102 protein-coding genes, 1 tRNA gene and 1 riboswitch (1 of these 104 only partly in view) are annotated in these 114195 nt (G+C 61.5%); of the genes, 58 read left to right on the forward strand and 45 right to left on the reverse strand.

What is annotated here, in order from left to right:
• Positions 1 to 815 (forward strand): nucleotide-binding domain-containing protein (locus ACZ9HU_RS05160; protein ID WP_476103076.1); only part of this gene is annotated, 815 nt, incomplete at its 5' end.
• Positions 808 to 1392, forward strand: coding sequence for an SLATT domain-containing protein (locus ACZ9HU_RS05165; protein ID WP_476103078.1), 585 nt, complete (start codon positions 808 to 810; stop codon positions 1390 to 1392). The genes ACZ9HU_RS05160 and ACZ9HU_RS05165, both read left to right, overlap by 8 nt.
• Positions 1393 to 1746: 354 nt before the next feature.
• Here ACZ9HU_RS05165 and ACZ9HU_RS05170 read toward each other — a convergent pair.
• The 5 genes from ACZ9HU_RS05170 to ACZ9HU_RS05190 all read right to left on the reverse strand — a co-directional run bounded on the left by ACZ9HU_RS05170 (position 1747) and on the right by ACZ9HU_RS05190 (position 5911).
• Positions 1747 to 1821, reverse strand: a tRNA-Gln gene (locus ACZ9HU_RS05170).
• A gap of 119 nt (positions 1822 to 1940) precedes the next feature.
• A complete protein-coding gene (yghU, locus tag ACZ9HU_RS05175; RefSeq protein ID WP_476103080.1) occupies positions 1941 to 2786 on the reverse strand; it encodes a glutathione-dependent disulfide-bond oxidoreductase in 846 nt (281 codons plus the stop codon).
• Between the two features lie 151 nt (positions 2787 to 2937).
• Positions 2938 to 4041, reverse strand: a complete 1104-nt coding sequence (locus ACZ9HU_RS05180) for a branched-chain amino acid aminotransferase (protein WP_476103082.1) — start codon at positions 4039 to 4041, stop codon at positions 2938 to 2940.
• Positions 4042 to 4188: 147 nt separating this feature from the next.
• Positions 4189 to 5130 (reverse strand): quinoprotein relay system zinc metallohydrolase 1, encoded by a 942-nt coding sequence (locus ACZ9HU_RS05185; protein ID WP_476103084.1) that lies wholly within the window; start codon positions 5128 to 5130, stop codon positions 4189 to 4191.
• Positions 5123 to 5911, reverse strand: coding sequence for a quinoprotein dehydrogenase-associated SoxYZ-like carrier (locus ACZ9HU_RS05190; protein ID WP_476103086.1), 789 nt, complete (start codon positions 5909 to 5911; stop codon positions 5123 to 5125). The genes ACZ9HU_RS05185 and ACZ9HU_RS05190 overlap by 8 nt, the downstream gene beginning before the upstream one ends.
• Before the next feature lie 72 nt (positions 5912 to 5983).
• On the opposite strand from ACZ9HU_RS05190, the gene ACZ9HU_RS05195 reads away from it, so the two are divergent.
• Positions 5984 to 6499 carry a rhodanese-like domain-containing protein gene (locus tag ACZ9HU_RS05195; RefSeq protein WP_476103088.1) on the forward strand — a complete coding sequence of 172 codons (516 nt, stop codon included), beginning with the start codon at positions 5984 to 5986 and terminating at the stop codon, positions 6497 to 6499.
• A 491-nt stretch (positions 6500 to 6990) separates the two neighbouring features.
• Here ACZ9HU_RS05195 and ACZ9HU_RS05200 read toward each other — a convergent pair whose 3' ends face one another.
• A complete protein-coding gene (locus tag ACZ9HU_RS05200; protein WP_476103090.1) occupies positions 6991 to 7575 on the reverse strand; it encodes a hypothetical protein in 585 nt (194 codons plus the stop codon).
• 57 nt (positions 7576 to 7632) lie between these two features.
• On the opposite strand from ACZ9HU_RS05200, the gene ACZ9HU_RS05205 reads away from it, so the two are divergent.
• The 3 genes from ACZ9HU_RS05205 (at position 7633) to ACZ9HU_RS05215 (ending at position 9583) form a co-directional block, all read left to right on the forward strand.
• Positions 7633 to 8427 carry a TlyA family RNA methyltransferase gene (locus ACZ9HU_RS05205; RefSeq protein WP_476103092.1) on the forward strand — a complete coding sequence of 265 codons (795 nt, stop codon included), beginning with the start codon at positions 7633 to 7635 and terminating at the stop codon, positions 8425 to 8427.
• Positions 8428 to 8616: 189 nt separating this feature from the next.
• Positions 8617 to 9222 (forward strand): TspO/MBR family protein, encoded by a 606-nt coding sequence (locus tag ACZ9HU_RS05210; RefSeq protein ID WP_476103095.1) that lies wholly within the window; start codon positions 8617 to 8619, stop codon positions 9220 to 9222.
• Between the two features lie 112 nt (positions 9223 to 9334).
• On the forward strand, positions 9335 to 9583 hold the full coding sequence (locus ACZ9HU_RS05215) for an accessory factor UbiK family protein (protein ID WP_476103097.1): 249 nt from the start codon (positions 9335 to 9337) through the stop codon (positions 9581 to 9583).
• A 221-nt stretch (positions 9584 to 9804) separates the two neighbouring features.
• Here the strand turns inward: ACZ9HU_RS05215 and ACZ9HU_RS05220 are convergent, their stop codons facing one another.
• From ACZ9HU_RS05220 to ACZ9HU_RS05240, 5 genes are all read right to left on the reverse strand, one after another.
• Complete coding sequence (locus ACZ9HU_RS05220; RefSeq protein WP_476103099.1) at positions 9805 to 13155, reverse strand: trifunctional glycoside hydrolase family 18/polysaccharide deacetylase/glycosyltransferase family 2 protein; 3351 nt, start codon at positions 13153 to 13155, stop codon at positions 9805 to 9807.
• Between the two features lie 202 nt (positions 13156 to 13357).
• On the reverse strand, positions 13358 to 14872 hold the full coding sequence (locus ACZ9HU_RS05225; RefSeq protein ID WP_476103102.1) for a SulP family inorganic anion transporter: 1515 nt from the start codon (positions 14870 to 14872) through the stop codon (positions 13358 to 13360).
• Positions 14869 to 15561: a carbonic anhydrase gene (locus ACZ9HU_RS05230; protein ID WP_476103104.1), complete on the reverse strand. Its 693-nt coding sequence runs from the start codon at positions 15559 to 15561 to the stop codon at positions 14869 to 14871. The genes ACZ9HU_RS05225 and ACZ9HU_RS05230 overlap by 4 nt, the downstream gene beginning before the upstream one ends.
• A 131-nt stretch (positions 15562 to 15692) precedes the next feature.
• Positions 15693 to 16970 (reverse strand): ATP-binding protein, encoded by a 1278-nt coding sequence (locus ACZ9HU_RS05235; RefSeq protein ID WP_476103106.1) that lies wholly within the window; start codon positions 16968 to 16970, stop codon positions 15693 to 15695.
• Positions 16971 to 17002: 32 nt separating this feature from the next.
• A complete protein-coding gene (locus ACZ9HU_RS05240) occupies positions 17003 to 17710 on the reverse strand; it encodes a response regulator transcription factor (protein WP_476103108.1) in 708 nt (235 codons plus the stop codon).
• A 350-nt stretch (positions 17711 to 18060) separates the two neighbouring features.
• On the opposite strand from ACZ9HU_RS05240, the gene ACZ9HU_RS05245 reads away from it, so the two are divergent.
• From ACZ9HU_RS05245 to ACZ9HU_RS05300, 12 genes are all read left to right on the forward strand, one after another.
• The gene (locus tag ACZ9HU_RS05245) at positions 18061 to 19971 is read left to right on the forward strand and encodes a CocE/NonD family hydrolase (protein ID WP_476103111.1); all 1911 of its coding nucleotides are present in this window, start codon (positions 18061 to 18063) and stop codon (positions 19969 to 19971) included.
• Positions 19972 to 20085: 114 nt separating this feature from the next.
• Entirely contained in the window at positions 20086 to 21540 is a 1455-nt protein-coding gene (locus ACZ9HU_RS05250) for an MFS transporter (RefSeq protein WP_476103113.1), read from the forward strand.
• Positions 21541 to 21747: 207 nt separating this feature from the next.
• The gene (gene rfbF, locus ACZ9HU_RS05255) at positions 21748 to 22533 is read left to right on the forward strand and encodes a glucose-1-phosphate cytidylyltransferase (RefSeq protein WP_476103115.1); all 786 of its coding nucleotides are present in this window, start codon (positions 21748 to 21750) and stop codon (positions 22531 to 22533) included.
• 6 nt (positions 22534 to 22539) lie between these two features.
• Positions 22540 to 23616, forward strand: coding sequence for a CDP-glucose 4,6-dehydratase (gene rfbG / locus ACZ9HU_RS05260; RefSeq protein WP_476103117.1), 1077 nt, complete (start codon positions 22540 to 22542; stop codon positions 23614 to 23616).
• Between the two features lie 76 nt (positions 23617 to 23692).
• Positions 23693 to 25084 carry a lipopolysaccharide biosynthesis protein RfbH gene (gene rfbH / locus ACZ9HU_RS05265; protein WP_476103120.1) on the forward strand — a complete coding sequence of 464 codons (1392 nt, stop codon included), beginning with the start codon at positions 23693 to 23695 and terminating at the stop codon, positions 25082 to 25084.
• A 56-nt stretch (positions 25085 to 25140) separates the two neighbouring features.
• The gene (locus tag ACZ9HU_RS05270; RefSeq protein WP_476103123.1) at positions 25141 to 25944 is read left to right on the forward strand and encodes an aldolase/citrate lyase family protein; all 804 of its coding nucleotides are present in this window, start codon (positions 25141 to 25143) and stop codon (positions 25942 to 25944) included.
• Positions 25945 to 25950: 6 nt separating this feature from the next.
• Complete coding sequence (locus ACZ9HU_RS05275; RefSeq protein ID WP_476103125.1) at positions 25951 to 27834, forward strand: thiamine pyrophosphate-binding protein; 1884 nt, start codon at positions 25951 to 25953, stop codon at positions 27832 to 27834.
• A gap of 4 nt (positions 27835 to 27838) precedes the next feature.
• Positions 27839 to 28492 carry an HAD family hydrolase gene (locus ACZ9HU_RS05280; protein WP_476103128.1) on the forward strand — a complete coding sequence of 218 codons (654 nt, stop codon included), beginning with the start codon at positions 27839 to 27841 and terminating at the stop codon, positions 28490 to 28492.
• Complete coding sequence (locus ACZ9HU_RS05285; protein ID WP_476103131.1) at positions 28485 to 29438, forward strand: NAD-dependent epimerase/dehydratase family protein; 954 nt, start codon at positions 28485 to 28487, stop codon at positions 29436 to 29438. Before ACZ9HU_RS05280 ends, ACZ9HU_RS05285 begins: the two co-directional genes overlap by 8 nt.
• Positions 29439 to 29453: 15 nt before the next feature.
• On the forward strand, positions 29454 to 30398 hold the full coding sequence (locus tag ACZ9HU_RS05290) for a glycosyltransferase family 2 protein (protein ID WP_476103135.1): 945 nt from the start codon (positions 29454 to 29456) through the stop codon (positions 30396 to 30398).
• Positions 30398 to 30769: a GtrA family protein gene (locus ACZ9HU_RS05295; RefSeq protein WP_476103138.1), complete on the forward strand. Its 372-nt coding sequence runs from the start codon at positions 30398 to 30400 to the stop codon at positions 30767 to 30769. The genes ACZ9HU_RS05290 and ACZ9HU_RS05295 overlap by 1 nt, the downstream gene beginning before the upstream one ends.
• Positions 30770 to 30893: 124 nt before the next feature.
• On the forward strand, positions 30894 to 32522 hold the full coding sequence (locus tag ACZ9HU_RS05300) for an MFS transporter (protein ID WP_476103141.1): 1629 nt from the start codon (positions 30894 to 30896) through the stop codon (positions 32520 to 32522).
• Between the two features lie 94 nt (positions 32523 to 32616).
• Here the strand turns inward: ACZ9HU_RS05300 and ACZ9HU_RS05305 are convergent, their stop codons facing one another.
• The gene (locus ACZ9HU_RS05305) at positions 32617 to 33078 is read right to left on the reverse strand and encodes a DUF3237 domain-containing protein (RefSeq protein WP_476103145.1); all 462 of its coding nucleotides are present in this window, start codon (positions 33076 to 33078) and stop codon (positions 32617 to 32619) included.
• Positions 33079 to 33173: 95 nt separating this feature from the next.
• Between ACZ9HU_RS05305 and ACZ9HU_RS05310 the strand changes: the two genes are divergently transcribed.
• Both ACZ9HU_RS05310 and ACZ9HU_RS05315 read left to right on the forward strand, forming a co-directional pair.
• Complete coding sequence (locus tag ACZ9HU_RS05310) at positions 33174 to 34802, forward strand: NAD(P)/FAD-dependent oxidoreductase (protein ID WP_476103147.1); 1629 nt, start codon at positions 33174 to 33176, stop codon at positions 34800 to 34802.
• 255 nt (positions 34803 to 35057) lie between these two features.
• On the forward strand, positions 35058 to 36572 hold the full coding sequence (locus tag ACZ9HU_RS05315) for a helicase HerA domain-containing protein (RefSeq protein ID WP_476103149.1): 1515 nt from the start codon (positions 35058 to 35060) through the stop codon (positions 36570 to 36572).
• Positions 36573 to 36817: 245 nt separating this feature from the next.
• On the opposite strand, the gene ACZ9HU_RS05320 is transcribed toward ACZ9HU_RS05315, so the two are convergent.
• The 3 genes from ACZ9HU_RS05320 to ACZ9HU_RS05330 form a co-directional block, all read right to left on the reverse strand.
• On the reverse strand, positions 36818 to 38317 hold the full coding sequence (locus ACZ9HU_RS05320) for a DEAD/DEAH box helicase (RefSeq protein ID WP_476103152.1): 1500 nt from the start codon (positions 38315 to 38317) through the stop codon (positions 36818 to 36820).
• 329 nt (positions 38318 to 38646) lie between these two features.
• On the reverse strand, positions 38647 to 38994 hold the full coding sequence (locus ACZ9HU_RS05325) for an energy transducer TonB family protein (RefSeq protein ID WP_476103154.1): 348 nt from the start codon (positions 38992 to 38994) through the stop codon (positions 38647 to 38649).
• Positions 38995 to 39119: 125 nt separating this feature from the next.
• Positions 39120 to 40997 carry a methyl-accepting chemotaxis protein gene (locus tag ACZ9HU_RS05330; RefSeq protein WP_476103669.1) on the reverse strand — a complete coding sequence of 626 codons (1878 nt, stop codon included), beginning with the start codon at positions 40995 to 40997 and terminating at the stop codon, positions 39120 to 39122.
• Between the two features lie 191 nt (positions 40998 to 41188).
• Between ACZ9HU_RS05330 and ACZ9HU_RS05335 the strand changes: the two genes are divergently transcribed.
• On the forward strand, positions 41189 to 41722 hold the full coding sequence (locus ACZ9HU_RS05335; RefSeq protein WP_476103156.1) for an N-acetyltransferase family protein: 534 nt from the start codon (positions 41189 to 41191) through the stop codon (positions 41720 to 41722).
• Positions 41723 to 41760: 38 nt separating this feature from the next.
• Here the strand turns inward: ACZ9HU_RS05335 and ACZ9HU_RS05340 are convergent, their stop codons facing one another.
• Complete coding sequence (locus tag ACZ9HU_RS05340) at positions 41761 to 43509, reverse strand: gamma-glutamyltransferase family protein (protein WP_476103671.1); 1749 nt, start codon at positions 43507 to 43509, stop codon at positions 41761 to 41763.
• Positions 43510 to 43712: 203 nt separating this feature from the next.
• Between ACZ9HU_RS05340 and ACZ9HU_RS05345 the strand changes: the two genes are divergently transcribed.
• Positions 43713 to 44069 carry a PilZ domain-containing protein gene (locus tag ACZ9HU_RS05345; protein WP_476103158.1) on the forward strand — a complete coding sequence of 119 codons (357 nt, stop codon included), beginning with the start codon at positions 43713 to 43715 and terminating at the stop codon, positions 44067 to 44069.
• Here the strand turns inward: ACZ9HU_RS05345 and ACZ9HU_RS05350 are convergent.
• The 7 genes from ACZ9HU_RS05350 to leuC form a co-directional block, all read right to left on the reverse strand.
• Positions 44066 to 44839 carry an NUDIX hydrolase gene (locus ACZ9HU_RS05350; RefSeq protein ID WP_476103160.1) on the reverse strand — a complete coding sequence of 258 codons (774 nt, stop codon included), beginning with the start codon at positions 44837 to 44839 and terminating at the stop codon, positions 44066 to 44068. The genes ACZ9HU_RS05345 and ACZ9HU_RS05350 overlap by 4 nt on opposite strands.
• A 349-nt stretch (positions 44840 to 45188) precedes the next feature.
• Positions 45189 to 45512, reverse strand: a complete 324-nt coding sequence (grxD, locus tag ACZ9HU_RS05355) for a Grx4 family monothiol glutaredoxin (RefSeq protein ID WP_476103162.1) — start codon at positions 45510 to 45512, stop codon at positions 45189 to 45191.
• 71 nt (positions 45513 to 45583) lie between these two features.
• Positions 45584 to 45817, reverse strand: coding sequence for a BolA/IbaG family iron-sulfur metabolism protein (locus tag ACZ9HU_RS05360; RefSeq protein ID WP_476103164.1), 234 nt, complete (start codon positions 45815 to 45817; stop codon positions 45584 to 45586).
• Between the two features lie 60 nt (positions 45818 to 45877).
• A complete protein-coding gene (locus ACZ9HU_RS05365; protein WP_476103167.1) occupies positions 45878 to 46201 on the reverse strand; it encodes a DUF1476 domain-containing protein in 324 nt (107 codons plus the stop codon).
• Positions 46202 to 46470: 269 nt separating this feature from the next.
• Positions 46471 to 47067 (reverse strand): 3-isopropylmalate dehydratase small subunit, encoded by a 597-nt coding sequence (gene leuD, locus ACZ9HU_RS05370; protein ID WP_476103169.1) that lies wholly within the window; start codon positions 47065 to 47067, stop codon positions 46471 to 46473.
• An 18-nt stretch (positions 47068 to 47085) separates the two neighbouring features.
• Positions 47086 to 47268: a hypothetical protein gene (locus ACZ9HU_RS05375; RefSeq protein ID WP_476103171.1), complete on the reverse strand. Its 183-nt coding sequence runs from the start codon at positions 47266 to 47268 to the stop codon at positions 47086 to 47088.
• A gap of 18 nt (positions 47269 to 47286) precedes the next feature.
• The gene (gene leuC / locus ACZ9HU_RS05380; RefSeq protein WP_476103174.1) at positions 47287 to 48717 is read right to left on the reverse strand and encodes a 3-isopropylmalate dehydratase large subunit; all 1431 of its coding nucleotides are present in this window, start codon (positions 48715 to 48717) and stop codon (positions 47287 to 47289) included.
• Positions 48718 to 48826: 109 nt separating this feature from the next.
• On the opposite strand from leuC, the gene ACZ9HU_RS05385 reads away from it, so the two are divergent.
• Both ACZ9HU_RS05385 and ACZ9HU_RS05390 read left to right on the forward strand, forming a co-directional pair.
• Complete coding sequence (locus tag ACZ9HU_RS05385; RefSeq protein WP_476103176.1) at positions 48827 to 49345, forward strand: sterol desaturase family protein; 519 nt, start codon at positions 48827 to 48829, stop codon at positions 49343 to 49345.
• Between the two features lie 73 nt (positions 49346 to 49418).
• On the forward strand, positions 49419 to 50468 hold the full coding sequence (locus tag ACZ9HU_RS05390; RefSeq protein WP_476103179.1) for a LacI family DNA-binding transcriptional regulator: 1050 nt from the start codon (positions 49419 to 49421) through the stop codon (positions 50466 to 50468).
• A gap of 79 nt (positions 50469 to 50547) precedes the next feature.
• On the opposite strand, the gene lpdA is transcribed toward ACZ9HU_RS05390, so the two are convergent.
• The 8 genes from lpdA to ACZ9HU_RS05430 form a co-directional block, all read right to left on the reverse strand.
• Positions 50548 to 51948, reverse strand: a complete 1401-nt coding sequence (gene lpdA, locus ACZ9HU_RS05395) for a dihydrolipoyl dehydrogenase (protein WP_476103181.1) — start codon at positions 51946 to 51948, stop codon at positions 50548 to 50550.
• Between the two features lie 19 nt (positions 51949 to 51967).
• Entirely contained in the window at positions 51968 to 53188 is a 1221-nt protein-coding gene (gene odhB / locus ACZ9HU_RS05400) for a 2-oxoglutarate dehydrogenase complex dihydrolipoyllysine-residue succinyltransferase (RefSeq protein ID WP_476103183.1), read from the reverse strand.
• Positions 53189 to 53228: 40 nt separating this feature from the next.
• Positions 53229 to 56081: a 2-oxoglutarate dehydrogenase E1 component gene (locus ACZ9HU_RS05405; RefSeq protein WP_476103185.1), complete on the reverse strand. Its 2853-nt coding sequence runs from the start codon at positions 56079 to 56081 to the stop codon at positions 53229 to 53231.
• Positions 56082 to 56252: 171 nt separating this feature from the next.
• Positions 56253 to 57143 (reverse strand): succinate--CoA ligase subunit alpha, encoded by an 891-nt coding sequence (gene sucD, locus ACZ9HU_RS05410; RefSeq protein ID WP_476103188.1) that lies wholly within the window; start codon positions 57141 to 57143, stop codon positions 56253 to 56255.
• 76 nt (positions 57144 to 57219) lie between these two features.
• Complete coding sequence (gene mdh / locus ACZ9HU_RS05415) at positions 57220 to 58182, reverse strand: malate dehydrogenase (RefSeq protein WP_476103190.1); 963 nt, start codon at positions 58180 to 58182, stop codon at positions 57220 to 57222.
• Positions 58183 to 58486: 304 nt separating this feature from the next.
• Positions 58487 to 60451 (reverse strand): putative bifunctional diguanylate cyclase/phosphodiesterase, encoded by a 1965-nt coding sequence (locus ACZ9HU_RS05420; RefSeq protein ID WP_476103192.1) that lies wholly within the window; start codon positions 60449 to 60451, stop codon positions 58487 to 58489.
• Between the two features lie 151 nt (positions 60452 to 60602).
• Positions 60603 to 60938 carry a hypothetical protein gene (locus tag ACZ9HU_RS05425; RefSeq protein ID WP_476103195.1) on the reverse strand — a complete coding sequence of 112 codons (336 nt, stop codon included), beginning with the start codon at positions 60936 to 60938 and terminating at the stop codon, positions 60603 to 60605.
• Between the two features lie 204 nt (positions 60939 to 61142).
• On the reverse strand, positions 61143 to 62393 hold the full coding sequence (locus tag ACZ9HU_RS05430; RefSeq protein WP_476103197.1) for a cell wall hydrolase: 1251 nt from the start codon (positions 62391 to 62393) through the stop codon (positions 61143 to 61145).
• A 221-nt stretch (positions 62394 to 62614) separates the two neighbouring features.
• Positions 62615 to 62829: riboswitch (cobalamin riboswitch) on the forward strand.
• Positions 62830 to 62943: 114 nt separating this feature from the next.
• Here ACZ9HU_RS05430 and ACZ9HU_RS05435 point away from each other — a divergent pair.
• The 7 genes from ACZ9HU_RS05435 (at position 62944) to ACZ9HU_RS05465 (ending at position 72519) form a co-directional block, all read left to right on the forward strand.
• Complete coding sequence (locus tag ACZ9HU_RS05435; protein WP_476103199.1) at positions 62944 to 64791, forward strand: TonB-dependent receptor plug domain-containing protein; 1848 nt, start codon at positions 62944 to 62946, stop codon at positions 64789 to 64791.
• Between the two features lie 2 nt (positions 64792 to 64793).
• Complete coding sequence (locus ACZ9HU_RS05440; protein WP_476103201.1) at positions 64794 to 65633, forward strand: ABC transporter substrate-binding protein; 840 nt, start codon at positions 64794 to 64796, stop codon at positions 65631 to 65633.
• Positions 65630 to 66607: a FecCD family ABC transporter permease gene (locus ACZ9HU_RS05445; RefSeq protein WP_476103203.1), complete on the forward strand. Its 978-nt coding sequence runs from the start codon at positions 65630 to 65632 to the stop codon at positions 66605 to 66607. The genes ACZ9HU_RS05440 and ACZ9HU_RS05445 overlap by 4 nt, the downstream gene beginning before the upstream one ends.
• Positions 66604 to 67359 carry an ABC transporter ATP-binding protein gene (locus tag ACZ9HU_RS05450; protein WP_476103673.1) on the forward strand — a complete coding sequence of 252 codons (756 nt, stop codon included), beginning with the start codon at positions 66604 to 66606 and terminating at the stop codon, positions 67357 to 67359. The genes ACZ9HU_RS05445 and ACZ9HU_RS05450 overlap by 4 nt, the downstream gene beginning before the upstream one ends.
• Positions 67360 to 67438: 79 nt before the next feature.
• A complete protein-coding gene (locus ACZ9HU_RS05455; RefSeq protein WP_476103205.1) occupies positions 67439 to 68734 on the forward strand; it encodes a DUF3857 domain-containing protein in 1296 nt (431 codons plus the stop codon).
• A gap of 72 nt (positions 68735 to 68806) precedes the next feature.
• Positions 68807 to 71716: an excinuclease ABC subunit UvrA gene (gene uvrA, locus ACZ9HU_RS05460; RefSeq protein WP_476103208.1), complete on the forward strand. Its 2910-nt coding sequence runs from the start codon at positions 68807 to 68809 to the stop codon at positions 71714 to 71716.
• A gap of 101 nt (positions 71717 to 71817) precedes the next feature.
• Positions 71818 to 72519 carry a hypothetical protein gene (locus ACZ9HU_RS05465; RefSeq protein ID WP_476103211.1) on the forward strand — a complete coding sequence of 234 codons (702 nt, stop codon included), beginning with the start codon at positions 71818 to 71820 and terminating at the stop codon, positions 72517 to 72519.
• A gap of 121 nt (positions 72520 to 72640) precedes the next feature.
• On the opposite strand, the gene ACZ9HU_RS05470 is transcribed toward ACZ9HU_RS05465, so the two are convergent.
• Together ACZ9HU_RS05470 and ACZ9HU_RS05475 are read right to left on the reverse strand one after the other, a co-directional pair.
• On the reverse strand, positions 72641 to 73852 hold the full coding sequence (locus tag ACZ9HU_RS05470; RefSeq protein WP_476103213.1) for an argininosuccinate synthase: 1212 nt from the start codon (positions 73850 to 73852) through the stop codon (positions 72641 to 72643).
• A 79-nt stretch (positions 73853 to 73931) separates the two neighbouring features.
• Complete coding sequence (locus ACZ9HU_RS05475) at positions 73932 to 74684, reverse strand: SDR family oxidoreductase (protein WP_476103215.1); 753 nt, start codon at positions 74682 to 74684, stop codon at positions 73932 to 73934.
• 85 nt (positions 74685 to 74769) lie between these two features.
• Here ACZ9HU_RS05475 and ACZ9HU_RS05480 point away from each other — a divergent pair, with 85 nt between their 5' ends.
• Together ACZ9HU_RS05480 and ACZ9HU_RS05485 are read left to right on the forward strand one after the other, a co-directional pair.
• The gene (locus ACZ9HU_RS05480; RefSeq protein WP_476103218.1) at positions 74770 to 75606 is read left to right on the forward strand and encodes a PhzF family phenazine biosynthesis protein; all 837 of its coding nucleotides are present in this window, start codon (positions 74770 to 74772) and stop codon (positions 75604 to 75606) included.
• Positions 75607 to 75689: 83 nt separating this feature from the next.
• A complete protein-coding gene (locus ACZ9HU_RS05485; protein ID WP_476103220.1) occupies positions 75690 to 76733 on the forward strand; it encodes a hypothetical protein in 1044 nt (347 codons plus the stop codon).
• 57 nt (positions 76734 to 76790) lie between these two features.
• On the opposite strand, the gene ACZ9HU_RS05490 is transcribed toward ACZ9HU_RS05485, so the two are convergent.
• The 6 genes from ACZ9HU_RS05490 to ACZ9HU_RS05515 form a co-directional block, all read right to left on the reverse strand.
• Positions 76791 to 77375 carry a hypothetical protein gene (locus ACZ9HU_RS05490; protein ID WP_476103222.1) on the reverse strand — a complete coding sequence of 195 codons (585 nt, stop codon included), beginning with the start codon at positions 77373 to 77375 and terminating at the stop codon, positions 76791 to 76793.
• A gap of 5 nt (positions 77376 to 77380) precedes the next feature.
• The gene (gene rlmN, locus ACZ9HU_RS05495) at positions 77381 to 78652 is read right to left on the reverse strand and encodes a dual-specificity RNA methyltransferase RlmN (RefSeq protein WP_476103224.1); all 1272 of its coding nucleotides are present in this window, start codon (positions 78650 to 78652) and stop codon (positions 77381 to 77383) included.
• Positions 78653 to 78706: 54 nt separating this feature from the next.
• Positions 78707 to 79192, reverse strand: coding sequence for a hypothetical protein (locus tag ACZ9HU_RS05500; RefSeq protein ID WP_476103226.1), 486 nt, complete (start codon positions 79190 to 79192; stop codon positions 78707 to 78709).
• Between the two features lie 33 nt (positions 79193 to 79225).
• Positions 79226 to 80545, reverse strand: a complete 1320-nt coding sequence (locus ACZ9HU_RS05505; RefSeq protein WP_476103228.1) for an ammonium transporter — start codon at positions 80543 to 80545, stop codon at positions 79226 to 79228.
• A gap of 120 nt (positions 80546 to 80665) precedes the next feature.
• Positions 80666 to 81196: a GreA/GreB family elongation factor gene (locus tag ACZ9HU_RS05510; protein ID WP_476103675.1), complete on the reverse strand. Its 531-nt coding sequence runs from the start codon at positions 81194 to 81196 to the stop codon at positions 80666 to 80668.
• A gap of 55 nt (positions 81197 to 81251) precedes the next feature.
• Complete coding sequence (locus ACZ9HU_RS05515; RefSeq protein WP_476103230.1) at positions 81252 to 81692, reverse strand: hypothetical protein; 441 nt, start codon at positions 81690 to 81692, stop codon at positions 81252 to 81254.
• A 198-nt stretch (positions 81693 to 81890) separates the two neighbouring features.
• On the opposite strand from ACZ9HU_RS05515, the gene ACZ9HU_RS05520 reads away from it, so the two are divergent.
• Positions 81891 to 82586, forward strand: coding sequence for a DUF2490 domain-containing protein (locus tag ACZ9HU_RS05520; protein WP_476103232.1), 696 nt, complete (start codon positions 81891 to 81893; stop codon positions 82584 to 82586).
• Positions 82587 to 82626: 40 nt separating this feature from the next.
• Positions 82627 to 83112 (forward strand): DinB family protein, encoded by a 486-nt coding sequence (locus ACZ9HU_RS05525; RefSeq protein WP_476103234.1) that lies wholly within the window; start codon positions 82627 to 82629, stop codon positions 83110 to 83112.
• Here the strand turns inward: ACZ9HU_RS05525 and ACZ9HU_RS05530 are convergent.
• The gene (locus tag ACZ9HU_RS05530; protein ID WP_476103236.1) at positions 83096 to 85396 is read right to left on the reverse strand and encodes a lytic transglycosylase domain-containing protein; all 2301 of its coding nucleotides are present in this window, start codon (positions 85394 to 85396) and stop codon (positions 83096 to 83098) included. The two genes, ACZ9HU_RS05525 and ACZ9HU_RS05530, sit on opposite strands and share 17 nt — an antisense overlap.
• Positions 85397 to 85506: 110 nt before the next feature.
• Here ACZ9HU_RS05530 and dapA point away from each other — a divergent pair, with 110 nt between their 5' ends.
• The 10 genes from dapA to ACZ9HU_RS05580 all read left to right on the forward strand — a co-directional run bounded on the left by dapA (position 85507) and on the right by ACZ9HU_RS05580 (position 95761).
• Positions 85507 to 86391, forward strand: a complete 885-nt coding sequence (dapA, locus tag ACZ9HU_RS05535) for a 4-hydroxy-tetrahydrodipicolinate synthase (protein WP_476103238.1) — start codon at positions 85507 to 85509, stop codon at positions 86389 to 86391.
• A gap of 326 nt (positions 86392 to 86717) precedes the next feature.
• Positions 86718 to 87629 (forward strand): CmcJ/NvfI family oxidoreductase, encoded by a 912-nt coding sequence (locus ACZ9HU_RS05540; RefSeq protein WP_476103240.1) that lies wholly within the window; start codon positions 86718 to 86720, stop codon positions 87627 to 87629.
• Between the two features lie 245 nt (positions 87630 to 87874).
• Positions 87875 to 88498 (forward strand): TetR/AcrR family transcriptional regulator, encoded by a 624-nt coding sequence (locus tag ACZ9HU_RS05545; RefSeq protein WP_476103242.1) that lies wholly within the window; start codon positions 87875 to 87877, stop codon positions 88496 to 88498.
• A gap of 82 nt (positions 88499 to 88580) precedes the next feature.
• Positions 88581 to 89387 (forward strand): outer membrane protein assembly factor BamD, encoded by an 807-nt coding sequence (locus ACZ9HU_RS05550; RefSeq protein WP_476103244.1) that lies wholly within the window; start codon positions 88581 to 88583, stop codon positions 89385 to 89387.
• A 159-nt stretch (positions 89388 to 89546) separates the two neighbouring features.
• Positions 89547 to 90017, forward strand: coding sequence for an RrF2 family transcriptional regulator (locus ACZ9HU_RS05555; RefSeq protein ID WP_476103246.1), 471 nt, complete (start codon positions 89547 to 89549; stop codon positions 90015 to 90017).
• A 95-nt stretch (positions 90018 to 90112) separates the two neighbouring features.
• A complete protein-coding gene (locus ACZ9HU_RS05560; RefSeq protein WP_476103248.1) occupies positions 90113 to 90379 on the forward strand; it encodes a hypothetical protein in 267 nt (88 codons plus the stop codon).
• A gap of 45 nt (positions 90380 to 90424) precedes the next feature.
• Positions 90425 to 92089 carry a DNA repair protein RecN gene (gene recN, locus ACZ9HU_RS05565; RefSeq protein ID WP_476103250.1) on the forward strand — a complete coding sequence of 555 codons (1665 nt, stop codon included), beginning with the start codon at positions 90425 to 90427 and terminating at the stop codon, positions 92087 to 92089.
• A gap of 63 nt (positions 92090 to 92152) precedes the next feature.
• Complete coding sequence (locus tag ACZ9HU_RS05570; RefSeq protein WP_476103252.1) at positions 92153 to 92827, forward strand: GNAT family N-acetyltransferase; 675 nt, start codon at positions 92153 to 92155, stop codon at positions 92825 to 92827.
• A 9-nt stretch (positions 92828 to 92836) separates the two neighbouring features.
• The gene (gene ligA, locus ACZ9HU_RS05575) at positions 92837 to 94945 is read left to right on the forward strand and encodes an NAD-dependent DNA ligase LigA (protein WP_476103254.1); all 2109 of its coding nucleotides are present in this window, start codon (positions 92837 to 92839) and stop codon (positions 94943 to 94945) included.
• A 96-nt stretch (positions 94946 to 95041) separates the two neighbouring features.
• Positions 95042 to 95761, forward strand: a complete 720-nt coding sequence (locus ACZ9HU_RS05580; protein WP_476103256.1) for a class I SAM-dependent methyltransferase — start codon at positions 95042 to 95044, stop codon at positions 95759 to 95761.
• Positions 95762 to 95921: 160 nt separating this feature from the next.
• Here the strand turns inward: ACZ9HU_RS05580 and ACZ9HU_RS05585 are convergent, their stop codons facing one another.
• Positions 95922 to 96905 (reverse strand): 50S ribosomal protein L11 methyltransferase, encoded by a 984-nt coding sequence (locus ACZ9HU_RS05585; RefSeq protein ID WP_476103258.1) that lies wholly within the window; start codon positions 96903 to 96905, stop codon positions 95922 to 95924.
• A 193-nt stretch (positions 96906 to 97098) separates the two neighbouring features.
• Here ACZ9HU_RS05585 and sdhC point away from each other — a divergent pair, with 193 nt between their 5' ends.
• From sdhC to sdhA, 3 genes are read left to right on the forward strand one after another with little or no spacing between them, the layout of a single operon-like run.
• Complete coding sequence (gene sdhC / locus ACZ9HU_RS05590; protein WP_476103260.1) at positions 97099 to 97500, forward strand: succinate dehydrogenase, cytochrome b556 subunit; 402 nt, start codon at positions 97099 to 97101, stop codon at positions 97498 to 97500.
• A gap of 13 nt (positions 97501 to 97513) precedes the next feature.
• Entirely contained in the window at positions 97514 to 97894 is a 381-nt protein-coding gene (gene sdhD / locus ACZ9HU_RS05595; RefSeq protein WP_476103262.1) for a succinate dehydrogenase, hydrophobic membrane anchor protein, read from the forward strand.
• 4 nt (positions 97895 to 97898) lie between these two features.
• Positions 97899 to 99707, forward strand: coding sequence for a succinate dehydrogenase flavoprotein subunit (gene sdhA, locus ACZ9HU_RS05600; RefSeq protein ID WP_476103264.1), 1809 nt, complete (start codon positions 97899 to 97901; stop codon positions 99705 to 99707).
• A gap of 85 nt (positions 99708 to 99792) precedes the next feature.
• Here the strand turns inward: sdhA and ACZ9HU_RS05605 are convergent, their stop codons facing one another.
• Positions 99793 to 100305, reverse strand: a complete 513-nt coding sequence (locus ACZ9HU_RS05605) for a hypothetical protein (protein ID WP_476103266.1) — start codon at positions 100303 to 100305, stop codon at positions 99793 to 99795.
• Positions 100306 to 100441: 136 nt separating this feature from the next.
• Complete coding sequence (gene ypfJ, locus ACZ9HU_RS05610; protein WP_476103268.1) at positions 100442 to 101350, reverse strand: KPN_02809 family neutral zinc metallopeptidase; 909 nt, start codon at positions 101348 to 101350, stop codon at positions 100442 to 100444.
• Positions 101351 to 101566: 216 nt separating this feature from the next.
• Between ypfJ and ACZ9HU_RS05615 the strand changes: the two genes are divergently transcribed.
• From ACZ9HU_RS05615 to ACZ9HU_RS05645, 7 genes are all read left to right on the forward strand, one after another.
• Positions 101567 to 103078, forward strand: coding sequence for a M28 family metallopeptidase (locus ACZ9HU_RS05615; protein ID WP_476103270.1), 1512 nt, complete (start codon positions 101567 to 101569; stop codon positions 103076 to 103078).
• Between the two features lie 105 nt (positions 103079 to 103183).
• Positions 103184 to 103477, forward strand: a complete 294-nt coding sequence (locus ACZ9HU_RS05620) for a hypothetical protein (RefSeq protein WP_476103272.1) — start codon at positions 103184 to 103186, stop codon at positions 103475 to 103477.
• 221 nt (positions 103478 to 103698) lie between these two features.
• Positions 103699 to 104556 carry a GGDEF domain-containing protein gene (locus ACZ9HU_RS05625; protein WP_476103274.1) on the forward strand — a complete coding sequence of 286 codons (858 nt, stop codon included), beginning with the start codon at positions 103699 to 103701 and terminating at the stop codon, positions 104554 to 104556.
• Positions 104557 to 104559: 3 nt separating this feature from the next.
• Positions 104560 to 104997 carry an acetyltransferase gene (locus ACZ9HU_RS05630; RefSeq protein WP_476103276.1) on the forward strand — a complete coding sequence of 146 codons (438 nt, stop codon included), beginning with the start codon at positions 104560 to 104562 and terminating at the stop codon, positions 104995 to 104997.
• 132 nt (positions 104998 to 105129) lie between these two features.
• The gene (gene guaB / locus ACZ9HU_RS05635) at positions 105130 to 106587 is read left to right on the forward strand and encodes an IMP dehydrogenase (RefSeq protein WP_476103279.1); all 1458 of its coding nucleotides are present in this window, start codon (positions 105130 to 105132) and stop codon (positions 106585 to 106587) included.
• A gap of 284 nt (positions 106588 to 106871) precedes the next feature.
• The gene (locus ACZ9HU_RS05640; protein WP_476103282.1) at positions 106872 to 108050 is read left to right on the forward strand and encodes an RsmB/NOP family class I SAM-dependent RNA methyltransferase; all 1179 of its coding nucleotides are present in this window, start codon (positions 106872 to 106874) and stop codon (positions 108048 to 108050) included.
• 87 nt (positions 108051 to 108137) lie between these two features.
• The gene (locus ACZ9HU_RS05645) at positions 108138 to 108656 is read left to right on the forward strand and encodes a tetratricopeptide repeat protein (protein WP_476103285.1); all 519 of its coding nucleotides are present in this window, start codon (positions 108138 to 108140) and stop codon (positions 108654 to 108656) included.
• Here the strand turns inward: ACZ9HU_RS05645 and ACZ9HU_RS05650 are convergent, their stop codons facing one another.
• Positions 108657 to 109157, reverse strand: coding sequence for an RNA pyrophosphohydrolase (locus tag ACZ9HU_RS05650; protein ID WP_476103289.1), 501 nt, complete (start codon positions 109155 to 109157; stop codon positions 108657 to 108659).
• 323 nt (positions 109158 to 109480) lie between these two features.
• On the opposite strand from ACZ9HU_RS05650, the gene ACZ9HU_RS05655 reads away from it, so the two are divergent.
• The 3 genes from ACZ9HU_RS05655 (at position 109481) to ACZ9HU_RS05665 (ending at position 113898) form a co-directional block, all read left to right on the forward strand.
• The gene (locus ACZ9HU_RS05655; protein ID WP_476103678.1) at positions 109481 to 111361 is read left to right on the forward strand and encodes a 2-oxoacid:acceptor oxidoreductase subunit alpha; all 1881 of its coding nucleotides are present in this window, start codon (positions 109481 to 109483) and stop codon (positions 111359 to 111361) included.
• Between the two features lie 11 nt (positions 111362 to 111372).
• On the forward strand, positions 111373 to 112416 hold the full coding sequence (locus ACZ9HU_RS05660) for a 2-oxoacid:ferredoxin oxidoreductase subunit beta (RefSeq protein ID WP_476103291.1): 1044 nt from the start codon (positions 111373 to 111375) through the stop codon (positions 112414 to 112416).
• A gap of 108 nt (positions 112417 to 112524) precedes the next feature.
• Positions 112525 to 113898, forward strand: coding sequence for a cryptochrome/photolyase family protein (locus ACZ9HU_RS05665; protein WP_476103293.1), 1374 nt, complete (start codon positions 112525 to 112527; stop codon positions 113896 to 113898).
• Positions 113899 to 114094: 196 nt separating this feature from the next.
• Here ACZ9HU_RS05665 and ACZ9HU_RS05670 read toward each other — a convergent pair whose 3' ends face one another.
• Positions 114095 to 114195, reverse strand: the 3' end of a protein-coding gene (locus tag ACZ9HU_RS05670; RefSeq protein WP_476103295.1) for an SDR family NAD(P)-dependent oxidoreductase. The gene runs 601 nt beyond the window's last position; the window shows 101 of its 702 coding nt (coding positions 602-702); its start codon lies off the right edge, out of view; it ends in the stop codon at positions 114095 to 114097.

Raw genomic sequence — 114195 nt, forward strand, 5'->3', positions numbered from 1 at the left:
GCGCCATTCATATCTGGGCGGCATCAGCCCCCTCGCATTCGAGGCCAAGGTGGCATAGTGAGATAGGTGACCGGCACAAATCCGTTACAAGTCCAACCAGCTATTACGACGACAAAAACTATCTCTATTACGATTGGATGAGTCGAAATTTCTTCGCGTATCTTAAAGAATTACCAAAGAACGAATACTTCGCGGCGCTAGGCAGCGGCCAGCGCGTCAAGGTGAAGAAGAATTTTCAGCGCAAGGCGAAGAAGGCCCACGAACTCTGCCTCAAGGCGATTGAGGCAGAGGGCAACGACAACCAAAACGACAAGTGGCGAGCCGTCTATGGTCGGTCATTCCCTGCTAGTGAGAAAATACAAAAGGCAGCTGTTCTCGAATACAAGAGCAAACCGGTCCGTATGACCGAGGAGTTTCCAGAAGATGTGTTTGCCGCCATTGATATTCGGAACAACATTCGTATCGACTGCCAAGTTGAGCAGAGCGGGTTTCGTCCGGCATCTCTCAGGGAGATGATCCGCGACCGCAAGCTGCTTATGCCACGTAAGAAGCTAACGTTCACGGTTGTTGAGACAGATATACGCGGCGACTTTGGCCTGTTCTGGAAGGTGCTCAACCGGGGACAGGAAGCGATCAACCGCGACTGCATTCGTGGGCAGATCGTTGCGGATGATGGGCACAAGAGGAAGATCGAGCGCACCAATTTCAAGGGCGATCACGTGGTCGAGTGCTACGCCGTCGTTGACGGAATTGTCGTCGCGACCGATCGCATCCACGTACCTATCAGCGCAAACCAAGAGGACGACAATGAATAGGACCGCTCTTCTCCGCAGCATCGCTGAGACGGGATACAATGTCGGGTTTGGCGCGAAAAAGAACTTCGCCACGCACGACATTGTGCAGAAGGTTCCCGGCGGACTTGGACTCGTCTCCCTGTTAGTAGGCCTCTATGCGCTCGTTTGGGAGCCGCTGAACGCAAAGTGGATCGCTGCGACCATGGTTACGTTTGGCATCGTCACGCTAATCATTGCACAATACGATCACAACAAGGTCGCCTATTGCGAAGAAGGAGAGCGGCTCACGGCGCTTTTCTATCGGCTGCGCGACCTCTATCGCGACGTACAGGCGACAGCGGAAGGCGCCGATCTTGCAGCCTACCGCGCGCGACTAGATGCACTTCAGGTGGAGGTGTCCAGTTCCAACCAGTCGAAGCAAATCCTTTTCAGCGACTGGTATGCCCACTACAAGTTTTTCTGGCAGCACCAGATTGAGTGGATCGACGAGCAGAAGCAATTTACCTTCTGGCGCGATAAGGTGCCCCTGTCCTTCTCGCTCACCCTCGCAGTGTCGGTGCTGGCCCTAGTGGCACTCGGGATCGCCCGTGTGACATAGAGCCGCGCTCCCCAGTGGCTCCCGCGATAGGACCCCGAGCGCGAAAATCACTGCTAATCGCTGGAAAACTGGAGCGGGCACCGCCCCCGCTGAAGTCGGACGCGAATGTCCGCTATCTTGGTTTCGAAGCTCTGAAGCGGCCTAACCGGTCCGTCCGCCGTCTGTGGCATTTCCGGGTGCTTGGGGAGAAGATCAATAAACTCGATCTTGGGACAGCCCAAGATCCTGCGGTGCTTTTCCAGTCAGGGCGGAATTGCGGTCAGAAGCCATACGGAGACGGTTTACTGGCCGTATGCACACATCCGTCTTGCAGAACGAACTGCAGAATGCCCTGTGGGTAAGTGTGCTAAGTGCTGGCTGGGGTGGGAGGATTCGAACCTCCGCATGGCGGTACCAAAAACCGCTGCCTTACCGCTTGGCTACACCCCAGCATCACCTCGGCCAATATTGGGCCGGGAGCGGTCGCTTAGCTTCATTGTGCGGGGAAGAAAAGAGGCAATTTGAACTTTTTGTGCAAATTGCCTCTTTGAACGCACAATTGACCGCGATCACACCGTGGCGTTGACCAAGCTTTCAAAATCGGCCGCCGAATGGCGCTCGAGCAAACCCTTGCGATTGTTCACAAGGCGGCCGCGTTGCGCTGCGGGGCGGGCGTCGATTTCCTGAACCCAGCGCCCGACGTTTTCATATTCATCCAGACCAAGGAAGGTCTTGGCATCGCCATAGGCATCGCCGCGCCACAGATTGCCCAGCCACGGATAGGCGGCCATGTCGGCGATAGAATAGTCGTCGCTGCCCAGAAAACGGCTTTCCGCCAAACGCTTGTCGGCCACGTCGAACAGGCGCTTGGTTTCCATCGCATAGCGGTTGATCGGGTATTCGAACTTTTCGGGCGCATAGAAATAGAAATGACCAAAGCCGCCACCGATGAAGGGCGCGCTGCCCATCTGCCAGTTGAGCCAGCTGAAGGTTTCGGCGCGCGCTGCGCCGCTGGCGGGCAAAAATGCGCCGAATTTTTCCGCCAGATAAATCAGGATCGCCCCCGATTCGAACACGCGCACCGGCTTGGCTTCGGTGCGGTCGAGCAGGGCGGGGATCTTGGAATTGGGGTTGATTTCGACAAAGCCCGATCCGAACTGATCGCCCGCGCCGATGTCGATGAACCATGCGTCATATTCCGCGCCCGCATGGCCCGCGGCCAGCAGTTCTTCGAGCAGGATCGTCACCTTCTGCCCATTGGGCGTGGCGAGGGAATAGAGTTGCACGCCATGATCGCCAACCGGCAGGGCCTTGTCATGGGTCGCGCCGGAAACCGGGCGGTTGATGCTGGCGAACTGGCCGCCATTGCTTTTGTCCCAGGTCCAGACCTTCGGGGGTGTATAGGTGTCGCTCATCGTGACGGGCTCCTGCGGGGGGATTGTTGCAGGGCCAAGATAGGAAAGCACGATGCGATCCGCCAGACGTGGGGCGCAGAAGAAAGTTTTGATCGCGCAAAAGAAAAGCGGGGGCACTTGAGGCCCCCGCTTGATGCAATCTCGTTTGACTTTAGGCCAGCTTCATGACCCAGCCATGCGTGTCGGGCGACTGGCCGCGCTGGATCGCGACAAGGCGGTCCTTCAGCTTGGCCGTGGTCTGGCCGGGGCCGCCGCTGCCGATGGTAAAGCTGCTGCCATCGGGCGAGGCAACCTTGCCCACCGGGGTCACGACCGCCGCCGTACCGCAGGCGAACGTTTCGAGCAGGCGGCCCGAAGCCGCATCATCGCGCCACTGGTCGATCGAATAGCGTTCCTCGCGCACATTCAAACCTTCCTCACGGGCCAGCTCGATCAGGCTGGCCCGCGTGATGCCGGGCAGGATCGTGCCCGACAAAGGCGGCGTCAGCAGGCTGCCGTCTTCAAAGGCGAAGAACAGGTTCATGCCGCCCAGTTCTTCCACCCACTTGTGTTCGGCAGCGTCAAGGAACAGCACCTGATCGTGCCCGCGCGCAAAAGCTTCGGCGGTGGGCACCAACGAGGCGGCGTAATTGCCACCGCACTTGGCCGCGCCCGTGCCGCCCGGCGCCGCGCGGGTGTATTCCGACACCCAGATCGACACGGCGGGCGCGCCGCTCTTGAAATAATTGCCGGCGGGCGACGCGATCACGATGAACTTGTACTGCTTGGCCGAACGCACACCCAAAAACGGCTCGGTCGCGATCATGAAGGGGCGCAGGTAAAGCGATGCACCTTCCTGTTCGGGGATCCACGCCTTGTCGGCCAGAACCAGTTGGCGCACCGCCTCGACAAAGACCTCTTCGGGCAATTCGGGCATGGCCAGACGCTGCGCACTGGCGTTGAAACGCTGTGCATTGGCCTCGGGGCGGAACAGCGCGATGGAGCCGTCGGCGTGCTTATACGCCTTCAAACCTTCAAAGATTTCCTGCGCATAATGCAGAACGCTGGCCGCCGGGTCCAGCGGGATGGGGCCGCGCGGGCCCAGCGTGGCGTCGTGCCAGCCCTTGCCCTCGGTCCATTCGATCACCACCATATGGTCGGTGAACTGGGTGCCAAAACCGGGCGCGGCCAAAATCCCTTCGCGTACCTCATCGGCCACGGGGGCGGGGTGGGGCAGGCGGGTGAAGGACAGGACAGGCTCGGCGATGGTCGCCATGATACACGACTCCTCATGGGGTGAATGCGGTTGCCTTTGAACGAAAATTGCGCGCAAGGCAAGTGGCTTGAAATTAAAAATCCCAAACCCCGACGGTTGCCCGGCTGATAGCACGGTTGATGGCGTGGGAAAACCGCTTCAAACCCATCAATTGTCGATGCGGGGCAATTCCTTGGCTTCCAACCCTGCGTAAAAATGCGAAACGGAGCGTTGAAGTTCATAGCGGGCCAAGGCCACCGAGGCAAAACGATCGGGAATCGGCATGTCGCCGGCCTCGCCCATGTCCAATCCGCGCGCCACCGCGTCGCTCAGCGCGCCCTCCAGCCAGTTGAGCCAATCACGCGTCTGGGCAATCGCGTAATGGGTGACGTCCACCGGGCCATGGCCGGGGATCAGTCGGGCAAAACTCATCGCGTCCAGCCGGTCCAGGCTTTGCCGCCACGCGGCCAGATCGGCGTCCGGCGTCGCAGGGGCGCGGTTGTGAAAGACCAGATCGCCCGTGATCAACGTCCCGCTGGCCTTGTCCATGACGGCCAGATCGCCGCCCGAATGACCCGACAGGGCGATAGCCTCCAGCGCGCGCCCGCCGATTTCGAATGGCCCCGGCATCACGTCCAACCCCGGCAGCACAACATTCGTCCCCGTCATCCAATCCGCCAAAAGGCGATACATGCCATCGGAAAATCCTCGCCCGTCGCGTTCCAATTCGCGCCGGGTTTCGGGCAGGGCGGCGATGATCGCCGGGTCAAAGGCCGCCGCGCCCATTGCATGGTCGGGGTGAAGATGCGTGATCAGCACGCGCAGCACCGGCCCTCCGGTCAATTTCCGCGCCAGTTCCGCCAAGGCCGTGCCAAAGGTCAGCGATGGCCCGCAATCGCAAAGAATCGCGCCGCCCTGCGCCGCCATAATGGTGCAATTGGCAATCGCCCCGCCGTTGTTGAAGGCAATCGCTTCATCCGCCCCGCGAATGACCCATACACCCGGCGCCACGCTTTCGGATTTCAGCGCGTATCGTTGCGCCGCCCGCGCCGCAAAGGGCAATGCCATAGCCCCGCCGATCAACGCGCGCCGGGTCAATCCCCTAACCATGGGGCGGCCTGCTTTGTGGCCCGATTGTGCCTTGATATTCGCGGCCTTCGGTGTCGCGGGCCTGAATTTTTACCGGCCCATCCTTGGTGGGACGCAACAGGAATGTGAAGGCGGGATCCTCGCTGACCGAACCCTCGACCGTCATATTGGCCAGTTCCACCCCGGCGGCATCGCGCAGGCGGATGGTCTCAACGTGAAAACTGGGAATGTTTTCAACCAATCCCGTATCCATCGGATGACGAATGGACACACGCAGGCGCAGATCCTCGCTCTCTCTCCAGGCGCTCCCTCGCATTTCGCCAAGATGTTGTGCCCAATCACCCTTGGCCCGGCTGACCGGGGGCGCGGAACATCCCCCGCCCGCCGCATCGACCCAGACGCCCGACACATGCCAAACCCCGTCGCCGCCCAGAACAGCCGCCCGAACGGGGGTGCGCTGATCCAGCTTTATACGCAGCGAGAGAAAGGGTTGCGCGTGAAGCGGGCGGAAATCCACTGCCTGGGGCAGAGGATTGAGGTCGGCAAAGATGATGATGCGTGAAACACCGGCAATGGTGCGCGCGTCCACCGTGACGGGAAATTGATGCTGGTTTTCGGCAATCACGGGCACTTGCAAACGCACCCTCGGATCAAAGACCACCGGCGCACCCTTCAGGATCTTTGCTCCGTGATAGGTCCACATGGGCGACCCCAACGGATCTTTGGGCAAGGGTGTGGCCGCCTGTGCCGACGCGGCCAGCATAAGGGGGGACAACACCGAAAGGAGGGCCGCTTTGCGCATGATACCAAGGGTGACTATGCGGCCAAGTCGGAGCGCTTTACCATGATACCTTGGGATTAGGTGGAGCGCGCAATGGTATTGAGTTTCGCTCTGTTTCTGGCGGCCTCGGCGGCGGGGCCGGATTTGTTCAACGCCGAAGGTTATCGCGCGTCATCCTATCGCGCGCCGGTGGATCGCGATCCGGCCCCGGCGCAGCGTCTGGCTTTGGCGGCGGCGCGGGCGTTGCGGCCGGGGCGGGATGCGCTGTTCATCGATGCCCAGCCTTTGGCGCGCGATGGAACGACGGGGCGGTGGCTGCAAACCGAACCCCATGACACCATCCCCGGTGCGATCTGGCGACCAGAAGTCGGGCGTCCCGGTGTTGATCCGGCGCTTTGGTCGGGATTGCGGGGGCGGATTGATGCGTGGCGACGCGGCCATCCCGGCGCGCCGATTGTCCTGTATTGCAGGGTCGATTGCTGGATGGGGTGGAATGCGGCCCGCCGCCTTGCGCGTGACGGCCTGCGCGAGGTCTATTGGATGGCCGAAGGCGTCGAAGGCTGGCGCGATGCGGGCGGAACGCTGGCCCCCGTCAAGCCTGAACCGTAAAAATGAGAAGGGCCACGACAGCATCTGCCATCGCAGCCCTTCGCATGGTCAGCGGCCGCAAAAGTGCCGCCCACGAAGCCTTTATCGCTTAATCGTGAAACTTAGCGATAATGCTCCGCGATGCGGATTGCCGACCTCTCTGCTGAACCATGAGACATCGGATCACCTCCTTTCGCGCTGTTGAGCCATAGGGAGCCGCCGGGGGGCGCAATACCCATCCTGACGACGGGGCGAGGGTCTGTTCAACCGCGCTCGCCTTGGGTGAAAGTTGGTGTATTTTGCGGCGCACAACAAGTCTTGAAATGGAAAAAATTGCTGTCACAATCTCGGCTCCCCGGACCTGTGAGTCTTTCGGGAATCCCTGAAATCCGCGATGTTTTTGAAACGGGCCGCAACCGGTTTTGCGCGCCCGCAAAATTATCCCCAGCCGTGATGGGATAGATCGGCATTTACCAGATTCGCGGATGTATTTTTTGCTGAAACGTGGCGCTCTACCTTGCGGCGCGGCAATCCTCGACCACGCGCGATGCCGATGCATCCGCGGGCAGCAACAGGGCCGGATGGGTCGCCACCTCGACCATCCAGCGCCCGCGGGTCAGAGCAATGGCATCGAGCAACCGGTCGCCGGCATTGAGCGTGAGAGCCGCGCCCGAAGGATCGCTTTCGGCGCTTGCCTGCCGCGTCTGGGTGGCGGTGGTGATCATTACAACCCCGCCCCCTGCGGCAAGGCCCGGCATGGTCAGGCGCACCTGACCGCCACGACAAGCCATGATGATGCGCGTGTTGCCGCCCACGCCATATTGCGCCTGAGACGCGCCGCCCGACATGCTCCACACCCATGCGCCGGGGGTAAGGGGCATGTCGCGCCAATCGGTGGGTTGGGGCATGGGGGCCGGCGCCGGACGCGGCGCGGGTTTGGCAACAGGTGCGGGCGGCGGGATGACGACCGGCGGGCTGGGCGCGCAACTGGACAACAGCGCCATGGTCAGGCCACCGCAAAGCGCCGAAAGGGTCATGGGGCGCCGCTTGCCAAAGGGCATAGTGGCGAAGAATGGGGCGCGCGCGATTGCCTTCATCGCTTCCCTATGGAATGAGGGCGCGCCCAAGACAAGCCGCCAAACAGAACCGAGACGATGAACAGTTCCAAAAAGCCCGCCAAAATTCGCGTCGATCAATTGCTGGTCGATCGCGGCCTTGCCGAAAGCCGCAGCAGGGCCAGCGCGCTGGTGCTGGCCGGATTGGTGTTCAGCGGCGAGACCAAGATTGCCAAGCCGGGGCAGCAGATTGCGCAGGATGCGCCGCTGGAAACGCGTGGGCGCGATCATCCGTGGGTTTCGCGGGGGGGGATCAAGCTGGCCCATGCGATCAAGCATTTCGAACTCGACCCGACCGGCGTGACCGCGATGGATATTGGCAGCTCGACCGGGGGCTTTACCGACGTGTTGCTGACCCATGGGGCCGAGCGGGTGTTTGCGGTTGATTCCGGCACCAATCAACTGGCGTGGAAATTGCGTCAGGACCCGCGGGTCACCGTTCTGGAACAGACATCGGCGCGCATCCTGACCGAGGCGGAGATTGACGCGCCCTGTACGTGGGTGGTGTGCGATGCGTCCTTCATTGGTCTGTCGAAAGTTCTGGAGGTTCCGCTTCGCCTTGCCGCGCCGCAGTGCCGTCTCGTCGCCCTGATCAAACCGCAATTTGAGGTCGGGCGCGGCGAAGTGGGCAAGGGCGGGGTGGTGCGTGACCCGGCACTTCATGCCCGCGTGTGCGAGGAAGTGCGCGTCTGGGTCGAGGGTCTTGGCTTTATCGTACAGGGCATTGTGGAAAGCCCGATCACGGGGCCGGAAGGCAATGTCGAATTCCTGATTTCCGCCTATCGCAGCGCAGAGGCCGGGATAGAGCAGGTTACGGAAAAAGCAGAGAGTTAATCGGGTAAGCGGTTTGTTAACCGTGAGGCAAGTGGTTTTACGCAATTGGCTCCGTTTCGGAACAGCATGCTTTCGCGCCATTGCATGGGCACTTTGCGCCCGCCACAAGGCGCATGGACATGTCGCGAATCATGCGGTGCGGGAAATTAGGCGGATTGAAAGGCCTTTTGGCCAAGATGGTGAAAATGGATGCGGCGCGGCATTGGGCAGCGCAGCGGCGATGTGACGGGGTTCTGGACGAAGATGACGGAAATTGCCTCCTCGGGTCAATTGCGGGCGGGACTGGCGCGTTGGGTGCTGGTGCTGGTGCCGGGGATCAACCTGCTCGGCTTTCTGTCGGCCAGCGTGTCATTTTCCGGGCCGGACAATCCGTGGTTCGCCTCTTTGGTCAAGCCGGGCATTTATCCGCCGCCGCTGGCCTTTCCGATTGTGTGGACCACGCTTTATGTGTTGATGGGCGTGGCGCTGGCCATTGTCGTTACGGCGCGCGGCGCGCCCGGGCGCGGGGCGGCGATTGCGCTTTTCGCGGCCCATCTGGTGCTGAATATGGCGTGGTCGCCGGTGTTTTTCGGGATGCACCGGATTGCGCTGGCCATGGGGATCATCGTGGCGATGGCTGTCTCGCTGATCGTGGTGATCGCAATGTTCTGGCGCGTGCGGCCGGTGGCGGCGGGGCTGTTGGTGCCCTATCTAGCGTGGGTCTTGTTCGCCAGCGTTTTGAACTGGCAATTTCTGGCGCTCAACCCTGATGCCGATGGCGGTCAGGCGCCTGAAGTGGTGCATATTCAGCTTTAGAATTTAGACCCGCCCCTTGATCCTTGCGGGTTTGCGCGCCATCTAGGCGTCCATCGGAAACCTTTGTCATACGGGCAGGGGGCCGCGGATTACAGATACGGAAAAACGCGCCATGCAGAGCGAAAACCCCTTCCTTGCCGATTTCGTGAAGCTGATGAACAGCGCTGCGGGAACCTTCGCCGGGGCCACGCGTGAGGCTCGCGATTCGGCGCGTGAGCGTTTCCGTGAAGCCTTTGGCGGTCTGGATTTTGTCAGCCGCGAGGAATTCGACACGGTCAAGGCCATGGCCGCCACCGCGCGCGAAGAAGTCGAAGTGTTGAAGGAAAAGCTGGCCGCGCTTGAAGCCAAGATCGGCGGTTAAGGTCGCAAGGGCGGGGCCGTTATGCGCACCCGCCCCGGCATCTGCGCGCGCAAGCGCCGTTTTGATAGCGAGGCCGCGGCGATCGAGGTCGCCTTGAAGGCCGCAATAACGCTTCGCCCCTATCGCTGCACCATTTGTCGGCACTATCATCTGACCAGCCGAACCAAGGGTATGCGCAGCCTGCCACGTATGGGCGAGGATCAACCCCGCCCACCGTCAGATTAAACACCGCCCTCCGGCGCCGACACGCGGCCCGTCCGCTCCAGCTTGCCCCAACCGGTGCCGACACCGCGCACGGCGGCGGATACGGCGCGGATCACCACCGAATACATCAACTGGCGATAGACAAAGCGCTGGGCCAGCAGCAGGAACGGGCGGAACTTCTTGTCACGCACGTCCAACCGATAGGCAATCCAGCCGCACACAAGGTCGATCGACGAAAACGCCGCCCAATAGACCGCCATGCGCAAGACGTCGGTCTGCGTCTGGGCCCAACCGTGCTGGATCACGCGGGTGATCGTGCCCATGACCGAGACGACCAGCGCAAGGTCGATGGCGGGCGAAAGAACCGCAAACAGAATCTGGAACACCCATGCCTGCGGCACGCCGATGAAGGCGAGGCCCCCAGGCTTGCCCCGGCGCATGATTTTGCGATGCTTCCACAGGCATTGCAACGTGCCATAGGACCAGCGGAAGCGTTGTTTGGACAGCGCGCCAAAGGTTTCGGGCGCCTCGGTCCATGCGACGGCCTCCTCGTCATAGGCGACCTTCCACTTCTTGCGCTGAATGGCGATGGTCAGATCCTGATCCTCGGCCAGCGTGTCTTCGGGATAGCCGCCCACGCTTTCCAATGCGCTGCGCCGCCATGCGCCAACGGCGCCCGGCACCACCATGATCGCGTCAAAACGGGTCAGGGCGCGGCGCTCGATATTTTGCGCCGTGGTATATTCCACCGCCTGCCAGCGGGTGACCAGATTGACGCGGTTGCCCACCTTGGCATTGCCCGCCACCGCGCCGATCTTGGGATCGATGAACCAGCGGACAAGGCGCAGGATCGTTTCTTTTTCAAACTGCGTATCGGCGTCCAGCGCGACGATGATCTCGCCCGTGGCTTCCTTCAACGCCTTGTTCAGCGCGCTGGCCTTGCCGCCATTGACCAAGGTCATCAGCTTGACACGCGGGTTGTCGCCGAATTTCTCGGTGACGATGGCGCTGGTCCCGTCCTTGGACCCGTCATCCGCGACGATCACATCCAGATAGGGATAGGTCGATTCAAGGATGCGGTTGACGCTGCTCTCGATCACCTTCTCTTCGTTGAAACAGGGGATGATCACCGTCACCTTGGGCCGGAACGTGGCGTCGGGCGTCGGCGCCTTGCGCTTGGCCGGCAACAGGGCCAGCCCGACCAGCGTCACCGAACGCAGCACGCCCAGTGCGATGGCAAAGAAGAAGGACCAGTTCAGCACCACAATCATCAGCCCGATGGTGGTAAAGGCGAAAACGTCGGCTCGCACCGCCAAGAGGTCATAGCCCTTGACCGGCGGCATCACCTGATCCGCGGTCAATCCGGCCAGTTCGGCCACCGAGACGAATTGATACCCCTGTTGACGCAGCGCGACAATGATGCCGGGCAGGGCCGCCACGGTCTGTTCACGGTCGCCGCCGCCATCGTGGAGCAGGATGATATTGCCCGAATAGGCCGGACGCCCTTCCTTGACCTGCGCCAGTGTGGAATCGACGATATGCTGGACGCCGGGTCGCATCCAGTCATCGGGATCGACGTGCAGGCCCACGACGGTATAGCCGTGTTCCTGCGCAATTTGGGCGGGCACCAGTTCGTCGGCGGTCGTGGGTTCGGCGTCCCCGAAATAGGGCGCGCGGAACAGGCGCATCGAGCGCCCGGTATAGGCTTCGACCAAGCGCTGCGTCGCGTTCAATTCAAGCCGGATGCCGGTTTTCGATGAATTGGCCATGTTGGGGTGGGTATAGGAATGGTTCCCGATCTCCATTCCCGATGCCACCATACGTTGCAGCAAGGCGCGCTGGGACACCCCATTCTCACCAATGATAAAAAAAGTGGCCGGCACCTTGTACTGTTCAAGGATCGACAGGATTTGCGGCGTCCAGATTTCATCCGGCCCGTCGTCAAAGGTCAAAGCAACCTTCTTTTCTGAATAGCCCGTCCGCTGCACCTTATACGGCGTGGGCAGGCGGTCATAGGTCAGCGAGGAAACCAGCCCGGTCTTGGGGTCAAAGGCCAGCTTGCGGTCACCTTCGCTGGGGGTGGATGTGATGCGCAGGATTTCGCCCGCGCCCTCAACGTCGGCATTGGCGGTCTGGGCAATATGGCTCAGGTCGGGAAAAGGGTTCTGCTTGTTCCCATTGCGCCAACTTTGCAGCGCCTGCCAGAAGCCCGGATCTTCGGTCCCCAAACGCCAGAGCGCGATATTGCCGACGCCCAGCTGCGACAGGATACGCATCTGGTTCCAGCTGGCCGCGGCATCGATCATCCACACGTCATGGCGCTGGCCATTTTCCAGAAAGGAGAAGCCGGTGTTGCCGCTGGCCTTGTCATAGGTGGGCGTGGCGGCGGAATCGTGGGCCGAGAGCCATGCTTCTTCGACGGTCAGGCTTTCCGCGCCGGTTTTGCCGCTGGCGTCCGGGTGCCAGTCATAGGCATAGGAACCCAGCGCGATGATGACCTTGTCGGCGGGCATGTTGCCGATGGCCTTGCGCACCTTGGTCGCGAACCAGTTGTTCGACGCAATCGGGCCGGGCTGTCCGCTGGCCCAATGTTCGTCATAGGCCATCAGGATGATTTTGTCGGCCACGGCGGCAAATTGCGAAGGCGACCAGCCATCGCCCTCCATCGGCAGCGTCACGGCCACAACCTGCCCGGTCTTGTCCAGCGCCTTTTCCACCTCGGCAATCATGGCGCGATAGGCGGGGATGTCGGACGGCGAGAGGTCTTCAAAGTCAAAGATGATGCCCGCATCGCCCGACTTTTTCAGATAGTCGATCAATTGCGCGATCAACGCCTTGCGCTTGGCCTTGCTGGCAAACAATGCCTCAGCGGCGGGGCGGGAAAAGCCGTCATCATCGACATTCTGCAACACCGGCACAACCAGCGGGCGGTGCAGCGCCGACAGCAGGATGCGCCGCAGCGGACGATCCTCGCTGACATGCAGTTTACCGGCAAGGTCAATGTTGAGCGAGGTCGGCGCGACCCAGTCGATCTGGTTGATATGACGCAGCAGAGAAGGTGCCGAAGCATCCGACCAGTTCGAATAGAAGGCAACCGTGATCGATTGCCCCTTGCTGTTCGCACGCTGTTTGGGCGGCGCGCTGAACATGCGCGAGAAGGAATGCGACAGGCGCGAGACCTGTGTTCGCATGGGCAGAGCGCTGCGCCGTTCAAACCCCAGCGGCAGCGGCGAGGGCGCCGGAATATGCACCACGGTCGTGGCAAAGGCGATTGCGCCGATGACCAGAGCGATCAGCCCGAAAAACGTCAACCGCCGCGTCCAGCGCCGGCGGCGCCCCGAGGGATCGAAAAATACTGGTCTGGCCAAGTGCCGCCCACCTTTACGCTGCGAAGACAGGCGTTTCATCGCGAACGCCCTTTCTATCGCCTTTAGCATCGCCAACCGTTTGCGCAAAGCCGCGGAAATCACGCGGTGGATCATTCATCCCCAGAACAACAAAAAGCCCCCCTTGGGCGGGCGCCGATGGCGCGGACCCAAGCGGGGCGATGTTGGCCGGTTTGAAAAAGGATCAGGCGGCGAGGTTTTTGAGGACCGGATCAGGCCCGCTCAACCGGACCGCCGAACCGCCACGCCGACGCCGCGCGATCCATTCGCCCAGCATTTCGGCCGTGGTGTGATCGATGCCATGCACATCCTTGAGGTCGAGGTGCACCGCGCGGTCGCCCGGTACGGCTTCCAGACGGTTGGTCAGCTTGGTCAGGCTGAGGAAGGTGGCCGAACCTTGAAGCGCAACATGGTGCCCTTCGTCGGTGTGCTTTTCTTCCACGCCCAGCTTCAGCCCCTTGGCCAGCGGGATCAGTTCGACCAGCGAGAGCAGGAGGCCCGCAATCACGCCCGTCAGCAGATCCTTGCCCACGACCAGAGCGAAGGTGACGACCCAGATTGCCGCCGGGATCACGCCATAGCTATGGAACAGATGCGTGACATGCTTGAGGCTGACCAGACGCCAGCCGGTCACGACCAGCACGCCGCCCAGAGCCGCCATCGGTACTTCACGCAGCAACCAGGGGAGCAAAGCCACAAAGGCCAGGATCCATACGCCGTGCAGGATCGCCGAAAGGCGCGTCATGGCACCGGCCTGCACATTGGCCGACGAACGCACGATCACGCCCGTCATCGGCAAGGCGCCGACCAGACCGCACAGCATGTTGCCCACGCCCTGCGCCCACAGTTCCTTGTTATAGTTGGTGCGAACGCCGTCATGCATCCGGTCAACCGCCGCCGCCGACAGCAGCGTTTCGGCGCTGGCGATAAAGGCGATGGCGATAGCGGCCGTAATGATGGCCGGGTTCGACAGCGGGGCAAAGAAGCCCGCGCCCGGCGTGCCAAAGGCCGCCGCCAGCGATTCCGGCACCGCAATGCGCGTCACGTTCAGACCAAAGCTGGCCGCGATGATTGTTGCCGCACCCACGCCCAGCAGAGCGCCGGGAACCAGAGCAAGCTTTTTAGGACGCCATTTTTCCCATGCCAGCATGACCAGAATGGTGGTCAGGCCGAGGCCCAGCGCCATTTCATCGGCACGAATGTCCGACGACAGGCCCAGCACGCGGCCGGGAATAGCGGCAAGATTGGCCAGCCCGTTCGACATCGGCTTGGCGTCGAACAGGATGTGGAATTGCCCCAGCACGATCAGCGCGCCGATCCCCGCCAGCATGCCGTGAACGACAGCCGGGCTGATCGAACGGAACAGGCCGCCCAGACGCGCAACGCCTGCGACCAACTGAATGGCCCCGGCCAGAACGAGCATCGGACCAAGGGCGGAAAGCCCATGGTCGCGCACGAATTCGAAAACGATCACCGCCAGACCGGCCGCCGGACCCGACACCTGCAAAGGCGAACCGGCCAGCGCGCCCACGACGATGCCGCCGATCAGGCCCGTTACCAGACCCTTCTCAGGCGGCACGCCAGAGGCGATGGCAATGCCCATGCACAAGGGCATTGCCACCAGAAAGACGACAATCGAAGCGGTGAAATCGCGCGCCAGAAACGCGCCGATCCCGCTTTTTTGTGCGTCTTGGCTCATTCTGCGGCCTCCGCAATGGGTTCTTCAGCGATCCGGCGCGAAGCGGGGAGCGCGACAGGCAGTTCGGCATCTTCGCGCAGAGGCACAAAGTGGCCGGTGTCACCATCAAGACCCAGCACCTGTCCGGCATGAATGTCCACGAACCAGCCGTGGAGCGCCATTTCACCCTTGGCGATCGCCGCGGCGACCGAGGGGTGGGTACGCAGATGCGAAATCTGGGCAATGATGTTTTCCAGCGTCACTGCGCGGACCCGGTCAGCATCCTTGAGATGGCTCTTGCAGGTCGAAACGATATGTTCGGCCGCCGCGCCATGTTCCAGCCATGCCTTTACGTTGGGCATGCGTTCCAGACCAACCGGGTTCGACAGCGCCTTCATCGCGCCGCAGTCCGAGTGGCCGCAAACGATGATGTCACGCACGCCAAGCGCCGCAACCGCATATTCGACCGTTGCCGACACGCCGCCAAGCTGGGTGCCATAGCTGGGCACCATGTTGCCGGCGTTGCGGCATACGAACAGGTCGCCGGGCTGGGCCTGAAGGATCTGTTCGGGCACGATGCGCGAATCGGCGCAGGAAATCATCAGCGCCTTGGGGCTCTGCCCATGGGTGGTCAGCTTGTTGAACAATTCGCCACTGGCCGGAAAAGTGGTCTTTTCAAAGCTGAATACGCGGCCAATCAGTTCGTTCATGGTCACACCTTTTTGATCTTTCGCCCGCCATGGAAGGAGGGCCAATGTGATCAATGTAGGTGGCCGATTTTGCTATGACCGCGCGCCTGTGTAAGGAAGTGTTGCTGAAATCTTGCCCTTTGATGAATGGTTTACATTGCAGGTTGGGGCATGTGGATGACCGCGCGCAAGCCACCTTCGGGTCGATTGGCCAAGATGAGGTTGGCCCCTTCGCTGCGTAAAGATCTGACAACAATGGGTAAACCAAGGCCCATGCCCGCTGTGTCGCGAGTTCGCGCGGTGTCCAAACGGATGAACGGCTGGAGAACCTTGCCCAGATGTTCTTCGGGAATGCCGGGGCCATCATCCTCGATTGTTACAAAGACAGCGCCTTTTTCCGTGGAAACCCGCACCATCACATTGCCGCCATAATGCAGCGCGTTTTCAATCAGATTGGACATGGATCGACGCAGCGACACCGACCGCGCCATGACGATGAGCCGGTCCGGCCCTTCATATTCTGCGGGATATCCGCGATCCTGCGCCCCATCGACCAGCGTTTGCGCCATCGCGGCCAGATCGACCGGCTCTTTGGCCGGGCCGGGTTCGTCCAATGCGACAAAATCCTGGAGCGAGGCGAGCAGATCGCGCATTTCCGACAGGTCCGCGTCCAAAGCATCGCGTTCCTCGACATCCATCGGCACGCCGTCCAACCGCAATTGCATCCGCGCCAGCGGCGTGCGCATGTCATGGCCAATGGCCAGCATCGTCTGCGTATTGGCGTCGAGCAAATCGTCGATGCGCCGTTGCATTGTGTTAAAAGCGCCAATTAATTCGCGCACTTCGCCCGGACCATCCATGGGGATGGGGCGGGCGTGAGGTGTGCCGACATGGCGGCTTGCTCGCACCAGACGCCGCAGCGGGCGCAGCGAGGCATAGACCAGAAACCACGCCAGTGGCACCAGCAACAAGGTCGGCAACAGAATGCGCAGAACATATCCGGCGCGCAGGGCAAAGATGTCGCGCGCCTCGCTATGGAAAGTCACCAGTGAATTATCGCTCAGCACCATGGTGCCATCGACCTCATGCCGCGCGTGAAGTGGGGCGAGGTGCAATTGCAACCGATACTGGATCAATTCCGGCTGATAGGCGATCAACTGTTTCTGAAGCGTGCCCAGATCGAGCGCGGCCAAGGGGCGATCCGCGCCTTTGGGTTTCCACCGGATCTTCAGGGCCGGGCTGCTCAATTCCTTGGCCAAAGATTCGCGGCGGGCCGGGGCGTTTTCGTCAAGAATGCGCCCCGCAATCGCCAGTCGATCGGCCAGACTGTCGGCCTCCTCGGCCTCGAGCGCGAATTCATTGGCGCGTTCGAACAGGATTGCGTTCGCGCTAATATCCACCAGCATCACCGCCGCCAGAATGGCCAGCATGCGCGCAGGCAAACCAAGGGCGCGAAGCCAGGTCAATGGCGGGTGACCTCGGCGGTGAACATATAGCCGATGCCGCGCACGGTGGCGATTGGGGCCTGTCCGCTGGAATTGGACAATTTGCGGCGCAGGCGGCTGACCAATACGTCGATGCTGCGGTCTGAACTGTCGGACAGGCGCGTGCGCGACAATTCGATTAGGCGCTGACGCCCGATGACGCGCTGGGGTTGGCCAAGGAAAGTGGCCAGAAGATCGAATTCAGCGCCGGTCAAATCGACCAATGCGCCTTCGGGTGAACGCAATTCATGGCGCGAAAGGGAAAGTGTCCAACCTTCAAACGAGAGCATCCGCTGGCTCGTCGCGCGTTCTTCCTCGCTGCCGCCCCGGCGCAGGACCGCGCCAATGCGGGCGATCAACTCACGCGTGCTGAACGGTTTGGCCAGATAATCGTCCGCGCCCAGTTCAAGGCCCAGAACGCGGTCTTCCTCGCTGCCGCGCGCGGAGACGAAGATCACCGGCGTGTCGGATTCCTTGCGCAATTTGCGGAACAACTCGATCCCCGTCGTGCCGGGCAACATGATGTCTAGCACGATAAGGTCCGCCGGCGCGCTGTCCAGCATCACCCACATTTCCGCGCCGGTTCCGGCGGTGCGCACGTCATAGCCATTGGCACGCAGCGCCCGCGCCGTCAAAAGGCGCAGCGCAGGATCGTCTTCGACAAGCAGAATGGATTTTGCACTCATTGTTCTTTGGCCCAGCCTCTGTCTGGAAACAGTAAAGGCGATCGGGGCGCGAGGTAAAGACCTCTTGCCCCGATCGCAAGGGGCAGGCGCGGATGGATTGGCGCCTGCGGCATGAACCGGCCGCTGGAGGGTTCTTGGGGATCGGACGGCCGGAACCTGAGAATGTCGTTCCATTCGGGGGTGTGATTACCATCCCCCCGGATGGGATGAACGCCATCTAAGCGGCCCAGTTTGCGCGATAAGTGCCGAATTGTGTTAAAATGTTTCTCAGGCGCCGGGGCACTGTCTTGCCCCTGCGGGCGATTGGCGACATGCTGGCCCCATTGCATTTGCACAAAAGGTCTGTTCCCATGAAATTGCTTCGTTCCGGCGCGATGGTTGCCCTTGCCTTCGCTCTTGCAGCGCCATTGGCGGCGCAAAATGCTGTGACACCAATGACGCCCGATGTCGTCAAATCCTATGACGCGGTGCGCGCCGATGCCGATTTCGTCCGCCGCGAAGTGATGATCCCGATGCGCGACGGGACAAAACTCTATACCGCCATCGTGTTCAAGAAGGGGACGAAGAACGCCCCCATACTGATCTCGCGCAGCCCCTATAACGCCCATGGCGACGTCACCCGCACGGCCAGCCAGAAGATCACCGAAATCCTGCCCGCGATGGATGCCGAATTTGCCGAGGACGGCTATATCCGCGTCTATCAGGACATTCGCGGCATGCATAAGTCCGAGGGGGATTGGGTTCTCAACCGCCCTATCGTCGGGCCTTTGAACAACACCGGCATCGATGAGGCGACCGACGCCTATGACACGATCGACTGGCTGGTAAAGAACACGCCCGAGAGCAACGGCAAGGTCGGCATCATCGGCAGTTCCTATCTGGGCTTTACCTCGCTGATGGCGCTGATCAACCCGCACCCTGCGTTGAAAGCCGCCGTGCCGCAAAGCCCGATGGTCGATGGCTGGATGGGCGACGACTGGTTCCACAATGGCGCGTTCCGGGTCAACAGCTTCGACTATATGGTCGATATGAGCGTGGGCAAGGGCGACAATGATGCCAAGATTCCGCGTGGGAGCGGCGATGATTACACCGCTTATCTGGAGGCGGGATCGGCGGGCGATTTCGCGCGCAAATGGGGGATCGAGAATATCCCCGGCGTGCGCAAGCTGATGGAGAACCCGGCCTATACCCCGTTCTGGTCGCTTCAGGCGGTGGATAAATGGCTGGCTGCACGGCCTCTCACTGTGCCGACCATGCTGGTCGTTGGACAGTGGGATCAGGAGGATTCCTATGGCGCCCCCGCCGTCTATCGCGCGCTGGAGCCAAAGGATACCGGCAATGACAAGCTCTCACTGGTGATCGGGCCGTGGCGGCATTCGGGCGTCAATCACTATGGTTATGAATTGGGCGATGTTACGTTCACCGGCGACACGGCCCATGAATTCCGCGTCAAATGGCTCAAGCCTTTCTTTGATCACTGGCTCAAAGACGCGCCCGATCCGCATACGCCGCCGGTGCTGACCTATGCCACGGGCGCGAACCAGTGGGAGGTTTCGCAAAGTTGGGACGATGCGAAGATGACGCCGCTTTATCTGGGGGCGGGCGGGGGCCTGTCCTTCACGCCGGGGGCGGCCGGGCATGATGATTATGTTTCCGACCCGGCCCATCCGGTGCCCTTTATGCCGCGCCCGCTGTCCATGGCCGACCGCAAGCAATGGACGACATGGCTGGTCCATGACCAACGCTTTGTCGAAGATCGCCCCGATGTGCTGACCTACAAAAGCGCGCCGCTGGACAAGCCGCTGCATATCAAGGGTGCGCCCAAGGTTGACCTCTATGCAGCCACCACGGGCACGGATGCCGACTGGGTGGTGAAATTGATCGACGTCGCCCCCGATACAACGCCCGAGGCCGCATCGCAGGGGGCCAAGCCAGCCAACCCCGGTTTCGAACTGCCGCTGGGCATCGAGATTTTCCGTGGGCGCTATGTCCACAGCTTTTCCGCGCCCGCGCCGTGGAAACCGGGCAAGGTCGAAAATGTCCGCTTTGAATTGCCGCATATCAACCATGTGCTGCTGCCCGGACATCGCTTGATGGTGCAGGTGCAATCCAGCCTGTTCCCGCTCTATGATCGCAATCCGCAGACCTATGTCGCCAATATCTTCAACGCGCGGGCCAGCGACTACAAACCCGCCACGCAAAGCATCCAGCGCGGCGGCGCGACGGCCAGCGCGGTCCTGTTGCCCATTGCCAAGGATTGATGCGGGGGTGGAGGGCGGCTCAACCCGCCCTCTTTCGCCTGTCGGATGATCGACCAAGGGCGGGGCTGTCTCGCACTTGCCCACCCTCGACCATCGGCCTAGAGCCCTTCGCTGATGCAGCAAACGACTCCCCCGGCGGCTGATGCAGCCCTTGATCACGAAACCGATGCAGGCGGCACCAGCGATTATCGCCTGATCGGCCTGATCGTGGCTTCGGCCCTGTTTATGGAACAGTTCGACGGCACGGTTCTGACCACGGCCTTGCCCACGATTGCGCGCGATTTCGGGGTGCGCCCGCCCGCCTTGTCGGTGACGGTGACATCCTATCTTCTGGCCTTGGCGGTGTTTGTGCCGGTGTCGGGCTATATGGCGGATCGTTTCGGCGCGCGCCGGGTGTTCAGCGCGGCGATCGGCGTATTTGCGATGGGGTCTTTGGGTTCGGCATTGACGCAGGGGCTGGAAACCATGGCGGCGGCGCGGTTTCTGCAAGGGATCGGCGGGGCAATGATGTTGCCCGTCGGCCGTCTGGTCATGCTGCGTACCGTTCCGCCCAAGGACTTGGTCAATGCGACCAGCTGGATGCTGATGCCCGGATTGATGGGCACGATTCTGGGGCCGCCGCTGGGTGGATTTATCGTCACCTATATGCATTGGCGGGCGATTTTCTGGATCAATATTCCCATCGCGGCGTTGGCGCTCATTCTGGTGTGGCGCAACATTCCCGATGTGCGATCCGAAGTGCCGCCGGTGTTTGATGGCGTGGGTTTTGTCCTGTCGGCGGTGGCTTTGGCCGCGTTGATGATCGGGTTTGAAACCGCGGGGCCGATGCATGCCGGGGCGGCGGCTTTGCTGCCTTTGGGGTTGGGCGTGGCCATGGCGCTGGCCTATTGGGCGCATGCGCGGCGGCATCCGGCGCCCATCATGGATTTCGGCCTGCTGCGTCATCGCAATTTCCGCCTGTCATGGATCGCCGGCTCGATCAGCCGCCTGCTTCAGGGTGCGCAGCCCTTTCTGCTGGCCTTGATGGTGCAATATGGTTTCGGCTTTTCGGCGGCGCGTTCGGGCACGATAACATTGGCGACGGCGGTGGGGTCGATTGTGATGAAGGGGCTGGCCGGGCCGGTCCTTCGGCGGCTGGGCTTTCGTAATGGATTGACGCTGATGGGGGCGGCAGGGACGCTGGTCTATGCTTCCTGCGGCTTTTTCTCACCGCAATGGCCGGAATGGGCGATCTGGGGCGTGCTGGTTCTGGCCGGTTTCCTGATGTCGTTTCAGTTTACCGCCTATAACACCATCGCCTATGACGGTCTGGCGCCCGACGAAATGAGCCGCGCCACCAGTTTTTATACGACGTTTCAGCAGCTCACATTGTCGCTGGGCGTTTGTATGGCGGCAACGATCCTTCAGATCAGCACGGCGGCCCATGGCGTACAGCACCCCCAATTGCGCGATTGTGCTCTGGCCTTCTGGATCATCGCCGCGATCAGTTTCACCGCGATCATCCCCAACCTGTCCTTTGCCCGCGATGCCGGAGCCAGCCTGACCGGGGGCGATCCGACCGCCCATTGACCCGATAATGTCTCAATTTGACCGCATGGGGGGCGTCGATGGGCCTATCGCAATCTGTCGCAGGTCTATAGAAATGTTGCGCGGATCGTGGTGAGATTGGTGGACGGTAATGGGCACAGCGCTTGACCTTGCGGGGCAAGCGGCCCATGGCGCCATGCGACTTTTTACGTCCTGAAATTTCACCTGATCAACTTTTTCGGGGGTCACTTGACCAAGGCAGTAATTCTAGCGGGTGGTTTGGGAACGCGGCTGGGCGAAGAAACGTCGAGCCGTCCCAAACCGATGGTTGAAGTGGGTGGTATGCCGATCCTGTGGCATATCATGAAGATCTATGCCGCCCATGGCGTCAATGATTTCATCATCTGTCTTGGTTACAAAGGCTATGTCATCAAGGAATTTTTCGCCAATTACTTCCTTCACGCCGCCGATGTGACCATCGATCTTGCCAATAACAAGATGACCGTTCACGAAGCCAAGAGCGAGCCGTGGACAGTGACTCTGGTCGATACCGGGCCGACGGCGCAGACGGGCGGCCGCCTGTGGGGCGTGCGCCGCTTCCTGACCGACGGTGAGCCTTTCTGCTTTACCTATGGCGACGGCGTTTCAGACATCGATATTACTGCTGAACTGGCCTTTCACCGCGCGCATGGCAAGAAGGCGACGATTGCCGCTGTGGCGCCTCCGGGCCGGTTTGGCGCGCTGGAGTTCGGCGCGGGTTCGGGCGGGCATGAAGTCACCAGCTTCAAGGAAAAGCCCGCGGGCGATGGCGGTCTCATCAACGGCGGCTTTTTCGTGCTGGACCCGTCCGTGATCGATCTGATCGCCGGGCCGGATCAGGTTTGGGAGGATTATCCGCTCGAAACGCTGGCCAGCACGGGCGAGCTGGTGGCTTTCCGCCATGACGGTTTCTGGCAACCGATGGATACGTTGCGGGACAAGCAGCATCTCGAGCGGCTCTGGGCGCAGGGGAATGCGCCGTGGAAGAAGTGGTAAGCGATCGTGGCGGTTGTGCATGATCCTGCCTTTTGGGCCGGTCGCCGGGTTCTGCTGACCGGGCATACGGGCTTTAAGGGCAGCTGGCTGGCGCTCTGGCTGCATCAGATGGGCGCGGTGGTGACGGGCCTGTCGCTGCCCGCCGAGGAGATCAGCCTGTTCCGTCAGGCCGGGGTCGAGCGGCTGCTTACCCATATCGAGGGTGACATTCGCGACATGGCCGTGGTCGAGGCCGCCGTGGCGCAGGCCGACCCGGAGGTGGTGTTCCATCTGGCCGCGCAGCCTTTGGTGCGCCTGTCCTATGACACGCCGGTGGAAACCTTTGCCACCAATGTTCAGGGGACGGTCCACGTACTGGACGCGTGCCGCCGGGCGCCGAATTTGCGCGCCGTGGTCGCGATCACTTCGGACAAGGCGTATGAGAACCGCGAATGGGTCTGGCCCTATCGCGAGAGTGATCCGATGGGCGGGCATGATCCCTATTCGGCCAGCAAGGGCGCGGCAGAACTGGTGATTGCGGCCTATCGGCGCAGTTTCTTTTCCGAGGCAGGCACCCCGCTGCTGGCCTCTGTGCGGGCGGGCAATGTGATCGGTGGGGGCGATTGGGCGCTTGACCGGTTGGTGCCCGATATTATCCGTGCGCTGATCGCGGGAGAGCGTCCGCTGATCCGTTCGCCCCATTCGATCCGCCCCTGGCAGCATGTTCTTGAAGCCTTGGGCGGCTATCTGATGATCGCCGAAACGCTGGCCAAGGGCGAGGCGTGGGCGGCAGAGGGCTGGAACTTTGGTCCCGCCGATGATGATACGCAGCCCGTCCACTGGATCGCGGATCGCATCACGCAAAGCTGGGGCGATGCCGGTTGGGATCAGCCCGAACAGGTTTCCGGCCCCCATGAGGCCAAGATCCTCAAGCTGGATTGTGCCAAGGCGCGCAACTATCTGGGCTGGCGTCCGGCATGGGGTTTGGGTGAGGCGCTGAACCGGATTGTCGAATGGCATAAAGGGGTTGCGCAAGGCGGCGATGCGCAGGCGATCTCATTGGCGCAACTGTCGGATTACCGCGCGGCCTTCACCCGGCGCTAAAATCGTTTCATCCCGATCAAAAATGTTTCAACACGTCTGAAATTTTCAGAAGACAGTTTACAGGCAGACAGATTCCATGGCCACCATCGATAACCCCATGCTCGACCTTTCATCCGCCGTTGCGGATATGGTCAAGGGCAGCGACGAAGGGCAATTGCGCGAACTGATCCTTGGCCTGTCCGAGGAATATGCACGCCGTTATCATTCCCCCCGCGCGTTTCTGCCCGGTGAAAGCGTTGTGCCGGTGTCCGGCAAGGTCGTGGGCGAGGGTGAATTGCGCAATCTGGTGGATGCCAGCCTCGACATGTGGCTGACCACGGGGCGTTACAATGCGGTGTTCGAGGAAAAGCTGGCCGAACGTTTGGGCGTGGCCCATGCGTTGACGACCAATTCGGGTTCGTCGGCCAATCTGCTGGCTCTGGCGGCGTTGACCTCGCATTATCATCGCGGCGATGCGTTGAAGGCGGGCGACGAAGTCATCACCGTGGCAACGGGTTTTCCGACCACGGTTAACCCTTCGCTGCAATATGGGCTGGTTCCGGTTTTCGTCGATTGCGACATCCCGACCTATAACATCAAGCCCGAGATGATCGAAGCGGCGGTTTCGGAAAAGACCCGCGCCATCATGATCGCCCATACGCTGGGCAATCCCTTTGACATTGCCGAAGTGATGCGCGTTGCTGAAAAGTATAACCTGTGGGTGGTCGAAGACACGTGCGACGCCTTGGGCGCGACGTTTGATGGCAAACCGGTGGGCACGTTCGGCCATCTGGGCACGCTGTCCTTTTACCCTGCGCATCACATCACCATGGGCGAGGGCGGCGCGGTGTTCACCGACAAGCCGCGTTTGAAGCGTGTGGTCGAATCGATCCGCGACTGGGGCCGCGATTGCTGGTGCGCGCCGGGTCAGGACAACACCTGCGGCAAGCGGTTCAACCGCAAGCTGGGCACCTTGCCCCATGGTTATGACCACAAGTATACCTATGGCCACGTTGGTTATAATCTGAAAATCACCGACATGCAGGCCGCCGTCGGTCTGGCGCAGTTGGACCGTCTTGACGGCTTCATCACCGCCCGTCAGCGCAATTTTGCCAAGCTGACCGAGCTTTTGAAGCCGATGGAGGATGTCTTCATCCTGCCGCAGGCGACCGCGCGCAGCGAACCGTCATGGTTCGGTTATCCCATCACCATCCGCCCCGAAACCGGCATCGACCGTGAACAACTCGTTCAGTTCCTGAACGAGAAGAAGATCGGCACCCGTTTGTTGTTTGGCGGCAACCTCTTGCACCAACCCTATATGAAGGGTCGCAACGTTCGGGTGGTGGGTGATCTGTCGAACGCCGATCTGGTGACGACCCATACTTTCTGGTTGGGCATCTATCCGGGTTTGACGGACGATCACCTTAGTTATACCGCCGAGCAGCTTGGCGTGTTCCTTGCGGATCATTACGGATCGGCTAAGGGCTAAGTCAGCAATATTTTGATACGGGCCGGGTCGGAAAAGCCAGCCGAAGAGGTTTAGACGTGAACGCATACGAAAAACGCATGTTGGCGATTCTGACTGAGGGCGCGGCCAAGTATGGCTTTGTCTCGGTCAAGGCCGAGTTCGAAGCCGAAGGCACGCGCAGCGATGAATTCCTGCGCTTGCTCGAATTGGCGCGTCGCGCCGGTTTGAAGGTGGCGCTCAAGATCGGCGGTTGCGAGGCGATCCGCGACCTGATCGAGGCGCGCCAGTATGGCGTCGACTACGTCATCGCGCCCATGGTCGAAACGCCCTATGCGCTGACCAAGTTCATTGCGGCCAAGGACAAGATTTTCCCCAAGGATGAGCAGGCGGATATGTCCTTCCTGTTCAATGTGGAAACGGTCACGACCTTCGAAGCTCTCGAAAAGCTGGGCGAAGTGGCGCAGGGCGGCAACGTTGGTTTCGTGTTTGGCCGCGTCGATTTCGCCGGCTCGCTGGGCCATGACCGTTCGTTTGTGAACAGCGATGCGATGGCCGGCTATGTCAATGCCGTGGCCAAGGTGGCGCAGGAACGGGGCCTTGAACTGGTCGTGGGCGGCGGGGTCAGCCCGGATTCGGTGCCGCTGCTGGCGGGTGCCCGGGCGCATCGTCTCGACCGCTTTGAAACGCGCAAGGTCGTGTTCGACGCCGCCGTGGTCGAAGATGGGCGCGCGCAGGCGGGCATGGAGCTGGCGATTGAGTTCGAACTGCTCTGGCTCAAAAACAAGCGCGATTTCTATCGCGGTATCGCCGAGGAAGACGCGGCCCGCATCGCCATGATGGAAGCGCGTCAGGCCACCGCCAAGACCGCCGAGCCTGCGTAAACCACTATGGCTGAAACTATCCGGGTCGCCGACCTGATCGCCCGCCTGTTGGTGCAAAGCGGTGTTTCCGACTGCTTCATGCTGACGGGCGGCGGGGCCATGCATCTCAACGACGCCTTTGGGCGCGAAGAGGGGCTGCGCAAGATTTTCAACCACCACGAGCAGGCCAGCGCCATTGCGGCGGAAAGCTATGCGCGCCTGTGTGGTAAACCTGCGCTGGTGAATGTCACCACGGGGCCGGGGGGCGTGAACACGCTTAATGGCGTCTATGGCGCCTATGTCGATTCGATCCCGATGATCGTGGTGTCGGGGCAAGTGAAGCGTGAGACGATCGCGGGCAATTTCCCGCATATCCCGCTGCGCCAGTTGGGCGATCAGGAAGTCAATATTGTCGCCATGGTGCGGCCCGTCACCAAATATGCCGTCGTGCTGCAAGACCCGACACAGGCGCGCAAGGTGGTGGAAAAGGCGATCTACCTTGCCACTCGTGGTCGCCCCGGTCCGGTGTGGATCGATGTTCCCATCGACGTTCAGGCGGCTCCGGTGGACCCCGATGCGCTGGAGGCATTTGATCCTGCGGCAGATATCGACACCGCCGCAGAATGGAACGCGCCCAACAATGCGGCCGAAACCGGCGCGCTCACGGGTGATGCGTTGCAGGCCGAGGTTGGCGCAATGTTGGGCGAATTCTGCGCAGCAGAGCGGCCCGTGGTGTTTGTCGGCGCAGGCGTGCGCCTGTCGAACACGCATGAACGTTTCCTCGCGCTGATTGAAAAGCTGGGTGCGCCGGTGGTGACGGGCTGGAACGCGCATGACGCGCTGCCCAATGCCCATCCGCTCTATGTTGGCCGTCCGGGCAGCGTGGGCGACCGTGGCGGAAATTTCGCCGTGCAGGGCGCCGACTATGTGCTGGTTTTGGGCAGCCGCCTCAACATCCGCCAGATCAGCTATAACTGGCAGAGCTTTGCCCGCAATGCGCGGGTGGCGATGGTGGACATTGACCGGGCCGAGCTGGGCAAGCCGACGCTCAATTTGCACAGGGCGATCCATGCGGATCTGCGTGATTTCTTTGATGCGGTCGATGCGCTGGGCGTGCCCGAAACGGGGGCGGGAAACCGCGCCGCCTATCTGGCGCGCAGCCGTGAACGGGCCGCGAAATATCCCACCGTGCGCGATGAATTCCGCAGCGAAACCGGCCCGATCAACCCCTATGTCTTTGGCGAGGCGTTGTTCAAGGAGTTGGAAGAGGGCGACATCATCGTTTCGGGCGATGGTACGGCCTGCGTCACGATCTTCCAATGCGCTGATCTGAAGCAAGGGCAGCGGCTCTACACCAATTCGGGCTGCGCCAGCATGGGCTATGATCTTCCCGGCGCGATCGGGGCCTATTTCGGTGCGGTACAGCCTGGTGATGCCCCCAAGCGGATCATCTGCCTTGCCGGTGATGGTTCGATCATGATGAACCTGCAGGAATTGCAGACCATCGTGGGCGGGCGTTTGCCGATCAAGATTTTCGTGCTGAACAATGACGGCTATCACTCGATCCGCCAGTCGCAGGTGGCCCATTTCAAGGGCTTCTCGGTCGGCTGCGGCCCGGACAGCGGTCTGACTTTCCCCGATTTCGCGCGTTTGGCCGCCGGTTTCGGTTTCTCCGCAACGCGTTGCGAAAGGGATGGCGACCTGTCGGCGGCAATCCGCGCAACGCTGGATGGCGAGGGGCCGCAGCTGTGCGAAGTGATGATCGACAAAGCGCAGCAGTTCGAACCCAAGCTGTCGAGCCGCCGTCTGCCCGACGGTACGATGGTTTCGCCCCCGCTCGAGGATCTCTCGCCCTTCCTGTCGGACGAGGAACTGGCCGAAGCGATGGCGCCCTGCGCCACATTGCGTTAAAATTATGCGCCGCCATCTGATCTTTGATCTGGACGGCACGCTGGTCGACAGCTGTGCGATCTGTGTCGAGATCCTGCAGGGCATGCTCCACGAACGCGGCAGTTCGCGGCGCATCGACCCTGAATTTGCCCGCCCTTGGATGAGCCATGGCGGGCAAAAGATGGTGGCGGCATTGCTGGGCGATGATTGCGGCGATGTGGCGGCCGAACTGGCCGAATTCCGCCGCCGTTATGCCGTGACGCAAACGCGGGCCGAAACGCTGTTCAACCATGTAGCCACCAGCCTGCACCAATTGCATGGTCAGGGTTTCGTGCTGGCGATCTGTTCGAACAAGCCGCAGAATCTGGTCGACAAGGTGCTGGAGGATATCGGCCTTGCCCCGCTGTTCAAAAGCGTGGTGGGGTCGCGGGCGGGCGTGCCGTCCAAACCGGCGCCGGATCTGCTGGATCTGGTGCTGGCCGATCTTGGCGCTTCTTCGGCCGATTGCCTGTTTGTGGGTGACAGTGAACTGGACCATGCGGTGGCCGATGCGCGCGGCATGCCTTTCCTGTTCCTGACGCATGGCTATGCCGACCCCGATTACCAACCCGACCCGGCAATGAGCTATGATTGTTTTGGCAAGCTGGCCGAGGCGGTGATGGAACGCGCGCATGGCTGAGGGGCTGGAACCTTCGGTGGCGTCCGCGTTGGTCGAGGACGGGCGGCGCATCGTCATCACCGGGGCGGGGGGCTGGATTGGTCTGGCGACGCTCGACCTGTTGATGGCGGCTTTGGGGGACAAGTTTGAAAAGCGGGTGCGGGCCTTTGGTTCGAACACGCGCGCCCTGCGCCTTGCCGACGGATCGCAGGTGTTGCAGCGTCCGCTGGCCGATATGGCATGGTTGCCCAATGAGCCGACGATTGTTCTCCACACCGCGTTCCTGACCAAGGATCGCGCCGAGGCGATGGACGAGGACGCCTATGTCGCCGCCAACCGCGCGATCAGCGATGCGGTGCTTAAGGCTCTGAACCCCATCGGCGCCGAGGCGGTTTTTGTCGCCAGCAGCGGGGCGGCATCCAAAGCCGACGATCCCGAGGCCAGCGCCGCGATGCGTCTCTACGGCTCGCTCAAGCGTGAGGATGAGGAGCGGTTCGCCGCTTGGGCCGATGCAGCGGGCAAACGAGCGGTGATCGCCCGCATTTTTGCCCTGACCGGACCCTATATCAACAAGCCCGGCGCCTATGCCATTGCCAGCTTTCTGGCCGATGCCATGTCCGCCCGCCCGGTGGAGGTGCGTGCCCCCCGTCAGGTCGTGCGGGCCTATGTCGCCATCCGCGAATTGATGAGCCTTGTGTTCGCCGCCTTGCAGGCGCCCAATGGCGTGCTGCGCTTTGACAGCGGAGGCGAGGCGCTCGAACTGGGTGAGATCGCGGGCGTGGTGGCGGCGCAAGCAGGCGGAACCGTTGCCCGTGCCGACATCACCACCGGCCCCGCCGATATCTATCACGGCGATGATGCGGCCTATCGTGCGCTTCTTGCCGAATATGGCGTTGCCCCCGTTCCTCTGGCCGCGCAGGTGGCCGAGATGATCGCGTGGACGCAACGCTCCTCTCACGCCGCCTGAGCGGGAAGGTAATCCATGACGAACAGTGCCGACATTGATGTTTCGGTGGTCATCCCCTGTTACAATGAAGAGATGAACGCCGGCCCAATTGCGCAGGCCGTCATTGAGCAATTGGAGCCTTTGGGCGTCAGCTTTGACATCATCTTTATCGACAACCATTCGACCGACAACACCGTGCCGATCATCAAGGCGATGTGTCAGCGCGACCCGCGTATTCGCCTGATCGCCAACACGCGTAATTTTGGCCAGATGCGTTCGCCCACCCATGGAATTTATGCGGCCGCGGGGCGCGCGGTCATCGGCATGTGCGCCGATTTTCAGGACAGTCCGGAACTGCTGCCCTATTTCGTGCGTCGTTGGCAAGAAGGCGTCGACATCGTTCTGGGCGTGCGTGAGACGGAGAAATCCGGCCTCATGCTGACCGCGATCCGTGCGCTGTCCTATTGGCTGGCCAAGAATTTCGGCGATTTTCAGACGATTCCCAATGCCACCGGATTTGGCCTGTACAGCCGCCGCGTGGTCGATGCGATCAAGGCGCTGAACGAGCCGGAGCCGTTTTATCGCGGACTTCTGGTGGAAACCGGCTTTCCGCTGGAAACGATCAACTATGTTCGCCCGCCGCGGGTGCGGGGCAAATCGAAGAACAATTTCTTCACCCTGCTCGATTTCGCGATTGCGGGCCTGACGGGGTCGTCCAAACGCCTGCTGCGTGCGCCGCTCTATCTCAGCGTGCTGGGCGCTATCGTGTCCTTCCTGATGCTGGTGGGCGCGGGGATCGCCTTTTTCACCGGGCGTCCGATTGCGGGTTGGCTGATCGGCATGGTGCTTCAGGCGCAATTTGCGCTGATCTTCGGCTTTATGGGCCTGATGGGCGATCATATCCGCCAGATCTCGGAACGCACCCGCGGCACGCCCTTGGTGCTGGAGCGTGAGCGGGTGAATTTTCCAGAGGATTACTGATGATCTCGCGGGATCGGGCGGTGGAGATTGTCCGCTTTCTGGTGGCGGGCGTCATCAACACCGCCTTTGGCTATGGGCTTTATGCCGGTCTGATCTGGCTGGGGCTGGACCGCTATGCGGCGCAGGCGATTGGTTATGTGTTGGGCACGGGGTTCAACTATTTCACCTATTCGCGCGGGGTGTTTACCGGGGCAGGCCCTGCGAAAATGCGCTTTGCGCTGTCCTATGCGGGCAATTACCTTATCAATCTCGCGGGGCTGAAACTGGCCTCGCATTTCATTGCCGATCCCTATCTGGCGGGCGCGGTGACGACCTTTGCGGTCGTGGTGCTCAATTATGCCGTGCTGAAAAGGCTGGTTTTTCGCGCCTGATAAATTGTAAGTAATACGTCTCTTTTTCTCTAGGCAAGGGTAAGCCTGCCAGCTATCCTCCCCACCAGACCCGGACAGACCCAAGGAGCGGACAAACCGCCCAGACCGGAGGAGAGAGGACAAGATGCATATGCAGACGGGGAGAATTGCGCCCTCATCAACCCGCGTGGCACAGGGTGGGTGGTATGCGCTGCTGCTGGTCTGCGCGATGCAATTGCTCAGCCTGCTGGACCGCAACATTCTGGCGATCCTTTCCCCGCGCATCAAACATGATCTGAACATTGGCGACGCGGAAATGGGCCTGCTGTACGGCACGGTCTTTGCACTTTTCTATGCGGTCTTTTCGCTGCCTCTTGGGCGTTTGGCCGATGGCTGGCGGCGGACATGGCTGCTGGCCATCTGCATCGCTTTCTGGTCGCTGGCCACTGGATTGGCCGGGGTCGCCAGCGGATTTGCCTTGCTCGCCCTCTCGCGCCTTGGCGTCGGCATTGGCGAGGCGGCCAGCCAGCCTGCGGGCACCAGCCTGATCTATGACTATTTCCCCAAGGCGCGGCGCGGCCTTGCCATGGCGGTGATGGCGGCGGCAATTGCCATCGGGCTTGGCCTGTCCAGCGTGCTGGGCGGGGTGGCGGCCGATTGGTGGGATGGGCGTTTTTCCGCATCGGGTGCGCCTTTCGCGCTGCGCGGATGGCAGTTCGCTTTCCTGTTGGCGGCTATTCCGGGCTTGCCTTTGGCATGGCTGCTCTCGCGTCTGGCCGAACCGGTGCGCGGGGCGATTGAAGGGATTACGACCCCGCCCGATCCGCGTCCCTTTGCCGCCTCTTTCGAAGTCCTGATGGCGGTCGTGCCCTTTACCAACTGGGTGATGCTGGCGCGGCGAGGGGCCTCGGCGCGGGTGTGGGCGGTCAACCTGTTGGGCACAGCGCTGATCCTTGGCGCGATGGTGGCATTGGCCCGCGCGGGGGCGGCGTTCAGCCCGCGTCCTTTGTTGGGCCTTGGGTTTATCAGCCTGTCGCCGCATACGCTGCAATGGGCGGTGGTGGGGCTGGGCCTGTTTGCCACGCTCAATCTGGTCCAGGCGGTGCGCGTGACCGACCGCCCTGCCTATGCCGTGATGCGCAGCCCTTCATTGATCCTGTGCATCGCGGCGGGATCGTTGCAGAGCATGATCAATTACGGCTGCATGGCCTTCACGCCTGCGTTTCTCATGAAAACCTATCACCTGACGCCTGCGCAGACAGGTCTGCAATTCGGGCTGCTTTCGGCGGCGCTGGGTGTGGTCGGGCCGATGGTGGCCGGGCCGGTGACCGATTGGGCGGGGCAGAAATTGCCCGGTGTGGGGCGCGTGCTGTTGGCTTTGTTCGCGATGGGGGTTTCGCCCTGTCTGGCGGTATGGGTCTATCATGCGCCCGATGCGGGGGGCTTTTATACGCGATTTGTGCTGTACAGTTTTGTGCTGACCATGTGGATGCCGCCGCTTTATGCCGTCATGTATGATCAGGTTCTGCCCCGGATGCGCGGGCTGACGGCCTCGACCTATATCGTGGTGATGACCATCGCAGGGCTGGGCGTTGGGCCATATATTGTGGGGATGATTTCGGACGCCACGCATGGCGATCTGGCGACAGCGATCCTGTCGATCAATTTGGTGGCGGTGCCTTTGGTGCTGGTGCTGATTGCATTGGCCATGCGGGTGAGGGGGGACGAGAGCGCGGTCTTGCTCCGCGCTCTCGCGGCGGGGGAGCCGGTTTAGAGCCATTCGCAATGGCTAGGCATTGCGAATGGCGATAGCCCGCGCGGTGCTTGAGCGTTGTTTTGCGTTCAGCGTAGTCTGAACGCAAAACGCATTACGCCACCCGCCACACCCACAATTTGATGCCCAAGGGATAGCGCGCGCCCGAGCAGATGAAGATCGAGCGGTTCATCCATTCATACGGCCCTTTGGGCGCGATGAATTCGGGCACGGTGCGGAAATAGTATTCCGCCGGATCGACCACCTCGCCCGCGGCCAGCCGTTGCATGACTTCTGGCGGGCCGTGGCGCAGGCCTTTGTTGCGGATCTGGATCACCGCGCCATCGTCGGTTTCGATGGCATAAATCGCATCGGCCACGGTTACGCCATCGGTCCGCGTCAATTGCCAATCGGCGGCATTGCCGATCAGGCGGCCCTTGATCAGCGGCCCTTCGACCCGCCCGCCGCCAATGATGGGAATGATCCGACGCGTGCCGTCATAGGTTTCGCCAATCGGGCGGGGCGGTTCCAGTTCGCCGGTGGCTTCATAAACGAATTCCAGTTCAGGCTTGATCATCCATTCTCTCCCATTTTGTTATGGAGGATAGCGCTGTGCCAGATGCGTGCAAGCGCGGGGTGGCAAATTTGCGGCCAAGCGCTTATGGGCGGGGCATGATCCGTCTTTCTGACCTTGCCCTGCCGCTCAATCACACGCCTCAAGAACTGGACGATGCCGTCGTCCAAAGGCTGGGTGTTGCGCCCGAACGTATCCTGCGCAAGGTGATGGTCCGGCGCGGGAATGATGCGCGCAAGAAGAATGCGATCAAGCTGGTCTATGTCTTTGACATCGAACTGGATGATGAGGCCGAGGTGCTGGCGCGGTTCGATGGCGACAGCCATATCCGCCCTGCGCCCGATACGGCCTATCGCCCGCCGGTGGTGGCGCCGGAGGGCTGGGACGGGACGCGCCCGGTGGTGATTGGTGCCGGACCTTGCGGCTTGCTGGCGGCGCTGATTCTGGCCGAAATGGGTTTGAAGCCGATCATCATCGAACGCGGCAAGGCGGTGCGCGAGCGCACCAAGGACACATGGGCGCTGTGGCGCAAGCATCAGTTGACGCCGGAATCGAACGTCCAGTTTGGCGAGGGCGGGGCCGGGACGTTCTCCGACGGTAAACTCTACAGCCGCATCAAGGACCCGCGCCATCTTTCGCGCAAGGTGTTGACCGAGTTTGTGAAAGCGGGCGCGCCCGACGATATTCTGTACGAGGCCCACCCTCATATCGGCACGTTCCGTCTGGTGACGATGGTCATTTCCATGCGCGAGACGATCGAGGCGCTGGGCGGGGAATATCGTTTCAAGACCCGCGTCGCCGATTTCGACATCAAGGACGGCGCGCTGGCCGGGCTGCATCTGGTCAGCACGGAGGATGGGGCGGAGAGCTATCTGCCCGCCACGCATTGCATCCTTGCCCCCGGCCATTCCAGCCGCGACACGTTCGAAGTGCTGCACAAGCGCAACGTGTTCATGGAGGCTAAGCCCTTTGCCATCGGCGTGCGTATCGAACATCCGCAAAGCTGGGTGGACAAGGCGCGCTATGGCGCCTGTGCGGGGCATCCGGTGTTGGGGGCTGCGGCCTATGCCATTTCGCATCAGGCGTCGAACGGGCGCGCGGTCTACAGCTTCTGCATGTGTCCGGGCGGGCGCGTGGTGGCCGCCACCAGCGAGGAAGGCCGCGTCGTCACCAATGGCATGAGCCAATATTCGCGTGCCGAATTCAACGCCAATTCGGGCCTTGTCGTCACGGTCGATCCGGGCAAGGACTATCCCGCAGACCCGCTGGCGGGCATTGAATTTCAACGCAAATGGGAAAGTCTGGCCTTTACGGCGGGCGGCGGCGATTATTGCGCGCCGGGGCAGAAGGTGGGCGACTTGCTGGCGGGGCGTGCGTCTTCGGGCGAGTTTGGCGCGGTGAAGCCATCCTATCAACCCGGCGTGAAACTGACCGACCTGTCGGCCTGTTTGCCCGATTATGTGATCGATGCCATCCGTGAGGCTTTGCCGGTCTTTGGCCGTCAGATCCCGATGTATGACCATCCCGATGTGATCATGACCGGCGTGGAAACCCGCACATCTTCGCCGCTGCGCATCACGCGGGGCAAGGATTTCCAGTCTCTCAACACGCGCGGGCTTTATCCGGCGGGTGAGGGGGCGGGCTATGCTGGCGGTATTTTGTCGGCGGCGGTCGATGGGATTAAAGTGGCGGAGGCTTTGGCGGTGGAGGTTTTGAAGGAAGGTTAGGGTTTGCCTCCGGCGGGCAAAGGGACTTGTCCCTTTGCAATCCCGAAAATGGGGTGAACAATGGCATCGCCGCGCCGCAGGCAGAATTGAAAAGCCTGCGGCGCGGCGGCCCTAGCGCTATGGCCGAACCAATCGCGCAACGCATACAGTAATGGGAGCGCGAGGGGTCTAGACCCTCGTATATCCCCCCTTTCTTCTGGAAAACTAGGGGCACAGCCCTTTGCCCAAAGCGCCCCACACGCTACTAGGCCAACCGTGACTGCATCCATCATCATAGGCGAAGAATCGAACGGCAAACCTGTGCCGATCGACATCGAAGAACTGCTGGCCACGCGCCTGTTGGTGCAGGGCAATTCGGGTTCGGGCAAATCGCATCTTTTGCGCCGCTTGCTGGAGGAATCCGCGCCGCTGGTGCAACAGGTCGTGGTCGATCCAGAGGGCGATTTCGTCACTCTGGCCGAACCGTTCGGGCATATTGTGGTGGACGGCGCGGCTTATAATACCAATGACTTGGTACGCCTTGCCAACCGCGTGCGTCAACATCGCGCCAGTGTCGTTCTGGCGCTCGATGGGCTGGAGATCGAAGCCCAGATGCGCTGCGCCGCCACCTTTCTCAACGCTTTGTTCGATGCCCCGCGTGAGATCTGGTACCCCGCGCTGGTGGTGGTGGACGAGGCGCAGATGTTCGCCCCTGCCGCCGCTGGCGAGGTGACGGATGAGGTGCGTCGCCTCTCGCTTTCGGCCATGACCAATTTGATGTGTCGCGGGCGCAAGCGCGGCCTGGCGGGCATCATCGCCACCCAGCGTCTGGCCAAACTGGCAAAGAATGTCGCCGCCGAAGCGTCGAATTTTCTGATGGGCCGCACTTTCCTCGACATTGACATGCAGCGCGCCGCCGACCTGTTGGGCATGGAGCGGCGTCAGGCCGAAAGCATCCGTGACCTGCAACGCGGACAGTTTTTGGCGCTTGGCCCGGCGATCACGCGGCGGCCTTTGTCGGTCCGCATCGGCGGGGTCCAGACGCGCAGCCGCGCTGTTTCCACCGGCCTTTTGCCCCCGCCCAGCGTCACGGGCGACGATCTCCACGCCTTGCTCCACGCCGCGCCGACGGCCGAGGAACTGGCGGCGGAGGAAACCCCGCTGCTCGCCGGTCTGCCGCGTCCCGATGCCAGCGAATTGATGGATCAGATCAGCACCTATGTCATGGCCCCCGCGCCGGGCGAGGAACCGCTGGTCGATGACAGCGGACCCAACCTGTTTTCCGCCGCCAGCGTTCCCGCGCCGCCCAGCCTGCCGCCTGATGAAGTGCAGGCGATCATGGCGACGATCATGGAAGACATCACCGCCGAGCGTGATTGCACCTATCAGCCGATTTCATCGCTGTTTCAGGATTTTACCACTCGCTGCCGGATGAAGAAGATCGGCCAGCATGTGGGCGATGCCACCCAATTCCGTCGCCGCTTTGCTCTGGCCGTGGCGGGTATCTATCGCCCCACGGACGAGGAATGGGCGCCGCTTTTGCAATTGTCGCGCAGCGTGCCGGATGATCTGCTCACGCCCTTCCTTGTCATCGCCCGCGCCGCGATGGATGAGGCGCCGTGCCCGGATGATGAAACGCTGGCGCGCGCCTATGGCACCAGTTCGCCCGGTCGTATCCGGCGATTGCTGGAGCATCTGGAGAAGTCGAACCTGATCGTGGTCAAGACGGATTACAGCGGGCGCCGGTCGATCGGCATTCCGGATCTGGGCGTTTCGACGGCGGCGGTTTAGAAATTAGCAGATATGCGAGGGACTCGTCCCTCGCGCTCCCATTAATGTCTTCGTTGCGTATCGGGTTCGACCCTACCTGTCGGATGCGGCGTTCAAAATTAAAGCCTGCGGTGCCTATCATAGCGCCGCAGGCTTTATTGTTTCGACCAATACAAAGGGGGCGAATTAACAACCACCCCGATATCGGGATTGCCAAGGGACCGAGTCCCTTGGCCCGCCGGAGGCATAAGGCCTCCGATCAAACCTCAGCGCCGACGCGCCTTGGTATCAACGTTCTCGCGCAGCGGATCGAACTGCGAAGCACCGGTTGCAGTGGTCAGACGTGGGCGGCCATGCTGTTCACGACGTTCGGCGCGGGCGCGGTCGCCGTCACGCTGGGTGCGCGAACGCTGGCCATCGCGGGGCGTGTCGCGACCGGCCATGGGGCGACGGTCATTGTTGCGACGGCTTTCTTCGCGGCGACCGCCTTCACGACGCTGACCACCATCACGGCCACCATCACGGCGACCTTCACCCTGCGAACGGCCTCCGTTTGTCGGCGGATTGCCGCGCTTGGCGGGGGCGGGCAGGCGGGCAGCTTCCTTTTGGAAATCAGCGGGCAGCGGCAAAGGCGACAGCTTAACACCGGTCAGGCGCTCGATCCCACGGATGTAGGGACGTTCATCCTCGGCGATCAGGCTGATGGCGATGCCATCGGCGCCGGCGCGCGCGGTGCGGCCGATGCGGTGAACATATTGTTCGGCCACGTTGGGGATTTCAAAGTTGAACACGTGGGAAACGCCCGAAACGTCGATCCCGCGCGCGGCAATATCCGTGGCGACCAGAACCTTGACCGTGCCGTCACGGAAACCCTTGAGGGCGGCGGTGCGCTGGGCCTGGCTCTTTTCGCCGTGGATGGCGGCGGCGGGGATACCCGCAGGCGTCAGGAAGCGCACAACGCGGTCCGCGCCATGCTTGGTGCGGGTGAACACGATGGTGCGGTCGATGCGGTCGGGCGCGCCTTCTTCCTTGGCCAGACCGTCACGCAGCAGGATCGTCAGCAGGGCCTGCTTTTCGGACTGGTTGATGAAGATCGAGCGTTGCTCAACGCGTTCGGCGGTGGTCGATTGCGGGGCAACTTCGACCTTGACCGGGTTCTGGATGAACTGCTTGCCCAGTTCTTCGATCGCCTGCGGCATGGTGGCGCTGAAGAACAGGCTCTGGCGGTTGGGCGGCAGCAGGCGGGCAACGCGCTTCAAGGGCACGATAAAGCCCAGATCCATCATCTGGTCGGCTTCATCGAGAACGAAGATTTCAACGTCACGCAGCGTCAGAGCGCGCTGATCAATGAGGTCGAGCAGGCGGCCCGGCGTCGCAACCAGCACATCGCAACCCGGCACCAGAGCGCGGGCCTGCTTGCCCGCCGGGATGCCGCCAAAGATGCACTGGATGTTCAGGCTGACATACTTGGCATAGCCGCGCATGTTGTCGGCAATCTGGGCCGCCAGTTCGCGCGTGGGGCTGAGCACCAGCATGCGGCACGAGGCGGCTTTGCGCGGCTTGGGATCGTTGATCAGGCGGTGCAGCGAAGGCAGCGCAAAGGCCGCCGTCTTGCCGGTGCCGGTCTGGGCCAGACCCAGCAGGTCGCGGCCTTCGATCAGGGCGGGGATTGATTGGCGCTGAATCGGGGTGGGGTCGCTATAACCCTTGGTTTCGAGCGCACGCAGCAGGGGTTCGGCAAGGCCAAGCTCGGAAAAATACGACATGGGATACTTTCAAACAGGCTTCACAGCGCACACCAGCGTAAGCGGCGCGGCAAGCAGGGCACTAAAAAGCGCGACCCTGCGTGAGGAGGAAGCGAAAAACGGACTGCAAATCCGTGAGATCCGGGGCGGGTGGCCATAAATGGCTGCCCTCACGCTGCCCGGTCCTGCGCACTGCCTCATGCGGCGCGCCGACTTGCTTGGATATGTCCCTTATAGCAACAATGGCCATCTGCCAAGTTTTTTGCGCAGTGCAGCAAAATGCATACGAAAAAGGGCCGATCTTTCGACCGGCCCCAGTCATGCGTGGAGGCGCATGGAAAATTGTAAGATCAGGCCAGCTTCCAGGTCATCGGCACCGTCAGCGTGGTCGGGCCGGCCGGCGGGGCGGGAACCTTGCCCACCTTGGCGGGGACCGAGAGGGCTTCCTTGTCGAGGATGGCCGAGCCCGAACCTGCGACCAGTTCCGCCTTTTGCACCGCGCCGTCCGCGCCGATATAGACCTTGACCCTGGCGGTGCCTTCATCGCCGCGCATCTGGGCGGTCGAAGGATAGGTCTGCTTGGCCGCGAAAAGGTTGGTGACCGAGCGGGTCCATTCGGGCGATTGGGCAAATGCCGAAGTGCTGAACAAAACAGTTCCGGCAATGCCGATGGCGATATTGGTGATGAACTTGGTCATGAGCGGGTCTTTCTCTTTCCAGCTAATCTCTTGATGAAACTGTTTTCGCATCAATTGGATAAGATCAGGCTGAAATTTATGCTTTGTCTTTTTGTTCCGTGGTCTTAGGTGGTTTGCCCTAAGCTTTAGAACTCGGACCAATCATCCTCGATTTTCAATGCCGTCGCCCCCATGGTCGGGGCCGGGGCAGGCGAGCGACGCGAAGAAAATGACGGAAGCGAAAGGTCGCTGTTACCACCAGGCATGCGCGTAACCGGCGGCGCGATTTCGGCAGGGCGCGCCATGTTGCGCGTCATCTGAAACCGGCGCAGCTTTTCCACCAGACCCTGCGTTTCACCCGAAAGGCTGTGCGTGCTGGCGGTGCTTTGTTCGACCATGGACGCATTTTGCTGGGTAAACTGATCCATCGACGTCATCATGGCCGAAATTTCCTCGACATTGGACGACTGACGCTGGGCGGCTTCGGCAATCTGTTCGACCAGTTCGGAAATTTGCGAAACTTCGCCCACAATCTGACGCAGAGCATCGCCGCTGGCGCTGGCCAGAGCGACGCCGGTCGATACCTGTTCGTTCGATGTGGTGATCAGCGCGCGAATGTCCTTGGCCGCGTCAGCGCTGCGCTGGGCAAGGGCGCGCACTTCATTGGCGACCACGGCAAAGCCCTTACCCGCATCGCCTGCACGGGCCGCTTCGACCCCTGCGTTGAGCGCCAGCAGGTTGGTCTGGAACGCGATGCCGTCGATGACTCCGACGATTTCGGCCATTTCGCGGCTGCTGGCTTCGATGGCCTGAAGGCCGTGGACGGCCTGTTCGGCTTGCTGGTCCGCGGCTTCGGCGGTGTTGCGGGCCACGGCAAGGCGGCTGCTGGTCTGGCGGGCATTGTCGGCGGTGACGCGCACGGTGCCGCTGAATTCGTTGAGCGTGCGGCTGGTTTCGGCAATCGAGCTGGCCTGATGTTCGGTGCGGCGGGCAAGGTCGCCGCTGGCCGCCGCGATTTCGTCGGTGCCGCGGCGGATGGCGTCGCAACCATCGACGATTTCGCCCATGACCTTGGCCAACTGGCCGACGGCTTCGTTGAAATTGACGTGCAATTGGCCAAGGCCGCCCGCGCCATTTTCCGGCACGCGATGAGTCAGATTGCCGCGCGCCAGTTCAGAAAGGCCCGAACCGATGGCGTCAATCGTAGCCTGCGTTTCGCGGGCGCGTTCCAGCTCCGCCGCCGTGCGTTGTTGATCGGCGGCGAACAGCGCCTTGAAACTGTCCAGTGCGCGAGCAAGGCGGCCCACTTCATCCTGACGGCCTAGGCCGGGAATGGACACATGCATGTCGCCATCGACCAGACGGCCTACCGCTTCACTGATCCGCGCCACGGGGCGCGCAATCGTGGTCATCATCAGGCCCATCAGACCCAGGGCGACGGCAAGCCCGCCCACAACGGCGCCGATGATGACTTTACGGCTCTGATCGTAAATGGCGGCGGAATGGGCCGATGCGGCATTGGCCCCCTTGGTGTTCAGATCAATCAAGGCCAGCAGATCATCCTCGACCGTATAGAAAGCGGTCAATGAATCGCCGTCGAACATGGCCTTGGCGCCCGCCGCATCGGTGTCGGAAAGGCGGAGCAATTGTTCATTCTGTCCCAGATAGTTTTGCCAATCGCCCTTCAATTTATCAAACGCGGCCTTTTCTTCGGGCGTCTGGCTCAATTTGGCGGCGTCTTGCATACGGGTGTCGATGGCGGTTTGCGCCGCGCGCATCAATTTTGCCTGACGGGTCTTCATGCCTTCGGATGTGGCGCCGACATGGGCGCTCTGTTTGATGCGATATTGCGAAACAAAGGCATGGACGTCGCCCAGGGCCTGCGATCCGGGCAGCCAGCGTTCGCGCAATTCGGTCGAGATCGCGTTGACCTCGCCCAGCTTGACGACGGCAAAAGACCCCATGGCGGCCATGACCGCCAACAGGATGGTAAACGCAGCCAGAAACTTGGCCGAAATGCCCATACGCAACAAGGTTATTCTCCCCGCGGCAAATTGTAAAAATTGCGACGGGTTTATTTTCTCGCAATTTAGTCAGCATTTGGGCTTATGCCCTAATCCGAAATCTTACCTATGATCGCGGCGGGAATTGCGAAATTCGGTTTACATTCCACAGGCGATTGTCGCCCGCCGCGCGCTGGTATAGGGCGCTGAATATGACTGCCAGCCTTATCATTCGCCCCGCATGCGCGCAGGATGTTCCAGCGCTTGCGGCCCTTAAACTGCATTGTTTCCGTGATACGTTCGGACCGACGGGCTTTGCCATACCCTATCCGCCGGCTGATCTGGCCGTGTTCGAGGTGGATTCCTATGGTGAAGAAACCGTCGCGCGCGAATTGGCCGATGAAACCCATCGGACATGGGTTGCGCAAGACGGTCAAGGCGCTCTGGTCGCCTATGTCCATATCGGGCCGAGCAAATTGCCCCACCCGGAACGGGCCGATGGTGATGGCGAACTTTACCAACTCTATCTGCGGCGCGAGGTGCAGGGCGCGGGGCTGGGCAAGCAATTGCTCGATCTGGCGCTGGAGGAATTGACCTCTTGGGGACGCCCGATCTGGATTGGCGTGTGGCAGGGCAATCTCAAAGCCCAGCATGTCTATGCCAGCCGTGGTTTTGAAATCGTGGGTGAGTACAGGTTCGCCGTGGGCGACTGGCGCGACGAAGAATTCATCATGCGCCGCAAGTAAATGAAAAGGGCGGGATTTCGGTCCCGCCCTTTTCCGTATCAGAAACCGCGGGCAACGCCCTCGCGGCGCGGGTCGGCCCCGCCTTCATAGCCCTTGGCCCGGCGCACAATGACGTGCAGGCCCGAATTTTCACCACGCGCCGTCAACAAAGGCAGGCCCTTGGCCGCCAGAGCGTCGGCAATCGGCGTTGGGAACGTGTCGGCGCTGTAAACATCGCCGCGCGCCACCAGATTGGGCAGGCTGATCGCATCCTGCGGCTTCATCCCCCAATCGAGCAGTCCGACCAGAGCCTTGATATTATAAGCAATGATTGCATTTCCGCCGGGCGAACCCAGCGCCATTTCAAAGTCACGCTTGGGGTTCAGCACGATGGCGGGCGCCATGCTGGAACGCGGGCGCTTGCCCGGCGCGACCGCATTGGCGGCGGGCGTGCCGTCCTTGTCGGTCGTGCTGAAAGAGAAGTCGGTGAGCTGGTTGTTGAGGAAGAAACCGTCAACCATGCGGCCCGAACCAAAGATGCTTTCGACCGTGGTGGTCATCGACACGACGTTACCCTGTGCGTCAACGATCACCATATGGGTGGTGCCGCCCGGTTCGTGCGTCGCGTCCACGCCAACCTTGGGCGCATCCTTGGGGATGCCATAGGTGACGGGCTGGATCGTTTCACCGATCAGCTTGGCGCGCTCGGCGATGTAATCGGGCGCCAGCAGACCCTTGGGGAAGGGCACGAAGGCTGGGTCGCCTTCGTAACGATCACGGTCGGCATAGGCCAGACGGCTCGCCTGTGCGATTTCCAGCCAGCCCTTGGGGTCCTGCGCATTGCGCGTGGCAATGTCGGTGTGCGCCAGCAGGCCCATCGCTTCCTGAACCGCGACGCCGCCCGAAGGCGCCTGCGGGGTGCAGATGATATGGGTGCGATAGGGCATGCACAGCCCCTGCGTCTTGCGCGGCTTATACGCGGCAAGGTCGGCCAGCGTCATCGTGCTGGGCAAAGTGCCGGTGGTCACCTTGGCGACAATCTTTTCCGCGATCGGGCCGGTCAACAGCCCCTTTGAACCCTGCATCGCAATGCGGTTCAGCGTGGCGGCATAGGCCTTGTTCACGATATGCTCGCCGGCCTGATAGGGGGTGCCGTCGGCCTTGTGGAAATAGGCCTGCGCATCGGCGCCCTTGGCCTGCGGGGCCTGACTGACGATGGCGCGGGCCAGCTTGCCCGTCACTTCAAAACCATTGCTGGCCAGCTTGTGTGCTTCGCCGAACAACTGGTGCCATTTCAGGCGGCCATGTTCCTTTTGCGCCATTTCCAGCATGGCAATCGCGCCCGGAACGCCCGTGGCAATCCCGCCCACCACGGCCACGGGGAAGGGCAGCAGCTTACCATCGGGGCCATAGAACTGCTTGGGGCTTGCGCCCTTGGGGGCGACTTCGCGCCCGTCATAGGCGGTGACCTGCTTGGTCTTGGCGTCATAGAACAGCATGAACGAGCCGCCGCCCAGCCCCGAACTTTCCGGTTCGACCAGACCCAGCACGGCCTGTACCGCGACCGCCGCGTCCACCGCGCTGCCGCCCTTTTGCAGGATGCGCAGACCAGTTTGCACCGCCAGCGGATTGGCCGCCGAAATCATTGCATGGGTGGCAAAGCCTGCCTTGGCGTCACCCTGCGCCGGGGCGACAGTGATCGGGGCGGGGGTGATCGGGGCGGGCGCCTTGGCGATAGCGTCCATGGGCATGGCCGACAGAGCGAGTGCGGCGGCGCCGAGGCGGAAAAGCGTGCGGCTGGAAAGCATTGCAGACAAGATGATACTCCGGGACTTCAATCTGTGGGGGTGTGTGTTTGCGCTTTGGCGGGCAATGTCAAAGGGCCTTTTTACTGACATGGATGAAATTTATCTCATCAATCGGCATTTGACAGGCATGGCCAAGAAAATTTGCCCAAGGGAATCATTTTCAAACCATCGGTTAACCCAGTATCCGCTATAAGCCCTATGTCATGCGAGCGCGTCAAACCAACCGACAGGCCGTCCGAAGGCCGCTGACCATGTCGGCCCGTTGTCGGTTGATGAGCGGGTTGCAGGATAATGTCACGGTTGGCGATCTTTCCACCCATGGATGTTGTATCACCACGCGCACATTGACGTTGACGGTGGGCACGCGGGTGTTGCTCAAACTCGATGGGTTGGAAGCGATCAGTTGCACAGTACGCTGGACCGAAAGCAACCAATGCGGGTTGCAATTCGAACGTCCGATCTATGAACCGGTGGTGGAACATCTGTGCCGCCTGCATGTGCGCATGGGCGGTGAGGTGCAGGACTATCGCGCCCGGACGCGGGGCATCTGCGCGCCTTAACCCCGTGATGTCGCCGATAAGGGCAGGGCGGTGGTTGGATAGCCCAGACCTTCGGGAATGGTCAGCCATTCCTGACCATCGCGGATGATCCGCCGCGCTGAAATGGGCGTGACGGGATGGGCCAGCGCGTTGGCCACGGCCTGATCGAAATTGGCCAAGGGTGCCAAACGCTCCAGATTAAGCTGTGTCGGCAGGATGATCTTGATATCGCCCTTGGCCGCATCGTCCAGACATTGCGCGGCACTGGCCCAAAAAAGACGACTGTTTTCCGTGGCATCGACCAAAAGATCGACTGCGCCCGTACCGATATTGGCCAGATAGAAGCGAGTGTCAAATCCTCCGACACTTTTGCGCCGCCAACGGGCAAAGGGGGTTAAAAGCGATAAATCGAGGCTCAGATCGAGCCGTTTCAGCATGTCGGCCATGGTGGCCCCGGCCTGCAAAATGGCGCGCGCCTCCATCGCCTCTTCGCGTGTTGGCCCGCGCGTAAACCCCAGAGCAAGCCCGGTTTCTTCCAACGTCTCGCGGATGGCGGCAATGCGTGCGGCCATGTCGGAATATTCGTCCTGCGCTTCTCCTGTCAGGATTTGCGCCAATTCGGCGTCCTGTGGGTCAACTTTGCCTCCGGGGAAAACCGTAGCTCCGGCGGCAAAACGCATGGTTGCGGCGCGTTCCACCATCAGCAATTGCGGTGCCGGATCCGCGGAACTCTGCCGAAAAATGACAAGTGTCGCGGCGGGGCGCAGGGTGAAAGGAGGCTGGGGATTCATGATGCTTTGATAGGCCTGCGCGATCACTTGGCAAGGGGTTGAGTTGGCAGGATCAGGGGTGTCGGGGAAATTGACACTTTCGTGAAATGCGGGGGCAAATTACCGCTGAAATCCCGGCATTTTGGCGCTTCTCGAAAATTGGCACGCCCTATGCATATCCTTGCGCATTGGTAGCAGTCTCGAACGAGGCGGCCCGCATGACAGTCTCCGCGGTTCGTCTCACTCCCGTCTCGAGCACAAAGGTGGGGTCGGTCTTCCCAGTCTCCCGGCCCCACCATTCCCTTCAAACCAATAAAAAGGCCGCCTCCCATGGGGAAGCGGCCCTTTTTATTGGCGCAATGGCGTGGCTTTATGCGGCCAGACCGTGCTGCTGAAACAGCGACTGAAGCTCGCCCGCTTCATACATTTCCATCATGATGTCGCTGCCGCCCAGAAATTCGCCCTTTACGTAAAGCTGGGGGATCGTCGGCCAATCCGAATAGGCCTTGATGCCCTGACGGATTTCCATGTCCTGCAACACGTCGACGGTGTGATAGGTCACGCCCAGATGCTCAAGAATCGAGATCGCGCGGCTGGAAAAACCACACTGCGGGAAAAGGGCGGTCCCTTTCATGAACAACACGACGTCGTTCGAATTCACAATATCGGCAATGCGGGTCTGGACATCGGACATGGCTTGAAACTTTCTGCAACCAAACGGGGGATGACGCCCTTCTTGCGAAGGAAAGGCGTTTCGTCAATTGTTCAGGTGGGAACGCCGGTGGTCAGTTGCAAGGCGTGAAGTTCGCCCCCCATGCGCCCACCCAATGCGGCAAACACGGCCTTGTGCTGGGCAATGCGCGGTTTGCCGGCAAAGCTGGCCGAGGTGACATGCGCGGCGTAATGATCGCCATCGCCGGCCAGATCGGTGATCGTCACGTCGGCGTCGGGAATGGCGGCGCGAATCAGCGCTTCGATTTCAGCAGCGGGCATCGGCATCGGGGGGAAACTTCCTGTGTGATGGGCGCAGCCATGATGACTGCGCCAGAAATAGGGCCTTTAGACCTGGCCAATCATCGCGCGGCGCGCTTCGGCTTCCTTGGCCTTCAATGCGGTGCGCACTTCGGCTTCGTCGGCATCAACGCCTGCGCTGATCAAATCGCCCAGCAGCTTGCGAACGACATCCTCATCGCCCGCCTCTTCAAAATCGGCCTGCACCACCGATTTGGCATAGGCCTCGGTTTCTGCCGACGAAAGGCCCATGCGCTCTGCCGCCCATGTGCCCAGCAGGCGGTTGCGGCGGGCATGAATGCGAAATTCCAGCTCTTCGTCATGGGCAAACTTGGCTTCTTCACCCCGTTCGCGATCTTTGAAGCTGGTCATGGTGGCGTCTCCCGCTTGATTTTGAGGTTTGTGGATTTCGTGGCGTGACGTGGCACTGTTACAGTTTGCCGTTCATAACGCGACCGTGATCGCGCGCCAATCTATATGTGTCGCAGCGGCGGCGGTTCAATCCCCCGATTTGGCGCGACCACCGCTGCGACATGCCTTTTTCAGCAGATCGGAGGCGGTGGTTCTTTGCGCTCGCTCAAATTGGAGAAAGTTTTCCGTTCAAAAGGCGGGAAAATATACCCGCCCTAGTCGCCTGCCGCTTATGCCGAAACCGTGGTGGCCAGAAACGGCAATTCCGCCGCGATTTTGGTCTCATGCTTCTTGATGGCTTCGTCGCGGGCCAGCGTCAGGCCCACTTCGTCCAATCCGCCCAGCAGGCAATGCTTGCGGAACGGGTCGATTTCAAAGGTGAAGCGGTCCTGAAACGGCGTCGTCACGGTCTGAGTTTCCAGATCGATATCGATGGGTTGATCCTGCGCCACTTCGAGCAGGCGGTCCACCGCTTCCTGCGGCAGAACCACCGTCAGAATGCCGTTCTTGAACGCGTTGCCGGAAAAGATATCCGAAAAGCTGGGCGCAATGACGCAGGTGATGCCCATGTCCAGAAGCGCCCATGCGGCATGTTCACGGCTGGACCCGCAACCGAAATTGTCGCCCGCGATCAGGATCGGCGCGCCCTTGTTGCGTTCGGTGTCGAAGATATTGCCTTTTTCGGCGCGGATCGCTTCGAACGCACCCTTGCCAAGACCTTCACGCGTGATGGTCTTGAGCCAGTGGGCCGGGATGATCACGTCGGTATCGACATTCTTGGCGCCAAACGGGATCGCCGTGCCGGCCACGTGGTTGATCGGTTTCATATTGAAAACTCTTTCAGATCAGTCAGTTTCGGGCGCATCTTCGGGATGGGCGGGAGCGTCGGTCGGTTTGGCTTTGCGGCGGCTTGCAAAAATCACTGCCGCGGCCAGCGCCGCCGAACCAATGGCGGCACCCGCAATCGTGGCAACGCCAGCCCAGGTTGAACGTTCGCCCGAAACCTTCTTTTCGCTCTCATCGCTCATCTTTGTCACCCTATCCGTTCAGGCCAAAAATTCGCGGGCATCGGTCAATTTGCCCGTCACTGCTGCGGCCGCCGCCATCGCGGGCGAAACCAGATGCGTGCGCGCACCCGGACCCTGACGGCCGACGAAATTGCGGTTCGAGGTCGATGCACAACGCTCGCCCGCCGGAACCTTGTCCGGGTTCATGGCAAGACATGCCGAACAACCCGGTTCGCGCCATTCAAGGCCCGCCTCGATAAAGATCTTGTCCAAGCCTTCGGCCTCGGCCTGTTCCTTGACCAGTCCCGAACCCGGCACGACGATGGCCCAGCGCACATTGTCGGCCTTTTTGCGGCCCTTCACAATGGCGGCGGCGGCGCGCATGTCCTCGATGCGGCTGTTGGTGCACGAACCGATGAACACGTTCTGCACTTCCACATCGGTCAGCTTCTGGCCCGGCGTCAGGCCCATATAGGCCAGCGATTTGCGCGCGGCTTCCTGCTTGGACGGATCGGCAAAGCTTTCGGGCGCGGGCACAACGCCGCCAATCGCCACGGTGTCTTCGGGGCTGGTGCCCCATGTGACGGTGGGCTGGATCTTGGTTGCGTCGATCACGACGGTCTTGTCATAGGTCGCGCCCGGATCGGTGGCCAGGCTCTTCCACCATGCCACGGCCTTGTCCCAATCCTCGCCCTTGGGCGCATAGGGGCGGCCTTGGACATAGGCGAAGGTCTTTTCATCGGGCGCAATCAGGCCCGCGCGCGCGCCATGTTCAATCGCCATGTTCGAAACGGTCAGGCGGCCTTCGATCGACAGGCCGCGAATGGCCGAGCCGGTATATTCGATGACATAGCCCGTGCCGCCGCTGGCGCCCAGCGTGCCGCAAATGTGCAGGACAAGATCCTTGGCGGTGACGCCCGCGCCCAATTCGCCCTCGACGCGCACTTCCATCGTCTTTGAGCGCTTCAATTGCAGGGTCTGCGTGGCCAGCACATGTTCGACTTCGGACGTGCCGATGCCAAAGGCCAGCGCGCCCAGACCACCGTGGCAGGCCGTATGCGAGTCGCCGCAAACAATCGTCGCGCCGGGCAGAGAAAAGCCCTGTTCCGGGCCGACGACATGGACGATGCCCTGTTCACGATCGGCGTCACCAATCAGACGGATGCCGAATTCGGGCGCATTCACTTCCAGCGCGGCCAATTGCTGCGCGCTCTGGGGGTCTTTGATGGCAATACGGTTGCCCGCGGCATCGCGGCGCGCGGTGGTGGGCAGATTGTGATCCGGCACGGCCAACGTCAGATCCGGTCGACGCACCTTGCGCCCGGCAAGGCGAAGTGCCTCAAATGCCTGGGGACTGGTCACCTCATGCACAAGGTGCCGGTCGATCCAGATCAAGCTGGTGCCATCATCGCGGGATTCCACAGTGTGGGCATCCCAGATCTTTTCGTAGAGCGTCTTGGGTCCGGTCATAATAGATCCGAACTAGGCATGGGGTGCGGTAAAAACAAGAGGCGAATGCCCGCCACATGGACATTCGGGCCAGTGGCGCATTTCTGCATCGGGTATTATAGAAGGTCGCATGACTCCATTTGCCGCATCCGCCATCGTCATCATCAGCTTTTTCGCCATGGAAGCCATCGCGTGGAGCGCCCATAAATATATCATGCACGGCTGGGGCTGGGGTTGGCACCGCGATCATCACGAACGCCACGACCGCATGTTTGAAAAGAACGACCTCTACGCCCTGTTCGGCGCAGGCATGAGCATTTCGGCCTTTGCCATCGGCAGCCCTTTGGTCATGGGCGCGGGGGCGTGGGCGCCGGGCACGTGGATTGGCGTTGGCATTCTTTGCTATGGCATCGTTTATTCGCTGATCCATGATGGATTGGTCCATCAACGCTATTTCCACTACGTCCCGCGCGGCGGCTATGCCAAACGTCTGGTTCAGGCGCACCGGTTGCACCATGCCACCGTCGGCAAAGAGGGCGGCGTTTCCTTCGGCTTTGTCATCGCCCGCGACCCTGCCGCGCTCAAAAAGGAACTGGCCGAGCAGCGCAAGGCGGGAATCGCGGTGCTGCGTGAGGCTGAAGAGGTCTGAAACCGTATTTACGGCTCATGCCATTTGCGCTTTGGGCCGGGCTCTGCAAAAGAGGCGGTGAAAGGGAGGGACCATGGTCAAACAGCGCTTTCGCGCCACGTCCTATGACGTTGCAGAAGCAGCAGGCGTCAGCCAGTCCACCGTCTCACGCGCATTGAGCGGCGACCCGATTGTGGCCGCAGCCACGCGCGAAAGGATTGTCGAGGCGGCGCGGCGGCTCAATTATCACATCGATTCCTCGGCCTCGCGTATGCGCAGCGGGCGGTTGAACACGATTGCCGTGGTGGTGATCTGTCCCGAAGACGAGGATGTCCGGGCGTTCAACCCGTTCCATTATGCCTTGCTGGGCGGGATTTGCGCGGCGGCTTCGGCGCGGGGCATGGAAACCATCGTCTCGTTTCAGGGCGCGCCCGACCGTCTGGACGATCATTTCGAACGCAGCCGCCGCGCCATCGGCATGATCGTGTTCGGCACCAGCGAAAACCGCAAGGCATGGGACTATTTTCAGGCATCGGCCGATGATGGTTGCCACGTCGTGTGCTGGGGCGCACCTGCGCCCGCGCATGAATTGCCATGGGTGCGCGCCGACAATCACGGCGGGGCGCGGGCGGCGGTGGAACACCTGCTCGATCATGGCTATCGCCGCATCGTCTATGTGGGCGAGGCCGATTGCCCGCAGCGCCAATTTGCCGAACGTTATGATGCCTATGCCGAAACGCTGGTGGCGGCAGGTTTGACGCCGCGCATCATGACGTTGGAGCCGGGCTTTTCGCGGCACGAACAAGGGCGGCGCGCGGCGGCGGCTTTGCTGGAGGCTGGTGAGCCCTTCGATGGGTTGTTCACCGCCTGCGATGACATTGCGCTGGGCGCGATGGCTTTGTTGGAGGAGCGGGGCCTGAATGTTCCGGGCGATGTCGGTGTCGTCGGCTTTGACGGGGTCAAGGCGGGGCAGTTCAGCGTGCCGCCTCTGACCACGATTGAACCCGATTTCGCGGTGGCTGGGCAACAGCTCGTCGACCGGCTTCAGGCCTTGGTCGATGATAAGGAAATGGCGCAGGAACGTGTGCCGGTACGTCTGGTCGTGCGGGGCAGCGCGCTTGGCCGGGTGGCCGCGCCCGTCTGAAATCGGGCGAATAACAACAAAAAGGGGCGGGAAAGCGTGATGCCTTCCCGCCCCTTTTTATTTGCCCATGGCAGGCCGATCACATGTGGATCGGCTTGCCCTGCACAGCCATCGCGGCTTCCTTGATCGCTTCCGAATGGGTCGGGTGAGCGTGGCAGGTATAGGCGATGTCTTCGCTCTTGGCGCCAAATTCCATGGCTTGGGCTGCCTGCGCAATCATGGTGCCCGCCACGCTGGCAATGCACCATACGCCCAGAACGCGGTCGGTGTTGGCATCCGCAATGACCTTGACGAAGCCGTCGGGCTCGCGGTTGGTCTTGGCGCGGCTGTTGGCCATCATGGGGAATTTGCCGACCTTGATGGGGCCGCGTTCCTTGGCGGCTTCCTCGGTCAGGCCCACGCCCGCGAATTCCGGCATCGTGTAAACCACGCCCGGGATCACGTCATGGTTCACAATGCCGGTCAGACCAGCAATGTTTTCCGCCACCGCAATGCCTTCGTCCTCAGCCTTATGCGCCAACATCGGGCCGGGGATCACGTCGCCAACGGCCCACACGCCGTCAACGGCGGTGCGGAAATCATGGTCGGTTTCGATCTGGCCACGCGCGTTCAGCGACAGACCGATGTTTTCCAGACCCAGACCATCGACATTGGGACGGCGACCAATGGCCACCAGCACGCAGTCGGCCTCGATCGTCGAGGCTTCGCCGCCCGCCGCCGGTTCGATGGTGAGGGTGGCCTTGCCGCCTTCAACGGTCGCGCCGGTGACCTTCGTCGAAAGCTTGAGCTCCATGCCCTGCTTCTTGAAGATCTTGGCCGCTTCCTTGCGCACTTCGCCGTCCATGCCGGGCAGCAGCTGGTCAAGGAATTCGACCACGGTGACCTTGGCGCCCAGACGGCGCCACACCGAGCCAAGTTCCAGACCGATCACGCCGCCGCCGATGACGACGAGGTGATTGGGAACGCGGTCCAGCGCCAGAGCGCCGGTCGAGTCCACGATGATGCCCGCGTCATTGTCCACCGGCACGGTGGGCAGCGGCGTCACCGACGAGCCGGTGGCGATCACGATATGCTTGGCCGTGACGGTTTCGCCCGCGACCTCAACCGTGTGGGCGTCCTTGAACGTGGCGTAGCCCTTCTTCCAGTCGACCTTGTTCTTCTTGAAGAGGAACTCGATGCCGCCGGTCAGTTCCTTGACCGCCGTCGACTTTTCACCCTGAAGCACGGGCAGGTCCAGCTCGACCGGGCCGGTCTTCACGCCAAACTTGGCCAGCGTGCCATGCGCGGCTTCCTCGAACAGCTCGCTGCCATGCAGCAGAGCCTTGGAGGGAATGCAGCCCACGTTGAGGCAGGTTCCGCCCAGCGTTGCGCGGCCCTCGGCGCAGGCGGTCTTCAACCCAAGCTGCGCCGCACGGATGGCGGCCACATAACCGCCGGGGCCTGCACCGATGACGAGGACGTCGTAATTGTATTCAGCCATTGTTCTGTCCCCTATCCGATCAAAGGTCGATCAGCAGACGCGTGGGATCCTCGATCGCTTCCTTGATGGTCTTCAAGGCCGTCACGGCTTCGCGACCGTCGATGATGCGGTGGTCATAGGACAGCGCGATATACATCATCGGGCGGATCACGATCTGACCATTGCGGACCACCGGGCGGTCCTCGATACGGTGCAGGCCGAGCACAGCCGACTGGGGAGGGTTGATGATCGGGGTCGACATCAGACCGCCGAACACGCCGCCATTCGAGATGGTGAACGTGCCGCCCGTCATGTCGGCCATGGTCAGCGAGCCTTCTTTGGCCTTCTTGCCATAGTCGGCAATCGCCTTTTCGATGCCGGCGAAGGACATCTTGTCGACATCGCGCACCACCGGCACGACCAGACCATTCGGGGCCGAAACGGCGACCGAAATATCGACATAGTCGTGATAGACGATTTCATCGCCCTGGATCTGGGCGTTGACAGCCGGGATGTCTTTCAGAGCCAGCACCGAAGCCTTGGCGAAGAAGGACATGAAGCCCAGCTTCACGCCATGCTTCTTTTCAAAGCTGTCCTTGAAGCGGTTGCGCGCTTCCATCACCGCCGACATGTCAACGTCGTTGAAGGTGGTGAGCAGAGCGGCATTTTCCTGCGCGCTCTTGAGACGCTTGGCGATGGTCTGACGCAGGCGCGTCATCTTCACGCGCTCTTCGCGACGCTCGTTGGCGGGCGCTGCAACAGCGGCCGGAACCGTCGGCGCGCCGCTGGCGGCCTTCGACTGAGCCGCTGCCACCACGTCTTCCTTGGTGATGCGGCCGTCCTTGCCGGTGCCCTTAATGGTGGCCGGATCGATGCCGTATTCCAGAACCGCGCGGCGAACCGCCGGGCTCAGAACCGCCGGGTCGGTCGCTTCACCAGCAGCCGGAGCCGCCACCGGAGCCGCCGCCACAGGGGCAGGGGCCGCAGCAGCAGGCGCCGCCGCCTTGGGAGCAGCGCCAGCCGCGCCTTCTTCGATCACGGCGATGATCGCGCTGACCGTCACCGTGTCGCCAACGGCGGCTAGGTGCTGGCTCAGCACGCCGGCGACCGGAGCGTTGACTTCGATGGCAACCTTGTCTGTTTCCAGGCTGGCAATGGGTTCGTCCAGAGCGACCGCTTCGCCCGGCTGCTTGAGCCACTGGCCGATCGTGGCCTCGCTCACCGATTCACCCAGAGTGGGGACTTTGACTTCCGTGGACATGACTTGCTTATCCTAAAGAAATTGGCAGGAGAGCGAGGGCTTAACCCTTTTGCTGACGGCGGATTTCGCTGCGGGCCGAAAGACCCAGCGCATCGGCCACCAAGGCGCCCTGTTCAAGAGTGTGACGCTTTGCGCTGCCCGTTGCGGGCGAAGCCGAAGCCTGACGTCCCGCATAACGAGCGCGCGAAACCTTGGCCTTGGCGTTGGCCAGCGTTTCCTCGATCAGCGGTTCGACAAAGAACCAGGAACCGTTGTTCTTGGGTTCTTCCTGACACCAGATCACTTCTTCCAGATTGGGCATCTTGGCCAGACGTGCCGCAAGCGGTTCGCCCGGGAAGGGGTAAATCTGTTCGATACGGATGATCTGCGTATCCTTGATCTCGTTCTTGTCACGCGACTCAAACAGATCATAGGCCACCTTGCCCGAGCACAGGATCACGCGGCGGGTATCCTTGTCGGCGGCACCGTTGATGTCCGACAGGATGCGCATGAAGTGACCTTCGCCCACGAATTCCTCGGCCTTGGATTTGGCCATCGGGTGACGCAGCAGGCTCTTCGGGCTCATGATGATCAGCGGCTTGCGGAAGCTGCGATGCATCTGACGGCGCAGAACGTGGAAGTAATTGGCCGGGCTGGTGATGTTGCACACCTGCATGTTGTCTTCGGCGCAAAGCTGAAGATAACGTTCCAGACGGGCCGACGAGTGTTCCGGACCCTGACCTTCATAGCCATGAGGCAGAAGCATCACGAGACCATTGGCGCGCAGCCACTTCGATTCCGACGAAGCGATATACTGGTCGATCACGATCTGGGCGCCATTGGCGAAGTCGCCGAACTGGCCTTCCCACAGGACAAGCGTCTTGGGATCGGCGCTGGCATAGCCATATTCATAGCCCAGCACGCCATATTCCGAGAGCGGGCTGTCATAGACTTCAAAGAAGCCATGCGGCACCGTGGTCAGCGGAACATACTTGCTCTCATTGGTCTGATCGACCCAGACGGCGTGACGGTGGCTGAACGTGCCGCGACCGCAATCCTGACCCGACAGGCGGACCGAATAGCCTTCCGAAAGCAGCGAGCCAAAGGCCAGCGCTTCGGCGGTCGCCCAGTCAAAGCCTTCGCCCGTGCTGAACATTTCGCGCTTGGCGTCCAGAACGCGGCCCAGCGTCTTGTGGATCGTCAGATCGCCCGGAACCGTGGTCAGCGTGCGGCCAAGGCTGTCGAACAGCTTTTGTTCGATGCCGGTGGGCACGTTGCGGCGGGCGCTTTCGGGGTCCATCGGCTGGTTGAAACCGCTCCAGCGGCCGCCGAACCAGTCGGCCTGATTGGCCTTATAGGTCTTGGCGGCGTCGAAGTGTTCTTCCAGATGGGCGTTAAAGGCCGCAACCTGTTCGCCAAGGAAACCGGCCGGGATCACGCCTTCGCGCTGCAGACGTTCAGCATAGAGTTCCGACACGGGCTTGTGCGCGCGGATCTTCTGATACATCAGCGGCTGGGTGAAACCGGGCTCGTCGCCTTCATTGTGACCAAAGCGGCGATAGCACCACATGTCGATCACGATGTCGCGGCCAAAGGTCTGGCGATAATCGATCGCGAGCTTGCACGCGAAGGTCACCGCTTCCGGATCATCGCCATTGACGTGCAGCACGGGGCACTGAATGCCCTTGGCAACGTCCGAGGGATACGGCGAGCCGCGCGAGAACTGCGGGCTGGTCGTAAAGCCGATCTGGTTGTTGATGATGAAGTGGATGCAGCCGCCGGTGTTGTAACCCTTCACGCCCGACAGGCCGAAGCATTCCCACACGATGCCCTGACCCGCAAACGCGGCGTCACCGTGGATCAGAACCGGCAGCACCTGCTTGTGCTTGGCGCCCGGCCCGATGTCGGTGCCGATGTCGTCGCGGATCTGCTGATAGGCGCGAACCTTGCCCAGAACGATGGGGTCCACCGTTTCAAGGTGCGAAGGGTTCGGCATCAGGCTCATGTGAACCTTGATCCCGTCGAAATCGCGGTCGGTGCTGGTGCCAAGGTGGTACTTGACGTCGCCAGAGCCGCCCACGTCTTCGGGATTGGCGGTGCCGCCCGAAAATTCGTGGAAGATCACCTTGTAAGGCTTGGCCATCACGTTGGCCAAGACGTTCAGGCGACCACGGTGGGCCATGCCATAAACGATTTCCTTCACGCCCTGCTGGCCACCATACTTGATGACGGCTTCAAGGGCAGGGATCATCGATTCGCCGCCATCAAGGCCAAAGCGCTTGGTGCCGACATACTTCTTGCCGCAGAACTTTTCCCACTGCTCGCCGCGAACCACGGCGCCCAGAATGGCCTTCTTGCCCTCGGCGGAAAATTCGATGTGCTTGTCGGCGCCTTCCATGCGGTCCTGCAGGAAGCGGCGTTCTTCGACATCGGTGATGTGCATGTATTCAAGGCCAACCTTGCCGCAATAGTTTGCGCGCAGGATGGCGACAAGTTCACGCACCGTGGCCCATTGCAGACCCATGTTGCCGCCAAGGAAAACCTTGCGGTCAAGCCCGGCGCCCGTGAAGCCGTAATATTCCGGCGTCATATCGGCGGGCAGATCGGAATGGTGCAGGCCAAGCGGATCGAGGTCGGCGGCCAGATGGCCACGCACGCGATAGGTGCGGATCAGCATGATCGCGCGCAGCGTATCGCTGGCGGCTTCTTCGATGGCGGCTTCGCTGACCGGCGTGCCGGCCTTTTTCGCCGCGGCCTTGATCCCTTCCCTCAGCGTAGTGGGGTCGAGCGCGCGGGTCAGCTCGTCCTCTGCTGCGCCGCCTACCTGCGGCCAGTTGCGTCGCTGCCAGCTCGGTCCGGGCTGCGGCCCGTCCTGTGCTGGGTCGGAAAGAAAATCTTGGCTTTCGCTACCCATGGCTTCACCTATTTTCGCACCAATGCGTTCAAACACCGGTGGGGGTTATTGTGGCGGCTGGTTCCGAAAGAGCCTTTGGCCCTGGGGAGGATTGGCCGGCACATTGCAGTCTTCTAATACCGGGCGTGCTTAACCCTGGATGGATGCGCACGCCCGGTATTGAACTTAAATTCAGCCCTTCAGCGCTTCGGCGAGCGTTTCGCCGAGCAGGCTGGGGCTGGCCGAAACCTTGATACCGGCTTCTTCCATCGCCGCGATCTTGTCTTCGGCGCCGCCCTGGCCGCCCGAAACGATCGCACCGGCGTGGCCCATGCGGCGGCCCGGAGGAGCCGTACGACCGGCAATAAAGCCAGCCATAGGCTTCTTGCGACCGCGCTTGGCTTCGTCCTTCAGGAACTGTGCGGCTTCTTCTTCCGCGCTGCCGCCGATTTCGCCGATCATGATGATCGACTTGGTGGCTTCGTCGGCCAGGAAGAGTTCGAGCACGTCGATGAAGTTCGTGCCATTGACCGGGTCGCCGCCAATGCCGACAGCGGTCGTCTGGCCAAGGCCGATGGCGCTGGTCTGGAACACGGCTTCATAGGTCAGCGTGCCGGAACGCGAAACCACGCCGACCGAGCCTTCCTTGAAGATCGAACCGGGCATGATGCCGATCTTGCACTGGTTCGGCGTCAGAACGCCGGGGCAGTTCGGACCGATCAGGCGCGACTTCGAACCCGACAGGGCGCGCTTGACGCGGATCATGTCGGTGACGGGGATGCCTTCGGTGATCGCAACGATCAGCTCGATTTCAGCGTCGATGGCTTCGAGGATCGAGTCCGCGGCGAATGGCGGCGGAACATAGATGACAGACGCGGTCGCGCCCGAAACTTCCTTGGCTTCTGCCACGGTGTTCCAGATGGGCAGGTTGGTTTCAGCGTGGATCGTACCGCCCTTGCCGGGGGTGACGCCGCCAACCATCTGCGTGCCATAGGCCAAAGCCTGCTGCGTGTGGAAAGTGCCGGTCTTGCCGGTCATCCCTTGCGTGATGACCTTGGTATTTTTGTCAATCAGGATCGACATGGAATTCTCCGAGAAGGGGAGGAGGTCTTCTTATAATTGCGGCCCCGGCATTTTACCGGGGCCGCAGCTATTTGGATCAGGCCAGCGAGGGATCGATACCCTTACAAGCCACCAGCAGTTCCTTCACCGCTTCAACCGAAACGTTGAGGTTGGCCTGAGCTTCTTCGTCCAGTTCGATCTCGATGACCTTTTCAACGCCGCCGGCGCCGATCATGACAGGGACGCCCACATACAGGTCGTTCACGCCATATTCGCCGTTCACATAGGCGGCCGAAGGCAGGATGCGCTTCTGGTCGTTGAGGTAGGCTTCAGCCATGGCAATGGCCGAGGCGGCCGGAGCATAGAAGGCCGAACCGGTCTTGAGCAGGCCGACGATTTCGCCGCCGCCCGAACGGGTGCGGGCGACGATGGCGTCGATCTTTTCCTGCGTCGACAGGCCCATCTTGATCAGGTCGGGAACGGGGATGCCGTTGACGGTCGAGTACTGAACCACCGGCACCATCGTGTCGCCGTGGCCGCCCAGAACGAAGGTGTTCACGTCGCGCACCGAAACGCCAAATTCCCAGGCCAGGAACGTGGTGAAACGAGCCGAGTCCAGAACGCCGGCCATGCCGACAACCTTGTTCGCGGGGAGCCCTGAGAATTCGCGAAGAGCCCAAACCATCGCGTCGAGCGGGTTGGTGATGCAGATCACGAAAGCGTCGGGGCAGTTGTTCTTGATGCCTTCGCCAACAGCCTTCATCACCTTCAGGTTGATGCCGAGCAGGTCGTCGCGGCTCATGCCGGGCTTGCGCGGAACGCCCGCGGTGACGATCACCACGTCGGCGCCGGCCAGATCGGCATAATCATTCGTACCAGTGATCTTGGCGTCAAAGCCTTCGACCGGGCCGCACTGCGACAGGTCAAGAGCCTTGCCCTGAGGAACGCCCTCGACAACGTCGAACAGGACGATGTCGCCCAGTTCCTTCTGCGCTGCCAGATGAGCGAGCGTGCCGCCGATGTTGCCGGCGCCGATCAGGGCAATCTTCTTGCGAGCCATGAAGCAATCCTTCCGTACTTGCGGGGCTTCCCCTTGACCGGACATGGCCGCAGGATAGCGAGTGTTTCACCGACCATCATACGCAGTCCCGCAAGCGCGCAAGTGGCCCTAAACCGAATTGGGGGTGGCCCTATTCCTGTCTTTGCCGCATTGCAAGGTGTGAAAAGCATATAAGACGAAAGAGTTTGTGCGAGTAATTCGCAGTAGCATAAGGCCTTACGCTAATATCCTATATGGATTGTTTTTGGCTCTTGCGGTTCCTTATTGGTGCAGCATACGAAACCAATTGCCCAACGGGCGGCGCTTAGGCGCGCATGCGGTCGTCGTTTGAGCCGCCATGTGAGTCGGCGGTAAGCTGTGCTTTGCCGACCCGGCGGGCTTCCTGTGCCAACAGCATGGCGGCCAGATAGTCGGGCACGGCCCGGCTGAAATACCACCCCTGGCCCAGTGTACAGCCGGTGTCGCGCACGGCCTGTACCTGTTCCAGAGTCTCCAGACCCTCGGCCACAATTTCCATGCCCAGCGTCTTGCCCATGGCGGCCACGGCGCAGATGATCGCATGGCTGGTCGTTCCAGCGCTCAGGCCGGAGATAAAGCTGCGGTCGATCTTGATCTTTTTGAAGGGGTAGCGATCAAGATAGCCGAGGGACGAATAGCCGGTCCCGAAATCGTCCAGTGCAAAACGCACGCCCGCCCCGGCCAGTTCATTGATGAACGCCGAAGTGTTGGGGCTGTGATCCAGCAACGTGGTTTCGGTGATTTCCAATTCCAGCCGGTGCGGCGGCAGCTTTGCCTCACGCAGCGCGTTCAGGATGCCAAGGGCAGCGCCCGGGGCGCGGATCTGGAGCGGGGAAAGGTTGACCGCCAGCGTCACATCATCGGGCCATTCGGCGGCAACCCGCGCGGCCTTGGCCGTGATCCAGTTGCCCAGCGTGATGATGGCGCCGCTTTCCTCGGCCACGGGGATGAATTCGTCGGGACGCAATTCGCCCTTTTCCGGATGGAACCAGCGGACCAGCGCTTCGAACGCCCGAATGCGCCCGGTTTCCAGATCGACCAGCGGCTGAAAATGCACCGACAATTCGTCGCGTTGCAGCGCCAGACGCAACTCCGCCTCGATTTCCTTGCGGCGGATAAGATCGCGGGTCATCGATGGGTTGAAGCTGACAATCTGTTTGCGGCCATTCAGCTTGGCGTGGTTCAGCGCAAGGTCCGCGCCCTGAAGCACGGCCTCCAGATCGGTGCCATGTTCGGGCAGGATGGCAATCCCGATGGAGCAGCCGATTTCCAGCCGGTCATCGTCAATCCGCAACGGGCGCAGGATGTCGGTCAGGATCGTGTCGGCAATCGCCTTAACATCGGTATCCTGTTCGGCCTCAAAGGCTATGATGAATTCGTCGCCGCCAAAGCGGCCGATGCCCGCGCCAACCGGCGCGCTGCGGCGCAGGCGGGCGGCCACTTCGACCAGGCAGCGGTCGCCGACCTGATGGCCCAGCGTATCGTTGATTTCCTTGAACCGGTCGAGGTCGAGCCACAGGATCGCCAGCTTATTGCCTTCAGGGATCGCGACAAGGCGTTCGACCAGATGGTGATTAAGGCCCGCGCGGTTCAACAGGCCTGTGACAATATCGGTGCGCGCCAGATGCTGCATCTTTTCGGCAAGACGCTGGCTGGTTTCGGCGCTGGCAATCGAATCGCGCAACATACGAAACACATTAAGCGTGATCGACATCATCGCGGGCAAAACAAGGAAAAGGTTAAAGGCAAGCAGGCGGCTCGACAGGTCCGATTGCATGGCCGCGGCAATGATCATCGGGAAAATGGCCAGCGACAATTGCCCGATCGCGATAAATGGCCGCCCTGCATTACGCGCGGCAATGCCCGCGCCATAACCCGTCGCATTGGCCACAAGCAGCGTGCAAACCGGCCCCGGAACATCCGAGGCAAAGCTTAACGCTGCAATCATGCCTGCTGAACTGGAGTAGGTGAATGCGCCAATTTCATAAATGATTTCAAGCAGGCGCGGCTTGTGCGAAAACCATTTGGGCAACAGTGTGGCGCTGGCCACGCGGGCAACGGCGATGGTTGAAAGCACCCATGCCGCAATCGTGATATTGTGATCTTGGGAGTCATGGGCTGCCGCCGCGCTCGACAAAATGCCGCAGATTGCCCCCAACGCCAGCGATGCGGGCTGAGTGTAGAGCGTCTTGATCAGAATCGCTCTTGCCCGGTCATCAGCAGCGTTGGTTTTGAACAAAACCCGCATCATGTCGAATAAAGGACGGATCGCACAACTCCCGTTGGTTGAGGGCAGATTAGGGAGGACACGTCACGGAATGGTTAACGGCCGAATGTTTCGTGCAATTTTTGTCGCATTTATACAAAAAATTGCGCCCCAATAATGCCCTCAAGATCCGGGCCTACTCCGGCCCGGACTGCTCTACAGGTTCGACAGCGGCGCGATGCACAACGGACAACCGGCTTGCCATCTGGCGGTCCAGTTTGCGGCACACGCCCAGCCAGTGGCGATATTGTTCGCGGTTGCCGTCAAAGAAGGCGCGCAGCGCAATGTCGCGCGCGCGTTCGGCCGCGCCAAGGCCGTGGCGGGCAAAGTGTTGCAATGCGGAATTGAGCAGAACGTCGTTTTCGACCGGATTGTCATGATCATTGGCGGGAGCACGCAGACGGGGGCGGCGCAGCACGCGCGCAACCGCGCCGCATTCGCCAGTTCCTGCCGCTGCAAATCGGATCGACATGCTCAAAAATTCCTCGATTTTCTCTAATACGTTGGATCGTAATGCCACATTCGGCCTAAGCCTTCGTATGTCGCCTTGGTTATCAAATGCTTGTGATCGGTTAACCGAATTTACCCCCATCATGGATCGATGAACGTTAAAACGCCCCGATGCGCCGCTTTTGCAAGGGCGCGTCGGGGCGGGGTTTTGGCGATATCTTGTGGTTTACTGAGGGTCGCTGATCCAGCGGCCACTATTTTGATATTCAGGGCGCACATTATCGCTGCCGGGCAAGTTATTGGCACGATAGGCCGCTTCGCCGCCATGGCGTAACGCCTCGGCGGTATATTGCGGTGCGGCAAGAGCAGGCGTGGCAACTGCCGCTGCACGCGGCGCGGGGTTCAAAGTCTGACCCATTTTGGCGGCATAGGCCCGCTCGATGGCGATGGGATCATCGACCAATTCGCGATTTGCAATGGCGACGCGCTGATGCGGCACGGGCAAGGGTTCGCTCATCGCGTGAACAAAACGGAATGCGCCGGAATCGCCTGCCGGACCATGCATCCGGTAAAAACGGTGCGCGCCGATCTGGCCGATAAAGTTCAGACTGTCGGCCCAATAGGGGTGGACGGCAAAAGTGTGGTAATGCGTGGCAAGGCCAACCGGGGCATAGACATAGCCGCCAAGGGCCGCCCGTGCGACGGTTTCGGCACGGCTCCAGAAATAGCGGCTGGGTTTGCGCATCAATGCGCCGTCACAGGTAAAGGTGAACTGACACCCGGTGGCGCGCTCGGAACCCTGAAACACCACGCCGCACACCGATTTGGGATAGGCGGGGTGGGCCATGCGGTTCAGCACGACCTGCGCCACGGCGCGCTGTCCGTCATCGGGTTCGCTGGCGGCTTCGTAATAGATCGCCGCCGTCAGGCATGACAGCGCGCGTTCCCGATCCACCGCATTGGCCAGACCCGACAGCGCCCGCGCCGCAGGGCCGGAACCGGGCAGGGGCGCTTCATCCTCGCCCTGCGCCGCATTGTCGCCATCCCAATGCAGTCCCGGCGCAATCGTCGCCAGCGCCGATCGCCAGCCGGTCGTCGGGGCCTGTGGCTCGGCTTCGCGGCTGACATAGTAATAGGCAGCACCCGGCCAACTGTCGCCTGGTTGTTCAAAGGGCATGGGGGCAAGGCTGGCCTGTCCATCGACAGGGTCTGCTTCTTCATGTGTGGTGGTTGCGGCCAAGGCCATCGCGCCGGTGCCTTGTCCGCGATAGGCCTGAACCGCCAGCATAGCCAACAGTGCGCAGACCACGGCCAGAACCCGATGCATCGCGGCGCGGCGCATTTCGGCATTGCGCAAGGCGTTGATCTTCATCCCGCCGCCCCGGCGCAGGCGCGCAGCATCATCGGACGTCCGCATATCATATGCGGGCATGGACTGGCTGGCATTGGGCGCAAGAGCGACACGAAACTTGTTCATCCTGACATCTCGGCCTGTTGCAGGGGCGGGTCAGCATGGCAAAACATACATTGGCCCGGCTTGCATCAGCCGATTTCCTGCCGTCTCATTGCGGCACTGTTGGGCCCACTAATCCTTAACGCCTTAATTTCGAGCCGCCGTTCAGGGTTAATATTAACTTCCTTTTCCATCAGTAGGCCCACTTTTGTCGGCCCTTGCGTATATGGCCATGCGGGGCTAGGGCGGCGGCCAACGCCAACGGTGCCTTTCGCAAGATCGGCTGAAAAGGGAATTTGCATGCCTGTCGCGCCCGCGCGGCAAGTGAGGCAAAGCTGCCCCCGCAACTGTTTCCGGGCGAGCGTACTGTCACATGCCACTGGGCCAAATGGCCTGGGAAGGCGGCAGATGCGCGTTGACCCCGGATAGCCAGGAGACCTGCCGTTGGTTGTCGTTCAGCGCCGGGCGGGGAGGACCGGATGCAGCGCGATGCCGTCTGTTTTCCATGCGCAAGGGGTGCGTGGGACGGCCTCTCCCGCCACGAACGGCATCTGCCTTCGTGAGGGGAAGAGCTATGAATATCCGTAATTTCGCCGTGGCATCGTCGTTGGTGGCGCTTGCCTTGTCCACGCCTGCGCTGGCCGCCGATGATGGTGATGCGATCACCGTTCTTGCCACCGGCCAGAGCCAGCCGGTCAATGAAACGGGCCAGTCGGTCAGCGTCGTCGACCTGTCCGAAATTCAATCCATTCAGGGGCCGGACCTGACCCGCATTTTCTCGCGCCTGCCGGGCGTGTCGATTGCGCGTGCGGGCGGCATGGGGGCGACGACCAGCCTGTTCGTGCGCGGCGCCAATTCCGAACAGACGCTGGTGATGATTGACGGCGTCAAGGTTGAAGATACGGCGGCCCCTTCGGGCGGCTATGATTTTGCCAGCCTGACCTCTGGCGGCATCGGTCGCATCGAATTGCTGCGCGGATCGAACAGCGTGGTGTGGGGCAGCAACGCCATCGGCGGCGTCATCGCCATCACCAGCCGCGAATTGAACGGCGTGGAACTCAGCCTTGATGGCGGCACGAACAACACGTTTGACGCGGGGGCCACGCTGGGCATTGCCAAGGACGCCTATGCAATCACCGTCAATGGCGGCTATTTCAGCACTGACGGCATTCCCACCCGCGTCACCGACACGCTTTCCAACGGTTTCCGCCAGACCCGCCTGTCGACCCGCGCCCGCCTGCGTCTGGCGCAGGGGCTGAACCTTGTCGCCACGGCGCGATATGCCGATGGCAAGGTGGGGATCGATTCCTATGACTGGACGCTGGGTTATGTGAACCGCGGCGAAAAGCAGTCGAGCGAGCAGGTGTCGGGCCGCGTCGGTCTGGAATATGCGGCGGACAAGTATACGGCGCGTCTGGGCATCAGCCAGTCCTCGCTGCGTCGCGGTTATATCGACCCCACGGTTCAGAGCAGCGAATACAGTTCCTATCTGGGCCGCAGCACGCGCATCGATGGCGCGGCGCATGTCGATCTGCCCTATTTCTTTTCCGCCGATCTGGGCGGCGAGGCGATGTGGAACCACGCGCGTTCGTATTATTTCACGCCGGGCGCGGTGAATGATGCCAATATCGCCAGCGGCTATGGCCTGCTGGGCTGGCGTGCGTTTGGGCTGAGCCTGTCGGGCGGCCTGCGCGTGGACAGCCATTCGACCTTTGGCACTCACACCAGTTTTGGCGCGAACGGGACGTACAATTTGATCTCGGACGTGCGCCTGCGCGCTTCCTATGGCGAAGGGTTCCGCGCCCCGACCCTGTATCAGTTGTTCGATCCCTATTCGGGCAACACGACGCTCAAGGCCGAAACCAGCAAATCCTATGACATCGGGCTGGAAAAGGGCGACCGCAATGGCAAGCTGTATGGCGCCGTCACGTGGTTCCACCGCAATATCAACAATCAGATCGACTATGATCTTTCGACCTCGACCTATGCCAACCTTGGCCGCACCCGCGCCGAAGGGCTGGAGTTCGAAACGGGCCTGCGCCCGGTCGATGCGTTGCAATTGCGCGCGGCCTATACTTTCGTGAAGAGCACGAACCAGACCGCAGGCAGCACGGCCTATGGCAAGGATCTGGCCCGTCGTCCGCGCCACATGGTCACATGGTCGGCGGATTGGAAAACGCCTCTGGCCGGTCTGGCCGTGGGCGGTGACATTCGCGTCGTATCGTCCAGCTTTGACAATGCCGCCAACAGCAACCGCCTTGCCGGCTATGCCCTGTTCGGCCTGCGCGCCAGCATGCCGGTGGGCGATCATGCGGAAATCTTTGGCCGCATCGAAAACCTGACCAATGAACGCTATGCCGTGGTCAAGGATTACAATTCCTATGGCCGCACCGCATCGGCGGGCATCCGGGCAAAGCTGTAATCATGTTGCGGGGGCTGGCCCTTCTTTCGGTTCTGGCACTGGGCGCCTGCGCCCCGGCCGGTTCCGGGGGCCAGCCTTCGCGCATTATCAGCCTTAATCCCTGTACCGATGTTCTGCTGGTCGAACTGGCAGACAGGGATCAGATCGGCGCGCTGTCCTCCTATAGCCACGATCCTTTGCAAAGCTCGATGGATGTGGCGGCGGCGGCGCGCTATCCTTCGACCCGCGGGGCGTTGGAGGAGGTGGTGGCGGCAAGGCCATCCATGATCGTGTCGGGCAATTTTACGCCGCCCGCCACCCGCGCCGCCTATGCAAGGATGGGGCTGCGGCTCGAAGAATTTTCCATGGCCGCCAATGTCGAGGACAGCGAGGCGCAAATCCGCCGCATGGCCGCCCTCTTGGGCCATTCCGAAAGGGGGGAGGCCATGATCGCGCGGATCGAGCAATCTTTGCGCGATGCCTCGGCCCCCGATGGTTTCAAGCCTGTGCCCGCGCTGATCTGGCATGGCGGGGGATTGGTCGTGGGGCGCGAGACATTGGTGTCGGACCTTTTGCGCCGCACCGGATTCACCCCCTTTGCCGCGATACGGGGCATGGGCCAATCGCAATATCTGCCGCTGGAGCAAATGGTGGCGGACCCGCCCCGTGTGCTTCTGGTCGTGGGGCATGGCGATGCCGACGGCGGGCGCGAAGGGCGGCGCGTGGTGCGCCATCCTGTTCTGGCGCAATTGCCGGGGATGCAGCGTTTCGATTTCGACGCCAGCCTTGAATATTGCGGCGGCCCGACCATCATCCGCGCCGCGCAACGACTGGCGCAAATCCGCAAGGGGGCGATGAAGTGACGCGGTTGAATGGGACGCTGATCTCGGCCCTGGTCCTTGCCTTTGGGGCCAGCCTGCTGGCCGGGCGGGTGTGGATTGATCCGTTCCATGCCGATGTGCCGGGCGCGGGGCTGATTCTGATGCAATTGCGCCTGCCGCGCAGCCTTTTGGCGGTGCTGGTGGGCGGCGGGCTTGGCGCGGCCGGGGCGGCGATGCAGGCCTATTTGCGCAATCCTTTGGCTGATCCGGGCCTGTTCGGCATTGCGCCCAGTGCGGCGCTTGGTGCGGTGCTCAGCATCTGGTTGGGGTCTTTTGGGCTGATGATGGGGCCTTGGGCCTTGCCGTTGTTTGCCTTGATCGGGGCGGGCGGGGCGATGGGTTTGCTGGGCCTGATCGCGGGACGGGGGCAGGGCGGCGTGGCGCTCTTTACGCTGGCGGGCACGATGATCGCCAGCCTGTCGGGTGCGTTGATGAGCCTTGCCATCAGCCTGTCGCCATCGCCCTTTGCCCTGTCGGAAATTGTGACTTGGCTGATGGGGGCGCTGGCGGATCGGTCGTGGAATGATGTTTGGGTGGCGGCGCCTTTGATGGTTGTCGGCATCGCGGCCTTTATGCTGGCGGGCCGTTCGCTCGATGCGCTGACATTGGGCGAGGCGGCGGCGCGTTCGCTCGGCGTCGATCCGCGCCGGTTGCAGGCCCTGCTGATCCTTGGCGTAGGCTGCACGGTGGGGGGCAGCGTGGCGGTGGCCGGGATCATCGGTTTTGTGGGCCTTGTCGTGCCGCATTTGTTGCGCCCATTTACCGACCGGCGGCCATCCTCGCTGATCGTGCCGTCGGCGCTGGGCGGGGCTTTGCTGCTTTTGGTGGGCGACAGTGTTTGTCGAATCTTGCCCTTGGCGGGGGGGGAATTGCGGTTGGGGATTGCGCTGTCTTTGCTGGGCGCGCCTTTCTTTATGGCGCTGCTTTGGCGGATGCGGGACGGGGGATGGCGATGATGCTGGGCGCGCAAAATCTCTCTCTGGCCGGGCGGTTGGCGGATGTGTCGCTGGATTTGGCCGCGGGACAGGTGACGGCGATATGCGGCCCCAATGGCGCGGGCAAATCCAGCCTGCTGTCGGCCATGGCCTGCGTTCTGTCGGTTGCCGGGCGTGTGGCATTGGATGGGCGCGATTTGCCCGACATGCCGCCGCGTGAACGGGCGCGACTGCTCGGTTATTTGCCGCAAGGGGGTGAGGCGGCGTGGGATGTGACGGTGCAGACGCTGGTGGAACTGGGTCGTTTGCCTTGGCAGGCAGCCCCCTTGCACCGGGCGCATGGAACGGTGGATGAAGATCGCGATGCGGTGACGCGGGCTTTGGCGACGATGGATCTGGATCATCTGGCCTCTCGCCCGATGTCGCGCCTGTCCGGGGGCGAAAGGGCGCGGGCCTTGCTGGCGCGGGTTCTGGCCGGAGAGCCGCGCTGGATTTTGGCGGACGAACCTTTGGCCAGTCTTGATCTGGGCCATGCCTTGCGCTTGTTGACGGGTTTGCGCGAACAGGCGGCGCGGGGCGTCGGGGTCTGTCTTGTGCTGCACGATCTGGCCATGGCGATGAACCATGCGGATCGGGTGGTGGTGATGGATAAGGGGCGCATCGTGGCCGATGGTCCGCCGCAAGACGCGTTGCGCGTTGAAATCATTGAACAGGTCTGGGACGTCAAGGCGCGCTGGCTGGGCCAGGCGGGGGCATGGGCGCTCGCGCTGTGATGTGCCAAATGGGAACGGCGGCGCAAAAGGCGGGTTAACCGAGTGGACTTGGCGCGGCGAATGGGTTTGTCTGTGCGCCATGATCAAGGGATTGCCTTTTCTCGCGCTGACGGCTTTGCTGGTATCGCCCGCATCGGCGGATGAATTGCCGCATGCCGATGTTGCGCCCGCGTGGGTGGTGCCCGTCGCCATGCCCTCCTCGGTACAGCCAGCAGGGGCAGCCCCCCTGCATATGGTGATGCAGGATCAACAGGTGTGGTTCCATGGCGGCACGACCAGCTTTTACCAACGCCGCGTCCTGCGCATCGATCAGCCCGAAGGCATTCAGGGCATGGCGCGCCTGTCGGTGCAATGGCGACCGGAAACCGACCGTTTGACCATCCACACCTTTCGCCTGACGCGGGGCAATCGCAGCAATGACCTGCTGCCCTCGGTTCAAGAGGTGCTGGCGCATAAAGGCAGCAATCTGGGGGGATTGCGGGTGGATGGGCAACGTTCGCTCGGCCTGCCGATTGCGGGCATGGCGGTGGGCGATGTGGTCGAGATCGCATGGACCATCGACCGGACGGAGCCCTTGCTGGGCGGCCATCATGAAGTGTCGCTGGACGCGGGCAGTTTTGGGGTGATCGATCGCCTTGCGCTGGCTGCGCGGTGGGATGATGCGCATCCGATGGGCGTTTTGGCCAGCAATTTGCCCGCAGCCTTGCAGCGCGCACCGGGCAAGGTGGCGATGATCACCGACGCTTTGGCCGAGAGCAAGGCGGCGCGGGTTCTGGAACTGTCCGATTTTGCGCAATGGGCCGATGTGGCGGGGGTGATGACGCCTTTGTTCGATGCGGCGCGGCGCGTGGGGCCGGATTCCCCCCTGCGCGGCCAGATCGCCGATATTCGCGCCGCCACCAGCGACCCCATGGCACAGGCGGCGATGGCCTTGACGATTGCGCGGCGCGATGTGCGCTATCTCTATGTCGGTTTGGGGCAGGGCAATTTGAAACCCATGCCCGCCGATCAGGTGTGGCTGCGCGGCTTTGCCGATTGCAAGGGCAAGACGGCGCTGTTGCTGGGCCTGCTGGATGGATTGGGCATCAAGGCCGAGGCGGCGCTGGTGTCCACGCAGGAGGGCGAGGCGATGGACCGCCGTTTGCCCAGTGTGACCGGGTTTGATCATGTGATCGTGCGGGCGCAACTGGCCGGGCGGATTTATTGGTTGGACCCGACGGCGGAGATGGCGGCCAAGGATGGCGCGATTGATTTGGCCGCGATGCCGGTGCCGCGATACGGCTGGGCCTTGCCGTTGCGGATCGGCGCGGGGTTGGAGGCGGTGGGCGGCGCGCGCAGCGCCAGAGCCGAGACACGCGTCCGTAAGGGAACTTGATCGGCGCTCCGGCTTTGCCTAGCGGGGATTGTATCTTGCATCCCGCGAACAAATCTGGAACACCGCATCCCTATGAGTCTGACCCATATCACGGTGCGCGGCGCGCGCGAGCATAACCTCAAAGGCATCGACATCTCTCTGCCGAGGGACAGTCTGATCGTCATCACCGGCCTGTCGGGTTCGGGGAAATCGTCCTTGGCCTTCGACACGATCTATGCCGAGGGGCAGCGGCGCTATGTCGAGAGTCTGTCGGCCTATGCGCGCCAATTCCTTGAAATGATGCAAAAGCCCGATGTCGAGCATATTGACGGGCTGTCGCCTGCCATCTCCATCGAGCAGAAGACGACGAGCCGCAATCCACGTTCAACCGTGGCGACGGTGACCGAGATTTACGACTATATGCGCCTGCTCTGGGCGCGTGTGGGGGTGCCTTATTCGCCCGCCACGGGATTGCCGATTGCCGCGCAGACCGTGTCGCAAATGGTGGACCGGGTGATGGCCTTGCCCGAGGGGACGCGCGCCTATCTGCTGGCCCCGGCGGTGCGCGGGCGCAAGGGCGAATATCGCAAGGAAATCGCCGAGTGGCAGAAGGCGGGCTATACCCGCCTGCGCGTCGATGGCGAATTGATGGCGATCGAGGATGTGCCGGCGCTCGACAAGAAGTTGAAGCATGACATCGAGGTCGTCGTCGACCGTATCGCGGTGAAGCCGGGCATTGAATCGCGTCTGGCGGATTCGTTTGAGCAGGCGTTGAAACTGGCCGATGGGCTGGCTTTTGTTGACCTGGCCGATGGCGTGGTGCCGGGGCGCGAGGGTGAAGTTGCGCAGGGTTCGAAGAAGAAGGGCGCGCAGTTGAAGGGGGCCGGGGTGCCCGCCAACCGCATCGTGTTTTCCGAAAAATTCGCCTGCCCGGTTTCCGGCTTTACGCTGGAGGCGGTTGAACCGCGCCTGTTTTCGTTCAACGCGCCGCAGGGGGCATGCCCGGCCTGTGACGGTCTGGGCGAAAAATTGCTGTTCGATCCGCAATTGGTCGTGCCGAATGAGGCGCTGAGCATCAAGGAAGGGGCGGTGGTGCCATGGGCCAAATCGAACCCGCCTTCGCCCTATTACATGCAGGTGCTGGCCTCGCTGGGCGGGCATTACGGGTTCAGTCTGGAAACGCCCTGGGCCGATCTCCCGACCGAGGTGAAGATTGTCGTGCTGTATGGCACGGGCAAGACGCAGGTGCCGCTGACCTTTATCGACGGCAAGAAGGCCTATACGGTCACCAAGCCGTTTGAGGGTGTGATCGGCAATCTTAACCGCCGGATGTTGCAGACCGAGAGCGCGTGGATGAAGGAGGAACTGGGCAAGTTCCAGACGTCTCAGCCTTGCGAAGTGTGCGAGGGCAAAAGGTTGAAGCCAGAGGCGCTGTGCGTCAAAGTGGCGCAGAGCGATATTTCCAGCGCGACACGACTTTCGGTGGCCGATGCGCTGGCGTGGTTTTCGACGCTGGATGAAAAGCTGACCGATCAGCAGCGCCAGATTGCCAAGGCGATCCTGAAGGAAATCAACGAAAGGCTTGGTTTCCTGAACAATGTCGGTCTGGATTATCTGAATTTGGACCGGACCAGCGGCACGCTTTCCGGCGGGGAAAGTCAGCGGATCAGGTTGGCAAGCCAGATCGGGTCGGGCCTGTCGGGCGTGCTTTATGTGCTGGATGAACCCTCGATTGGTTTGCACCAGCGCGATAATGACCGCTTGCTCGAGACGCTGAAACGTCTGCGCGATTTGGGTAATACCGTGATAGTGGTTGAGCATGACGAGGATGCGATCCGTACGGCAGATTACATCGTCGATCTGGGGCCGGGCGCGGGCGTTCATGGCGGCAGCATCGTGGCCGAGGGGACGCTGGAGGATATTCTGGCCAATCCCGACAGCATCACGGGCCAGTATCTGACCGGAGAGCGGCGGATCGAGGTGCCTGCGGAGCGACGTGCGGGCAATGGCAAGGCGATTGTCGTTGAAAATGCGCGGGCGAATAACCTGAAGGGCGTGACGGCGCGTTTTCCCTTGGGGACGTTTTGCTGTGTGACTGGGGTTTCTGGGTCTGGTAAATCGACGCTGACGCTGGACACGTTGCAGGCCGGGGCGAGCCGTGTGCTGAACGGGGCGCGGGTGATTGCCGGGGCGCATGACCGGATCGTGGGCCTTGAGCATTGCGACAAGGTGATTGAGATCGATCAGTCACCTATCGGTCGCACGCCGCGGTCCAATCCTGCGACCTATACCGGGGCCTTTGGGCAAATCCGTGACTGGTTTGCGGGCCTGCCCGAGGCGCAGGCGCGGGGGTATAAGGCGGGGCGGTTTTCGTTCAACGTCAAGGGCGGCCGGTGCGAGGCCTGTCAGGGCGATGGGCTGATCAAGATCGAGATGCACTTCTTGCCTGATGTCTATGTGACCTGCGAGGAATGTGGCGGAAAGCGTTATAATCGCGAGACTTTGGAGGTGAAGTTCAAGGGGCATTCCATCGCCGATGTGTTGGATATGACCATTGAGGATGCCGAGAGTTTCTTTGCCAATGTGCCGCCGATCCGCGACCGGATGCATATGCTCAACGAGGTTGGGCTTGGCTATGTCAAGGTCGGCCAGCAGGCCACGACCCTGTCGGGCGGCGAGGCGCAGCGCGTCAAACTGGCCAAGGAACTGGCGCGGCGTTCGACGGGCAAAACGCTCTATGTGCTGGATGAACCGACCACAGGACTGCATTTCGAGGACGTGCGCAAACTACTCGAAGTGCTGCACCGGCTGGTCGATCAGGGCAATTCGGTGGTGGTGATCGAGCATAATCTCGATGTTATCAAGACCGCCGACTGGATCATCGACATGGGGCCGGAGGGCGGCGTGCGCGGCGGCATGGTTGTGGCCGAGGGTACGCCGGAGCAGGTGGCGGCTAATCCGGCGAGCTTTACCGGGGGGTATTTGAAGTCTTTGTTGAAGTAGGGGAAGGAGGGTTTGCCTCCGGCGGGCAAAGGGCCTCGGCCCTTTGCGATCCTGAAAATTGGGCTTTGAATTGGAGGGGGTTTTAGAGGGGTAATCTGTTGGTGCAGAAGTGCTGGATTTGTGAAGAAAGAGAGGCTGACAGTCGGGAGCATAAGGCGAAGGCTTCCGACTTGAGGTCTATTTTTGGAAAAAATCCAGCGAAGCCGATTTTCTTATATCAGCGGGATGCATTTGACCAGCATCGTACTAAGAAGATTAAATTACAGGGTTCGAACGACATCAAACTGAAGTGGAGCAAGTCTCTTTGCAGCCGCTGTAATGATACCCTCACTCAGCCTTACGATAGGGCTTGGGAGGTTTTTCTTAAGCGTGCGCAAAGCTTCTCTAATGTTTGGGGGCATGATTTTAGCTTGATGCTATCTCGCGCTTTTGGAGACATGCGGCGAGACGGTTGGGTTAATTTACATCTCTATTTCGCAAAGGCATTCGGCTGTGCGATTTTTGAGGCCAATAAGCTAGGTGCCGGGCTGCCGCATTTGAAGATGTTCGCCAATTCTATCAGAGCGCGAAACCCCGTTCTAAATTTTTATCTGACCGTTCAGCATGCAGATCAGGTTCAGGGTGTCGCCATTCAAGCGTTGGATTTTATTGTTTTTGGTCAACAGCTAAGCTGGGCATACCGCGTCGATGATCTAGCGGTATTGATGGCATATTTGCCAGATGGACGTGAAACGGCCAAGTCGCTTGGATTATCCCACCCGAATGATGCAGAAGGTGGCTTCATCTCGGCAGAAACAATTTAAATTTATGGGATTGCAAAGGGCCCCCGCCCTTTGCCCGCCGGAGGCACCTACCTTCTAAAATCAAAAAAATGCCGGAGACCTCGCGGCCCCCGGCATCCTTTATTCACGAAACCCGCAAACCTTACTTCTGGTTCGCCAGCAGCTTCAGACGCAGCGCGTTCAGCTTGATGAAGCCGGCGGCGTCCTTCTGGTCATAGGCGCCCGCGTCATCCTCGAAGGTCACATGGCGTTCGCTGTATAGCGAGTAGGGCGACTTGCGGCCCACGACATAGGCGCCGCCCTTATAGAGCTTCAGCCGCACCGTGCCGGAAACCTTGGCTTGGCTATGGTCGATGGCGGCCTGGAGCATTTCGCGCTCGGGGCTGAACCAGAAGCCGTTGTAGATCAGTTCGGCATACTTGGGCATGATCTCATCCTTGAGATGCGCCGCGCCGCGATCCAGCGAGATCGATTCAATGCCGCGATGCGCGCGGGCATAGATTTCGCCGCCGGGCGTTTCATACATGCCGCGAGACTTCATGCCGACGAAGCGGTTTTCGACCAGATCGAGGCGGCCGATGCCATGCTTGCGGCCCAGATCGTTGAGCGCCGCCAGCAGCTTGGCAGGCGACATGGCTTCGCCGTTCAGGGCAACGCCGTCGCCCTTTTCGAATTCGATCTCGATATATTCGGGGGCGTCGGGCGCGTCCTCGGGGTTAACCGTGCGCGAATAGACGTAATCGGGGGTTTCCTGCCACGGATCTTCCAGAACCTTGCCTTCCGACGAGGTGTGAAGGAGGTTGGCGTCGGTCGAGAAGGGGCTTTCGCCGCGCTTGTCCTTGGGGACGGGGATCTGGTGTTCTTCGGCCCACTTGATAAGAGCGGTGCGGCTGGTCAGGTCCCATTCGCGCCACGGGGCGATAACCTTGATGCCCGGCTCCAGAGCATAGGCCGACAGTTCGAAACGAACCTGGTCGTTGCCCTTGCCGGTGGCGCCATGCGAGACGGCGTCAGCGCCGGTTTCGCGGGCGATTTCAATCAGGCGTTTGGAAATCAGCGGACGCGCGATCGACGTGCCCAGCAGATAGTCGCCCTCATAGCGAGCATTGGCACGCATCATCGGGAAGACGAAATCGCGCACGAATTCTTCGCGCAGGTCGTCGATGTAGATATGTTCGGGCTTTACGCCCATCAGCTCGGCCTTGGCGCGGGCCGGGGCCAGTTCTTCGCCCTGACCCAGATCGGCGGTGAAGGTCACCACTTCGCAATTATAGGTGACTTGCAGCCACTTGAGGATGACCGAGGTGTCAAGCCCGCCCGAATAGGCGAGAACGACGCGCTTGATGTCTGACATGGGGCGCTCCGCATGAGAGAGAGGAAATTGCGCCGCGCCTAGCAGGGCCGTGACCATGGGGCAAGGGTTTGGGGGCCATTCACCCCCGCGCGAGATAGAGAACGTCTCTGGGTTGCGATAACAGGTGCTGGCCGGAATCAACAAACAGCGTTTCGCCACTGGCCAGCCAGCCATCGGCGAGGAAAAGCGCGGCATCGGCAATCTCGGCCGGATCGGTCAGGCGTTCCAGCAGGTTCATACGGCCCGATGTCTCATGCTCCTGCGGTTTCTGGTCGAAACTGGGCAGCATGGCGCCCGGCGCGATGGCATAAACCCGGTCATTGGCCGCCGCCGCGCCCATGGCCAACATGCGAACGGTCGAGGACAGGGCGTGCTTCGCCATCGTATAGCTGAAGAAATCAGGGTTGGGATTAGCCAGTTTCATGTCCGTTATGGCGATCACCCGACGCCCGGCCTGCGCACGGGCATGGGCCAGAAAGGCCTGCGCCATGCGTGTGGGGGTCTGGGCGTTGACGGTCATGGCTTCGGCAAAGACATCAGGGGCAATCGCGCGGGCATCATCATAACGGAACACCGCCGCCGAATTGACCAGAATGCGCCAGTCCGTCAGGCGCGAAGCCAAAGAATGCACCATCGCCACCGCCGCATCAGGATCGTTCAGATCGCATCCAACGCATTCCGCACTGGGCAATTTGGCGGCCAGCGCCTCAGCATCCTCGCGGCTTTGGCCGTAATGGATCACCACGTGCCATCCTGCGGCGCCAAAACGATGGGCAATGCGCGCGCCGATACGTTTCGCGCCGCCGGTGATAAGCAAGGTGGGCCGGGTCATGCATCCCATCAAGCACAAAGCGCCGCAGGAGGGAAGGTGGCTTGAGGGGAGGGGAATTGCCGCTATGCTATCTTTCTGAAAGGAAATGACGATGCGGATGGATCTGGTCGATGTGTTTGTGAACGGGGCGCTTTCGGGCAATCCCTTGGCGGTGGTGCATGGCGCCGATGGCATGACCGACGCCGCGATGCAGTCGATGGCCCGCTGGATCGGATTTTCCGAAACGACATTTTTGCTGGCACCCGACCATGATGACGCCGACTATCGCGTGCGGATTTTTACGCCCACGGTTGAACTGCCATTTGCGGGGCACCCTACATTGGGCACGGCCTATGCGTGGATGGCGGCCGGTGGGCGGCCAAAGGCGAAAAATATCATGCAGGAATGCGGCGTTGGCCTTGTGCCGGTCCGCGTGGCGGAGGACAAATTGGCGTTCCGCGCGCCGCCTTTACGCCGGTCGGGGCCTTTGTCAGTTGAAGAACGCGCCGCCGCCGTCGCCCAATTGCGCTTGGCGGAGCAGGATGTTCTGGACGCTGTGCACGTTGACAATGGGCCGCCGTGGCAATTGCTGCGCCTTGCCAATGCCGAGGCGGTCTTGGCGGTGGAGCCGGATATTGCGGTGTCGGGTCTGGTTGATCTGGGGCTTGTCGCGCCGTCGGATCAGGACGGGATCGATTGGGAAATCAGGGGTTTCTTTACCAAGGCAGGCGGTGTGCTGGCCGAAGATCCGGTGACGGGCAGCCTGAATGCCGGGGCGGCGCTCTATCTTTACGAGGCTGGTCTGGCGCAGGGGCCTTATGTTGCGGCTCAGGGGCGCAAAACGGGGGCGGATGGTCGGGTCTATGTTTCGCGCGATGACGAAGGCGTGTGGATCGGCGGGCGCGTTCATGGTGTCAGCATGGGCGGGGAGCTGAATATCTAAACGTCATAGGATAGATTTCTTTCCTACATAAACCTATTTGGTTATTTCATCCGTCATCCTTCTGCTGACTGACGGAGTTTACCATGCCCAATCCCAAGATCATCTATCCCGCCAACTATACCCCGGCTCAGGCACTTGCCTTTGCCAATGCGGATAACACCGCCGCCACTGTTTCGGCCAGCGCCCCTTTGCCTGTAACCCATGGCGATGGGGCGATGGTGTCTCTGGGCGCGATGGCTGATGCGGCGGCGGCATCGGATACGGGCACGGCCAGCCTGATTGCCCTGTTCAAACGCCTTTTGGGCAAATTCCCGGCCAGCATCGGCCAGAAGACCGCCGCCAACAGCCTGCCGGTTGTTTTGGCCAGCGATCAGAGCGCCATCAGCATCAATTCCGACGGCGTGGTGGACGGCGCCCTTGTCACGGCCAGCGTGACCAGCGCCACCACCGTCGTTGCCTTGAATATGGCCGGTTACAACGGGGGCAGTTTCCAGATTTCCAGCGTGGGCAGCGGCAATACGGTCACGTTTGAACAATCCAATGACAACACCAACTGGGTCCTGTTGCCCGTCAATACGGCCAGCAACACGAACGCAGGTTCGGCAACGACCGCCACAGCGGTCGGGATCTATAATTTCGCGGCGGCAACGACCTATGTCCGCGCCCGCGTTTCGACCTACGGCAGCGGCACCGTCACGATCACCGCCACGCCCAAGCGCAGCCGTATGTTGGCCGAGCAAGTGGGCAATGTCGTGCTGGCCACCGGCAGCGCGCAGATCGGCTATGTCGTGAACACCTTGGGCTATACCGACAGCTCGACGGTTCTGGCCGCATCGGCCACGTTTACGGGCACGTCGCGGGCGACCACCTCCTTGCCCTATGTCTCACGGTTCAAGGCGCGGGCTTTTGCCGATCAGGCCGGGACGCTCTACATCGAACAATCGCTGGACACCGGGACGACGTGGCAAGTCGTGGCGACGGGATCGGTTGTGGCCAATATTGTGGTTGATCTGAACGTGGCGGTGACGGGGGCCTTGGGGGCGGCCAATCTCTATCGGGTGCGCTATGTCAACGGCGCCACTGTCCAGACCCTGTTCCGCCTGTCATCCTGTTATTCGTCCAACTGAGAACGCCGGCTTTTTATCCGTCAGTGCCCGCCTCGGCCAATCGCCGGGGCGGGTTTTTCACGCGCCAAAGACGGCGAAAAACCGGCGATGATGGAAAACCCAGACTTCGTCAAAATGTTCATTGGCTTGTCTGCAGGCGGCCTGCCACCATGAAAGGGGCGGGTCTTCCAACCCTTCAATCCACGTCGTGTTCGACCGGAGCAACAGCCCGTCGCAACGCTCATAATGTTTCGCGCATTTCTTTGCGATCAGGCGCGCAATTTCGGCGGCATAGGCATCCGGCGCAATCATCACCGGCGTTGGCGAGACATAGGGCGCCCCCAGTTCAAACTGGCGACATGTCGTTTCATAGGCCGAGTTGCGGTGCAGCAGCGGATTATCGGCCTCGGTATTTTCAAAGATCAGTTCGGCGCCGTTCAGCCGGATCGCAAAATCAGGCGTGGGCTTGCCGGTTTCGGGCAGCAGTTTGACCGCCTCGGCCCGGCGATGCTGCGCAAAACTGGCGGCCATGAAGGCCTCGCGAAATGTTTTTCCGCGCTGGCTGCGGATTTCGCATTCGCTGGCCAATTCATGCCCCACCCGGCTGGCCAGAGCCAGCATGTCGGGCGGGGGCATCCAGCCGCCAACCGGGATCACCTCCACAAGGTCTATCCCAGCGCGGCTTGCTTTTCTTCGGCCAGACGGTCGAGTTCGGCGCGCGACATTTTCTGCGCCGATGTTTTGAGCTGGCCACAGGCCGCGTCAATGTCGCGCCCACGCGGGGTGCGGACGGGGGCGGAAATGCCTGCTTCAAACACGATGTCCGAAAAACGCTTGATGCGTTCGGGCGTCGAACATTCGTAAATCGCGCCGGGCCACGGGTTGAACGGGATCAGGTTGACCTTGGCGGGCAGCTTGTAATGCTTGATCAGGCGGACCAGTTCGCGGGCGTGTTCATCCGTGTCGTTCTTGTCTTTCAGCATCACATATTCGAACGTGATGCGTCGGGCATTGGACGCACCGGGATAATCGGCGCAGGCCTGAAGCAATTCCTCGATACCGTATTTGCGGTTGATCGGCACGATTTCGTCGCGGATCTCCTTGGTCACAGCATGCAGCGAGACGGCCAGATTGACGCCGATTTCCTCGCCGCACTGGGCCATCATCGGCACGACGCCGCTGGTCGACAGGGTGATGCGGCGCTTGGACAGAGCCAGCCCATCGCCATCCATCACCAGTTTCAGCGCGCCCTTGACGTTGTCGAAATTATACAGCGGCTCGCCCATGCCCATCATCACGATATTGGTCAGCAGGCGCCCGTCGGGCGAATAGCCGCCATCATCATCGACCAGATCATCGGTCAGAGCGACCAGATCGGCCTGACCCGCCTTGGGCCATTCGCCAAGGGCATCGCGCGCCAGCATCACCTGCCCCACGATTTCGCCCGGCGTCAGATTGCGCACCAGACGCATCGTGCCCGTGTGACAGAACCGGCAATTGAGCGTGCAACCCACCTGCGAGGAAACGCAAAGCGTGCCGCGGTCCGCATCGGGAATGAAGACCATCTCGAACTCGTGCCCATCGGCGGTACGCAGCAGCCACTTGCGCGTACCATCCTCGCTGTGCTGCGAAACGACGATTTCCGGGCGGCCGATCACAAAACGCTCGGCCAGCCATGGGCGCATGGTTTTGGCAATATCAGTCATTGCGTCGAAATCGGTGACGCCGCGGTGATAGATCCAGTGGAACACCTGCTTGGCGCGCAGCTTGGCCTGTTTCGGGTCAAGGCCGGCTTCGGCAAAGATTTCAACGATGCGCGGGCGGGCAAGGCCGACCAGATCCACACGGCCATCGGGGCGCGCGGTAATATCGCGCGAGGTGACGACAGGATCAATATGGCCGGCAATCGGCATCGAGGTGGGGAGCGAGGGAGTGGTCATGGCGCGGCCCATACAGGCGAATCGGGCAAAAAGCCAGTTACCCCGCAAAGGCCACTATCGCCCCGCGCAGCCCAGCGATGCCGCATCGATGGCCGTGGCCGCGCCGGAGAGTGCATATTGATCGGCAAAGCTGTGCCCCGATCCGTCACGCGATGATACGGTCATGATCTCGCCCGAACGCATGGCGGCGATGATGGCGGCCTCCATGCGGGCGTCGGTGGCCCATGCGTCAATCCCGCCGCCCATCAAACGATAATGCTGGCCGCCCAGCGACAATTGCACCGGCGCGCCCGGTTGGGGACGGCGGGAAAGGCGGAAATGGACCTGTCCGCGCACGCCCTTTTTGGGCCACAGGCCAATATCGGCATAGGGTTCGATGTCTCGCTTGGTCCTCTTTTCCGGCATGGCGATGGCGTAACAGCGCGGAATGGCCGGATCGCGAAAGGCGCCCCAATCGCCGAACATGCCCAAGGCATCACGCGCCTGAACCGGAGCAGCGGCAAGGCCCAGAAGGCAAAGAAAAAAGGCCGGGCGTTTCATCACCCGGCCTCTTTACCATGCACTATCGCGGGATCAATCGAGTTCCCACGCTCTTTCACCATGGGACGTGATGTCCAGACCTTCGCGTTCGTCATCCTCGCTGGCGCGCATCGGGATCAATTTGCCCAGACCCACGGCCAGAATCCAGGATATGACCGCCGACCACAGGGCCGTAAAACCAACGCCCACGATCTGCGCCACGATCTGGTGCCCCATATCGCCCCCGGCGGCATAGCCCACGCCTCCCAGGGCCGGGCTCATCGCGACCGACAGGCCCAGCGATCCGATCATCCCGCCCACACCATGCACGGCAAAAACGTCGAGCGAATCGTCGATCTTCCAGCGTTGCTTGACCAACTGGATCATCGCGTAACACACGCCCGCGCCCGCCACGCCGAACAGCGCGGCAATCCCCGGCGCGATCATCCCCGCCGCAGGCGTCACCGTGGCAAGCCCCGCCACCGCCCCCGTGGCAAAGCCAACGCTGGTGGGCTTGCCGACATGGGCCGCTTCGATCCCGATCCACACCAGCGCCGCAGCGCAGGCCGCCGTATGCGTGTTGAGAATGGCCGAAGCCGCCGCCGCGCTGCCGGTAAGCGCGCTGCCCCCGTTAAAGCCGAACCAGCCGACCCAGAGCAACCCCGCGCCCAGCATGGTCAACGCAGGCGAATGGGGCAGCATCAGCGTTTTCGGAAAGCCCGTCCGCGCGCCCAGCACCCATGCCACGACCAGCGCCGAAACGCCCGCCGTCGTATGCACCACAATGCCGCCCGCGAAATCCAGCGTCCCGTACTGCGAGGCCATCCAACCCCCGCCCCAGATCCAGTGGGCCGAGGGCGCATAGACCAGCAGGCCCCACAGGCCGCAGAACGCCACCACCCAGCCAAAGCGCGCCCGGTCCACCCAAGCCCCCGCCATCAGCGCAGGCGTAATCGCGGCAAAGCAAAGCTGAAACAGCGCAAAGGTGTTTTCAGGCAGGGTCGTCCCGGCGCGCACCGGCGCCAGATGGGCAAGGCCGATATTGTTCAGCCCGCCGATCCAGCCATTCCCGACCGGCCCAAACGCCAGGGCATAGCCCACCAGCACCCACAGCAGCGAGGCCACCGCCGTGATGACGCCCACCTGCACCATCACCGACAGGAAATTCTTGGCCCGCACCAGACCGCCATAGAACAGCGACAGGCCCGGCAGGCACATCAACAGCACCAGCGCGCTGGAGATCAGAATCCACACCGTATCGGCAGCATTCACGCCATTGCCGGTTTGCGCCATGGCAGGCGCGGGGCACATTAAAGCAGCGGCCAACAGACAGCGTCGAGCCGCCGCCGAAAGGCTGGGGGGCCAAAGGCGCATGAAAACTCTCCTCCACGGGGCGTCGCGATCCTGACGCTTTCTTCCGGGCGGGCCCTTAGATGCGATTGTTTCCTGCGCGCAAGGGGGAATTTTCAGGCATTTTGTTGCCTATTCTGCGTCTCAGGTGCCGCTGGGATAGGTTATCACCATCACTTCCCACTCTTTTTCGCCGCCGGGCAGGGAAACGCGGCGCAAATCACCCACCGCGCTGCCGCGCAGGGCGCGAGAGATGGGGGCGGACCAGCCGATCAAACCTTTGCTGGCGTCCTGTTCGTCATCGCCGACAAAGGTCAGGGTTTTGCGATTGTCATCTTCATCCGCGATCTCAACCGTCGCGCCGAACCAGACGCGGCTGCGGTCTTCCTGTCGCGCAGGGTCCACCACGCGGCACGCCTTCATGCGCCGCGCCAGATGCGCCAGTTCGCGGTCGATTTCCCGCATCCGCTTGCGGCCATAGAGATAGTCGCCATTTTCCGACCGGTCGCCATTGCCCGCTGCCCAACTGACGATTTCGACGATGGCGGGGCGTTCGGTGCCCAACAGATGATCGTAACGCGCGCGCAGGGCCGCCATGCCAGCGGGCGTGATCGGCGGGCCTTCACCGGGCGCTTTGGGCGCGGCGGTTTTCGCAGGGGGGCGCATATTTCGCATCGAACCGGATCTCATGATCGGGGCTTTGGGGCAGGCGTCTGGCCAAGGCAAGGGTTCAGAACGGCAATTCCCCCAGATCGGGCGCGACCCAATGCCGCCGCGCTTCGACACTGAACAAGGTTTCGCGGCGCCAATAGGTCAGCGGCCAATCGCTGCTGCCCAATTCCCCCGCCAGCAATCCGGCAAGGATTTGTGACAGTGGCTTGTCATATTTATGCCGCGCCAATTCCGCCTTCGCCGCGCGCAGCGAGGCGATGGTGATGGTTTCATGATAGCCCGACGTATCGGAGTTCACCCCGCCCACCGATGCATTATAGGCCCGGATGGCGCGGCCCATGGCTTCCGGCTCTGCCATTTCCGGGCGATGGCGCAACAGCCAAAGCGCGGCGGCCCAATGCGCGCCATGGGTCCATCGTTCTTTGGGCAGGCGGCATCCGGTCATGCCAAGAGCAATGTCTTCGATCATGTCATCGGAAAGAAGCGTTGATTCGGTCATTTGCAAACCATGGCAGCAGGTCCGGCCATCGTCAAAATCCCCTATTGTGACAGGCGGATTGTCATAATTTGCGGCACAGCTTCTGCCGCTTGGGTGACTGCTCTGCCAAATATGACAGTTTGCGCGGCCAATCTGACATAAAAGTGTCACGCAACGGTCATAGTTGACGCGAACCTGTCACATACGGGATTCGCGATAGTGCATTGGTTCAAGTTCAACCTGATGGCCATTGGGGCGGCCATGGCCCTTTATATGACGCCCACCGGCGCCATGGCCAGCGACGCCCAGCATTGGGAAGTGATCTCGGCCAATGTGCGTTTTGGCGACGGATGGCGCGCTTCGGCGGAAAATATCGTGCGCAACAGTCAAGCGCGCGGATTTTACGAAATCGAACAGAATGTCATGATCGGCCATGAATTGGGCGAAAAGGGCGGACCGCTTGGGTTGGTGTTCTATGTCGGATACACCCATGACCCGAATTACAGCCATGGCGATTTCAAATTCATGGAACACCGCATTCGCCAGCAATTGAGCGCGGACCGTTTGCTTACCATCGGCAAACTGCGCTTTTCGGGGCGACTGCGTCTGGAACAGCGTTGGCGCGATGGTGTGTCGGGGGTGGCCTGGCGTTTGCGGCCCTATGTCAAGGCGACCTTGCCAGTGGCGGGCAAAGTGTCTTTGGTCGCGGCGCATGAAAGTTTCGTCTCTTTGGACCGCGACACGTTCCAGACCCGCGTGGGCGAAGAGCGGATGCGCAATTCGGTCGGCTTCAACATCCCGCTCAACCGCCGCTTTGCGCTTGAGGCGACCTATATGAACCAGCACGGCTTTGTCCCCGGCGGCAAGGACAGTTCGGACAATATTGCCAGCTTTGAAATCAAGGCGAATTTCTGACCCACTTGCCCGCAGCGTGGATGGCGGGCACATGGGCCTGATGCTGAACACTTATCTTTCCTATGGCCAATGGGCCAACCGGATCGTGATCGATGGGCTGTCGGGCCTGTCGGATGCTGTGCTGGACGCGCGGCAGCCAGTGGTGTTCGGATCGATCCGCCGTACCTTTCACCATTTGCTGGTAATCGGCCAAGTGTGGCGGGCACATCTTTTGGGCCAAAACCATAGCTATACCAGCCGCAGTCCGGGCAATCCGCCGCCGATGGAAGAGATGGCCTCGGCGCTGGCGGAACTGGATGCATGGTTTGTGGATTATGGTGCAGGGCTGGACGCCGATGCTTTGAACGAAAGCGTGGCTTTCACCTTCATCGGTGGCGGCGATGGCGTGATGACGCGGGCGCAGATCCTGCTGCACGTCGTCAATCACGCCACATACCACCGCGGCCATATCGTCGCCATGCTGAACGGGGCAGGGATCAGCCTGCCCAATAGCGACATGCCCGTGTTCCTTACTGCCCCGGCGTAACGGGCTGCACGATCGGCGCCGATGTATAGGTCGGTTGCGGCCCATAGGTCGGGCGATAGGCAGGTTGGCCAGAGGGCTGATACGCGGGTTGATACGCGGGTTGATAAGAGGGTGTCGGCGCAACCGGCGCGGTCACTGGCGCAGTCACTGGCGGCGGCGGGCGCAGGTCTTTCAGGAAATGGCTGAGCGCGTTGGGGCCTTTGTACGATGCATGGTCGGGATACATCGCTTCATACGTGACGGCATTTTCCAGCACATGCGCGACATAGGAACGGGTTTCGCTGAACGGGATCTTTTCGATCCAGTCCACCCATTCCGGCCCGCCCGGCTGGCGCGGATCGCCGCGTGATGCAATCCATTTGTTCACATTGCCCGGCCCCGCATTATAGGCCGCAATGGCCAACGGATAGGACCCGCGATAGGACGTCACCAGACGCTGGAAATAGGCATTGCCCAGCGTGGTATTGTACATCGGATCATCGATCAGCGCCTGCGTCGATGACGGCAGACCCAGCCGCTTGGCCTGTTCCGCCGCCGTCCCCGGCATCAATTGCATCAAACCGCGCGCGCCGGTGCGGGACATGGCGTTCTGGCTGAACTGGCTTTCCTGACGCGAAATGGCGTGGATCCATGTCCAATCGCTGCCGGGCGGGGTGGGCGTGATCGGAAAGGCCAGATCGCGGAAATTGTTGAAGCCCGCGTTTTCGGCGGCTTGCCCAACGATCACCGCCAGATCGCGCCGGCCCAATGATCGCGCCAGATCGGCCACCAGCACGAAATCGGCCTCGGTCTTGGCCTGATTGGCGATTTCGCGAAAGAAGCGGATGGTGGTTTGCCATTCGGCGTCACGGGCCACTTCACGCACGGCCTGTGTGATGGGGCGGGCGGCAAAGTCGCGGGCCTGATTGTGCGATGGAACGGCGCGGCGGCCATCGTGGAGCGGCGGGATCGGCAGGCCCAGACGTTCAAGCGCCAGAAGCCCGTGGAACTGATCCGGGAATTGCGCGGCCCAGCGGTAATATTCGAACGCGCCATTGGTCTGGCCCACGCTGTCCATTGCGCGGCCTGCCCAATAATAGCCCTTTGCGCGGGTCATCGGGGTGCGGGCGGCATGGGCGTAATTGTAAAACAGATTGGCCGCCGTCGTCGCGTCGCGCATCTGCCACAGGGCGGTTGTCCCGCCCAGCCACATCAGCGAGGTGTAATCATCGCGCACGGCAAAGGCCATTTGGGCGATCTCGCTGCCCGGAATAAAGCCTTCGGTGGCGCCTTGGGCGATGCGTACCGAATCGGATGGTCCACCCGCCTTGGCCGCGGCGAGCAGCACACCGATCCAGCGGCGCGGGTCCAGTGCGGGGCGCATCAATTGCGGGCGGCTGGCCAGCAGGCTGGCCGCCTCCGCGCCGCGCCCACGGCGGATCAGATAGCGCGCACGGTCAACCAGATAGCCCGGATCGGACAGCATTTCGGGCGTTGCGGGAATGACAACAGGCTGGATAGGGGCCACGGGCTGCACCATGGGCGTGGACAGGCCGGGGTTGGCCTGTGCCGTGATACGGGCCATTTCGGCCTGTTCCTCGGCGCTGCGGGCGCCGGAATCGGTGTCAGAGGCGCCTGCGTCCGGGCCTTGGCCTTGCTGTATGGCCAAACGTGCCTGTGCCACGGCCCATTTGTATTGCGATGCGCGGGGCAGGGCACGAGCGGCCTGTGTGGTCGAGCCATCCCAGAGCAGTGCCTCCAGCCGCGAATCATGATCGGTCTGGGCGAATCTGTCGCCCCATCGGGCCTGAATCGCGGCCTCTGCGGCATCGCTCATGGTGCCGCCGCGCCATGCTTCGCGGGCAACTTCGGCCGCATCGCGGGCGCGTCCTTCCGCCGCCAGAGCCAGCGCATATTGCGCGCGCCCCGGATTCGTCAGCGGCGGAAATCGATCAAACAGGGCGACAATCCGCGCCGAAGGCACGTTCTGGATCGCCAAGGATTTCTCTGCCGCGCGGCGCATCGACTCTTCCAAAGGAAAGTCGGGCCAGGCCAGAACAAAGCCCGCATAGGCGTCAAAACCCTGATTTTCCGTGCCCACCAACTGTTTCCAGCGGGCAATGGCCGGGGCGATGGCGCCGGGCGCGCTGGCCTTTAATTCGGCGCGCGCGCGGTCCCATTCCGCGCCTTCCTGACATTGGGCCGGGGCGGACAGGACCACCATCGCCAGCAAAGCCAGCGAGGACAGGCGACGTTTGCGCGCCTGAGAAATGGATTTTGAACGGGGCATCATGGTGCTGGACACGATGGCCTATGGCTCCTTATCAGGCGTTGCGATAGTAGGCGCCGGCCCATGGCGCGGCATGACGTAATTTCATGTCGCCTATAGGTGGGCGATGAAAGAGGATAAAGTCGATGTTTTCCGGTTCCATACCCGCTCTGGTGACACCTTTTCGCGATGGAGCGTTTGACGAGCCGACTTTCCGCCGTTTGGTGGATTGGCAGATCGAAAACGGTTCGAGCGCGTTGGTGCCTTGCGGGACGACGGGGGAAAATTCCACCCTGTCGAATGCCGAACACCACCGTGTGATCGAGGTTTGCATCGAGCAGGCCGCCGGACGCGTTCCGGTCATCGCAGGTTGCGGCAGCAATGATACCCAAAATGCGCTGTTGCACATGACTTTTTCCAAAAAATGCGGGGCCGCCGCCGCGCTGCTGGTCGCGCCTTACTATAATCGTCCGTCGCAGGAAGGGTTGCTTGCCCATTTCTCTTTTCTTGCGGAAAAGATCGATTTGCCGATCGTGCTGTACAATGTGCCTGCGCGCACGGTGACCGATATCAAGCCGGAAACCGTGATCGAACTGGCGCGTCGTTTCCCCGGCAAGATCATCGGGATCAAGGATGCCAGCGGCGATCTGTCGCGCGTGACGGACCACCGCATGGGCGTGGGTGCGGATTTCTGTCAGTTGTCGGGCGATGATGAACTGGCGCTGCCGTTCAGCGCGGCTGGCGGGGTTGGGTGCATTTCGGTGACGGCCAACGCCGCGCCCCGCCTTTGCGCCGATTTTCAGGCGGCTTGCGCGGCGGGCAATCTGGCCGAGGCGCGCCGGTTGAACGATCTGCTCTATCCGTTGCACTATGCGATGTTCGAGGATGCTTCGCCGGGGCCGGTGAAATATGCCCTCTCGCGCGTGTTCGAAGGTTTCCGCGAGGAACTGCGTCTGCCGCTCGTGCCGTGCAACGAGGGTGCGCGTAAGGCGATGGACGCGGCTTTGGTTCATGCCGGATTGGTGAAGTAAGTTTGCCTCCGGCGGGCAAAGGGACTTGGTCCCTTTGCAATCCCTTTAATGGGTTTTGGGCGGCTTCGTTGCGTTGGCAGCGGGGCCGCCTTTTTTATGGCCTGCGGCGCGGGTAGCTCCGGATCTTGGCGCCGCAGGCATTAATAATTCAACGGTGCGTCCCAAACTCTACGCCGAACCCGGCACCCAACGCGGACAGTAGAGGGAGCGCGAGGGTCTGGACCCTCGCATCTGAACTCCTTCTTACACACTTGTGTAATTCACTAACATCCGTTACCTTCTTCTTACGCGACCAAGAGCGCGATTCCCACGAGAGAGGATAACACATGGCCACCATCATTCAGGACGATACGATAGAGGACCAACAGCGTCAGGCGCCCGCGTTGATCCGTTATCTGGCGCCGGGGAATTTCGTCACGCGCCGCTATGTCCGTGCCGGGGCCGAGATCAACACCGGCGAATATCGCGATTACGAAGCGGTGGTGCGCGATGGTATGCCGATCCGTGGCCATTTCCAATTCGACAAGCACGGCTTCATGATCGGCAAGGGGGCAACCTCGGTCGAGGACTTCTGGAACCGGGAAGAGGTTGATGCCAAATACCATGAGGATGCGGCACGGATCATCCGCGACCTGACCGGGGCGGATCGTGTGGCGACGCAGGGGTGGATGATCCGCACCAGCGCAGACCTGAGCCAGCGGGCGCAGGAAAAGACGGATAATTATCAACATGCCGGCGGCATTCAGCCGCCCGCTGGCGAGGCGCATGTCGATTACAATACCCTGACCGGGCAAAAGGCCGCGGCGCGGATGCATGAGCAACATTTCGGGTCGCGCGATGGCTATCGCCGCTTTTGTTGCGTGTCGTTGTGGCGCACCTTCTCACCCGGCCCGCAGGATTGGCCGCTGGCGGTTTGCGACGGCCGTTCGGTGGCCGATGGCGAGGGCGTTTCGAACACTCTTTTCGTGGTTGATGAATTTCCGGTCGGGGATGCCTTGACCGCGCCGGTCGAGGGCGAGGATCAGATGATTGCAGCCTATATTTTCCGCCATAACCCGGCGCACCGCTGGTGGTATTTTTCGAATATGGAGCGCGACGACGTCCTTTTGTTCAAATTTCACGATAGCGACCATGATCGCACCTGGCGTTGTCCGCATACGGCCTTTCACGACACCAGCCTGCCGGGGGCGCAAACCCGCGCCAGTATTGAGTTGCGTGCGGTGGCCTATTGGGATTGATGGCGCTATAGTGTTGTAAATATTGAATAATAATTATAATTAACCCGTCGCCAACCCTATGCGAATCTGGTTGCGGCGGGTTTCCGTTTTTTGGCGTTTCGGGGAAAACGCTGAAATTGACGTTTCCGACAAATTTATATCGATTGTGCAAAGAAGGTGGGGGCTTGCTGCATAAATTGCCCCTTCTAGAGGGAAAACCGGTTAAACCGCTTGATTTCCCACCAAATGTGGAAATGCCAGAACGCATGTCGGAAACGCGCCAGACTTTAGAACAGCGTCGCAATCGCAACTATGAAGAAACACACCGCCAGTTGGTCGAGCGGGCGGTGGGCCTGATCGGGCGCGATGGAATAGATTCCTTGACGGTGGCCACGCTAGCGCGTGACGCACGCATGAATCGCTCCACGGTCTATTATCATTTCGAAAGTCGTGAGGCCTTGCTCGGCGCCGCCAAGGAATGGTTCGGCGCGCGTTTGAGCGAGATGATGGTCGCACCGGGCGATTCGCAGGCATGGTTGGAAAAAGCCGTGCAATTCGCGTTGAAGAACACCCAATTGATGCATGAATGGGTTATGGATCTGGTGAACCATGCCCCGATCAGCCGCAATTTTCCGCGATGGGACAGCCTGGTGGAACTGGCCTCTCGTTCGCCGCAGGTGGCGCGAATGGAGGACGGCAAGGGCGGTCCGGGCTCGTCTGATCCGTTGGACGCCGAAATCTGGGCCACGGTTTTGTTGGCCAGCGTGTTGATGGCGCCGCGTTTATTCCTGGCCGGGGTCAAACCGGATCAGGATGTCGGTGTGGTTGCGCGCTATTATGCGATGGTGTTGCGCCGTATGATGCAATCGTCACAGCGCGCCGCAAGATAAAGGGTGAGCGCGCAATGAATTGCGACAATTCGCGTTGCGCTTTCACTTGGCGTTCAGCCAGACGCTGGCTATAGGCCAAACCATGTCTAAGCCCAGCCTCAGCCTGTCGCCGCGTGTTGTCCTTCTTGCCTGTGCCGTTGGCGCGATGGCGATCACCGGTGGTTGTGCCGGTCGGGGCAAGAAGCCCAAGGATACCGCCTATGTCGCGCGCGACGTTGATTCGCTCTATCTTGAGGCGAAGAAGCGTCTGGATCAGGGCGAGGACAAGACCGCTGCCGCGCTGTTCGACGAGGTCGAGCGCCAGCACCCGTACAGCCCGTGGGCGCGCCGTGCCCAGTTGATGAGCGCATTCTCCTATTACTCGGCGCGCGATTACGCCAAGTCGGTTCAGTCGGCGCAGCGTTTCATCTCGATCCATCCGGGCAACAAGGATGCCGCTTACGCCTATTACCTGATCTCCCTGTGCTATTACGAGCAGATCAACGACGTCAGCCGCGACCAGAAGATTACGCTTCAGGCGCTTTCGGCGCTCAACGATGTGGTGCGCCGCTATCCCGGCACGCGCTATGCCACCGATGCGCGGCTCAAGATCGACCTTGTGAATGACCACCTGGCCGGCAAGGAAATGGACATTGGCCGCTTTTACGAGCGTTCGGGCCGCTGGCTGGCCGCCGACATCCGTTTCCGCAACGTGATCGATCAGTATCAGATGACCAGCCACACCGCCGAGGCGCTGTTCCGTCTGGTGGAAACCAATCTGGCGCTGGGTATTCCCGAGGAGGCGCAGAAATACGCCGCTGTTCTGGGTGCCAACTATCCGGGCAGCGAGTGGTACGAAAAAGCCTATGCCATGATGGGCAAATATGCCCCCGGCACAAAGGCGAGCTGATTTTCGGCCAAAGACGTCATTTGATAGGCCCGCGCCCCGGTGGCGCGGGCCTTTTCATTTGTCCGGCGTGGGGACGGGGCCACAGCTGTCGATGAACCCGTGAAATGTCTAACCCGGTGATTGACATTTTCTTTGGATGAGCGCTGTTATGCCGCCGCCATGCTATCGCAGAAAACCCGTTATACGATCCGCGCGCTTCAGCACCTCGCTGACCTGTGGCAGCAGGGTCCGATTCGGCTGGACGCGATTGCCGAAGCGCAGAATATCCCGCGCAAGTTTCTCACCGTTATCCTGTCGGAAATGGTGCGCGAAGGGCTGGTGATCAGCCATCGTGGCCGCGAGGGCGGCTATGAACTGGCGCTGGCGCCTTGTGATATACGCTATGGCGACATTATCCGCCTGACACGGGGCAGCCTTGCACTGGTGCCCTGTGCCAGCCGGTTTGCCCATGAACATTGCGCCAATTGCCTGCCAGAGGCAGATTGTCGCCTGCGTGGCCTGATGCTGGCCGTCCGCGACGAAATGGCGGCCATGCTCGACAGGTTGACTTTGGCCGACCCGATTTTGGTTGAGCCGCCTTTTTCCGATCCGCCCGAAGATGATGAGTCGCAGGCCCAGGCGGCGGAATAATTGCGGCCTATAGGGCAATGCCCTGATGCCGGTAAAATCGCGACTTAAACGACCCTTGGCGTAGATGACTGCCTCCATTGTCAGGCAGGTCAGTCATGAGCGAACTTCGGAAAATTCCTGATCCCAATCAGGCGGACTGGCTGGATGAAGCCGCCGCTGCGGCACTGGCCCGCGAGGTGCTGGAGGCGGCGCGGGATGGCGGCAAAGATGCTGTGGCATCGGCCAAAGTGTTGTTGCACCGCGACGCGCATGATCTGTTGGACGTTCATCAGGATCATTCGGGATTGTTTGTCGAACACTGGCTGATCATGGGCATCTGGGTGATCACGATTTTGGCGTCGACATGGCGGATGTTGTTTTGAAACCATAGACGTGCGCCCGCGCTTCGGCTAGAACGCCTAGCGAACATGTTGAGCCATCTTTCCATTCGCAACATCGTGTTGATCGAGGCGCTCGATCTCGCTTTCGCGCCGGGCCTTGGCGTGCTTACGGGTGAGACGGGGGCGGGCAAATCGATCCTGCTCGATGCATTGGGCCTGATTCTGGGCATGAGGGCCGATAGCGGCCTGGTGCGCGCGGGCGCCGATCTGGCCAGTGTGACGGCCTCGTTTGAGCCGGGCGCGCTCCATGGCGCGGTGGCGCATACTCTGGCCGAGGCCGGGGTGGAGGTGGAACCGGGCGAACCCATCCTGATTCGGCGTCAGATCAAGGCTGACGGCGGCTCCAAAGCCTTTATCAATGACCAACCCGCCAGCGTCGCCCTGCTGCGCGAGGTCGCGCCCTATCTGGTCGAAATTCATGGTCAGCATGATGATCGCGGACTGGTCAATCCGCGTGGGCATCGCGCTTTGCTCGATCGTTATGCGCGGGTCGATACCGCCGCGATGGAGGGGGCGTGGAAGGCTTGGGGGCAGGCCGAAGCCAAGCTGGCCAAGACCCGCGCCGCCATCGCCAAGGCGGCCGAGGATCGCGAACTCTATCAGGCCCATGTCGCCGAATTGGAGGCTCTTTGCCCACAGCCGGGTGAGGAAGAGGAACTGGCCACCGAACGAGCCACGATGCAGAAGGGAGAGCGTCTGGCGGGCGACCTTTCGGCGGTGCAGCAGGTCTTTACCGGATCGAACTCACCCTTGGCCGAATTGCGGGTTGCGGCGCGGCGTCTGGACCGAATCGCGGGTGAACATGCCTTGCTGGAAGAAGTTCTGGCCGCATTGGACCGGGCCATGATCGAGGCGGATGACGCTGAGGATAAGTTGAACCGGGCGTTGGACGAATTGGCCTTTGATCCGCTGGCATTGGACCGGGTGGAAACGCGCCTGTTTGAATTGCGCGCGGCGGGGCGCAAACATGGCTGCGCGGTCGATGATCTGCCTGCACGTTTGGAGGAAATGCGCGCCGCGTTGAACGCGATTGAGGGAGGCGAGGCCGAAGTCGTCGCGTTGGAACAGGCCGCGTCCAAGGCGCGCACGGCGTGGCTCAAACTGGCCGAGGCGGCCAGCAGCGCGCGCAGCGAAGCGGCCTTGCGCCTCGATGCGGCGGTCAAGGTGGAACTGGCCCCGCTCAAGCTGGATGCGGCGCGTTTTCGTACCGATGTTTCCCGGCTGGACGAAGGGCAATGGGGCGCGTCGGGCATGGACCGTGTCGAATTCATGATCGCGACCAACCCCGGCGCTGATTTCGCGCCTTTGGCCAAGATTGCCTCGGGCGGTGAATTGTCGCGTTTCATCCTGGCGCTCAAGGTGGCCTTGGCCGAAGAGGGCGGGGCCGCGACGATGATCTTTGACGAAATCGACCGCGGCGTCGGCGGCGCGGTGGCGCAGGCCATTGGCGAGCGTCTGGCGCGGCTGGCGTCATCCGGCCAATTGCTGGCCGTGACGCATAGCCCGCAGGTGGCGGCGCGCGGGGGACAGCATTATTTCATCGCCAAGAGCAACGATGGCTTTGTCACGCGCACCGGCGTCGTCCTGCTGGATGGCGCAGGGCGTCAGGAAGAGATTGCGCGCATGTTGTCGGGCGCGGAAATCACGCCCGAGGCGCGGGCGCAGGCGGATCGGTTGCTGGAACGGGTGTGACCTGCGCAAGTTTGTTGACGTTTGGGTACTGGAACACCGCAATTTCAACATTATCTTGGCGTCATGCATCCTTTAGATCGTCCGTTCTGGACCGCCCTCAACACCCGCCAATCCCATCTTGCGCATTGGAATGATGCGCGCACGGCCGTGCGGATCGATTCTGATTTCGGCCCTTTCGCCAATGCGGTGCCGGGGGAGAATGGGGCGCTGGCATCCTTGCTGAACGGGGCGGAGGATGAAATCTGGCTGGTTGAGCCCGAAGATGTGACCGCGCCCGGCCTGATCGCCAAAATGACCGCGCCTTTGGTTCAGATGGTGGCGGAAACATCCCCGCCAGAGGCTGATTTCGCCGGGATCGTACCCTTGGATGAAAGCCATGCCGATCAGATGAGCACGCTGGCCCTTGCCACAAAACCCGGACCTTGGGGGCCAAAGACGAGGCTGTATGGCCAATTCTACGGCATGTTCGATGGCGCAAAATTGATCGCCATGGCCGGTGAACGTGCCCGCCCCGGCGATGGCTGGACCGAGGTCAGCGGGGTTTGCACCGATCCCGACTATCGCGGGCGAGGGCTGGCGCGGCGGTTGATCCTGCGCGTGATGGCCGATCTGGCGGCGCGGGGCGATGCGTCCTATCTGCATTCATGGGCCGGGAATGCGGCGGCCATCGGGCTTTATGAACAACTGGGTTTCCGTATTCGGCGTCCGATGGTGGCGAGCGTGCTTGCCCTCGGCTAAGAGAGGGGCATGACATCGCCCACATCTTTGCCGACCGAAGCCGAAGCCGCCAATGAACTGATGCGCCTTGCCCGAAAGATCAATCGGGCGAACAAGGCGTATCACCTTAACGATTCGCCTGATATTTCGGACGCGGAATATGATGCGCTGGTGCGCCGCAATGCAGAGCTTGAGGCGGCCTATCCCCATCTGACCCGGCCCGACAGTCCGACCAACAAAGTTGGGCACGAGGTGGCCGCATCCCCCTTGCGTAAGGTCGCGCATGAGGTGCGGATGATGAGTTTGGATAATGCCTTCAACGACGAGGAAGTGGGCGAATTCGTCGCCCGCGTCCGCCGTTTCCTCAACCTTGCCGATGATGCGCCGGTGGCGTTCACGGCAGAGGACAAGATCGACGGCCTCTCGCTCTCGCTGCGCTATGAGCAGGGCAGGCTGGTGCGGGCGGCCACCCGCGGCGATGGACAGGTGGGCGAGGATGTGACCGCCAATGTCGCGCATATCCATGATATTCCGCAGCAATTGCGCGGCGATGTACCCGATGTTTTCGAAATTCGCGGCGAAGTCTATATGGAGCGCGCCGCCTTTCTTGCGCTGAATGAGCGGCAGGAACAGGCAGGCGACAAGACATTCGCCAACCCGCGCAACGCGGCAGCCGGTTCGCTGCGTCAGAAGGATGCACGGGTGACGGCCTCGCGCCCGCTGCGTTTCCTGGCCCATGGTTGGGGCGCGGCCAGCAGCGTTCCGGCGGCCAGCCAATGGGCGATGATGCAACAAATTGCGGCTTGGGGCGTGCCGGTTTCGCCATGGCTGCGGCGCTGCGATGGTCTGGCGGCGATGGTCGAGCATTACCGCAGCATTCAGGCAGAGCGCGTTGATCTGCCTTATGAAATCGACGGCGTGGTTTACAAGGTTGATGATTTTACGCTTCAGGATCGTCTCGGCTTCGTGGCAAAGGCCCCCCGCTGGGCCATTGCGCGCAAGTTTCCCGCAGAACGTGCCGAAACCACGCTGGAGGCCATCGATATTCAGGTGGGCCGCACGGGCAAGCTGACCCCGGTGGGGCGTTTGGCGCCGGTGCTGGTGGGCGGGGTGACGGTCACCAATGTCACGCTGCATAATCGGGATGAAATTGCGCGGTTGGGCGTGCGGATCGGCGACCGGGTCGTTTTGCAGCGGGCGGGCGACGTCATCCCGCAGGTTGTCGAAAACCTGACGCGGGATGTTGAACGCCCCGCCTTTGCCTTTCCCGATCATTGCCCCGAATGTGGGTCCGAGGCGGTGGCCGAAGAGGGGGAGGTCGATGTTCGCTGCACCGGGGGCCTGATTTGCCCCGCGCAACGGACCGAAAGGCTCAAGCATTTTGTCAGCCGTGGCGCGCTGGACATTGAAGGTTTGGGCGAAAAGACGATCATCGAATTTTTCAACCTTGGCTGGCTGGAAAGCCCTGCGGACATTTTCCGCCTGCAACGACGCCGCGCCGATATTGTCGGGCGCGAAGGGTGGCAGGATAAGTCTGTGGATAACCTGTTGAGCGCCATCGAGGCCAAGCGCCAGCCCGATGCGGCGCGCTTGCTGTTCGGGCTGGGGATTCGCCACGTTGGGGCGGTGACGGCGCGCGATCTGTGCAAGCGTTTCACGACATTGCCGGCCCTGCGCGAGGTGGCGCAAAAGGCCAACCAGTTGCGCACCGATGATACGGCGGGCGCGGCCGATTTGCCCGAAGTGGCCGACGCGCGGGCCGAGTTGGTGGGCATCGACGGCATCGGCCCTGCGGTGGTCGAGGCTTTGGGCGACTTCTTCCACGAGCCGCACAATGTCGCGGTTTGGGAGGATTTGCTGAGCGAAGTCAGCCCGCCCGACTATATCGTCGAAACCAAGGCCAGCGAGGTCGGAGGCAAGACGGTGGTGTTCACCGGCAAGCTGGAAACCATGAGCCGCGACGAGGCCAAGGCGCAGGCCGAAAGGCTGGGCGCCCGCGCCGCCGGGTCGGTCAGCGCGAAAACCGATCTGGTCGTGGCGGGGCCGGGGGCCGGGTCCAAACTGGCGCAGGCCGAAAAGCTGGGCATCGCGGTCATCACCGAGGCGGAATGGGCCGAAATTGTCGCGCGCGCCGGATAGGGGCCTGCGTACAAAATCTTACATTCACGGCCCTTGGCATTCCCTCGCGTTAGGATAGGTTCCCGCCTGACTGATAACTGGTGGGGAGTTTCTGATATGTCGAAGGCATGGTTGTTGGCGGGCGCTCTGGCCATGATGGCGCCGGGCGTTGCTCTTGCTCAGGGTAACAAGGCGGCGATTGCGGCGGCTCTGGCCGACAAGGATCGCCCGGAGGCCGACGTGTCGCGCGATGCCGGGCGCAAACCGGGCGAATTGCTGGCCTTTGCCGGGGTGAAGCCGGGGATGAAGGTGGGCGAATTGCTGCCCGGTGGCGGTTATTTCACGCGCCTGTTGTCCAAGGCCGTCGGTCCTAAGGGCGTCGTCTATATCTGGATGCCCGCCGGGACGCCGCCCGAACGTCTGGCGCGACTCGATCCCATTTTGAAAAATCCGGCCTTTGCCAATGTGAAGCTGGTTCTGGGCGAACAAATTGCGCCGCCGGAAAAGGTGGACCTGATCTGGACGACGCAGAATTATCACGACCTGCACCACACCGGCCGCAGCCCGGATGCCACCAATGCTGCGGCTCTGGCGGCGTTGAAGCCGGGCGGGACCTATCTGGTCAGCGACCATGCGGCCAAGGCCGGTTCGGGCACGACCGATACCGACAACCTGCACCGCATCGATCCTGAACTGGTGAAGATGGAAGTGGTCAAGGCCGGCTTCAAATTCGCAGGTGAAAGCAAGGCTCTGGCCAGTGCAGAAGACGATCACACCAAGAAGGTGTTCGAATTGCACGACAAGACGGATCAGTTTGTATTGAAGTTTACCAAGTAAGAGGTTTTGCCTCCGGCGGGCCAAGGGACTTGTCCCTTGGCAATCCCGTTAATGGAGCCAGGTTGGCTGCGTTGGACGAATTAAAACCTGCGGCACCAAGTTGTGCCACGGCATATACAGTAACAGGGAGCGCGAGGGACGAGTCCCTCGCATCCTCACTTCACCACTTCTTGGACCAATCCGGCAAAACGCCCATCTGCGAGGCATGGATCCGAGCGAAACGACGCTTGCGCAGCCACAAGATCGACCAGTCGCCCGAAACCATGCGCGCGGCCAAACGCATACCCGCGCGGCGGCAGGCGGCGCGTACCTGCGCCTCCTGCGTTTCCAGCAGGCCAGCCAGCAGCAGATGTCCGCCCGGAAGCAGAGCCTTGGCAAAATCGGGCGCGAGCGAAATCAGCGGCCCGGCCAGAATATTGGCGATCAAGAGATCATAGGGGCCACGCGCCTGAAGCACCGGATCATCCATGCCATCGGCCACAACCATGGTCAGTTCACCTTGGCGTGCGCCGATGGGCACATTGTTGATCTCGCAATTATGGTCGACCACGCCGACGCAGGCGGCATCAATGTCGCTGGCCGTGGCATAGGCCCGCGGCCAAAGGTGCAGCGCCGCAAAGGCCAAAAGCCCCGTGCCCGTACCGATGTCGGCCACATTGCGCGCGATGACGCCCTGATCCTTCATATGGCCCAGCATGGTCAGGCACCCGGCGGTCGTTTCGTGGTGGCCGGTGCCAAAGGCGCGGCTTGCCGGGATTTCGAAAGGCACCAGTCCGGGCACGGGCGCATGATCGGATGTGTGGACACAGAATCGGCCCGCCACGATCGGCTCCAACCCCTGCTGGCTTTCCGTGATCCAGTCGATGTCGGGTAGGCGTTCGATGATCAGTTTGGGCTTGGCATCGACAAAAAGTGCAAGGATCGCATCTTTGTCTGCCTTGCGCGGTTTGCGCGGCAAATAGGCTTCAAAAACCCATTCCTCCGGCTTGTCCTTGGCCACTTCACAGCCCGACAGCACAATCTCGAAATCCCAATCAAAGGCGTCTTCATGCGCGATCAGCGCCGCCTCGATCTGATTACGGGGGCCGAAAACGGTGATTTTCCAGTTTTCGAGGGATTCTTGGTTGTCGCTGGGCTCGGTCATAGGCGCGCAGATAGGCCCGCACGGCCACAATGCCAAGTCTCCGTGAAAATGCCGCCTGCGGGGCGATCAATTGCGACTTTAGCGGCAATGTATCATTGTCATGCTTGCACCGGGCCGGGATTTGGCTAAGGGGATTTTCGCGCGGGGCATTCCCGCAACGCAACATGAACCAGCCCAAAGGGGATTCGTCGTAATGGCTCAAGCCTCGCAAACCCGCAAAGCGCGGCCGCTTTCACCGCATTTGCAGATCTGGCGCTGGGGACCAGCTATGGCTGTCTCGATCCTGCATCGCGCCACCGGCAGCGCGGCTTCGTTTGCTGGCCTTGGCCTGCTGCTTTGCTGGCTGGGCACCCTTGCTGCAGGTCCCGACGCCTATGCGCTGTTTTTGGCGCAAGCTGGCACCTGGTATGGTCGGATCGTTCTGATCGGCGTCAGCTGGTCGGTTTTCAATCATGCCGTTTCGGGCGTGCGTCACTTCCTGCTCGACATCGGTGCGGGCTTTGAAGTGAAGAGCAACAATTTCTGGTCGGCGATTTGCCCGGTCATTGGCATTCTGCTGACGGCGGCCTTCTGGGCCTGCCTGCTGGCGCGCTAAGGGGATTTGGAAGATGGGTAACGGAACTTCCGTCGGCCGCGTCCGTGGTCTTGGCTCGGCCCATTCGGGTTCGCACCACTGGCTGATGCAGCGCTTTACCGCTGTCGGCAATCTTGTGCTGACCAGCTGGCTTGCCGTATCGTTCATGGCTCTGCCGAACTTTTCGTACATCACGATGCGCGACTGGATCGCCAGCCCCGTGACCGCGACCGGTCTGGCGCTGTTCGTGATCAGCACGTTCTGGCACGCTCGTCTGGGCCTTCAGGTCCTGTTCGAGGACTATGTGCATGAAGCCGGCGCCAAGTTTGCCGTCATGGCCGCTCTGAACCTGGCCGCTTTTGGCGGCGCGGCCTATGGCCTGTTCAGCATCCTCCGTCTTGCGCTGGGAGCATAAGATAATGTCCGCGCCTGCTTACAAGATCATCGATCACACCTATGACACCGTGGTTGTCGGCGCTGGCGGCTCCGGCCTGCGCGCCACCATGGGCAGCGCAGAAGCCGGTCTTCGCACCGCTTGCATCACCAAGGTGTTTCCGACCCGTTCGCACACCGTTGCGGCTCAGGGCGGCATTGCCGCTTCGCTTAAGAACAACACGCCCGACCACTGGACGTGGCATATGTACGACACCGTTAAGGGGTCGGACTGGCTGGGCGACCAGGACGCCATCGAATATATGGTGCGTGAAGCGCCTGCGGCCGTTTACGAACTGGAGCACGCGGGCGTGCCCTTCAGCCGTAACGCCGATGGCACGATCTATCAGCGTCCCTTTGGCGGCCACATGCAGAACATGGGCGAAGGCCCGCCGGTTCAGCGCACCTGCGCCGCGGCCGACCGTACCGGTCACGCCATGCTCCACGCGCTGTATCAGCAGTCGCTCAAGTATGACGCCGACTTTTTCATCGAATATTTTGCCATCGACCTCATCATGGACAATGGCAAATGCGTTGGCGTGATCGCCATCTGCCTCGATGACGGTACGATCCACCGTTTCAAGTCGCATGCTGTGGTTCTGGCCACGGGCGGTTATGGCCGTTCGTATTTCACCGCGACCTCGGCCCATACCTGCACCGGCGACGGCGGCGGCATGGTGCTGCGCGCTGGCCTGCCTTTGCAGGACATGGAATTCGTACAGTTCCACCCGACCGGCATTTACGGCGCGGGCGTGCTGATCACCGAAGGCGCGCGCGGCGAGGGCGGTTATCTGACCAACTCGCAGGGCGAGCGTTTCATGGAACGCTATGCTCCTTCGGCCAAGGATCTGGCTTCGCGTGACGTTGTGTCGCGTTCGATGGCGCTGGAAATCCGTGAAGGCCGCGGCGTTGGTCCGCATGGCGACCACATTTATCTGCACCTCGATCACATCGATCCCAAGGTGCTGGGCGAACGCCTGCCGGGCATCACCGAAAGCGGCAAGATCTTTGCCGGTGTCGACCTGACCCGCCAGCCTTTGCCGGTGGTGCCGACCGTTCACTACAACATGGGCGGCATTCCGTGTAACTATCACGGCGAAGTCGTGACCATCGGTGCGGACGGTAACCCCGACACCGTGGTTCCTGGCCTGTTCGCTGTGGGTGAAGCGGCCTGTGTGTCGGTCCATGGCGCGAACCGCCTTGGCTCGAACTCACTGATTGACCTTGTGGTGTTTGGCCGCGCAACGGGCCACCGCCTGAAGGAAATCGTGAAGCCGGGCATGGCGCATGCCGAACTGCCGGCTGACTCGGCCGATCTGGCGCTGACCCGTCTGGACCACTTCCGCCATGCCAAGGGCGGCAGCTCGACCGCGGAAATCCGCACCGAGATGCAGCGCACCATGTCGGGCCACGCGGCTGTGTTCCGTACCGACGAGCTGATGGCCGAAGGCAAGACCAAGTTGGCGGCGACCTATGACAAGATGCAGGACATCGCGATCAAGGACCGCTCGCTGATCTGGAACTCGGATCTGATCGAGACGCTGGAACTCGACAACCTGATCTCGCAGGCTTCGGTCACGCTGCATGGCGCGCATGCCCGCAAGGAATCGCGCGGCGCCCACGCTCACGAAGACTTCCCCGATCGCAACGATGCGGAATGGATGAAGCACACCGTGGGCTGGTTCGACGGCTGGGGCGGCAAGGGCGGCAACGTCAAGCTCGACTATCGTCCGGTCCACGAATACACGCTGACCGACGACGTCGAATATATCAAGCCGAAGAAGCGCGTTTACTAAGACGCTTTTTCCGATGGTTTGAAATGAAAAAGCCGGGGGCGCTGCCCTCGGCTTTTTCTTTGGCATTTGCGCGGGGCGGTGATCGTCAGACGGGTCGGGCGGGGTGTCCGCATCCCTTTTGCAGGCCGACGCCCTTCAGGAATGCCCTGCGCGCAAATCCGGCATAGATGGCCTGTTGCAGCGCGCGGCTTTCGGCATTCGCGCCGGTAATTTCGCGGACCACGCCGCGAAAGGGGATGATGCCGCCCACGATATCCTGCGCAACCTTGCCGGGGATCACGGCCTTGCCGCGTTTGCGCGCGCTATCGACATCTTCGCCCAGCACCCCGTTCAATTGGCCCACTTCACGCTGGATCGCGGGACAGCGCGCCATTCCCGCAAGGCTGTAGGGAGCGGATTGGGCGCGCACCAGAATGGCGGGCACCTTGTTCTTGCGAATGTTCAGATCGCTGAGCGGCGTCGTCGCCACATCCTCGGCCGAGGGGGCGGCATTGGTCACCGGCTTGGGTTTGGGCGGGGGCGCGGGTTCGGAATGGACAACGCGCGGCGCCACCAGAACGGGCAGCAAGGCGATGGCGATCAAACGGCAAAGGGACATGGGACTGGCTCGCTCTTCCATCAGGAACCGGGCCATTGCGGCCCTTGTCCTGATGAAATGCGCGAGATGCGAAAAGGTGGCGTTGATGGTGGACGTGAATGTCGGATGAGCAAAAAATTCAGAAACGGCGAACCGATTATCCGCGGATCGCGTCGAAAGTGTTGCACTTGGCCGGGTCGCCGCTTTCCATCCCTCGGCGCAGCCATTCCATGCGCTGGGCCGACGAACCGTGGGTAAAGGAGGCCTCAACCGGCGTGCGTCCGGCCGATTTCATCAGCGTGTCATCGCCGATTTGGTGGGCCGCATTCAGCCCGCTTTCCATATCACCCTTTTCCAGCCGGTCGCGGTTGCGCGCCGCCCACACGCCTGCGTAACAGTCGGCCTGAAGTTCCAGCCGGACCGATAGGGCATTGGCGGCATCGGGATTGGCCTGTTCCTGTTGGCGCACGCGGGCCGACGTGCCCAGCAGGCTTTGAACGTGGTGGCCATATTCATGCGCGATCACGTAATCGCGGGCAAACTGGCCGGTCGCGCCCAGTTCGGTGTCCATTTGGCGATAGAAATCGGTGTCGAGATAAATGCCATTGTCGGCAGGGCAATAGAATGGCCCCATCGCGCTTTGCGCAGCGCCGCATCCCGATGATCCGCGCGAGGAATAGAACACCAGACGGGGGCGCGCAAATTTATGTCCGCGATCGGCAAACAGCGTCCGCCATGTCTTGTTGAGTGAGGATAGCGCGTTGCAGCTTTCCCGGCTTGCCGCGTCGACCGTGCAACTGCTGGCCGCGTCGCTGCCGGTGGCCACGGGGCGCTGTTCGACAGGGGCGGCGATCTGGCTGCCACCGGCAAGGCCAAGCACGCTGAGCGGGTTGAAGCCGAGCATCCATGCGCCCACCATCAAGAGCGCAATCGTGCCAATGCCCAGCCCGCCGCCGCCCAGTTGCAGCCCCTGACCGCCGCCAAAGCCGAAACCGCCAAACCCTCCGCCGCGTCCGCGCTGGTCCTCGATATCCACATCATTAGGGTCGAAATCGTCAAGTCGCATCGCATGATCCCTGTCTTTATCTCTTAAATCGTGTTTTCCGCCTGTGGTTGCAAGGTGCGATCCATTTCATGGCGATGCATCGCGGCAACTTTCGGAATTTTCCCCATTTTGCCACCAACAGCGGTCTTGCGAGCAAGGCTGTTCTGTGTAGGCTGGCCCGCGATGACACGTGGCGGCTTAGCGACAGATGGCAAAAGGTGGCGCAGGCATGGGCTTGTGGCGCTGCGCTGGGCTGCGCTTTGCGCGGTGGCGGGGCTTTGCGCCGTGCCCGCCATTGGGCGAACGGACCGCGCGATCGAGGCGCAATTGCTCGATCATATCCGCATTCTGGCCAGTGATGAATTCGGCGGGCGCGAACCGGGCACCGATGGTGAGGCCAAGACACTGCGCTATATCGGTAAGCAATTGTTTGAAATGGGTTTGGTGTCGGGAACCAATCAGCCCGCCAACCCATGGTACGCGCCGATCAAACTGGTCGCGCGCGAACCGGCGGCGGGTGTTGCGCGTTTTTCCCGGCGCGGGCGGCTGATCCCCTTTGATCAGGCGCAGGCGCTGCTGCTGACATCGGGGCGGCGCAGTCTGGTGCAGGGCGCGCCGATCTATTTTGTGGGGCGCGGCACCACCGTCCCGCCGCGTGCGGAACTGGCGGGCAGGGTGGCCTTGCTGCTGGACAATCAGGGCGATTTGGGCGCCAAGGACACGCCCTATGCCGGGGATCGGTCGCAGCGTCAGAATGCGCTGCTGGCAGGCGGCGCAGCAGCGGTGGTGACGGTGCTGGATGGTCAGCGCAGTCTGGCCGGCGTGACCGAAAGGCGCCGCCGTCAGGGATACGCGTTGGCCAGTGAGGCGCTGGGCGGTGATCTGGAAGGTTTCCTGTCGCCCGAAGGGTTGGAGCAGGTTCTCGCCACATCGCCGGACAATCTGGCCAGCCTGCAAAAGGAGGCCGACAAGCCCGATTTCGCGCCGCGCCTGCTCGACGTTTCGGCCAGTTTTGAGGCGACGACGCGCGAAACCAATATTCGCACCCATAATATCATCGGCCGCATTCCGGGGCGAAAGCCGGGATCGGGCGCTGTGCTGCTGCTGGCCCATTGGGATCATTTCGGCCAATGCGCCAGCCCGCCGGCGGAACATCTGATCTGTAACGGCGCGGTGGATAATGCCAGCGGGGTTGCCGCCTTGCTGGAGGTGACGCGGCGGTTGGTCAAAGTGCCGGGGGGCATGGACCGCGACGTCATCGTTCTGTTCACCACGGGCGAGGAAATCGGCCTGTTGGGCGCAGAAGCCTTTGCCGAAAATCCGCCGGTGCCGTTGAAGAATATCGTGGCGGCGTTCAACATCGATTCGGTGGCGATTGCCCCCGCCGGAACGCCGGTGGGCATTGTCGGGCGGGGGATGACGGTTCTGGACACGGGTATCGCCACGGTGGCGCGAGAACAGAAGCGCAAGCTGTCCGTGTCGGACGAACCCAATCGCTATATCCGGCGGCAGGATGGCTGGGCCTTGATGTCGCATGATTTGCCCGCGGTGATGGTGACCAGCGCCTATGGCGATATCAACCGTTTGGAGAAATATTTCGACACCGATTATCACCGCCCGCAAGATGTGGTGAAGCCGGGTTTGGAATTGGGTGGCGCGGCCGAAGATGTGGCTTTTCATGTCGCGCTGGTGCAGTATTTTGCCGATACCAAACGCTTTCCGGCCACGGTGCTGACGGGGACTCGTTAAGACGGTCCGCCAAGGATTGATGGGCGGTGAACGGGCGGTTCATGAACGGCCAATACGGTCGGGAATATCCAAAGTCTGTCGTGCTTTGCTACGAGGAGGGATTTTATGAAAAAGCTGCTTCTGCCTTTTGCCATGATGGCTTTGATCGCCGTTCCCGCTACTGCTGAGGCTTCACAGTGCCGCAATGCCAAGGGCCAGTTTGCCAAGTGTGGCACGCCGGGCGCTATGGCTCCGGGGCAGACCAAGGCCAAGATGGCGCCGCCCGCGATGAAGCCCGCAGCCCCGGCGATGAAGCCCGCCGCGCCCGCCATGAAGCCTGCCGCAGCGCCCGCGATGGCACCGGCCAAGAAGGGGCCGTGCAAGGACGCCAAGGGCAAGTTTATCAAATGTGCCGCATAATCGTTTGACGCGATTTTGACGGGTTCGAAACAGCGCGTTGGGCACTTGCCTGACGCGCTGTTTTGCTATGTATTGTCACTGGGTTGGCGTGATGGACATCGAATATATGCCTAATCGTTAACCATTTTTGGTCATAATTCATCATTGAGAATTGTACGAGGATTTGCGCAACGGGAATAAATGGGGGGCCTGAAATATGGTTGTTCCCAGAAGGGCTTGCCATGAATTTCTACCTTGCCACCTCATCGATTTTTCCGCGCAGTTTGCGAACGCGGATTTTCTTTCTTTGCTTTGTGGCAACGCATGTCCCGCTTTTGGCCTATATCGTTTGGGGTGTAGCGACCGGAGAGATCGGCGCCCATGCCTTCTGGCTGCTGTTGGGCGCGACAATTGTTGGCACCGTCATCGCGCTGTTGGGCATTGGCGCGCTGCTGGCTCCGATTGAGAAATTGGCCGATGCCTTGGATGAGGACGGCGAAGAGGGCATGCACCAATTGCCCCAGGCGCAGGATCTGATCCAAAAACTGTACAATGGTGTTCATCGGGCCAAGCGTTCAAGCGACAAGGCGATGCGCGAACTCGATCTGGTTGCGCATGAAGACCTGTTGACGGGCATCCTGAATCGCCGCGGTTTCCTCAAAAAACTCAACGCCCTGCCGGCAAGCCAGCGCCATGGTTGTTTTGCCATTCTCGACATTGACCATTTCAAACAGGTCAATGACGAGATGGGCCATGACGAAGGCGATCGCGTTCTGCGCGCTCTGGCCGTCCGTTTGTCGGAGCAGACCCGCCGGGCCGATATTGTCGGGCGCTGGGGCGGCGAGGAATTCGTGATCTTCTTTCACGGCGTGATTGAGAGCGAGGCCTGCTGGGCGCTGGAACGGATCGCGTGGCGGATGCAGGGCGATCCGATCGGGCGGATCAAGGGGCGCCCGGTGACCTTCTCTGGCGGCGTATGTCGCTGGATCGAAGGCGATCTGGACGGGTCGCTGCTGCATGCGGACGAGGCTTTGTATGAGGCCAAGCGTAACGGGCGTGATCAGGTTTGCACCGCTGTGGCCTTAACCCCGGCGCGTTGAACCATGCCCAATTTCACCTTGCGTCCCTCGCGACCAGAGGATGGCGAGAGGGCCGTGGCGATTTGGCGCGCGGCTGTGGCGGCCTCGCATGACTTCCTGAGCGAGGCGGACCGGGCGGCCATTGATGCCGAGGTCGCCGCCTTTCTGCCCTCGGCCCCCATGTGGTTGGCGGTGGACGGGGCGGACTATCCGCTGGCCTTTATGTTGGTCGATGGAGAGATGATCGAGGCCTTGTTTGTCGATCCAGCCTATCAAGGGCAAGGTGTGGGCCGGGCGTTGATCGAGCAGGCCGTTTTGTTGGGCGGTGGCAAGCGGGTGGATGTGAATGAAGGCAACCCGCAGGCCTTGGCTTTTTATCGCCATCTTGGGTTCGAGGTTGTGGGGCGATCTCCCTTTGATGCGCAGGGTCGGGCGCTGCCTTTGCTGCATTTGCAGCGATAATCCTGCCTTGTCATGAAATAGGCTGCAAAACCCCCCTAGCCCTACGCGCCATGCTTGTTTACATGGGCCGCCACGAATCGATGGGCGGTTTCATCCAACAGCCCCTCAGCATGGGAATACAGCGTGGCGATCATGGACATCTCTCTCGGCCTTACCTTCGACGACGTGCTGCTGCGTCCTGCCGAAAGCGACATCGTGCCCTCCATGGCCGATACGCGCACCTGGCTGACCAAAGGCATTGCACTTAACATCCCCGTCATCTCGTCCGCGATGGACACCGTGACCGAGGCCGACATGGCCATCGTCATGGCGCAGTTGGGCGGGATCGGGGTTTTGCACCGCAATCTGACGGTTGAGGAACAGGTTGCCGCTGTGCGCGCGGTCAAGCGTTTCGAAAGCGGCATGGTGGTCAACCCGATCACCGTCGGCCCTGACGCCACGCTGGGTGAAGCGCGCGCGATCATGCAGGCCAACCGCATCAGCGGCATCCCCGTGGTCGAAGCCAGCGGCAAGCTGGTGGGTATCCTGACCAACCGCGACGTACGCTTTGCCGATAATGCGGCCCAGCCGGTGCGCGAATTGATGACGCATGAAAACCTTGCCACCGTGCGCGCAGGCGTCAATCAGGAAGAAGCGCGCAAGCTGCTGCACGCCCGCCGCATTGAAAAGCTGCTGGTGGTGGACGATGCCTATAAGTGCGTTGGCCTGATCACGGTCAAGGACATTGAAAAGGCCGTCAATTATCCCAGCGCGACCAAGGATGGCGCAGGCCGTCTGCGCGTGGCGGCGGCGACGACCGTGGGCGAGAAGGGTTTTGAACGCACCTCGGCGCTGATCGAGGCGGAATGCGACGTCGTGATCGTCGACACCGCGCATGGCCATAATAAGGACGTGGCCCGCTCGGTCGAGCGCGTGAAGGTACTTTACCCCCATGCACAGGTGGTGGCTGGCAACGTCGCCACGGCTGAGGCGACCAAGGCGTTGATCGACGCAGGCGCGGATGCGGTCAAGGTCGGCATCGGGCCTGGCTCGATCTGCACCACGCGCATCGTGGCAGGCGTCGGCGTGCCCCAGTTGACGGCCATTATGGAAGCTGCCAGCGCGGCCCGTGAATTGGGCGTTCCGGTGATCGGCGATGGCGGTCTGCGCACTTCGGGCGACGCGGCCAAGGCTCTGGCGGCGGGCGCTTCGACCGTTATGGTCGGCTCGTTGCTGGCCGGGACCGAGGAAGCGCCGGGCGAAACTTTCATCTATCAGGGCCGTGCCTACAAGGCCTATCGCGGCATGGGCAGCGTTGGCGCCATGGCTCGCGGGTCGGCCGACCGCTATTTCCAGCAGGACATCAAGGACCAGATGAAGCTGGTGCCTGAAGGCATCGAAGGTCAGGTGCCGTATAAAGGCCCGGCCAAGGATGTCATTCACCAGTTGGTCGGCGGCGTGAAGGCGGCCATGGGCTATACCGGCTGCGCCACCATCGAGGAATTGCGCACCAAGGCGAAGTTCGTCCAGATCACCAATGCTGGCTTGAAGGAAAGCCATGTTCACGACGTGACCATCACGCGTGAGGCGCCGAATTATCCGACGCGTTAATGGGGTTTTCGGGGGTTTTATGCCTCCGGCGGGCAAAGGGTCTCGACCCTTTGCAATCCCGTTAATGGGTGGCGCATGATTTGCACAGTTATGTGATGATTGTTGAAAGCCTGCGGCGCGGAGAGCTTGCTCCATAAAGCGCCGCAGGCTTTTGGTTTCCGGCGTAGCGTCCGACACTCTTTGGCCGAACCCATGGCGCAACGAAGACAGTAATGGGAGCGCGAGGGACGAGTCCCTCGCATATCTTTTTTCTTGAAACCCCCAAAAGGCAAAGCCCACCCGACATGACCCCCCAAGCCCGTGTTCAGGCCGCAATCGAGATCCTCGACGAAGTGATCGCCGCCGCACGCAGGCAGGGCGCTCCGGCGGATCGGATCATCACCGAATGGTTCCGTACGCGCCGCTTTGCGGGCAGCAAGGACCGGCGGGCGGTGCGTGAACTGGTTTACGGCGCCATTCGTGCCTGCGGGCCGGTTCCGGTCAGCGGCCGTGCGGCGATGCTGCGTGTGGCACAAGGCGATGCGGGATTGGCCGCGCTGTTTGACGGTGGCCGCCATGCGCCCGCGCCGATCGATCCGCAGGAAGAAGTGGCAGCGGGCGGCGTTGCTCCCGACTGGCTGGAACGGCGTCTGGCCGATGGCGGGGTTGAGGGGGATGCAGCGCTGACCCTTCTGGACCGCGCGCCCTTGGACATTCGCGTGAATACGCTCAAGGCGGACCGTGCCTCGCTGTCCTTGCCGGAGGCGGGGGAACCCTTGCTGGCCCCCAACGGTTTGCGTTTTGCGCCCAATACGCCGGTCGAGGGTTGGGATGCCTATGAACAAGGGCAGATCGAGGTTCAGGACGGCGGATCGCAACTGGTCTGCAACGTGGTTGAGGCGCAGCCGGGCGAAACCGTGATCGACCTTTGCGCCGGGGCCGGGGGCAAAACGCTGGCTCTGGCCGCCGCCATGGGCAATCGGGGGCGGTTGATCGCCTGTGACGTAGATCGCGCACGCCTGTCACGTCTGGCGCCTCGGGCAGAGCGGGCCGGTGCGCTGATCACCCAAACCGTCCTGATGAACCCCAACCGCGAAGTTGACACGCTGTCGCCCTTCATGGGGCAGGCCGACGCGGTTCTGATCGATGCGCCGTGCAGCGGAACGGGCACATGGCGCCGCAATCCCGAAGCGCGCTGGCGTCTGACCGAGGCGGAATTGGGCCGCATCACCGCCATTCAATCGCGGCTGCTTGATCTGGCCGTGGGATTGCTCAAACCGGGCGGACGGGTCATTTTTGTCACCTGCTCGCTGCTCGACGAAGAAGGCGCGGATCAGTTCGCTGCTTTCCTGAAGCGCCACCACAATGTGGCGGCCATGCCCATCGATTTGGGCGCAGGTCAGCAGCGCGGCGAAGGAATCCGGCTTTCGCCCGCCCATGATGGCACCGACGGCTTCTTTGTTGCGCGCGCCCGCTTGTTGTAAGCGCAACCCTTTGGTAGCAATAACGTCATGTTCGAGGCCTCCCCAGATATTCGGCGGTTTCGCCCCGTTTCTGCCAAGGAAATAGTCATGCGCTTTGCTCCCGTCTCGGTCGCCCTCTCGCTGGCTCTGGCCGTTGCGGCCAGCAGCAGCCATTCGGCCCCGGTCGAGGTGCTGGACCCGCGGGCGGCGGCGCTGGAGGATGCAGGGCGTGCAGCGCTGAATTCGGGCGAGGTGGACAAGGCGACCGACGCGTTTGAATCGGCGCTGGCCATTCAGCCCGGATCGAGCCGGATCACGATTTCGTTGGCACAGGCTGCGCGAATGCAGGGGATGCAGGGCAAGGCGCTGCATTACTATCGCACCGTTCTGTCGCATGATCCGCAGAATATCGATGCGGTGGCGGGCGAAGGAGAGACTTTGGCCGAAAAGGGCGCGCTGGAAAAGGCGCGGGAAAATCTGGCCAAGGTGGAAAGTCTGGGCGGTAAGGGCGGCGATGCGGCCAACCGTCTTGCGGCCGCCATTGCCAAAGGTGCGCTCCCCAATGCCGCGCCCAAGGTGGTGAGCGCGGCCGATGTGGCGGGCAAACCCGCCACGCAGAGCAATTGATCAGATCAGCGCGCGGAATTCTTCGAGAACGGCGCGATAGACCCGCTTTTTGAACGGCACGATCAAATCGGGCAGGCTGTCGGCATCCGCCCATTTCCACGCCTCAAATTCGGCCGGCGCATGGGCGTTGAGGTTTACGTCCGAATCCTGTCCGGTAAAGCGGAACAGGAACCAGTGCTGACGCTGGCCGCGATATTTGCCCTTCCACATCTTGCCAATCAGGTGATCGGGCAGATCATAGAGCAATTCTTCGCGAGTTTGGGCCAGGATCGTGACGTGTTCTTCGCCAACGCCGGTTTCCTCGTGCAATTCGCGAAGGGCCGCTGAACGCAATTCCTCGCCCGGATCGACGCCGCCCTGCGGCATTTGCCAGAAATCGCCTTCGCCATCGACGGTGCTTTCGCGCTGATCGATTCGGCGGCCGACAAAGACCTTGCCATGGGCGTTCACCAGCATCACGCCAACGCAGGGACGGTAGGGCAGGGAGGCAAGATCGGTCATGGTTTTGGGCGGACTTTCATAATGGGTGCCACGGGCAGGATAGAGGCAATGCGCGGGGCTTCAAAGGAGAAAAGCTTGGCGCAAAGGGGAAAAGCTTGGGGGCGGGGCCATAGAATCACGATTGGCGCTTGACTAGAGCCCGCAACAGGTTTTGGGCATTTCCGACAGGTCCGCTCGCGCAATGGCGGCAAAAACTGTGGGCAGGAACGATCCGTTTTTGTCCTGACAGTTTTTCTCAATTGCGCATGCGATGCCGCCGCGCCAAGGGCAATCACCTTCGGCGCGAAAGCATTGCGGTTCGGGCCGGGTATGGAAGGACGATGATGGCAAGTGTTCTGGAAGCGGGCGCGGATCTTGGGCGCTCGACCGACAACACCCCCGAAGCGGTGGTGGTGCGTTTTGCGGGCGACTCGGGCGATGGTATGCAGCTTACGGGCGGGCAGTTTACGCTCTCGACCGCGCTGGCGGGCAATGACCTTGCCACTTTCCCCGATTTTCCGGCGGAAATCCGCGCGCCCCAAGGGACGCTGTTCGGTGTTTCGGCCTTCCAGATCAATTTCGGCAGCACCGAAATTTCCACCGCTGGCGATCAGCCCGACGTTCTGGTGGCGATGAACCCGGCCGCGCTGAAAACCAATGTGCCCAGCTTGAAGGCAGGCGGTCTGATCATCGCCGACTCGGGTGAGTTCAACAAGCGCAACCTGGAAAAGGCCAAGTATGAGAGCAACCCGCTCGAAGACGGCAGCCTGGCCAAGTGGAACCTGTTGGCTTTCGACATTTCCAAGCTGACCATGGAATCGGTGAAGCCCTTTGGCCTTGGCAACAAGGAAGCGCTGCGCTGTAAGAATATGTGGACGCTGGGTCTGGCGCTGTGGATGTTTGATCGTCCGCGTCAGCCGCTGATCGATTGGTTGAATACCAAATTTGCCAAGAACAAGGTGCTGGCCGACGCGAATATCGCGGCGTTGAATGCCGGTCACGCTTACGGCGAAACCGCCGAAATCGGTGGGCAGGTCAAGAAGCTGCACATCGAGGCCGCTCCCCAGACGCCGGGCCTTTATCGCACGATCACGGGCGCGGATGCCATCAGCCTCGGCCTGATTGCAGGGGCCCAGCTGGCCGAACTGCCGCTGTTCTTTGGCGGTTATCCTATCACGCCCGCTTCGGCGATCCTGCACAACCTTGCCAAGCTGAAAGAGTTTGGCGTCACCACTTTCCAGGCCGAAGACGAAATCGCCGCCATCGCCAGCGCGATCGGTGCGTCTTATGCCGGTTCGCTGGGCGTGACGTCCTCGTCGGGTCCGGGCATTGCTCTGAAGGGTGAGGCGATGGGCCTTGCCGTGATGACCGAATTGCCGCTGGTGATCGTCAATTCGCAGCGTGGCGGCCCTTCGACAGGTCTGCCCACCAAGACCGAACAGTCGGACCTGTATCAGGCCGTCTATGGCCGCAACGGCGACACGCCGATGCCCGTCATCGCCGCGCGTTCGCCCGCCGATGCCTTTGATGTTGCCATCGAAGCTTGCCGCCTTGCGGTGCAGTTCATGACGCCGGTCATGCTGTTGACCGATGGCTATATCGGCAATGCGGCCGAACCGTGGAAGGTGCCGGATCCGGAAACCTTCACGCCGTTCCCGGTCAAGTTCCTCGAAGAAAACAACAATCCAGAGGGCAAGGTTCTGCCCTATAAGCGTGACGAAAACGGCGTGCGTCCGTGGATCAAGCCCGGCACCCCCGGTCTGATGCACCGCATCGGCGGCATCGAAAAGGCGCCGGACACCGGCGACCTCGACTACTCGCCCGCCACGCACCAGTTGCAGACCGACGCCCGCAAGGCCAAGGTTGATGGCATCGCCAACCACATCCCGGCGCAGGAAGTGTCGCAGGGCACCCCTACGGGCAAGCTCGCCCTGGTCGGTTGGGGCAGCACCTATGGCGCGATCCATCAGGCCGTGCGCCGGGCCCGCGCCAAGGGGCTGGACGTTTCGCACATCCATGTCCGCCACGTATGGCCGATGCCCGCCAATATGGGTGAGCTGCTTAAGGGCTATGAAAAGATCATCGTGCCCGAGATGAACACCGGTCAGCTCAAGACCGTGCTGCGCGATCAGTATCTGGTCGATGCCAAGCCGCTGAACAAGGTTTCCGGCCAGCCCTTCACCATCGCGGAAATCGAAGCCGCGATCGAAGCTGCGCTTGCTTGAGGGATAGTATCATGAACGAAATGACCACGATCAAGACGACCCTCAAGGACTGGGAATCGGATCAGGAAGTTCGCTGGTGCCCCGGCTGCGGCGACTATGCGATCCTGAAGGCGGTGCAGCGCACGCTGCCCGAACTGGGCTGTGACCCGGCCAAGACGGTGTTCGTGTCGGGCATCGGTTGTTCCAGCCGTTTCCCCTATTACGTGTCCAGCTATGGTTTCCACACGATCCATGGCCGCGCGCCTGCGTTTGCAACTGGCCTCAAGCTGGCCAATCCCGAACTCGACATCTGGCTGGTGACGGGTGACGGCGACGGCATGTCGATCGGCGGCAACCACACGATGCATTTCCTGCGCCGCAACATCAACGCCCAGATCCTGTTGTTCAACAACGAGATCTACGGCCTGACCAAGGGCCAGTATTCGCCCACCAGCCGTGAAGGCACGAGCAGCCCGACCACCCCGCTGGGCAGCGTGGACCGTCCGATGCAGCCTTGCGCTTTTGCGCTGGGCGCGGGCGCGCGGTTTGTGGCGCGCGGTTTCGATACGTCGAAGAATTTGGGTGAAGTTCTCAAGGCCGCTCATGCCCATCAGGGCGCGGCTTTCGTGGAAATCTTCCAGAACTGCATCGTCTATAACAAGGACCGCTTTGCCGACTTCACCGAAAAGGCCGTGGCTGACACGCGCCAGCTTTGGCTGAAGCATGGCGAGCCGATGTTGTTCAACAAGGGCACGCAGGGCCTGCGCCTGAACACCGACCACCTGCATCTGGAAATCGTCGATGTCGTCGATGGCGACTGGCAGGCGGCGGGCGTGCTGGTGCATGACGTCAAGAACCGTTCGATCGCGCATATGCTGGTCGAACTGCCGATGGCTTTGTTCCCGGTGGCGCTGGGCGTGATCTATGACGATCCGCGTCCGACCTACGAAGGCGCTGTGCTCGGTCAGGACGCCGTTGCCCGCGAGGGCAAGGTCGCCAATCTGGCCAAGCTGTTCGCCAAGGGGCAGACCTGGAGCGTGCAGGCCGAGGATCAGGGGCCGCTTAGCGGGGTGTAAGGGGCGATTTGCCTCCGGCTGGCAAAGGGCGCCCGCCCCTTGCCCGCCGGAGGCAACTTTCCCCTTTGGCCATGTTCCATTGCCCCCATCACTTGATAGCCCCAAGCGATGACCAAACCGATTCTACTCTGGTTTCGCCGCGATCTTCGCCTTGCTGATCAGGCGGCTGTTTGGGCGGCGGCGCAATCGGGCGCGCCGGTTATTCCGGTCTATATTCTGGATGATGAAACGCCCAGGCACCGCAAACTGGGCGCGGCTTCGCGTTGGTGGCTGCATGGATCGTTGCAAAGCCTCGCCCGCGATCTGGAGGCCAAGGGCAGCCGGTTGATCCTGCGTCGAGGCGTGGCAGCCGATGTTCTGGCGCAGTTGGCGCAGGAGACCGGGGCGCAGGAAATCCACGGCCTCCATCATTACGAGCCGTGGTGGCGCAACGCGGAAAAGGTGGTCGTGCGGAAGGGTTTGGCGCTTACACTGCATGACGGCAATTTCCTGCTTCCTCCGGGCAGCGTTACAACTGGGGCCGGCACACCCTATCGGATCTATACGCCGTTCTGGCGTCAGGTTCAGTTACGAATGCCGCCCGCGGAACCCATGCCCGCGCCGGATCAAATCAACCCACCCGATCAATGGCCGGTCAGCGATGATTTGGAACAATGGGGCCTTTTGCCGACGCGCCCGGATTGGGCGCCCGGCTTCCGCGCCGAATGGACTCCGGGCGAGGCCGGTGCGCAGGAGCGTCTCGAAATCTTTTTGCCGCGCTCTGACAAATATGCCGAAAGGCGCAATATTCCCTCGCGCCCCGGCACCAGCCGATTGTCGCCCCATCTGGCCTTTGGCGAGATCAGTCCCGCGACACTTTGGCATGCCGCCCATGATCGGGGCGGATCGGTCGATGTGTTCCTGTCCGAACTGGGCTGGCGCGACTATGCGCAGAACATCATTGCCGAATTCCCTGATTATGGCGCGCGCTCGGCGAAGCCTGAATTTGACGGCATGGCGTGGCGTGACGCGCCGGATGACCTCAAGGCGTGGCAGACCGGCATGACCGGCTATCCTATTGTGGATGCCGGAATGCGCGAATTGTGGGTGACGGGATGGATGCACAACCGCGTCCGTATGATTGTCGCCAGCTTTCTTATCAAACATCTGCTGATTGACTGGCGCCTTGGCGAACAATGGTTCTGGGATACTCTGGTCGATGCGGACTACGGGCAGAATGCGGTTAATTGGCAGTGGTCGGCAGGATCGGGCGTGGATGCCAACCAATTCACGCGGATCATGGCCCCGCTGACCCAAAGTCCTAAATTCGAGGCGGGCGATTATATTCGTCGCTGGGTGCCTGAACTGGCCGAACTTGGTGAAGATGAGATTCACGATCCGACACCGATGACGCGCCGCCGCTGTGCCTATCCCATGCCGATTGTCGGCCATGTCGAAGGGCGCGAAAGGGCGCTGGCGGCCTATCGGATGATGAAGGGATGAGGGGGCTGAAGAAATAGCAGGCGCAACCGGCGAGGGTTGATGGCGAGGGGCGTGTCCATGAACGGCCGCCAGTCGCGCCTGCTGTTAGGGGCTCGGGCAGCAACGCTTTCGCACATTTAGCGTTATGCCCGGTCGCGGATAGTAATCTGCGACAAAGGGATATTCGCAAAATGCAATGAACTATCGGTTGCCGTGTTTAGTTAACAGCAACTCGATAGGGGCTTACGAAGTCTTCGCCCAGCAGTTGAATCACCTTGTCAGCCACGACGGCGGGGTCTTTGACACTCTTGGGATCTT

The organism is Novosphingobium sp. Sphag1I (genome assembly GCF_056279125.1).

Excerpts from the sequence above, each read along its gene's own strand:
- ACZ9HU_RS05655 (WP_476103678.1), top strand. The coding sequence starts at position 109,481 with ATGGCAAGTGTTCTGGAAGCGGGCGCGGATCTTGGGCGCTCGACCGAC.
- ACZ9HU_RS05225 (WP_476103102.1), bottom strand. The coding sequence starts at position 14,872 with ATGAGCCAAGACGCACAAAAAAGCGGGATCGGCGCGTTTCTGGCGCGC.
- ACZ9HU_RS05275 (WP_476103125.1), top strand. The coding sequence starts at position 25,951 with ATGGCTGAAACTATCCGGGTCGCCGACCTGATCGCCCGCCTGTTGGTG.
- ACZ9HU_RS05320 (WP_476103152.1), bottom strand. The coding sequence starts at position 38,317 with ATGTCGTATTTTTCCGAGCTTGGCCTTGCCGAACCCCTGCTGCGTGCG.
- ACZ9HU_RS05620 (WP_476103272.1), top strand. The coding sequence starts at position 103,184 with ATGAAAAAGCTGCTTCTGCCTTTTGCCATGATGGCTTTGATCGCCGTT.
- yghU (WP_476103080.1), bottom strand. The coding sequence starts at position 2,786 with ATGAGCGACACCTATACACCCCCGAAGGTCTGGACCTGGGACAAAAGC.
- ACZ9HU_RS05340 (WP_476103671.1), bottom strand. The coding sequence starts at position 43,509 with ATGCTTTCCAGCCGCACGCTTTTCCGCCTCGGCGCCGCCGCACTCGCT.
- ACZ9HU_RS05285 (WP_476103131.1), top strand. The coding sequence starts at position 28,485 with ATGGCTGAGGGGCTGGAACCTTCGGTGGCGTCCGCGTTGGTCGAGGAC.
- ACZ9HU_RS05230 (WP_476103104.1), bottom strand. The coding sequence starts at position 15,561 with ATGAACGAACTGATTGGCCGCGTATTCAGCTTTGAAAAGACCACTTTT.
- ACZ9HU_RS05475 (WP_476103215.1), bottom strand. The coding sequence starts at position 74,684 with ATGACCCGGCCCACCTTGCTTATCACCGGCGGCGCGAAACGTATCGGC.
- ACZ9HU_RS05430 (WP_476103197.1), bottom strand. The coding sequence starts at position 62,393 with ATGAACAAGTTTCGTGTCGCTCTTGCGCCCAATGCCAGCCAGTCCATG.
- ACZ9HU_RS05365 (WP_476103167.1), bottom strand. The coding sequence starts at position 46,201 with ATGACCAGCTTCAAAGATCGCGAACGGGGTGAAGAAGCCAAGTTTGCC.
- ACZ9HU_RS05570 (WP_476103252.1), top strand. The coding sequence starts at position 92,153 with ATGCATCCTTTAGATCGTCCGTTCTGGACCGCCCTCAACACCCGCCAA.
- ACZ9HU_RS05330 (WP_476103669.1), bottom strand. The coding sequence starts at position 40,997 with ATGGGCATTTCGGCCAAGTTTCTGGCTGCGTTTACCATCCTGTTGGCG.
- ACZ9HU_RS05250 (WP_476103113.1), top strand. The coding sequence starts at position 20,086 with ATGCAGCAAACGACTCCCCCGGCGGCTGATGCAGCCCTTGATCACGAA.
- ACZ9HU_RS05280 (WP_476103128.1), top strand. The coding sequence starts at position 27,839 with ATGCGCCGCCATCTGATCTTTGATCTGGACGGCACGCTGGTCGACAGC.
- ACZ9HU_RS05540 (WP_476103240.1), top strand. The coding sequence starts at position 86,718 with ATGGCCACCATCATTCAGGACGATACGATAGAGGACCAACAGCGTCAG.
- ACZ9HU_RS05290 (WP_476103135.1), top strand. The coding sequence starts at position 29,454 with ATGACGAACAGTGCCGACATTGATGTTTCGGTGGTCATCCCCTGTTAC.
- ACZ9HU_RS05455 (WP_476103205.1), top strand. The coding sequence starts at position 67,439 with ATGATCAAGGGATTGCCTTTTCTCGCGCTGACGGCTTTGCTGGTATCG.
- ACZ9HU_RS05645 (WP_476103285.1), top strand. The coding sequence starts at position 108,138 with ATGCGCTTTGCTCCCGTCTCGGTCGCCCTCTCGCTGGCTCTGGCCGTT.
- ligA (WP_476103254.1), top strand. The coding sequence starts at position 92,837 with ATGACATCGCCCACATCTTTGCCGACCGAAGCCGAAGCCGCCAATGAA.
- ACZ9HU_RS05405 (WP_476103185.1), bottom strand. The coding sequence starts at position 56,081 with ATGGGTAGCGAAAGCCAAGATTTTCTTTCCGACCCAGCACAGGACGGG.
- ACZ9HU_RS05165 (WP_476103078.1), top strand. The coding sequence starts at position 808 with ATGAATAGGACCGCTCTTCTCCGCAGCATCGCTGAGACGGGATACAAT.
- ACZ9HU_RS05305 (WP_476103145.1), bottom strand. The coding sequence starts at position 33,078 with ATGATCAAGCCTGAACTGGAATTCGTTTATGAAGCCACCGGCGAACTG.
- ACZ9HU_RS05200 (WP_476103090.1), bottom strand. The coding sequence starts at position 7,575 with ATGAAGGCAATCGCGCGCGCCCCATTCTTCGCCACTATGCCCTTTGGC.
- mdh (WP_476103190.1), bottom strand. The coding sequence starts at position 58,182 with ATGGCTCGCAAGAAGATTGCCCTGATCGGCGCCGGCAACATCGGCGGC.
- recN (WP_476103250.1), top strand. The coding sequence starts at position 90,425 with ATGTTGAGCCATCTTTCCATTCGCAACATCGTGTTGATCGAGGCGCTC.
- ACZ9HU_RS05665 (WP_476103293.1), top strand. The coding sequence starts at position 112,525 with ATGACCAAACCGATTCTACTCTGGTTTCGCCGCGATCTTCGCCTTGCT.
- ACZ9HU_RS05515 (WP_476103230.1), bottom strand. The coding sequence starts at position 81,692 with ATGACCGAATCAACGCTTCTTTCCGATGACATGATCGAAGACATTGCT.
- ACZ9HU_RS05585 (WP_476103258.1), bottom strand. The coding sequence starts at position 96,905 with ATGACCGAGCCCAGCGACAACCAAGAATCCCTCGAAAACTGGAAAATC.
- ACZ9HU_RS05560 (WP_476103248.1), top strand. The coding sequence starts at position 90,113 with ATGAGCGAACTTCGGAAAATTCCTGATCCCAATCAGGCGGACTGGCTG.
- ACZ9HU_RS05195 (WP_476103088.1), top strand. The coding sequence starts at position 5,984 with ATGGTATTGAGTTTCGCTCTGTTTCTGGCGGCCTCGGCGGCGGGGCCG.
- ACZ9HU_RS05580 (WP_476103256.1), top strand. The coding sequence starts at position 95,042 with ATGTCGAAGGCATGGTTGTTGGCGGGCGCTCTGGCCATGATGGCGCCG.
- ACZ9HU_RS05470 (WP_476103213.1), bottom strand. The coding sequence starts at position 73,852 with ATGTCAGACATCAAGCGCGTCGTTCTCGCCTATTCGGGCGGGCTTGAC.
- ACZ9HU_RS05640 (WP_476103282.1), top strand. The coding sequence starts at position 106,872 with ATGACCCCCCAAGCCCGTGTTCAGGCCGCAATCGAGATCCTCGACGAA.
- ACZ9HU_RS05505 (WP_476103228.1), bottom strand. The coding sequence starts at position 80,545 with ATGCGCCTTTGGCCCCCCAGCCTTTCGGCGGCGGCTCGACGCTGTCTG.
- ACZ9HU_RS05235 (WP_476103106.1), bottom strand. The coding sequence starts at position 16,970 with ATGCTGGCCATTCTGGCGGCGGTGATGCTGGTGGATATTAGCGCGAAC.
- ACZ9HU_RS05300 (WP_476103141.1), top strand. The coding sequence starts at position 30,894 with ATGCATATGCAGACGGGGAGAATTGCGCCCTCATCAACCCGCGTGGCA.
- ACZ9HU_RS05360 (WP_476103164.1), bottom strand. The coding sequence starts at position 45,817 with ATGCCGATGCCCGCTGCTGAAATCGAAGCGCTGATTCGCGCCGCCATT.
- ACZ9HU_RS05480 (WP_476103218.1), top strand. The coding sequence starts at position 74,770 with ATGACGATGCGGATGGATCTGGTCGATGTGTTTGTGAACGGGGCGCTT.
- rfbH (WP_476103120.1), top strand. The coding sequence starts at position 23,693 with ATGGCCACCATCGATAACCCCATGCTCGACCTTTCATCCGCCGTTGCG.
- ACZ9HU_RS05660 (WP_476103291.1), top strand. The coding sequence starts at position 111,373 with ATGAACGAAATGACCACGATCAAGACGACCCTCAAGGACTGGGAATCG.
- ACZ9HU_RS05210 (WP_476103095.1), top strand. The coding sequence starts at position 8,617 with ATGCGGCGCGGCATTGGGCAGCGCAGCGGCGATGTGACGGGGTTCTGG.
- ACZ9HU_RS05630 (WP_476103276.1), top strand. The coding sequence starts at position 104,560 with ATGCCCAATTTCACCTTGCGTCCCTCGCGACCAGAGGATGGCGAGAGG.
- ACZ9HU_RS05295 (WP_476103138.1), top strand. The coding sequence starts at position 30,398 with ATGATCTCGCGGGATCGGGCGGTGGAGATTGTCCGCTTTCTGGTGGCG.
- ACZ9HU_RS05240 (WP_476103108.1), bottom strand. The coding sequence starts at position 17,710 with ATGAGTGCAAAATCCATTCTGCTTGTCGAAGACGATCCTGCGCTGCGC.
- ACZ9HU_RS05310 (WP_476103147.1), top strand. The coding sequence starts at position 33,174 with ATGATCCGTCTTTCTGACCTTGCCCTGCCGCTCAATCACACGCCTCAA.
- ACZ9HU_RS05375 (WP_476103171.1), bottom strand. The coding sequence starts at position 47,268 with ATGAGCGATGAGAGCGAAAAGAAGGTTTCGGGCGAACGTTCAACCTGG.
- rlmN (WP_476103224.1), bottom strand. The coding sequence starts at position 78,652 with ATGACCACTCCCTCGCTCCCCACCTCGATGCCGATTGCCGGCCATATT.
- ACZ9HU_RS05485 (WP_476103220.1), top strand. The coding sequence starts at position 75,690 with ATGCCCAATCCCAAGATCATCTATCCCGCCAACTATACCCCGGCTCAG.
- ACZ9HU_RS05180 (WP_476103082.1), bottom strand. The coding sequence starts at position 4,041 with ATGGCGACCATCGCCGAGCCTGTCCTGTCCTTCACCCGCCTGCCCCAC.
- ACZ9HU_RS05550 (WP_476103244.1), top strand. The coding sequence starts at position 88,581 with ATGTCTAAGCCCAGCCTCAGCCTGTCGCCGCGTGTTGTCCTTCTTGCC.
- ACZ9HU_RS05605 (WP_476103266.1), bottom strand. The coding sequence starts at position 100,305 with ATGTCCCTTTGCCGTTTGATCGCCATCGCCTTGCTGCCCGTTCTGGTG.
- ACZ9HU_RS05335 (WP_476103156.1), top strand. The coding sequence starts at position 41,189 with ATGACTGCCAGCCTTATCATTCGCCCCGCATGCGCGCAGGATGTTCCA.
- ACZ9HU_RS05325 (WP_476103154.1), bottom strand. The coding sequence starts at position 38,994 with ATGACCAAGTTCATCACCAATATCGCCATCGGCATTGCCGGAACTGTT.
- guaB (WP_476103279.1), top strand. The coding sequence starts at position 105,130 with ATGGACATCTCTCTCGGCCTTACCTTCGACGACGTGCTGCTGCGTCCT.
- sdhA (WP_476103264.1), top strand. The coding sequence starts at position 97,899 with ATGTCCGCGCCTGCTTACAAGATCATCGATCACACCTATGACACCGTG.
- dapA (WP_476103238.1), top strand. The coding sequence starts at position 85,507 with ATGTTTTCCGGTTCCATACCCGCTCTGGTGACACCTTTTCGCGATGGA.
- ACZ9HU_RS05425 (WP_476103195.1), bottom strand. The coding sequence starts at position 60,938 with ATGTCGATCCGATTTGCAGCGGCAGGAACTGGCGAATGCGGCGCGGTT.
- ACZ9HU_RS05345 (WP_476103158.1), top strand. The coding sequence starts at position 43,713 with ATGCGAGCGCGTCAAACCAACCGACAGGCCGTCCGAAGGCCGCTGACC.
- ypfJ (WP_476103268.1), bottom strand. The coding sequence starts at position 101,350 with ATGCGACTTGACGATTTCGACCCTAATGATGTGGATATCGAGGACCAG.
- leuC (WP_476103174.1), bottom strand. The coding sequence starts at position 48,717 with ATGACCGGACCCAAGACGCTCTACGAAAAGATCTGGGATGCCCACACT.
- sdhD (WP_476103262.1), top strand. The coding sequence starts at position 97,514 with ATGGGTAACGGAACTTCCGTCGGCCGCGTCCGTGGTCTTGGCTCGGCC.
- ACZ9HU_RS05555 (WP_476103246.1), top strand. The coding sequence starts at position 89,547 with ATGCTATCGCAGAAAACCCGTTATACGATCCGCGCGCTTCAGCACCTC.
- ACZ9HU_RS05435 (WP_476103199.1), top strand. The coding sequence starts at position 62,944 with ATGAATATCCGTAATTTCGCCGTGGCATCGTCGTTGGTGGCGCTTGCC.
- ACZ9HU_RS05245 (WP_476103111.1), top strand. The coding sequence starts at position 18,061 with ATGAAATTGCTTCGTTCCGGCGCGATGGTTGCCCTTGCCTTCGCTCTT.
- ACZ9HU_RS05190 (WP_476103086.1), bottom strand. The coding sequence starts at position 5,911 with ATGCGCAAAGCGGCCCTCCTTTCGGTGTTGTCCCCCCTTATGCTGGCC.
- lpdA (WP_476103181.1), bottom strand. The coding sequence starts at position 51,948 with ATGGCTGAATACAATTACGACGTCCTCGTCATCGGTGCAGGCCCCGGC.
- ACZ9HU_RS05215 (WP_476103097.1), top strand. The coding sequence starts at position 9,335 with ATGCAGAGCGAAAACCCCTTCCTTGCCGATTTCGTGAAGCTGATGAAC.
- ACZ9HU_RS05205 (WP_476103092.1), top strand. The coding sequence starts at position 7,633 with ATGAACAGTTCCAAAAAGCCCGCCAAAATTCGCGTCGATCAATTGCTG.
- ACZ9HU_RS05350 (WP_476103160.1), bottom strand. The coding sequence starts at position 44,839 with ATGAATCCCCAGCCTCCTTTCACCCTGCGCCCCGCCGCGACACTTGTC.
- ACZ9HU_RS05500 (WP_476103226.1), bottom strand. The coding sequence starts at position 79,192 with ATGAAACGCCCGGCCTTTTTTCTTTGCCTTCTGGGCCTTGCCGCTGCT.
- ACZ9HU_RS05525 (WP_476103234.1), top strand. The coding sequence starts at position 82,627 with ATGCTGAACACTTATCTTTCCTATGGCCAATGGGCCAACCGGATCGTG.
- ACZ9HU_RS05545 (WP_476103242.1), top strand. The coding sequence starts at position 87,875 with ATGTCGGAAACGCGCCAGACTTTAGAACAGCGTCGCAATCGCAACTAT.
- ACZ9HU_RS05440 (WP_476103201.1), top strand. The coding sequence starts at position 64,794 with ATGTTGCGGGGGCTGGCCCTTCTTTCGGTTCTGGCACTGGGCGCCTGC.
- sdhC (WP_476103260.1), top strand. The coding sequence starts at position 97,099 with ATGGCTCAAGCCTCGCAAACCCGCAAAGCGCGGCCGCTTTCACCGCAT.
- leuD (WP_476103169.1), bottom strand. The coding sequence starts at position 47,067 with ATGAAACCGATCAACCACGTGGCCGGCACGGCGATCCCGTTTGGCGCC.
- ACZ9HU_RS05185 (WP_476103084.1), bottom strand. The coding sequence starts at position 5,130 with ATGGTTAGGGGATTGACCCGGCGCGCGTTGATCGGCGGGGCTATGGCA.
- ACZ9HU_RS05420 (WP_476103192.1), bottom strand. The coding sequence starts at position 60,451 with ATGATGCGGGTTTTGTTCAAAACCAACGCTGCTGATGACCGGGCAAGA.
- sucD (WP_476103188.1), bottom strand. The coding sequence starts at position 57,143 with ATGTCGATCCTGATTGACAAAAATACCAAGGTCATCACGCAAGGGATG.
- odhB (WP_476103183.1), bottom strand. The coding sequence starts at position 53,188 with ATGTCCACGGAAGTCAAAGTCCCCACTCTGGGTGAATCGGTGAGCGAG.
- ACZ9HU_RS05625 (WP_476103274.1), top strand. The coding sequence starts at position 103,699 with ATGAATTTCTACCTTGCCACCTCATCGATTTTTCCGCGCAGTTTGCGA.
- ACZ9HU_RS05510 (WP_476103675.1), bottom strand. The coding sequence starts at position 81,196 with ATGCGAAATATGCGCCCCCCTGCGAAAACCGCCGCGCCCAAAGCGCCC.
- ACZ9HU_RS05385 (WP_476103176.1), top strand. The coding sequence starts at position 48,827 with ATGACTCCATTTGCCGCATCCGCCATCGTCATCATCAGCTTTTTCGCC.
- ACZ9HU_RS05650 (WP_476103289.1), bottom strand. The coding sequence starts at position 109,157 with ATGACCGATCTTGCCTCCCTGCCCTACCGTCCCTGCGTTGGCGTGATG.
- ACZ9HU_RS05390 (WP_476103179.1), top strand. The coding sequence starts at position 49,419 with ATGGTCAAACAGCGCTTTCGCGCCACGTCCTATGACGTTGCAGAAGCA.
- grxD (WP_476103162.1), bottom strand. The coding sequence starts at position 45,512 with ATGTCCGATGTCCAGACCCGCATTGCCGATATTGTGAATTCGAACGAC.
- uvrA (WP_476103208.1), top strand. The coding sequence starts at position 68,807 with ATGAGTCTGACCCATATCACGGTGCGCGGCGCGCGCGAGCATAACCTC.
- ACZ9HU_RS05450 (WP_476103673.1), top strand. The coding sequence starts at position 66,604 with ATGATGCTGGGCGCGCAAAATCTCTCTCTGGCCGGGCGGTTGGCGGAT.